This is a genomic window from Streptomyces nogalater, from assembly GCF_039532885.1.
Taxonomy (GTDB): Bacteria; Actinomycetota; Actinomycetes; order Streptomycetales; family Streptomycetaceae; genus Streptomyces; species Streptomyces nogalater.
In genome coordinates this window covers 1-82268 of the sequence record NZ_BAAASM010000019.1, presented here as the reverse complement: position 1 = coordinate 82268, position 82268 = coordinate 1, and the positions used below count along the sequence as shown (strand labels likewise).

The 82268-nt window shown below is 71.7% G+C and carries 75 protein-coding genes; 44 read left to right on the top strand and 31 right to left on the bottom strand.

The window, feature by feature from the left end:
• The first annotated feature begins 276 nt into the window (after positions 1-276).
• The 18 genes from ABD350_RS15355 to ABD350_RS15270 all read left to right on the top strand — a co-directional run bounded on the left by ABD350_RS15355 (position 277) and on the right by ABD350_RS15270 (position 16828).
• On the top strand, positions 277-1407 hold the full coding sequence (locus tag ABD350_RS15355; RefSeq protein ID WP_344348625.1) for an LCP family protein: 1131 nt from the start codon (positions 277-279) through the stop codon (positions 1405-1407).
• A 158-nt stretch (positions 1408-1565) separates the two neighbouring features.
• Positions 1566-1787: a 50S ribosomal protein L31 gene (rpmE, locus tag ABD350_RS15350; RefSeq protein ID WP_030740744.1), complete on the top strand. Its 222-nt coding sequence runs from the start codon at positions 1566-1568 to the stop codon at positions 1785-1787.
• A gap of 109 nt (positions 1788-1896) precedes the next feature.
• On the top strand, positions 1897-2964 hold the full coding sequence (gene prfA, locus ABD350_RS15345) for a peptide chain release factor 1 (RefSeq protein ID WP_344348624.1): 1068 nt from the start codon (positions 1897-1899) through the stop codon (positions 2962-2964).
• Between the two features lie 35 nt (positions 2965-2999).
• Positions 3000-3845, top strand: coding sequence for a peptide chain release factor N(5)-glutamine methyltransferase (gene prmC / locus ABD350_RS15340; RefSeq protein ID WP_344348623.1), 846 nt, complete (start codon positions 3000-3002; stop codon positions 3843-3845).
• A 52-nt stretch (positions 3846-3897) separates the two neighbouring features.
• Positions 3898-4545 carry an L-threonylcarbamoyladenylate synthase gene (locus tag ABD350_RS15335; protein WP_344348622.1) on the top strand — a complete coding sequence of 216 codons (648 nt, stop codon included), beginning with the start codon at positions 3898-3900 and terminating at the stop codon, positions 4543-4545.
• Positions 4542-5219, top strand: a complete 678-nt coding sequence (locus ABD350_RS15330) for an arsenate reductase/protein-tyrosine-phosphatase family protein (RefSeq protein WP_344348621.1) — start codon at positions 4542-4544, stop codon at positions 5217-5219. Before ABD350_RS15335 ends, ABD350_RS15330 begins: the two co-directional genes overlap by 4 nt.
• Positions 5220-5405: 186 nt before the next feature.
• On the top strand, positions 5406-6644 hold the full coding sequence (locus ABD350_RS15325) for a serine hydroxymethyltransferase (RefSeq protein WP_344348620.1): 1239 nt from the start codon (positions 5406-5408) through the stop codon (positions 6642-6644).
• 161 nt (positions 6645-6805) lie between these two features.
• Positions 6806-8119, top strand: coding sequence for an MraY family glycosyltransferase (locus ABD350_RS15320; protein WP_344348618.1), 1314 nt, complete (start codon positions 6806-6808; stop codon positions 8117-8119).
• 301 nt (positions 8120-8420) lie between these two features.
• Positions 8421-8861 (top strand): Cg1360 family ATP-synthase-associated protein, encoded by a 441-nt coding sequence (locus tag ABD350_RS15315; protein WP_344348616.1) that lies wholly within the window; start codon positions 8421-8423, stop codon positions 8859-8861.
• Positions 8862-9071: 210 nt separating this feature from the next.
• Positions 9072-9908: a F0F1 ATP synthase subunit A gene (gene atpB, locus ABD350_RS15310; RefSeq protein WP_344348615.1), complete on the top strand. Its 837-nt coding sequence runs from the start codon at positions 9072-9074 to the stop codon at positions 9906-9908.
• 74 nt (positions 9909-9982) lie between these two features.
• Positions 9983-10228 (top strand): ATP synthase subunit c family protein, encoded by a 246-nt coding sequence (locus ABD350_RS15305; protein ID WP_055720591.1) that lies wholly within the window; start codon positions 9983-9985, stop codon positions 10226-10228.
• Positions 10229-10265: 37 nt separating this feature from the next.
• A complete protein-coding gene (locus tag ABD350_RS15300) occupies positions 10266-10811 on the top strand; it encodes a F0F1 ATP synthase subunit B (RefSeq protein ID WP_189998797.1) in 546 nt (181 codons plus the stop codon).
• A complete protein-coding gene (locus ABD350_RS15295; protein WP_344348614.1) occupies positions 10808-11623 on the top strand; it encodes a F0F1 ATP synthase subunit delta in 816 nt (271 codons plus the stop codon). The genes ABD350_RS15300 and ABD350_RS15295 overlap by 4 nt, the downstream gene beginning before the upstream one ends.
• Positions 11624-11773: 150 nt before the next feature.
• Positions 11774-13366 carry a F0F1 ATP synthase subunit alpha gene (gene atpA, locus ABD350_RS15290; protein WP_030790043.1) on the top strand — a complete coding sequence of 531 codons (1593 nt, stop codon included), beginning with the start codon at positions 11774-11776 and terminating at the stop codon, positions 13364-13366.
• A gap of 21 nt (positions 13367-13387) precedes the next feature.
• A complete protein-coding gene (locus tag ABD350_RS15285; RefSeq protein WP_344348613.1) occupies positions 13388-14305 on the top strand; it encodes a F0F1 ATP synthase subunit gamma in 918 nt (305 codons plus the stop codon).
• Positions 14306-15742, top strand: coding sequence for a F0F1 ATP synthase subunit beta (gene atpD, locus ABD350_RS15280; protein ID WP_344348612.1), 1437 nt, complete (start codon positions 14306-14308; stop codon positions 15740-15742).
• A gap of 110 nt (positions 15743-15852) precedes the next feature.
• A complete protein-coding gene (locus ABD350_RS15275) occupies positions 15853-16227 on the top strand; it encodes a F0F1 ATP synthase subunit epsilon (RefSeq protein WP_023546729.1) in 375 nt (124 codons plus the stop codon).
• 154 nt (positions 16228-16381) lie between these two features.
• Positions 16382-16828 (top strand): DUF2550 domain-containing protein, encoded by a 447-nt coding sequence (locus ABD350_RS15270; RefSeq protein WP_189998786.1) that lies wholly within the window; start codon positions 16382-16384, stop codon positions 16826-16828.
• 61 nt (positions 16829-16889) lie between these two features.
• On the opposite strand, the gene ABD350_RS15265 is transcribed toward ABD350_RS15270, so the two are convergent.
• The 3 genes from ABD350_RS15265 to ABD350_RS15255 form a co-directional block, all read right to left on the bottom strand.
• Complete coding sequence (locus tag ABD350_RS15265; protein ID WP_344348610.1) at positions 16890-18710, bottom strand: glycosyl hydrolase family 18 protein; 1821 nt, start codon at positions 18708-18710, stop codon at positions 16890-16892.
• A gap of 137 nt (positions 18711-18847) precedes the next feature.
• Positions 18848-19495 (bottom strand): response regulator, encoded by a 648-nt coding sequence (locus ABD350_RS15260; RefSeq protein WP_344348609.1) that lies wholly within the window; start codon positions 19493-19495, stop codon positions 18848-18850.
• Positions 19492-20664 carry a sensor histidine kinase gene (locus tag ABD350_RS15255; RefSeq protein WP_344348607.1) on the bottom strand — a complete coding sequence of 391 codons (1173 nt, stop codon included), beginning with the start codon at positions 20662-20664 and terminating at the stop codon, positions 19492-19494. Before ABD350_RS15255 ends, ABD350_RS15260 begins: the two co-directional genes overlap by 4 nt.
• A 151-nt stretch (positions 20665-20815) precedes the next feature.
• Between ABD350_RS15255 and ABD350_RS15250 the strand changes: the two genes are divergently transcribed.
• Positions 20816-21385, top strand: coding sequence for a hypothetical protein (locus ABD350_RS15250; protein ID WP_344348606.1), 570 nt, complete (start codon positions 20816-20818; stop codon positions 21383-21385).
• 97 nt (positions 21386-21482) lie between these two features.
• Here the strand turns inward: ABD350_RS15250 and ABD350_RS15245 are convergent, their stop codons facing one another.
• From ABD350_RS15245 to ABD350_RS15235, 3 genes are read right to left on the bottom strand one after another with little or no spacing between them, the layout of a single operon-like run.
• Positions 21483-22055 (bottom strand): cob(I)yrinic acid a,c-diamide adenosyltransferase, encoded by a 573-nt coding sequence (locus ABD350_RS15245; RefSeq protein ID WP_344348605.1) that lies wholly within the window; start codon positions 22053-22055, stop codon positions 21483-21485.
• Between the two features lie 13 nt (positions 22056-22068).
• The gene (locus ABD350_RS15240) at positions 22069-22818 is read right to left on the bottom strand and encodes an ABC transporter permease (RefSeq protein WP_344348604.1); all 750 of its coding nucleotides are present in this window, start codon (positions 22816-22818) and stop codon (positions 22069-22071) included.
• A 14-nt stretch (positions 22819-22832) separates the two neighbouring features.
• Entirely contained in the window at positions 22833-23618 is a 786-nt protein-coding gene (locus ABD350_RS15235) for an ABC transporter ATP-binding protein (protein WP_344348602.1), read from the bottom strand.
• Positions 23619-23697: 79 nt separating this feature from the next.
• Here ABD350_RS15235 and ABD350_RS15230 point away from each other — a divergent pair, with 79 nt between their 5' ends.
• From ABD350_RS15230 to ABD350_RS15215, 4 genes are all read left to right on the top strand, one after another.
• A complete protein-coding gene (locus ABD350_RS15230) occupies positions 23698-24339 on the top strand; it encodes a TetR/AcrR family transcriptional regulator (RefSeq protein ID WP_344348601.1) in 642 nt (213 codons plus the stop codon).
• A 125-nt stretch (positions 24340-24464) separates the two neighbouring features.
• Positions 24465-25313: a 3-hydroxyacyl-CoA dehydrogenase family protein gene (locus tag ABD350_RS15225; protein WP_344348600.1), complete on the top strand. Its 849-nt coding sequence runs from the start codon at positions 24465-24467 to the stop codon at positions 25311-25313.
• Positions 25314-25468: 155 nt separating this feature from the next.
• On the top strand, positions 25469-25792 hold the full coding sequence (locus ABD350_RS15220; protein WP_014675024.1) for an STAS domain-containing protein: 324 nt from the start codon (positions 25469-25471) through the stop codon (positions 25790-25792).
• Positions 25793-26074: 282 nt separating this feature from the next.
• Positions 26075-28765, top strand: coding sequence for an ATP-binding protein (locus ABD350_RS15215; protein WP_344348599.1), 2691 nt, complete (start codon positions 26075-26077; stop codon positions 28763-28765).
• Between the two features lie 32 nt (positions 28766-28797).
• On the opposite strand, the gene nucS is transcribed toward ABD350_RS15215, so the two are convergent.
• On the bottom strand, positions 28798-29469 hold the full coding sequence (gene nucS / locus ABD350_RS15210) for an endonuclease NucS (RefSeq protein WP_344348598.1): 672 nt from the start codon (positions 29467-29469) through the stop codon (positions 28798-28800).
• A 276-nt stretch (positions 29470-29745) separates the two neighbouring features.
• Between nucS and ABD350_RS15205 the strand changes: the two genes are divergently transcribed.
• Positions 29746-30138 (top strand): SCO5389 family protein, encoded by a 393-nt coding sequence (locus tag ABD350_RS15205; protein WP_344348597.1) that lies wholly within the window; start codon positions 29746-29748, stop codon positions 30136-30138.
• A gap of 132 nt (positions 30139-30270) precedes the next feature.
• Here the strand turns inward: ABD350_RS15205 and ABD350_RS15200 are convergent, their stop codons facing one another.
• Positions 30271-31299, bottom strand: a complete 1029-nt coding sequence (locus ABD350_RS15200) for an LLM class flavin-dependent oxidoreductase (protein WP_344348596.1) — start codon at positions 31297-31299, stop codon at positions 30271-30273.
• 223 nt (positions 31300-31522) lie between these two features.
• Between ABD350_RS15200 and ABD350_RS15195 the strand changes: the two genes are divergently transcribed.
• Complete coding sequence (locus tag ABD350_RS15195; RefSeq protein ID WP_344348595.1) at positions 31523-31855, top strand: ATP/GTP-binding protein; 333 nt, start codon at positions 31523-31525, stop codon at positions 31853-31855.
• 23 nt (positions 31856-31878) lie between these two features.
• Here the strand turns inward: ABD350_RS15195 and ABD350_RS15190 are convergent, their stop codons facing one another.
• The 5 genes from ABD350_RS15190 to mce all read right to left on the bottom strand — a co-directional run bounded on the left by ABD350_RS15190 (position 31879) and on the right by mce (position 40583).
• Positions 31879-32760 carry an ABC transporter permease gene (locus tag ABD350_RS15190; protein ID WP_344348594.1) on the bottom strand — a complete coding sequence of 294 codons (882 nt, stop codon included), beginning with the start codon at positions 32758-32760 and terminating at the stop codon, positions 31879-31881.
• Positions 32757-34202 carry an ABC transporter ATP-binding protein gene (locus ABD350_RS15185; RefSeq protein WP_344348592.1) on the bottom strand — a complete coding sequence of 482 codons (1446 nt, stop codon included), beginning with the start codon at positions 34200-34202 and terminating at the stop codon, positions 32757-32759. Before ABD350_RS15185 ends, ABD350_RS15190 begins: the two co-directional genes overlap by 4 nt.
• A 400-nt stretch (positions 34203-34602) precedes the next feature.
• Positions 34603-35538, bottom strand: a complete 936-nt coding sequence (locus ABD350_RS15180) for a coiled-coil domain-containing protein (protein ID WP_344348591.1) — start codon at positions 35536-35538, stop codon at positions 34603-34605.
• A gap of 187 nt (positions 35539-35725) precedes the next feature.
• Positions 35726-39913: a polarized growth protein Scy gene (scy, locus tag ABD350_RS15175; RefSeq protein WP_344348590.1), complete on the bottom strand. Its 4188-nt coding sequence runs from the start codon at positions 39911-39913 to the stop codon at positions 35726-35728.
• Positions 39914-40142: 229 nt separating this feature from the next.
• Positions 40143-40583: a methylmalonyl-CoA epimerase gene (gene mce, locus ABD350_RS15170; protein WP_181797084.1), complete on the bottom strand. Its 441-nt coding sequence runs from the start codon at positions 40581-40583 to the stop codon at positions 40143-40145.
• Positions 40584-40733: 150 nt separating this feature from the next.
• Here mce and ABD350_RS15165 point away from each other — a divergent pair, with 150 nt between their 5' ends.
• The 3 genes from ABD350_RS15165 to ABD350_RS15155 all read left to right on the top strand — a co-directional run bounded on the left by ABD350_RS15165 (position 40734) and on the right by ABD350_RS15155 (position 44308).
• On the top strand, positions 40734-41933 hold the full coding sequence (locus tag ABD350_RS15165) for an acetyl-CoA C-acetyltransferase (protein WP_344348589.1): 1200 nt from the start codon (positions 40734-40736) through the stop codon (positions 41931-41933).
• Positions 41934-41983: 50 nt separating this feature from the next.
• Positions 41984-42940 (top strand): methylmalonyl Co-A mutase-associated GTPase MeaB, encoded by a 957-nt coding sequence (gene meaB, locus ABD350_RS15160; RefSeq protein WP_344348588.1) that lies wholly within the window; start codon positions 41984-41986, stop codon positions 42938-42940.
• 150 nt (positions 42941-43090) lie between these two features.
• A complete protein-coding gene (locus ABD350_RS15155) occupies positions 43091-44308 on the top strand; it encodes an MFS transporter (protein ID WP_344348587.1) in 1218 nt (405 codons plus the stop codon).
• A gap of 302 nt (positions 44309-44610) precedes the next feature.
• Here ABD350_RS15155 and ABD350_RS15150 read toward each other — a convergent pair whose 3' ends face one another.
• From ABD350_RS15150 to ABD350_RS15135, 4 genes are all read right to left on the bottom strand, one after another.
• A complete protein-coding gene (locus tag ABD350_RS15150) occupies positions 44611-45087 on the bottom strand; it encodes a MarR family winged helix-turn-helix transcriptional regulator (protein WP_344348586.1) in 477 nt (158 codons plus the stop codon).
• Between the two features lie 91 nt (positions 45088-45178).
• Positions 45179-45988, bottom strand: coding sequence for an AIM24 family protein (locus ABD350_RS15145; protein WP_344348585.1), 810 nt, complete (start codon positions 45986-45988; stop codon positions 45179-45181).
• Positions 45985-46635 (bottom strand): AIM24 family protein, encoded by a 651-nt coding sequence (locus ABD350_RS15140; RefSeq protein WP_344348584.1) that lies wholly within the window; start codon positions 46633-46635, stop codon positions 45985-45987. Before ABD350_RS15140 ends, ABD350_RS15145 begins: the two co-directional genes overlap by 4 nt.
• Complete coding sequence (locus ABD350_RS15135) at positions 46635-47267, bottom strand: AIM24 family protein (protein WP_344348704.1); 633 nt, start codon at positions 47265-47267, stop codon at positions 46635-46637. Before ABD350_RS15135 ends, ABD350_RS15140 begins: the two co-directional genes overlap by 1 nt.
• A gap of 180 nt (positions 47268-47447) precedes the next feature.
• On the opposite strand from ABD350_RS15135, the gene ABD350_RS15130 reads away from it, so the two are divergent.
• The 8 genes from ABD350_RS15130 to icmA all read left to right on the top strand — a co-directional run bounded on the left by ABD350_RS15130 (position 47448) and on the right by icmA (position 53203).
• Positions 47448-47798, top strand: a complete 351-nt coding sequence (locus ABD350_RS15130; protein ID WP_344348583.1) for a DUF3817 domain-containing protein — start codon at positions 47448-47450, stop codon at positions 47796-47798.
• Positions 47795-48088, top strand: coding sequence for an MTH1187 family thiamine-binding protein (locus ABD350_RS15125; RefSeq protein WP_344348582.1), 294 nt, complete (start codon positions 47795-47797; stop codon positions 48086-48088). The genes ABD350_RS15130 and ABD350_RS15125 overlap by 4 nt, the downstream gene beginning before the upstream one ends.
• Before the next feature lie 148 nt (positions 48089-48236).
• Positions 48237-48989, top strand: a complete 753-nt coding sequence (locus ABD350_RS15120) for a hypothetical protein (protein ID WP_344348581.1) — start codon at positions 48237-48239, stop codon at positions 48987-48989.
• A gap of 19 nt (positions 48990-49008) precedes the next feature.
• Positions 49009-49689, top strand: a complete 681-nt coding sequence (locus ABD350_RS15115) for a DUF4166 domain-containing protein (RefSeq protein ID WP_344348580.1) — start codon at positions 49009-49011, stop codon at positions 49687-49689.
• Positions 49686-50333 (top strand): TetR/AcrR family transcriptional regulator, encoded by a 648-nt coding sequence (locus ABD350_RS15110; protein ID WP_344348579.1) that lies wholly within the window; start codon positions 49686-49688, stop codon positions 50331-50333. Before ABD350_RS15115 ends, ABD350_RS15110 begins: the two co-directional genes overlap by 4 nt.
• Before the next feature lie 203 nt (positions 50334-50536).
• Complete coding sequence (locus tag ABD350_RS15105) at positions 50537-51046, top strand: MarR family winged helix-turn-helix transcriptional regulator (protein WP_344348578.1); 510 nt, start codon at positions 50537-50539, stop codon at positions 51044-51046.
• A gap of 43 nt (positions 51047-51089) precedes the next feature.
• A complete protein-coding gene (locus ABD350_RS15100) occupies positions 51090-51428 on the top strand; it encodes a DUF3817 domain-containing protein (protein ID WP_344348577.1) in 339 nt (112 codons plus the stop codon).
• Between the two features lie 74 nt (positions 51429-51502).
• The gene (gene icmA, locus ABD350_RS15095; protein ID WP_344348576.1) at positions 51503-53203 is read left to right on the top strand and encodes a coenzyme B12-dependent isobutyryl-CoA mutase large subunit; all 1701 of its coding nucleotides are present in this window, start codon (positions 51503-51505) and stop codon (positions 53201-53203) included.
• 77 nt (positions 53204-53280) lie between these two features.
• Here icmA and ABD350_RS15090 read toward each other — a convergent pair whose 3' ends face one another.
• Complete coding sequence (locus tag ABD350_RS15090; RefSeq protein WP_344348575.1) at positions 53281-53907, bottom strand: TetR/AcrR family transcriptional regulator; 627 nt, start codon at positions 53905-53907, stop codon at positions 53281-53283.
• A gap of 206 nt (positions 53908-54113) precedes the next feature.
• On the opposite strand from ABD350_RS15090, the gene ABD350_RS15085 reads away from it, so the two are divergent.
• The 4 genes from ABD350_RS15085 (at position 54114) to ABD350_RS15070 (ending at position 58507) form a co-directional block, all read left to right on the top strand.
• Positions 54114-55085: a tetratricopeptide repeat protein gene (locus ABD350_RS15085; RefSeq protein WP_344348573.1), complete on the top strand. Its 972-nt coding sequence runs from the start codon at positions 54114-54116 to the stop codon at positions 55083-55085.
• Positions 55086-55708: 623 nt separating this feature from the next.
• Entirely contained in the window at positions 55709-56365 is a 657-nt protein-coding gene (locus ABD350_RS15080) for a DUF6230 family protein (RefSeq protein ID WP_344348572.1), read from the top strand.
• A gap of 113 nt (positions 56366-56478) precedes the next feature.
• On the top strand, positions 56479-57024 hold the full coding sequence (locus ABD350_RS15075; protein WP_344348571.1) for a DUF6114 domain-containing protein: 546 nt from the start codon (positions 56479-56481) through the stop codon (positions 57022-57024).
• The gene (locus tag ABD350_RS15070; RefSeq protein ID WP_344348570.1) at positions 57014-58507 is read left to right on the top strand and encodes a hypothetical protein; all 1494 of its coding nucleotides are present in this window, start codon (positions 57014-57016) and stop codon (positions 58505-58507) included. The genes ABD350_RS15075 and ABD350_RS15070 overlap by 11 nt, the downstream gene beginning before the upstream one ends.
• 90 nt (positions 58508-58597) lie before the next feature.
• Here the strand turns inward: ABD350_RS15070 and pyk are convergent, their stop codons facing one another.
• The 3 genes from pyk to pta all read right to left on the bottom strand — a co-directional run bounded on the left by pyk (position 58598) and on the right by pta (position 63420).
• Complete coding sequence (gene pyk, locus ABD350_RS15065) at positions 58598-60025, bottom strand: pyruvate kinase (protein WP_344348569.1); 1428 nt, start codon at positions 60023-60025, stop codon at positions 58598-58600.
• 84 nt (positions 60026-60109) lie between these two features.
• On the bottom strand, positions 60110-61321 hold the full coding sequence (locus tag ABD350_RS15060) for an acetate kinase (RefSeq protein ID WP_344348568.1): 1212 nt from the start codon (positions 61319-61321) through the stop codon (positions 60110-60112).
• On the bottom strand, positions 61318-63420 hold the full coding sequence (gene pta, locus ABD350_RS15055; RefSeq protein WP_344348567.1) for a phosphate acetyltransferase: 2103 nt from the start codon (positions 63418-63420) through the stop codon (positions 61318-61320). The genes ABD350_RS15060 and pta overlap by 4 nt, the downstream gene beginning before the upstream one ends.
• 193 nt (positions 63421-63613) lie before the next feature.
• On the opposite strand from pta, the gene ABD350_RS15050 reads away from it, so the two are divergent.
• Entirely contained in the window at positions 63614-64639 is a 1026-nt protein-coding gene (locus tag ABD350_RS15050) for an ATP-dependent 6-phosphofructokinase (protein ID WP_344348565.1), read from the top strand.
• 22 nt (positions 64640-64661) lie between these two features.
• Here the strand turns inward: ABD350_RS15050 and ABD350_RS15045 are convergent, their stop codons facing one another.
• The 6 genes from ABD350_RS15045 to ABD350_RS15020 all read right to left on the bottom strand — a co-directional run bounded on the left by ABD350_RS15045 (position 64662) and on the right by ABD350_RS15020 (position 71307).
• On the bottom strand, positions 64662-65369 hold the full coding sequence (locus ABD350_RS15045) for an XRE family transcriptional regulator (RefSeq protein WP_344348564.1): 708 nt from the start codon (positions 65367-65369) through the stop codon (positions 64662-64664).
• Positions 65370-65498: 129 nt separating this feature from the next.
• Positions 65499-66272 carry a carbohydrate ABC transporter permease gene (locus ABD350_RS15040; RefSeq protein ID WP_344348563.1) on the bottom strand — a complete coding sequence of 258 codons (774 nt, stop codon included), beginning with the start codon at positions 66270-66272 and terminating at the stop codon, positions 65499-65501.
• Between the two features lie 128 nt (positions 66273-66400).
• Positions 66401-67264: a carbohydrate ABC transporter permease gene (locus ABD350_RS15035; RefSeq protein ID WP_344348562.1), complete on the bottom strand. Its 864-nt coding sequence runs from the start codon at positions 67262-67264 to the stop codon at positions 66401-66403.
• Positions 67261-68634 (bottom strand): extracellular solute-binding protein, encoded by a 1374-nt coding sequence (locus ABD350_RS15030; RefSeq protein WP_344348561.1) that lies wholly within the window; start codon positions 68632-68634, stop codon positions 67261-67263. Before ABD350_RS15030 ends, ABD350_RS15035 begins: the two co-directional genes overlap by 4 nt.
• Before the next feature lie 181 nt (positions 68635-68815).
• The gene (locus ABD350_RS15025) at positions 68816-69508 is read right to left on the bottom strand and encodes a response regulator (protein ID WP_344348559.1); all 693 of its coding nucleotides are present in this window, start codon (positions 69506-69508) and stop codon (positions 68816-68818) included.
• A complete protein-coding gene (locus ABD350_RS15020) occupies positions 69505-71307 on the bottom strand; it encodes a sensor histidine kinase (protein WP_344348558.1) in 1803 nt (600 codons plus the stop codon). Before ABD350_RS15020 ends, ABD350_RS15025 begins: the two co-directional genes overlap by 4 nt.
• 152 nt (positions 71308-71459) lie before the next feature.
• Here ABD350_RS15020 and ABD350_RS15015 point away from each other — a divergent pair, with 152 nt between their 5' ends.
• A complete protein-coding gene (locus ABD350_RS15015) occupies positions 71460-72839 on the top strand; it encodes a cation:dicarboxylate symporter family transporter (protein WP_344348557.1) in 1380 nt (459 codons plus the stop codon).
• Positions 72840-72944: 105 nt separating this feature from the next.
• Here ABD350_RS15015 and ABD350_RS15010 read toward each other — a convergent pair whose 3' ends face one another.
• Positions 72945-73559, bottom strand: coding sequence for a TetR/AcrR family transcriptional regulator (locus ABD350_RS15010; RefSeq protein WP_344348556.1), 615 nt, complete (start codon positions 73557-73559; stop codon positions 72945-72947).
• A gap of 127 nt (positions 73560-73686) precedes the next feature.
• Here ABD350_RS15010 and ABD350_RS15005 point away from each other — a divergent pair, with 127 nt between their 5' ends.
• Together ABD350_RS15005 and ABD350_RS15000 are read left to right on the top strand one after the other, a co-directional pair.
• On the top strand, positions 73687-75360 hold the full coding sequence (locus ABD350_RS15005; protein WP_344348555.1) for an MFS transporter: 1674 nt from the start codon (positions 73687-73689) through the stop codon (positions 75358-75360).
• 117 nt (positions 75361-75477) lie between these two features.
• Complete coding sequence (locus ABD350_RS15000; protein ID WP_344348554.1) at positions 75478-77772, top strand: HelD family protein; 2295 nt, start codon at positions 75478-75480, stop codon at positions 77770-77772.
• 131 nt (positions 77773-77903) lie between these two features.
• On the opposite strand, the gene glgB is transcribed toward ABD350_RS15000, so the two are convergent.
• The 3 genes from glgB to ABD350_RS14985 all read right to left on the bottom strand — a co-directional run.
• Entirely contained in the window at positions 77904-80159 is a 2256-nt protein-coding gene (gene glgB, locus ABD350_RS14995; RefSeq protein ID WP_382466928.1) for a 1,4-alpha-glucan branching enzyme, read from the bottom strand.
• A 380-nt stretch (positions 80160-80539) separates the two neighbouring features.
• A complete protein-coding gene (locus tag ABD350_RS14990; RefSeq protein WP_344348552.1) occupies positions 80540-81925 on the bottom strand; it encodes a maltokinase N-terminal cap-like domain-containing protein in 1386 nt (461 codons plus the stop codon).
• A gap of 89 nt (positions 81926-82014) precedes the next feature.
• Positions 82015-82268: alpha-glucosidase C-terminal domain-containing protein (locus tag ABD350_RS14985; protein ID WP_344348551.1), on the bottom strand; the 254-nt coding region annotated here is incomplete at its 5' end.

The window sequence follows — 82268 nt, the reverse complement described above, 5'->3', positions numbered from 1 at the left end:
CCCCGCCCGGTCGGCGGCGAGATCTTTGCCACACGTCCTCCGGCGGCGGCCGGTCATGCTGCGCCCCACCGGTGGCCCCGTATCCGCAGGTGAACGCCGTCCCCCTCACGCGTCCGACTACATACCGTGACCTTTTCCGTACCCGACGGGCACTGTGTGTTGTGCAACCCTGTCCCGAGTTTCTCCGTCTGACCAGGCGGAGCGACGATGGAGCGGTGACGACCGCGCCCGACCCTGACCGCAGGGGGTACCCGACCGCCGAGACCTAGGAGCGATGTGGCCGCCGAGAGCACGCCCGCCATAACCGAGCCGGGCACGTCCGGACCCCGCCGCCGGGGCAAGGGGCGGCGCCGCAAGGCCCCGAGCACGGGCCGCAAGGCCCTGCGCGCGACGGCGTGGACGGCGGCTGGCGTGGTGGTGCTGGGCGGCGCGGGCGCCGGGTTCGTCTACTTCAAGCTCAACGGCAACCTGCACAGCGTCGACCTGAACCAGGCCCTCGGCACCGACCGGCCCGAGAAGATCGACAACGGCTCCGAGAACATCCTGGTCCTCGGCTCGGACACGCGCGCCGGCACGAACAAGAAGCTCGGCGGCGGCACGGACGACGGCAGCGCCCGCTCCGACACGGCGATGATCGTCCATGTGTACGAGGGCCACAAGCGGGCCAGCGTGGTCTCGATCCCCCGGGACACCCTGGTCGACCGTCCCGAGTGCACCGACACCAAGGGCACCGCCCACCCGGCCGCCACCGGCGTGATGTTCAACGAGTCGTACTCCACCGGCGGCGCGGCCTGCGCGGTCAAGACCGTCGAGTCGATCACCGGCATCCGCATGGACCACTACCTGGAGGTCGACTTCCAGGGCTTCCAGCAGCTCATCGACGACCTCGGCGGGGTGCGGATCACCACCACCAAGGACATCCACGACCCGCAGAGCCACCTCGACCTCAAGGCCGGCCCGCACACCCTCGACGGCGAGCAGGCCCTCGGCCTGGTCCGCACCCGGCACGGCGTGGGCGACGGCTCCGACCTGGGCCGCATCCAGCTCCAGCAGGCGTTCATCAAGGCCCTCATCGACCAGGTCAAGCACGTCGGCGTCTTCACCAACCCCAAGAAGCTCTACGACCTCGCCGACACCGCCACCAAGGCCGTCACGACCGACTCCGAGCTCGGCTCGGTCAACTCCCTGATCGACTTCGCGGGGGGCCTGAAGGGCATCGGCTCCTCCCAGATGAAGATGGTCACGATGCCGGTCCAGTACGACCCGGCCAACCCCAACCGCGTCCTGCTGGACACCGCCAAGGCCCAGCTGGTCTGGGACGCCCTGAGAAACGACCAGGAGATCCCGAAGGCGGCCACGGAGGGCACGGCGACGGGCGAGGCCAAGGACGTCGTCAGCGCCCCGTAAGCGCGCGGCGGAACGGCGCGACCCCGCAGGAATAGAACAACCGCACCCCCGGTTTGGGTGGATGGCACCAGTCCTGGCAGACTGGTACGTCGGCTCCGGTTCACGCCACCGCATCCCGCGGCAGCGACCCGGCGCCCTCCCGAAACCTAGGAGACACCTTGAAGCGCGACATCCACCCCGCGTACGTCGAGACGCAGGTCAGCTGCACCTGCGGCGCGTCGTTCACCACCCGCAGCACCATCGAGTCCGGCACCATCCGGGCCGAGGTCTGCTCCGAGTGCCACCCGTTCTACACGGGCAAGCAGAAGATCCTCGACACCGGTGGCCGTGTGGCCCGCTTCGAGGCCCGCTTCGGCAAGGCCGCCGGCTCCAAGAAGTAGCGAGCCCCATTTCGCCGGTCCACGGCCACACCCCGCTCACCGGCGGGTGTGCCCGGGACCGGCGTTTTTGGTCGTCGCCCTTCCCCTCACCGCAGTACAGGAGCCCAAGATGTTCGAGGCCGTCGAGGAACTCGTCGCCGAGCACGCCGATCTGGAGAAGAAGCTCGCCGACCCGTCGGTCCACGCCGACCAGGCGAACGCGCGCAAGCTGAACAAGCGCTACGCCGAGCTGACCCCGATCGTCGCCACGTACCGCTCCTGGAAGCAGACCGGCGACGACATCGACACCGCCCGCGAGCTGTCCGCCGACGACCCCGACTTCGCCGCCGAGGTCAAGGACCTGGAGAAGCAGCGCGAGGAGCTGACCGAGAAGCTGCGGCTGCTGCTCGTCCCGCGCGACCCGAGCGACGACAAGGACGTCATCCTGGAGATCAAGGCGGGAGCGGGCGGCGACGAGTCGGCGCTCTTCGCCGGCGACCTGCTGCGGATGTACCTGCGCTACGCCGAGCGCGTCGGCTGGAAGACCGAGATCATCGACGCCACCGAGTCCGAGCTGGGCGGCTACAAGGACGTCCAGGTCGCGGTGAAGGCCCGGGGCCAGATCGAGCCCGGCCAGGGCGTGTGGGCCCGGCTGAAGTACGAGGGCGGCGTGCACCGCGTGCAGCGCGTCCCGGCGACCGAGTCCCAGGGCCGTATCCACACCTCCGCGGCCGGTGTGCTCGTCACCCCGGAGGCCGAGGAGGTGGACGTGGAGATCAACCCCAACGACCTCCGCATCGACGTCTACCGGTCCTCCGGCCCCGGCGGCCAGTCCGTGAACACCACCGACTCCGCCGTGCGCATCACGCACATCCCGACCGGGGTCGTCGCCTCCTGCCAGAACGAGAAGAGCCAGCTGCAGAACAAGGAGCAGGCGCTGCGCATCCTGCGCTCCCGGCTGCTCGCCATGGCGCAGGAGGAGGCGGAGCGGGAGGCCGCCGACGCCCGCCGCAGCCAGGTCCGCACCGTCGACCGCTCCGAGAAGATCCGCACCTACAACTTCCCGGAGAACCGCATCTCGGACCACCGCGTCGGCTTCAAGGCGTACAACCTGGACCAGGTCCTCGACGGTGACCTGGACGCGGTCATCCAGGCCTGCGTCGACGCCGACTCGGCGGCGAAGCTCGCCGCCGCGTAACACCCGTACGCACGAGTACGACACGGAGGAGACGCGTGAACCTGCTGCTCGCCGAGGTGGCCCAGGCCACCCAGCGGCTGGCCGACGCCGGTGTGCCCTCGCCGCGCAACGACGCGGAGGAGCTGGCCGCCTTCGTGCACGGGGTGAAGCGCGGTCAACTGCACTCCGTGAAGGACGCCGACTTCGACGCCCGGTACTGGGAGGTCATCGCCCGGCGCGAGCAGCGCGAGCCGCTGCAGCACATCACCGGGCGGGCCTACTTCCGCTACCTGGAGCTCCAGGTCGGGCCGGGGGTGTTCGTGCCCCGGCCGGAGACCGAGTCCGTCGTCGGCTGGGCCATAGACGCCGTACGCGCCATGGATGTCGTGGAGCCGTGCATCGTCGACCTGTGCACCGGCTCCGGCGCCATCGCGCTCGCCCTCGCCCAGGAGGTGCCGCGCTCGCGCGTGCACGCCGTGGAGCTGTCCGAGGACGCCCTGGTGTGGACCCGGAAGAACATGGCCGGCTCCCGCGTCGACCTGCGCCAGGGCGACGCGCTGACCGCCTTCCCGGACCTCGACGGCCAGGTGGACCTGGTCATCTCCAACCCGCCGTACATCCCGCTCACCGAATGGGAGTACGTCGCCCCGGAGGCCCGCGATTACGACCCGGAGCTGGCGTTGTTCTCCGGTGAGGACGGACTCGACCTCATCCGGGGCATCGAACGCACCGCGCACCGCCTGCTGCGCCCCGGCGGGGTCGTCGTGATCGAGCACGCCGACACCCAGGGCGGCCAGGTGCCGTGGATCTTCACCGAGGAGCGGGGCTGGGCCGACGCGGCCGACCACCCCGACCTCAACAACCGGCCGCGCTTCGCCACCGCCCGCAAGGCGCTGCCGTGACCCCTGAGACGACTTCCATCCCGCAGTACGTGTACGAGGAGGCCCGCTAGCCATGGCACGGCGATACGACACCAACGACGCGACCGACCGCGTGACGGGTCTGCGCGAGGCCGCGTCCGCCGTCCGCCGCGGCGAGCTGGTGGTGCTGCCGACCGACACGGTGTACGGCATCGGCGCCGACGCGTTCTCCTCGCAGGCGGTCGCCGACCTGCTCGACGCCAAGGGCCGGGGCCGCGGCATGCCCACCCCCGTCCTCATCGGCTCCCCGAACACCCTGCACGGCCTGGTCACGGACTTCTCCGAGCTGGCCTGGGAACTGGTCGACGCGTTCTGGCCAGGCGCGCTGACGCTCGTCGCCAAGCACCAGCCGTCCCTGCAGTGGGACCTCGGCGACACCCGGGGCACGGTCGCCGTGCGCATGCCGCTGCACCCGGTCGCCATCGAACTGCTCACCGAGGTCGGGCCGATGGCCGTCTCCTCGGCGAACCTCAGCGGCCACCCGGCGCCGGAGGACTGCGACGCAGCCCAGGACATGCTCGGCGACTCCGTCTCCGTCTACCTCGACGGCGGCCCCACCCCCGCCAGCGTGCCGTCGTCCATCGTGGACGTCACCCGCCGGGTGCCGGTGCTGCTGCGCGAGGGCGCGCTCTCCGCGGAGGAGCTGCGCAAGGTCGTACCCGACCTTGAGGTGGCGAATTGACGGCCCCTGGGACGGGGCGCGGCATAGGCGGCGGGAGCTGGAGCGCGGAGGAGACGACGACGTTCGGGTTTCCCCGCGACACCTTCCGCATCCTCCACGTCAGCACCGGCAATGTGTGCCGCTCGCCCATCACCGAGCGGCTGACCCGGCATTTCGTCGCGGAGCGGCTCGGCGTGCTCGGCGGCGGGCTGATCGTGGAGAGCGCGGGCACCTGGGGCCACGAGGGCGCACCCATGGAGTCCCACGCGGAGACCGTGCTGGCCGAGTTCGGCGCGGACGCCTCCGGCTTCGTCGGCCGGGAACTGCTGGACGAGCATGTGATCAGGGCCGATCTGGTGCTGACCGCCACGCGTGACCACCGCGCCCAGGTCATCTCCATGGGCCATTCGGCGGGCCTGCGCACCTTCACCCTGAAGGAGTTCACCCGTCTGGTCCGGGCGATAGATCCGGCCACCCTGCCGCCGCTGGAGGACGGCGTGGTCATGCGGGCCCGGGCGCTGGTGCGGGCCGCGGCGGCGCTGCGCGGCTGGCTGCTCGCCCCGACCGCCGAGGCGGACGAGGTGTACGACCCGTACGGCGCGCCGCTGACGTTCTTCCGCTCCATCGGCGACGAGATACGGGACGCCCTGGACCCGGTGGTGACGGCGCTCACCGGGGTCCCGGCACGCACGTAGGCACCGCCGGCGTCCGGACCCGGGCACTGGCGGCGTCCGCCGGGACGGCGCCCGGCGCCGCGGGCCCGCATGACCACCCGTGCCGCCGGCGGCACGACCGCCCGCGGCGGTGCGCACCCACCGCGCACCCCGTCTGCCCCCGGCCTACATTGGACGTACGTCACCGCCGACCGTCCGGAGTCCGCCATGTCGGTCACCACCGCTCACGAGACCGATGTCCTGCGCCGGCAGGACCCGGCGATGGCCGAACTCCTGCTCGGCGAGCTGGCGCGGCAGTCGACCACCCTCCAGCTGACCGCCGCCGAGAACTTCTGTTCCCCGGCCGTCCTCGCCGCCCTCGGCTCCGCGTTCGCCAACAAGTACGCCGAGGGCTACCCCGGCGCCCGCCACCACGGCGGCTGCGAGATCGTCGACGTCGCCGAACGCGCCGCCATCGACCGCGCCAAGGAGCTGTTCGGCGCCGAGCACGCCAACGTCCAGCCGCACTCCGGCTCCTCGGCCGTCCTGGCCGCCTACGCGGCCCTGCTGCGCCCCGGCGACACCGTCCTCGCCCTCGGCCTGCCCTACGGCGGCCACCTCACCCACGGCTCGCCGGCCAACTTCTCCGGCCGCTGGTTCGACTTCGTCGGCTACGGCGTCGACGCCGAGACCGGCCTGATCGACCACGACCAGGTGCGCCACCTGGCGCGCAACCACCGGCCCAAGGCCGTCGTGTGCGGCTCCATCGCCTACCCCCGCCACCCGGACTACGCCTTCTTCCGGGAGGTCGCCGACGAGGTCGGGGCCTATCTCATCGTGGACGCCGGCCATCCCATCGGGCTGGTCGCCGGGGGAGCGGCGCCGAACCCGGTGCCGTACGCGGACATCGTCTGCGCGACCACCCACAAGGTGCTGCGCGGCCCGCGCGGCGGGATGATCCTGTGCGGGGCCGAGCTGGCCCGGCGCGTCGACCGGGCCGTGTTCCCGTTCACCCAGGGCGGCGCCCAGATGCACACCATCGCCGCGAAGGCGGTCGCGTTCGGCGAGGCGGCGACACCGGCGTTCGGCGGGTACGCCCATCGGGTGGTCGCCAACGCGCGGGTGCTGGCCGGTCACCTGGCCGCGGAAGGGCTGGCCGTCACCACCGGCGGCACGGACACCCACCTGATCACCGCCGACCCGGCCCCGCTGGGCGTGGACGGCCGCACCGCGCGCGGCCGGCTGCTCGCGGCCGGGCTGGTGCTGGACTGCTGTGTGCTGCCGCACGGCGACGGCCGCGGCCTGCGCCTGGGTACGGCGGCGGTGACCACCCAGGGCATGGGGGAGCCGGAGATGGTGCGGATCGCGGCGCTGCTTTCGGCCGTGCTGCGCGGGCGGACCGAGCCTGCCCGGGCGCGGGAGGAGGTGCGCGCGCTCACCGGTCGTTTCCCGCCGTATCCCGGCTGAACGGGGGTAGACGCGGTCCCGTACCTCCCGGTGTGGACGGGTCCGGGCCGTGGCGTACGGCACGGTGTGCAACCCTCGTCGCTACCCGGCCGTCCTCATCCATATGCATCCGTCGCTAGGGTGTGAGGCTGTGATGGCCAGCGAGACCTGTGGGGAAGCCCGTGCGTGAATACCTGCTGACGCTCTGCATCACGGCCGCGGTGACGTATCTGCTGACGGGGCCGGTACGGAAGTTCGCGATCGTGGCCGGGGCGATGCCGGAGATCCGGGCCCGGGACGTGCACCGGGAACCCACTCCGCGCCTCGGCGGTATCGCGATGTTCTTCGGACTGTGCGCGGGGCTGCTGGTCGCGGACCACCTGACGAACCTCAACGAGGTCTTCGCCAAGTCCAACGAGCCGCGGGCGCTGCTCTCCGGGGCCGCGCTGATCTGGCTGATCGGCGTCCTGGACGACAAGTTCGAGATCGACGCGCTGATCAAGCTGGGCGGCCAGATGATCGCCGCCGGCGTGATGGTCATGCAGGGTCTGACGATCCTGTGGCTGCCCATCCCGGGCGTCGGCAACGTCGCGCTGACCCAGTGGCAGGGCACGCTGCTGACGGTGGCCCTGGTGGTCATCACGATCAACGCGGTGAACTTCGTGGACGGCCTGGACGGCCTCGCGGCCGGCATGGTGTGCATCGCGGCGGGCTCGTTCTTCCTGTACGCCTACCGGATCTGGTACTCCTACGGCATCGAGGCCGCCGCCCCCGGCACGCTGTTCGCGGCCATCCTGATGGGCATGTGCCTGGGCTTCCTGCCGCACAACATGCACCCGGCGCGGATCTTCATGGGCGACTCGGGCTCGATGCTGATCGGCCTGGTGCTGTCGGCGGGCGCGATCTCGATCACCGGCCAGGTGGACCCGGACGCCCTCGCGCTGTTCACCGGTTCGGAGAAGGCGGCGGTGCACCAGACGGTGCCGGTCTACATCCCGCTGCTGCTCCCGCTGACCATCATCGCCGTACCGGCGGCGGACCTGGTGCTCGCCATCGTCCGGCGCACCTGGCGCGGTCAGTCCCCGTTCGCCGCCGACCGCGGCCATCTGCACCACCGCCTGCTGGAGATCGGCCACTCGCACAGCCGGGCCGTGTGGATCATGTACTTCTGGTCGGCGCTGATCGGCTTCGGGGCGCTGGCGTACTCCGTCAACTCGGCGTCGATGTGGATCGTGCTGGGCGTGGTCTTCCTCAGCGCGGTCGGCCTGGTCCTGCTGCTGCTCCCGCGCTTCACCCCGCGCGTGCCCCTGTGGGCCCAGCGGTTCGTCCCGCCGCGCTATCGCAGGCGCCGCCCGGTTCCCGGGGCCGTCGTGGACCCGGCGGCCGCCCCGGAGGTCACGGAGAGCGAGGAGCGCTCCCCGGTCGCGGCCGGGGTGTCGGGCGTCAACGGAGCGACCGCGATCGGCGCCCGTTCGCGTCTGACCGAGCGCCGCTGATACGGCCAAGGTAAGAATCTGACTAGAGCATTGCCAACTCGTGGGGGAGCAAAGCGCCCTAATACCAGACAAGTGGGCGGCGTTTTTGCGCAGACGGGCGGGTTCACCCTCATGTGTGACAGCTGGCACACCCAACAGGTAAAGACCTCATCAAATAGTTTGTGATACGGTTCACGAGAACCCGGATAGGACCGTGAGGCCTGAGTGCGACGGTCCGTAGGTGTGAGATCTCGATCACTCGGTCCGGGACTACGCTCGTCCATGACGACACCCTGCCCCCTGTGAAAGCGGAGTTGCCGCCATGCCGTCCAATGACGCCCGGATCCTGGCCCAGGCCGCAGTGCCCACGGCTGCCGTCGGTGTGATCGCCGCCGTCGTCAGCGCCGTGGTCGCCGGCGGCAAGGGGGCGATCGGGGCCGTCGTGGGGACGCTGGTGGTGATCGCCTTCATGGGGCTCGGCCTCTACGTGCTCCAGCGCACCGCCAAATCCTTTCCCCAGCTGTTCCAGATGATGGGCCTGATGCTCTACGCGGCCCAGCTGCTGCTGCTGGTCATCTTCGTCGCCTTGTTCAAGAACACGACGCTGTTCAACCCGCGTGCCTTCGCCATCACGCTCGTGGTCGCCACCCTCGCGTGGATCGCCGCGCAGACGCGTGCCCACATGAAGGCCAAGATCCTCTACGTCGATCCCGATGCCTCGTCGAAGGGCGGCAAGCCCGAGAAGACAGGGCATTCGTCGTGAGAGGTAGGGCCGGGATAAAGGCGCACGAGAGATGCTGCTATCGTCCGGTGCCAACTGCGGCATCGCGGGCGCGGGCATCTGAGCTGACGCCTGCTCGAACGCGAGGCGAGATGCCCCACAGCCGCCCCCACATCCGTAACACCAGTCCCGTGCCGACCCGCGGCCGTGCGCCGCGCCGACACAACGAGGTTGCCGTACCTATGCGCCACGATGAAGGAGCCCGCGGTGAGTGCTGACCCGACGCAGACGCTCGCTTTCGACACGAGCTGCCACCTGTTCGACGGGTGCGGCTTCCCGGCTCCGGGCCTGCACTCGTTCCTGTTCAAGCCGCTCTGGGGCGACGCGGACAGCAACTTGTACTTCAACAAGACGATGCTGCTGGCGCTCCTCGGTTCCATCATCATCGTGGGCTTCTTCTGGGCCGCCTTCGCCAAGCCGAAGGTTGTCCCGGGCAAGCTCCAGCTGATCGCCGAGTCGGGTTACGACTTCATCCGCCGCGGTGTCGTCTACGAGACCATCGGCAAGAAGGAAGGCGAGAAGTACGTCCCGCTGGTCGTCTCGCTGTTCTTCTTCGTCTGGATGATGAACCTCTGGTCGGTCATCCCGGTCGCCCAGTTCCCGGTGACCTCGATCATCTCGTACCCCGCCATCCTGGCCGCCATCGTCTACATCCTCTGGGTCGGTCTGACCTTCAAGCGGCACGGCTTCGTGGGCGCCTTCAAGAACTTCACCGGCTACGACAAGTCCCTCGGCGCGGTGCTCCCGCTGTCGATGACGATCGAGCTGTTCTCGAACCTCCTCGTGCGGCCCTTCACCCACGCCGTGCGACTCTTCGCGAACATGTTCGCCGGTCACACGCTGCTGCTGCTCTTCACGATCGCCAGCTGGTACATGCTGAACGGCATCGGCATCGCCTACTCCGCCGTCTCGTTCGTGATGGTCATCGTGATGACCGCCTTCGAGCTCTTCATCCAGGCTGTCCAGGCGTATGTCTTCGTACTGCTGACCTGCAGCTTCATCCAGGGCGCGCTCGCCGAGCACCACTGAGCCACCCGACCACCCACCCCCAGACACCCGGTGGCCAACCCCCACCGGTCATTGAAAGAGAAGGAAGAACCGGCATGTCCGCTCTCCAGACCCTCGCCGAAGTCAAGATCCAGGGCAACCTCGGCTCCATCGGTTACGGTCTCGCCGCCATCGGCCCGGGCGTCGGCGTCGGCATCATCTTCGGTAACGGCACCCAGGCCCTCGCCCGCCAGCCCGAGGCGGCCGGTCTGATCCGCGCCAACCAGATCCTGGGCTTCGCCTTCTGTGAGGCGCTCGCCCTGATCGGTCTGGTCATGCCGTTCGTCTACCCGGCCTCCTGACCCGACCGCCGCGCACCAATAGACGAAAGGCACTGATATGAGCCCCCTGGTTCAGCTGGCGGCTGAGGAGGCCGAGAACCCCCTCATCCCGCCGATCCCAGAGCTCGTCATCGGCCTGATCGCCTTCGTCATCGTCTTCGCCTTCCTCGCCAAGAAGCTCCTCCCGAACATCAACAAGGTTCTGGAAGAGCGCCGGGAAGCCATCGAGGGCGGTATCGAAAAGGCCGAGGCCGCGCAGACCGAGGCCCAGAGCGTCCTTGAGCAGTACAAGGCCCAGCTCGCCGAGGCCCGGCACGAGGCCGCGCGCCTGCGCCAGGAGGCGCAGGAGCAGGGTGCCGCGCTCATCGCCGAGATGCGGGCCGAGGGTCAGCGGCAGCGCGAGGAGATCGTCGCCGCCGGTCACGCCCAGATCGAGGCCGACCGCAAGGCCGCCGCGTCCGCGCTGCGCCAGGACGTCGGCCGGCTCGCCACCGAACTGGCCGGCAAGCTCGTCGGCGAGTCCCTTGAGGACCACGCCCGTCAGAGCCGTGTGATCGACCGCTTCCTCGATGAGCTTGAGGAGAAGGCCGAGGCCACGCGATGAACGGAGCGAGCCGCGAGGCACTGGCAGCCGCACGGGAGCGTCTGGACGCGCTGACGGACTCCACGTCCGTGGACGCCGCGCAGCTCTCCGACGAGCTGGCGGCCGTCACCGCGCTGCTCGACCGCGAGGCCGGCCTGCGCCGGGTCCTCACCGACCCGGCGCAGCCCGGAGAGGCGAAGGCCCAGCTGGTCCAGCGACTGATCGGCGGCCAGGTCAGCGGTCCGACCGCCGACCTGCTGTCCGGGCTGGCCCGGTCCCGTTGGTCGCAGTCGCGCGACCTGGTGGACGCGCTGGAGGAGCTGGCGAACATCGCCGACCTCACGGCCGCGGAGAAGACGGGCACGCTCGACGACGTCGAGGACGAGCTCTTCCGGTTCGGCCGGATCGTCTCCTCCAGCACCGAGCTGCGCGCCGCGCTCACCGACCGCGCCGCCGGCGCCTCGGCCAAGTCCGAGCTGCTGCACCGGCTGCTGGGCGGGCGGGCCAAGCCGGCCACCGAGCGACTGGTGACGCGCCTTGTCACCGCGCCGCGTGGACGTAGCCTGGAGGCGGGACTGGAGTCCCTGTCCAAGCTGGCCGCGGAGCGCCGGAACCGCGTGGTCGCCGTCGTCACCTCGGCGGTGCCGCTGAGCGACGGGCAGAAGCAGCGCCTCGGCGCCGCTCTGACCAAGCTCTACGGTCGTCGGATGCATCTCAACCTGGACGTCGACCCCGAGGTCATCGGCGGCATCCGGGTGCAGGTCGGTGACGAGGTCATCAACGGCTCCCTCGCGGACCGGCTCGACGAGGCCGCCCGCCGCATGGCGAGCTAGCAGCAACTCGATAGATCGGTCTTTCGGCACAGCACGAGAGACGCAGTACGTACTTACGGCCCTGGTTGGGCCGTGCAGAGGATTCCTGGGGGTCGCCCCCAGACCCCCAAAGTGAAACTTCGGGCCCAACAAGGAGAGCAGGGAACCCAGATGGCGGAGCTCACGATCCGGCCGGAGGAGATCCGGGACGCGCTGGAGAACTTCGTCCAGTCGTACAAGCCGGACGCGGCCTCGCGCGAGGAGGTCGGTACGGTCACCCTTGCCGGCGACGGCATCGCGAAGGTCGAGGGCCTTCCCTCGGCCATGGCCAACGAACTGCTGAAGTTCGAGGACGGCACCCTCGGCCTCGCGCTGAACCTGGAAGAGCGCGAGATCGGCGCCATCGTCCTCGGTGAGTTCAGCGGCATCGAGGAGGGTCAGCCGGTCACCCGTACCGGTGAGGTCCTCTCCGTCGCGGTCGGCGAGGGCTACCTCGGCCGTGTCGTCGACCCGCTCGGCAACCCGATCGACGGCCTCGGCGAGATCGAGACCGACGGCCGCCGCGCCCTTGAGCTGCAGGCCCCCACGGTCATGCAGCGCAAGTCGGTGCACGAGCCGATGGAGACCGGCTACAAGGCCGTCGACGCGATGACCCCGATCGGCCGTGGTCAGCGTCAGCTGATCATCGGCGACCGCCAGACCGGCAAGACCGCCCTGGCCGTCGACACGATCATCAACCAGCGCGACAACTGGCGCTCGGGCGACCCCAAGAAGCAGGTCCGCTGCATCTACGTCGCCATCGGCCAGAAGGGCTCCACCATCGCCGGCGTGCGCCGCGCGCTGGAGGAGAACGGCGCCCTGGAGTACACGACCATCGTCGCCGCCCCGGCGTCCGACCCGGCCGGCTTCAAGTACCTGGCGCCGTACACCGGTTCGGCCATCGGTCAGCACTGGATGTACCAGGGCAAGCACGTCCTGATCATCTTCGACGACCTGTCGAAGCAGGCCGACGCCTACCGCGCCGTGTCGCTGCTGCTGCGCCGCCCGCCGGGCCGTGAGGCCTACCCGGGTGACGTCTTCTACCTGCACTCCCGGCTGCTGGAGCGCTGCGCCAAGCTCTCCGACGACATGGGTGCGGGTTCGATGACCGGTCTGCCGATCGTCGAGACCAAGGCCAACGACGTCTCGGCGTTCATCCCGACCAACGTCATCTCCATCACCGACGGCCAGTGCTTCCTGGAGTCGGACCTCTTCAACGCCGGTCAGCGCCCCGCGCTGAACGTCGGTATCTCCGTCTCCCGAGTCGGTGGTTCCGCCCAGCACAAGGCGATGAAGCAGGTCTCCGGCCGCCTCCGCGTCGACCTCGCCCAGTTCCGTGAGCTGGAGGCGTTCGCCGCCTTCGGTTCCGACCTGGACGCCGCCTCCAAGGCCCAGCTGGAGCGCGGTCAGCGCATGGTCGAGCTGCTGAAGCAGGACCAGTACCAGCCGATGTCCACCGAGGACCAGGTCGTCTCCGTGTGGGCCGGCACCACCGGCAAGATGGACGACGTTCCGGTCGCCGACATCCGCCGCTTCGAGAAGGAGCTGCTGGAGTACCTGCACCGCAAGGAGCAGGGCCTCATGACCTCCATCCGCGAGGGCGGCAAGATGTCCGACGACACGCTCACGGCCGTCGCCGACGCGATCGCGGCCTTCAAGAAGCAGTTCGAGACCTCGGACGGCAAGCTGCTCGGCGAGGACACTCCTGCCGCTGCTTCCAAGTGACGTAAGGAAGGGACCTGACTCATGGGAGCCCAGCTCCGGGTCTACAAGCGTCGCATCCGATCCGTCAGCGCGACCAAGAAGATCACCAAGGCGATGGAGATGATCGCCGCCTCGCGCGTCGTCAAGGCGCAGCGCAAGGTGGCGGCCTCCACGCCGTACGCGACCGAGCTGACGCGCGCGGTCACGGCGGTGGGCACGGGTTCGAACACCAAGCACCCGCTCACCACGGAGGCGGAGAATCCGACCCGTGCCGCGGTCCTGCTCCTCACGAGCGACCGCGGTCTGGCCGGCGCCTTCAACTCCAACGCCATCAAGGCCGCGGAGCAGCTGACCGAGCGCCTGGAGCGCGAGGGCAGGCAGGTCGACACGTACATCGTCGGCCGGCGCGGAGTCGCGCACTACAACTTCCGTGAGCGCAAGATCGCGGAGTCGTGGAGCGGCTTCACCGACGAGCCGACGTACGCGGACGCCAAGAAGGTGGCGGCGCCGCTGATCGAGGCCATCCAGAAGGACACGGCCGAGGGTGGTGTGGACGAGCTCCACATCGTCTTCACCGAGTTCGTCTCGATGATGACGCAGACGGCGCTCGACGCCCGGCTGCTGCCGCTGCGCCTCGACGAGGTCGCCGAGGAGGCCGCCCCCCAGGGCGAGATCCTCCCGCTGTACGACTTCGAGCCCTCGGCGGAGGACGTCCTCGACGCCCTGCTGCCGCGCTATGTGGAGAGCCGCGTGTACAACGCGCTGCTCCAGTCGGCCGCTTCGAAGCACGCCGCCACGCGGCGCGCGATGAAGTCGGCCACCGACAACGCGGGCGAGCTGATCAATACGCTCTCCCGTCTTGCCAACGCGGCCCGCCAGGCCGAAATCACCCAGGAAATCAGCGAGATCGTCGGTGGCGCGAGCGCCCTGGCCGACGCGACCGCGGGGAGTGACCGATAAATGACCACCACTGTTGAGACCGCGACGGCTACGGGCCGCGTCGCCCGGGTCATCGGCCCGGTCGTCGACGTGGAGTTCCCCGTCGACGCGATGCCGGACATCTACAACGCCCTCCACGTCGAGGTCGCCGACCCGGCGAACGAGGGTCAGAAGAAGACCCTGACCCTGGAGGTCGCCCAGCACCTGGGTGACGGCCTGGTCCGCACCATCTCCATGCAGCCGACCGACGGTCTGGTCCGCCAGGCCCCGGTCGTCGACACGGGCGACGGCATCACCGTCCCGGTGGGCGACTTCACCAAGGGCAAGGTGTTCAACACCCTCGGTGAGGTGCTGAACGTCGACGAGCAGTACGAGGGCGAGCGCTGGTCCATCCACCGCAAGGCCCCGAACTTCGACGAGCTCGAGTCGAAGACCGAGATGTTCGAGACGGGCGTCAAGGTCATCGACCTGCTCACGCCGTACGTCAAGGGCGGCAAGATCGGTCTGTTCGGCGGCGCCGGCGTCGGCAAGACGGTGCTCATCCAGGAGATGATCTACCGTGTCGCCAACAACCACGACGGTGTCTCCGTGTTCGCCGGTGTCGGCGAGCGCACCCGTGAGGGCAACGACCTGATCGAGGAGATGTCCGACTCGGGCGTCATCGACAAGACCGCGCTGGTCTTCGGCCAGATGGACGAGCCCCCGGGCACCCGTCTGCGCGTCGCGCTGGCCGGCCTCACCATGGCCGAGTACTTCCGTGACGTCCAGAAGCAGGACGTGCTGTTCTTCATCGACAACATCTTCCGCTTCACGCAGGCCGGTTCCGAGGTCTCCACGCTGCTCGGCCGCATGCCGTCCGCGGTGGGTTACCAGCCGAACCTGGCCGACGAGATGGGTCTCCTCCAGGAGCGCATCACCTCGACCCGCGGTCACTCGATCACCTCGATGCAGGCGATCTACGTCCCCGCCGACGACCTGACCGACCCGGCCCCGGCCACCACCTTCGCCCACCTCGACGCGACGACGGTTCTCTCCCGTCCGATCTCGGAGAAGGGCATCTACCCGGCCGTGGACCCGCTGGACTCCACGTCCCGGATCCTGGACCCGCGCTACATCTCGCAGGACCACTACAACGCGGCGATGCGCGTGAAGACGATCCTGCAGAAGTACAAGGACCTCCAGGACATCATCGCGATCCTCGGTATCGACGAGCTGGGCGAGGAGGACAAGCTGGTCGTCCACCGGGCCCGCCGGGTGGAGCGCTTCCTGTCCCAGAACACCCACGTCGCCAAGCAGTTCACCGGCGTGGACGGCTCGGACGTGCCGCTGGACGAGTCGATCGCCGCGTTCAACGCGATCTGCGACGGCGAGTACGACCACTTCCCCGAGCAGGCCTTCTTCATGTGCGGTGGTCTCGACGACCTCAAGAAGAACGCCAAGGAGCTGGGCGTCTCCTGAGCCCTGTGCTCGACCGAGGGGGCGGGCGCGTCCCGCCCCCTCACCCACGCCCACTAGAATTGACCCCAACACCCGGCGCCCCTGCCGGGTGGTGACCCGAGGAGCCACTCTTGGCTGCTGAGCTGCACGTCGAGCTGGTCGCCGCCGACCGCCAGGTCTGGTCCGGCGAGGCCACCCTGGTCGTCGCGCGCACCACGTCCGGCGACATCGGCGTCATGCCCGGTCACCAGCCGCTGCTCGGTGTGCTGGAGTCGGGCCCGGTGACCATCCGTACGAGTGAAGGTGGAACGGTCGTCGCCGCGGTGCACGGCGGTTTCATCTCGTTCGCGGACAACAAGCTGTCCTTGCTGGCCGAGATCGCCGAGCTGTCGGACGAGATCGACGTCCAGCGCACGGAACGGGAGCTGGAGCGGGCGAAGGCGGAGGGCGACGCCGCCGCCGAGCGCCGCGCGGACGTCCGACTGCGTGCTGCGGCGGCGCGCTGAACCAGCCGCGCGGTACGTTGACGTCACTCAGCCGCGGCCGGCCCGGAGCAATCCGGTGCCGGTCGCGGCTGAGGCAGATGTGGGTGTTTTTTCCGTTTCATTACTCAAGTGCAGAAGCAGTTCCACCAACTAGGAGACGAGGAGGTCGGTGTCGATGGTCCTCGCTCTGACTGTGTGCGGAATCGTGGTCGCGCTCGTGGTGGTGGGGCTGTTCCTGTTCGGGCTGCGGCGCCGGCTCATCCAGCGTTCCGGCGGGACCTTCGACTGCTCGCTGCGCTGGGACGTCCCGGAGAAACCGGACACGGGCGGCAAGGGCTGGTCCTACGGCGTCGCCCGCTACAACGGCGACCGCATCGAGTGGTACCGGGTCTTCTCCTACGCCGTACGCCCCCGCCGCGTCCTGGAGCGGGCACAGATCGAGGTGGCCGGGCGCCGGCTGCCCGAGGGCGAGGAGGAGCTGGCCCTGCTGTCCGACGCGGTGGTACTGGCCTGTACGCATCGGGGCACGCGCCTCGAACTCGCCATGAGCGAAGACGCGCTGACCGGGTTCCTCGCGTGGCTGGAGGCAGCACCCCCCGGACAGCGGGTGAATGTGGCGTAACCGCGTTGAGCCTCCCCCGGACGGAGTCCCAGGGAGGCTCAAGGTCGCTTGAGGGTGCTTCTTACAGGTTGTCGCTGATGGCGCTCACCAGTTCGCCGCCTGCGGTGTCACCGGTGAAGTCCCAGAAGAACGCGCCGCCGAGGCCCTGGCTGTTGGCCCAGGCCATCTTGGTCTTGATGGTGGCGGGGGTGTCGTAGGACCACCAGTTGCTGCCGCAGTGGGCGTACGCGGTGCCCGCGACGGTGCCGGTGGCCGGGCAGGAGGTCTTGAGGACCTTGTAGTCCTCGATGCCCGGCTCGTAGGTGCCGGCCGCCGGGCCGGTGGCCGTGCCGCCCGGGGCGGCCTGGGTGACGCCGGTCCAGCCGCGGCCGTAGAAGCCGATGCCGACGAGCAGCTTCTTGGCGGGCACGCCGATCGCCTTGAACTTGGCGATCGCGTCGGCGGTGGTGTAGCCCGCCTTCGGGATGCCGTCGTACGAGGTGAGCGGGGAGTGCGGGGCGGTCGGGCCCTTGGCGTCCCAGGCACCGAAGAAGTCGTACGTCATCACGTTGTACCAGTCGAGGTACTGGGCGGCGCCCGCGTAGTCCGCGGCGTCGATCTTGCCGCCGGTCGTGCCGTCGGCGGTGGTCGCGGCGGTGACCAGGTAGTTCGGGCCGAACTTGGCGCGCAGCGCGGCCATCAGGTTCTTGTAGGCCGCGGGCCCGCTGGTGTCACAGGTCAGACCGCAGGCGTTCGGGTACTCCCAGTCGATGTCGATGCCGTCGAAGACATCGGCCCAGCGCGGGTCCTCGACCAGGTCGTAGCAGGACTGCGCGAAGGCCGCCGGGTTCTTGGCCGCGTCCGCGAAGCCGCCGGACCAGGTCCAGCCGCCGAACGACCACAGCACCTTGATGTGCGGGTACTTGGCCTTCAGCTGGCGCAGCTGGTTGAAGTTGCCGCGCAGCGGCTGGTCCCAGGTGTCGGCGACGCCGCTGACCGAGTTCTCGGCGGTGAACGCCTTGTCGTAGTCGGCGTAGGAGTCGCCGATCGCGCACTTGCCGCCGGTGACGTTGCCGAAGGCGTAGTTGATGTGCGTGATCTTGGCCGCGGAGCCGGACGTCACCACGTTCTTGACGTTGTAGTTGCGGCCGTAGATGCCCCACTCGGTGAAGTAGCCCATCTTCACCTTGTCACCGGTGGGCGGCTCGGTGTTGCCGCCGCCGGTGGTGTGGACCTTGACCGCGCCGCTGACCGGGCCGGTCTGGTCGGCGGTGTCGCGGGCCTGCACGCTGTAGGAGTAGTCGGTGCCGGCGGTCAGGCCGGTGTCCGTGTACGAGGTGGTGGCGACGGTGGCGACCTTCTTGCCGTCGCGCAGCACGTCGTAGTTCTTGATGCCCTTGTCGTCGGTGGCCGCGCTCCAGGAGAGCTTCACCGAGGTGTCGGTGACGGAGGAGGCGGTCGGGGTGCCGGGGGCGGACGGGGCGGCGTCGCCCGGCTGGGTCGAGCCGTCGCAGCTGTCGCCGTTCAGCTTGCAGTTGGACGGGGAGCCGGGGCCCGAGCCGTTGAAGCCGAAGGAGACGGAGGCGCCGGGGGCGATGGTGCCGTTCCAGCCGACGTTCTTGGCGGTCCAGTGGTCACCGGAGTTGGTGACCGTGGCGTCCCAGGCCGAGGTGACCTTGGTGCCCGAGGGGAAGTCCCACTCGATGGTCCAGGAGCTGATGCTGCTGGTCCCGGTGTTCTTGACGGTCCACTGGCCGCCGAAGCCGGAACCCCAGTCGCTGGTCTTGGTGAAGGTGGCGGTCGCGTTGCCCGCGGCCTGGGCGGGGCTGGCGAGCCCGACCGCGCCGGCCAGGGGGAGCAACAGGGACGCGATCCCTGCCGCGGCTCTGTGTCTGAAGCGCATGCTGCGCCTCCCTCGTCGTAGAGGTGTCAGGGGCATGACTGAGCCTTCATGCCCCACGGTGCTGCGAGGGTAGAAAGGTCTGGACCACAGGTCAATAGGTCTGGACCATTCTGGGGGTCATCGCGGCGGGCGTCCCGCTACAGCCCCAACTCTCTGGCCAGCACCGCCGCTTGCACCCGGCTGCGCAGCCCCAGCTTCGCCAGCAACCGGCTGACGTGCGTCTTCACCGTGCCCTCGGCCATGTCCAGGCGGCCGGCGATCTCCGCGTTCGACAGCCCCTCGCCGACACAGCCGAGCACCTCCCGCTCCCGCCGGGTCAGGCTCTCCAACACCGCCGGGTCGGCCGCCGCACCCCGCTCCGCGCCCCCGCCCGCGGCGAACTCGGCGATCAGCCGCCGGGTCACGGCCGGCGCCACCACCCCCTCCCCGCGCGCCACGGTCCGCACCGCCTCCAGCAGTTCCCGCGCCTCCGCGTGCTTCAGCAGGAAACCCGCCGCCCCGGCCCGCAGCGCCCCGAACACGTACTCGTCCAGGTCGAACGTGGTCAGCACCAGGACGTCGGCGAGCTGCTCGGCCACGATCCGCCGGGTCGCGGACACCCCGTCCAGCACCGGCATCTGCACATCCATCAGCACCACGTCCGGCCGCAGCTCGCGGGCCAGCTCCACCGCCCGCTCCCCGTCCGCCGCCTCCCCGGCCACCTCGATGTCGGGCGCGCTGCCCAGGATCAGCGCCAGCCCGGCGCGGACGGCGGACTGGTCCTCGGCGACCAGGACACGGATCATGCGGAATCTCCTTCGGTGAGCGGAAGCGCGGCCCGTACGGTCCACAGTCCGTCTCGGGGCCCGGCCTCGAACGTGCCGCCGAGCAGCGCCGCCCGCTCCCGCATTCCGGTCAGTCCGGCACCGGAACCCGGCGCGCGGGGGCCGTCGCCCGGCCGGTACGGACTGGTCACCCGGATGTCCAGCAGACCGTCCCGCTGCCGCAGCACCACGTGCACGCTCCCCTCGGCCGCGTGCTTCAGGGCGTTGGTCAACGACTCCTGCACGATCCGGTAGGCGGCCAGCTCCACCGGCGCCGGCACCTCGCCGTGCCCGGCGTCGAGCGTGACGTCCAGGCCGTTGGCCCGGGCGGTGCCGACCAGCGCGCCCAGGCCCGCCAGGGTGGGCGAGGCGGCGGGCTCCCGGTCCCCGGAGCGGTCCCGCAGGATGCCGATGAGCCGGCGCATCTCGGCCAGCCCCGCCACGCTGTTCTCCCGGATGACGGCCAGCGCGTCCCGGGAGGTCTTGGTGTCGTCCAGGGAGAGGGCCGCCGTGGAGTGGATGGCGATGGCCGACAGGTGGTTGGCGACCATGTCGTGCAACTCCCGCGCCACCCGCGCCCGTTCCGCGGCAACCGCCTGGGCCCGGTCCATCTCGGCCAGCAGCGCGGTCTGTTCGGCCCGCAGCCGGGCGGCCTCGGCGGCCTCCCGGTGACCGCGCACCACGGCGCCGGTCGCGGCGGGGGCCAGCGCCACCACCCCGACGCCCAGCCCGATCAGCAGGCCCTGCGGGTCGCGCCAGAGCGCCACCGGCACCACTCCGCCGAGGACCGTCAGCATGCCGGTGATCCACGGGATGCGGCGGGCCGAGGCCGGGGTGCCGTACAGGACGGCCGCGTACATCAGGTCGGTGTACAGCACGATCGTGGCCACGCTGCCGAGGGTCACGGTGTCCAGCACCAGCATGAGGGTGCCGATCAGCAGGCCGAGGCGCGGGTGGACGCGGCGCAGCGGTTCGCAGGCGGCGGTCAGCGCCAGCGGGACCAGGGCCGCCCAGGGCGCGTGCCACAGCACCAGGTCGTCCGAGGGATCCCGGGGGTGGATGCCGAGCGCCCACAGCAGCACCCCGCCGAGCAGCCCGGCCACGGCGATCCACCAGTCGTCTCGGTGCGGGCGGGGGAGCGTACGGGCCATACCCCCATCCAACACGGCCGCCGTCCGCCCCGCCTGCTCCCCGGGAAGGGTGCGGGAGTGCGACTTTCGCTTACGGCACTCTCCTCAGCGCCGACGACGAAACCGGCCGGCCCGGCCGGGACCCTGGAAGGGCGAACGAGGGGAGTAAGCCGTGATCATCGGCCTGGTCATCGCCTGCGAGGTGGCGTTCTGGGTGCTGCTGGCGGCCGGACTGGTCTTCCGGTACGCGCTGCGCATGCCGCGCACCGGACTGGCGCTGCTGCTGTGCGAGCCGCTGCTGGAGGTCGTGCTCTTCGCCGCCACGGCGATCGACCTCGAAAACGGCGCCGAACCGGACTGGCGGCACGGGCTCGCCGCGGTCTACATCGGCTTCACCGTCGGCCTCGGCCACTCCACCATCAAGTGGGTGGACGCCCGGGTGGCCCACCGCTTCGCCGGCGGCCCGCCCCCGGTGAAGCCGCCCAAGTACGGCACCGCCCGCGCCGTCCACGAGTGGAGGGTCGCGGGCCGCTGGATCCTGGCCGCGGTCGTGGCCCTCGCCCTGCTCCAGGGGGCGGTCTGGTACGTCGGCGACGGCGGCGACACCGGTTCGCTGCGGATGTGGCAGGAGCGCATGCTGTGGCTGATCGGCATCAACGTGTTCGTCGCGGGGTGTTACACGCTGTTCCCCAAGCGGGAACCGGCGCGCGCCGACGACCGGGAACCGGCCGGGCGGCGCTGACGCTCCCGGTCCGCAACCGGCCGGACGACGCCGGTGCTCCCGGTCCGCAACCGGCCGGAGGGCGCCGGCGTTCCCGGTCCGCCGCGGCCGAGGGCGGCTAGCGCTCCCCGCCCGGCACCCACAGCACGTCCCCGGTCTCCTGGTTGGCGCTGCGGGCCAGGATGAACAGCAGGTCGGAGAGGCGGTTGAGGTAGGTCGCGGTGAGCGGGTTCATCGTCTCGCCGTGCGCCTCAAGGGCCGCCCAGGTGGAGCGCTCGGCCCGGCGGACGACCGTGCAGGCCTGGTGCAGCAGGGCCGCGCCCGGGGTGCCGCCCGGCAGGATGAAGGAGCGCAGCTTCTCCAGCCGCTCGTTGAACCGGTCGCAGTCCGCCTCCAGCCGGTCGATGTAGAACTGCTCCACCCGCAGCGGCGGGAACTCCGGGTTCTCCACGACCGGTGTCGACAGGTCCGCGCCCACGTCGAACAGGTCGTTCTGGACGCGGGTGAGGACCGTGACGATCTCCTCCGCCAGCCCGCCCAGCGCGATGGCGGTGCCGATCACCGCGTTGGCCTCGTTGGCGTCCGCGTAGGCGGCGATCCTGAGGTCCGTCTTGGGCACCCGGCTCATATCGCCGAGGCTGGTGGTGCCCTGGTCGCCGGTCCTGGTGTAGATACGCGTCAGATTGACCATACGGCCAGCGTAGTTACGCCCCGGCCGTCCGGAACACCCGTGTGCCCGCCGTCACGGTCAGCGCCGTGAAGCCCACGGCGACCAGGGCGCCGTAGAGCATGTGCGCGCTCGTGTAGTCGCCGACGTACGCGTCCCGGACCGCGTCCACCAGATAGCGGAACGGGACCAGGTGCGACAGCACGTCCAGCCAGGCGGGCGCGAGGGTCATCGGGAGCATCAGGCCGGACAGCAGCATCGACGGCATCGACACCGCGTTGATCAGCGGGCCGAACTCCTGCGGGCTGCGCACCTTCATCCCGAGCGCGTACGACACCGAGGCCAGCGACACGGTCAGCAGGGCCACGAAGGCGAAGCCGATCAGGACGCCGCCCAGCGGAGCGCGCAGCCCCAGCACCACCGCGGCCAGCACCAGCAGCACCGCCTGGAAGACGAACACGGTGGCGTCCCGCAGCACCCGGCCGAGCAGCAGGGCGAGCCGGCTGACCGGGGTCACCCGCATCCGCTCCACCACCCCCTGCCCCTGCTCGACGATGACGGTGAACCCGGCGAACAGCGCGCCGAACAGGCCCAGCTGGAGCAGCAGCCCGGGCACCAGCACCTGCCAGGAGCTGCCCCGCCCGCCCAGCGGCAGATCCGTGAGCAGCGGGCCGTAGAAGAGCAGGTACAGCAGCGGTGTCAGCACGCCGAAGAGCAGGGCGAAGCGGGACCGCAGGGACTGGCGGAGATAGCGGCCGTAGACGAGGGCCGTGTCGTGGAGCAGCATCGTTTCGGGATCTCCTATACGGCGACGGGGGCGGTGTCGGCGGGGGCGGGGCCGCGGCCGGTGATCGCGAGGAAGGTGTCCTGGAGGGTGGCGTCGAGCGAGCCGCCGTAGCGGAGCTTGAGCGCGCCCGGGGTGCCCTCGGCGGCGACCGTGCCCCGGTCGACGATCACCAGACGGTCGGCGAGGGCGTCGGCCTCGTCCAGGTAGTGGGTGGTCAGGAAGACGGTCATGCCGTGCTCGTCGCGCAGCCGGCGCACCAGTTGCCACAGGTCGGCGCGGCTGCCGGGGTCCAGGCCGGTCGTCGGCTCGTCCAGGAACAGCACCTTCGGTTGGTGGGTGAGCGCCATCGCGATGTCCAGGCGGCGCCGCTGACCGCCGGAGAGCGCGCCGGTCTTGCGGTCCAGGAACCCGGTGAGGTCCAGCTCGGCTGCCAGTTCGGCGGCGCGGGCGACGGCCCGTGCCTTCGGCAGGCGGTACAGCCGGCCCTGGGTGACCAGTTCCTCCCGCACGGTGATCTGCGGGTCGACCCCGCCGGACTGGGCGACGTAGCCGCTGGCCCGGCGCACCCCGGTGGGGTCGGCCACCAGGTCGCGGCCGGCCACGGTGGCCGCGCCGCCGGTCGGCTTCAGCAGGGTGGTGAGCATGCGCAGGGTGGTCGTCTTGCCGGCGCCGTTGGGGCCGAGGAAGCCGAGGATCTCGCCCTCGTGGACGGTCAGGTCGATGCCCCGGACGGCCTCGACGGGTCCGGACGGGGTCTGGAACGTACGGGCCAGGCCCGCCGTGCTGATGACTGCTGCCATGCCCCCAGAAAAACAGAGTCCCTGAAAATTTGCAATGACCCCAATTTTTCAGTCGAACCAGAGAAGTTAGGATGCGGACATGGCTGAAGGGCTCAGGGAGCGGAAGAAGAGGCAGACCCGGCAGTACATCTCGGATGTCGCCACGGGGCTGTTCCTGGAGCGCGGCTTCGAGGCGGTGACCGTCGCGGAGATCGCGGAGGCGGCGAACGTCTCCGTCAACACCGTCTACAACTACTTCCCCGCCAAGGAGGACCTCTTCTTCGACCGCTCGGCCGGCGTGGCCGACCGGCTCGCCCGCTGGGTCCGCGGCCGGGACGTGGGGGAGTCCGCCGCGCGGGCCGTCCTGCGCGAACTGCGCTCGGAGGTCGAGGCCGTCTCGCCCCGGATCGGCCTGATGACGGGCTACGACCGCTTCATGCGGGTCATCCACGAGGCGCCGGCGCTGCGTTCGCGACTGTGGAGCCTGCAACAGGAGACCCACGACATCCTGGAGGCGACCCTGCGCGAGGAGACCGGCGCCGCCGACGGCGATCCGCTGCCGGACCTGATGGCCGGTCAGATCTGCTGGGTCCACCAGGCCGTCTTCGTCGCCATCGGCCGCGAGATGGTGGCCGGCCGCAAACCGGCCGAAGTATCACGAGAGGTCCTCGTCCTCCTGGACGACATCGAGGACCTGTTGAGCGAAAAGGTCCTCAACTACGCCGTCCGTGAGGCGGTCTGACCCCTGCCGGTGTGATGTCCGTCAATCGAGACGTGACGCGCGTTACTTACCGGTCACACGACGCTCCCGGAGCGCTATGGTCCGCCGGAGAGGCAGACGTTCAGCGCGTTCTAAGGGGAGTCGGAGTGGCACGGAAGCTTGCCGTCATCGGGGCCGGGCTCATGGGATCCGGTATCGCTCAGGTCGCCGCGCAGGCGGGCTGGGAGGTCGTGCTGCGGGACGTCACCGACGAGGCGCTCAGGCGCGGCACCGACGGCATCAAGGCTTCGTACGACAAGTTCGTGGACAAGGGCAAGCTGGCCGCGGAGGACGCCGAGGCCGCCCTCGCGCGCATCGCCCCCACCACCGACCTCGACGCCGCCGCCGAGGCGGACGTCGTGGTGGAGGCCGTCTTCGAGAAGCTGGAGGTCAAGCACGAGATCTTCCGCGCGCTCGACAAGCTCGTGCGCGAGGACGCCGTGCTCGCCTCCAACACCTCCGCCATCCCGATCACCAAGATCGCGGCGGCCACCGAGCGCCCGGAGCGGGTCGTCGGCGTGCACTTCTTCTCGCCGGTGCCGATGATGCGGCTCGTCGAGCTGGTCCGCGGCTACAAGACCAGCGACGAGACCCTCGCCACCGCCCGGGAGTTCGCCGAGTCCGTCGGCAAGACCTGCATCGTCGTCAACCGGGACGTGGCCGGCTTCGTCACCACCCGGCTGATCTCCGCCCTCGTGGTGGAGGCGACCAAGCTCTACGAGTCGGGCGTCGCCACCGCCGAGGACATCGACCTCGCCTGCAAGCTGGGCTTCGGTCATGCCATGGGCCCGCTCGCCACCGCCGACCTCACCGGCGTGGACATCCTGCTGCACGCCACGAGCAACATCTACACCGAGTCCCAGGACGAGAAGTTCGCCCCGCCGGAGCTGATGCGCCGGATGGTGGACGCCGGTGACATCGGCCGCAAGAGCGGGCAGGGCTTCTACAAGTACTGAGCCCCACGCCGCCACACCGTCCCCGGGAGGATCACTCCCGGGGGTGAAATCGGTATCGGTTCGCTGACAAGCAGCAACCGCACCGCCATCCGCACAGTCAGACGGGGCACAACACCCGTCACACAGACGCCAACCGCACTCAACGGGGAGCGCATATGCACATCAGGGGCGACCACGCCGAGCTGGTCGTCGGGGGCCGCCTCGACGTCCGCAGCGCGGCGGACGCCCGTACGGCCCTGCACTCGGCCGTCGACACCGGAGTCGGCGACCTGGTACTCGACCTGTCCGAACTGGATTCCTGGGACGCCACCGGACTCGGCGTGATCATGGGCGCCCACCGGCGGGCCGGCCGCTGCGGGCGCCGGCTGGTGCTGCGGGGCGTGCCCCCGCAGATGCAGCGCCTGCTGGTGGCCACCCGGCTGCACCGCATCCTGGCCATCGAGGGCGGCATCGGCGTGGAGTCGCTGCCCCGGGTGTGAGGTATCAAGGGGGCACGGCGCGTACGCGGCGGCGGGACCCGGACGGAACCGGGCGCGACCGCCGAACCGTACGACGGGGGCAATCCTCCCGAGACCGTGACGTCTCGGACCGCATGGCACCCCGCCCTGTCGCCGGGACCCGGTGACGGTTTAGGGTGCGGTCGCCCGCCGTCTCGCGACCCTCTGCCGAGCGGGCCCGGACCAGAAGCGACAGCGCGGTGTGCGACAAGGCCGGGAGGGCCATCAACACGGGCACACGACGCTTTTGGGGAGCTTGAACCCATGGACCCGATCAACCCGGGACCCGAGGACCACGGCCAGGCGCACCACCGCCGCCCGTCCCGGGACCCCCTCGCCGCCGACCTCGCCCCGGCCACGCCCGTGCCCGCCCGCATGGAACGGCTGGTCTGCGGCGACCTCCAGCTGACGGTCAATCCGGTCGACGGCAGCGAGATCGAACCCTGCCGGCCGGCCGAGCGCCCCGGCGGGGCGACCAAGCGCACCGCCGCCGAGCGCGCCGAGGTCGAACTCGCCGCCCGGCCGCCCGCCCCGGCCGGTGCCGCCCCCGCCGCCGAGCCCGTCGTGCCGGAGCGTCGGGAGGAGCGCGAGCGCCTGGCCCGGCTGCTGGCCCGCGGGCGCTCGGTCCGTCTGACCGGACCGGCCGGTTCCGGCCGTACCGCGCTGCTCGACGCGGTCGCCGAGGACTGCCGCGACCTCGCCCCCGACGGCGTGGTCCGGCTGTGCGGCTTCCGCCGGGCGCCCGGCGACCTGCTGCACGACCTGTTCCACGCCGTCCACGACGCCCCCGGGTACCGTCCCGATCCGGACGAACTTCTCGCCCTGGTCCGGGAGATCGGCGCCGTCGTCGTCCTGGACGACCTGGAGTTCGGCGGCACCGCCCTGGACGAACTGCTCGACGCCACCCCCGAGTGCGCGTTCCTGTTCGGCGCCACGCCCGACGTGCCCGCGCCCTCCGCCGAGGCGGACGTGGAGGAGGTCTTCCTCGGCGGTCTCGACCGGGCCGCCGGGCTGGGGATCCTGGAGCGGACCGCCGGCCGGGCGCTCACCGAGGAGGAGGTCAACTGGGCCGGCGACCTGTGGTTCGAGTCCGAGGGGCTGCCCCTGCGGTTCGTGCAGGCCGGTGCCCTGCTCCGGCAGCGCGACCGACTGCGGGCCGGCGCCGGCGCGGTGGACGAGTACGGGGTCTTCGAAGACGTACGCCGGCCCGTCGAGCCGCCGGTGGAGTCGGGGGAGGAGGTTCCGCTGCCCTCCCTCGGCGAGGCGGCGGCGCCCGCCCCGCTGCTCGCCTCCCGGCTCAGCCGCTCCGCCCGGGCCTCCCTGCGCTTCGCGGTGGCCCTCGGCGGCGAGGTGCCGCACCAGGCGCATCTGCCCGCCCTGGTCGGCGACACCCACGCCGACGCGGCCCTCGGCGAGCTGGTGGCTTGCGGGCTGGTCTCCCCGGTCGGCTCCCGCTACCGCCTCGCGGCCGGTGTGCGGACCCAGTTGGAGGCCGCCGGATACGCCGACGACACCGCCGAGCACGCCCTCACCGCCGCGCGGCACTACGCCTGGTGGGCCGGGCATCCCTCGGTCACCCCGGAACGGGTGTGCGCGGAGGCCGACGCGGTGCTGGCCGCGCTGGCCGCCGTCGTCCCGCGTGCGTCGTCGTCCGCCGGGGACGAGGAGGGCGGAGCCGTACGGCTGGCGCGTACGGTGGCGCCCGCCTTCGCCGCGGGGTTGCACTGGAGCGCCTGGGAACGGGCCCTGCGGTCCGGCGCGGAGGCCGCCCGGCTGAGCGGCGAGGTGGCGGAACAGGCCTATTTCCACCACGAGTTGGGCATCCTCGCGCTGTGCTCCGGGCAGTTCGGCCGGGCCCGTGCGGAGCTGGAGGCGTCGAGCGGGCTGCGCGGCGCGCTCGCGGACAAGCGGGGCGCGGTGGCCGGCCGCAGGGCGCTGGCGCTGCTCGCCGACCGCGCCGGCGAGGTGCCGGGCCCGTCGGTGCCGGGGCTGCCCGCGCCGGGGCCGTCGGTGCCGGGGCCGTCCGCGCCGGCGGGGGAGGAGCCTACGGAGGTACTGCGGGACGTGCCGGCGCCGGCGCCGGCGCCCTACGGTGCCCCGGGCGAGACCCGGATGACCCGGCAGCTGACGCAGCCCGTGCCGCGGCCGGCGGCACCGCCGGTGCCGGGTCCGGCGACGCGTCCCGCGGGGCGGGCCGGCGGCCTCCGGCGGCTGGCCCGGCGCAACCTGGTGGCGGCCGGTGCCGGGGCCCTGCTCGCGGCGGTGCTCGGTACGGTCGTCACGCTCGGCATGACGTCCTCCGGCAGCGCCGACCGGGACCCGGCGGGCAAGGTCGACGCCAATCCGTCGGCGAGCCAGGGCGTGGACGACGCGGACCCGGGCGTGGGGCCGGCGGACTCCGGCGGTACCGGGGACACCGGCGCGGTCGGCGGCCGGCCCGCGTCACCGGGTCCGGACGGCACGTACGGCACGGCGGACGACCCCGCACCGCCGGACACCGCCTCCCGTCCCGCGGAGAGCGGCGAGCCGTCCCGTCCCGGCACGTCCTCCGGCTCGCCGTCGGCATCGCCGAGGCCCGGCGGCTCGGGCGGCTCCTCCACGGGCGGTACGACGGGAGGCACGCCCGGCGGCTCGACCGGGAGCGGCGGCGGTGGTTCCACCGGTTCGACGGGGGGAACGCCGACGGGCGGCACGACGACCGGCGGTTCCACGGACGGTTCGGCCACGGGCGGGACGACGGGGACCGGGACGGGCGGCACCACCGGTACGACGGGTGAGACCACCGGTGGCACGACGGACGGTTCGGCCACGGGCGGCTCGCCCACGGGCGGGACCACCGACACGGGCGGCACCACGTCCGGCGACACCGCCGGCACGGCGACCTCCGGCTCCACCGGCGGCACCACCGCCTCGGCCACCCACCCGGCCCCGGCCACGACGAACCCGGTGATCTGAGCGCTGCCGCCGGGGCGTGAGCGCCGCGGCGGTCAGAACAGGCGGAGTTTGTCGTCCTCGATGCCCCGGAGGGCGTCGTAGTCCAGGACGTGGCAGTCGATGCCGCGGTCGGTGGCGAGGACGCGGGCCTGGGGCTTGATCTCCTGCGCGGCGAAGATGCCGCGGACCGGCGCCAGATGGGGGTCGCGGTTCAGCAGGTCCAGGTAGCGGGTGAGCTGTTCGACGCCGTCGATCTCACCCCGCCGCTTGATCTCCACCGCGACCGTCCGGCCGTCGGCGTCCCGGCACAGGATGTCCACGGGACCGATCGCGGTCATGTACTCGCGGCGGATGAGGGTGTAGCCCTCGCCCAGGGTCTCGATGCGGTCGGCGAGCAGCTCCTGGAGGTGCGCTTCCACGCCGTCCTTGATCAGACCCGGGTCCACCCCGAGTTCGTGCGAGGAGTCGTGGAGGATCTCCTCCATCGTGATGATCAGTTTCTCGCCCGCCTTGTTGACGACGGTCCACACACCCGCCTCGTCGCCGGTCCCCTCCTTCAGCGTGCAGGGCGGCGACATCCAGTTCAGAGGCTTGTAGGCCCGGTCGTCGGCGTGGATGGAGACGCTGCCGTCCGCCTTGACCAGGATCAGTCGCGGTGCCGAGGGCAGATGGGCGGTGAGCCGGCCGGCGTAGTCGACCGAGCATCGGGCAATGACGAGACGCATGGTCGGCAACGCTACTCGACGCGCGCCGGTGCTCGCGATCCGCCCATCCCGCTCCCTGTGGATCGTCCCAATTGTCCCTGGAACCTCTTGTTCATCCCTGGCCGATAGTGAGCATGAGCCGACCGTTCCATATACGCATTCTGCTGGTGTGGTCACCGACCGTTGCCTACCGTAGGGAACGGGAGGTTGCGGCCCCTGTACCGAGCGTGTTCGTAATCGCGAACTCCCCTATCTGTCCGCCAACCCCTGCGCTTCGGGGGTGCGAGAGGAGAACCCATGTCGCTCGACGTCTCACCGGCCCTACTCGAACAGGCCGAGCGAGGCGAGGTCGACGAAGCAGCATTCGTCGACTGCGTCCGGACCTCCCTGCCCTACGCATGGGAGATGATCAGCTCCCTGGTGGCCCAGCTGAAGGTGGACGGCGGCCCCTTCGCCGACAACCAGACGCCCCCGCCCGACGAGCAGGCGCGCGGTCAGCTGCTGCGTGCGCTCGCGAGTGACGCGATACGCGGCGCGCTGCAGCGGCACTTCGGTGTGCGGCTGGCCTTCCAGAACTGCCACCGTGTGGCGGTGTTCCCGCCGGACGCCTCGGTGGACGAGACGCTGGCCCGCTTCACGTCGGTGCGCAGCCAGTTGCTGAACCAGTCCCCGGAGTTCCGGGACTGCTGACGCGGCCGCGGCCGCGGCACGGCCGGGACCGAGTCGTCAGAGCCGTCGGCTTGCCGCTCCACCCCGCGCAAGGCGCTGTCGCGGGGAGGTGCTCTCGTTGTCGGGGCGGCAAGCCCGAGGCGGCCGGTGCGGTCAGCGCAGTTGGGGCAGTACCTCCGCGCCGAGCCGCCGTAGGTTCTCCTCGGTGGCCGCGAGCTGTCCCGAGCCCTCGACCATGAGGGCGAAGCGGGAGATCCCGGTGCGCTCCGAGGTGGCCGCGAGCCGGTCGGCGGCGAGCCGCGGGGTGCCCACCGGGTGCAGCTCACAGAGCAGTTCGGTGTAGGCGTGCGGGTCGCGCATCACGCGCTCCCGGCCGTCCACCGTCATATGGGCCCCGAGCCCCTGCCGCAGCCAGCCCGGCATCGCCTTCAGCAGGGTTTCGGCCGCGTCGGTGCGCCGGTCGGCGAGCTGGCAGACGCCGGCCGAGACATGGGCGGCGCCCGCGATCTCCTCGGCCGGCCGGCCCGCCGCGCGGGCGCAGTCCCGCCACAGCGCCACCATCTCGGCCTTCTCCTCGTCCCCGACGTGCATGCCGAGCAGCATCGGCAGCCCGCGCTCGGCGGCCAGCCGCACGCTCGCCGGCGAGGTGCAGGCCAGGACCACCTCGGGGCCGGGGGTGTCCGTCAGGGCGTCCGACGGGCGGGGTACGACCGGCACCTCGCGGAAGGAGTACCGCTCGCCGGCGGCCGCCACCGCCGGTTCGCCCAGCCAGCGCAGCAGCAGATCGAGCGACTCCGGGAACCCGTGTTCGTACGCCTTCAGGCCCGCGCCGAACACCTCCAGGTCCACCCAGGGGCCGCCGCGCCCGACGCCCAGCGTGAACCGTCCGCCGCTGGTGACGTGGAGCAGCGCGGCCTGCTCGCCGAGGGCGACCGGGTGGGCGGTGGGCAGGACGCTGACCGCGGTGCCGACCCGGATGCGGTGGGTGCGGCCCAGCAGCAGCGCGGCCAGGGTGACCGCCGAGGGGCATGTGCCGTAGGGCACGAAGTGGTGCTCGGCCAGCCATACGGCGTCCAGCCCGGCCTGCTCGGAGACCTCCGCCGAGCGGACCGCCCGGTGCAGCGCCTCTCCCGGGCCCTGGCCGGGGAACTGGGCGGCCAGCACAAAAGTTCCTACGCGCATCGCATTTCCTGCTTCCTTGGCTCCGACCCGGAGCTCCCCCGCCGGGCATAACCGTCTGACACGTGCCAAGGACACGGTCCCGCCGGGGAGATTTGCCGATTGTCTGCAGAATGGATCGCTCTGGAGGGGGACTTGTGGGGATTGGTTCCGTACTCGTACCCCGCTCCGCGCCGCGTAGGCTGGAGGGCACCCGTGCTTCCTGTATAGCTCCGAGAGGTGTCCCGTGTCCCCGCGTCGCAACCGACCGAAGGCAGCCGGATCGTCGGGCCGGAGCGCCGAGGACGACCACGCCGGCCGGTACGGCGGCTGGCAGTCCACGGAGAGCTGGCAGGGCGAGGACTGGAGCGTACGGCACGTCGCCGGAGCCAGTGCGCAGGGCAAGACCTACCGCTGCCCGGGCTGCGACCAGCTGATCCCCTCCGGCGTCCCGCACGTGGTGGCCTGGCCCGAGTACGCGGGCGTCGACGACCGCCGGCACTGGCACAAGGCCTGCTGGAACGCGAAGGACCGCCGCACCACGCGGGTGCAGCGGTCCCGTAACGCGCCGAGGTTCTGAGCCGGGCTATACCGTCGTACGGCTCACACGTCCCGGCTCCGCAGCAGCGCGTACGTGCCCGCGTACACCGCCGCCGTCACGCCCAGAATGATCCACAGCGGGTCCCAGCCGGACGGGCCGGACTCGCTCAGGGAGTTGGCGTAGAAGACGCTCAGCTGGTTCGGGATGGAGTACTCGAACAGCCAGTCGCGCAGCTTCTCCATCGATTCCGCGACCATGAACATCGCGATCACCAGCGGGGCCAGCACGACGCCGATCATGATGGTGATGGCGCCCGCGGAGTGCCGGATCACCGAGCCGATGAGCAGCGAGAGCAGGCCGAGCAGCGCGATGTAGAGGCTGATGCCGACGGTGGCCTTGAACCACTCCGAGCCGCTCGGGGTGCGGGCACCGGCGCCCTCCAGCATGGACACCTGGACCATCGCCACGAAGGCGGACGCGGCCAGGGTGACCACGAAGGCGACCGTGAAGAACACGATCGACTTGGCGGCGAGCACCCGCGCCCGGCTGGGGCACGCGGTCATCGTCGTGCGGATCATGCCCGTGCCGTACTCCGAGGCCGTGGTCAGCACGCCGAGCGTGATGATGCAGATGGAGCCGAGGAGCAGGCCGAAGAAGCCGAACGCCAGCGGGTTCTCGCCCTCCAGGCTCGCGGCGTCGGAGTTGGCCTCGACCAGCGCGCCGGCGGCGAGACCGATGCCGACGACGAGCAGCACGAACACGCCGAGCGTCCACATCGTGGAGCGCACCGACCTGATCTTCGTCCACTCGGAGGCCAGCGCGTGCCCGAGGTGGGCGTTCACGACCGGGATGGGCGAGGTGTAACCGGCGTACGACCCACCAGGCGCCCGCCACTCGGGCGCGGCGGCCGGGGCCTGCGGCATCGGGGGCTGGGGGGTGCTCATCGGGCGTCCTCGGGCTGGGTCGTCGGGGCGGCGGAGACAGGGGCGGCGGGGGCGTCGGCCGGGCTCGTGGCCGGGGCCGCGCCGGGCGCGTCGGCCGGGGCCGGGGGAGCGGCGGCGGGCGCCTGCTGCGGCGCGGGCGGGGCCGCGGGAGCCTGCGGGGCGGCCGGCGCCTTCTTCGTCAGCAGCGTCGGCTGGTCCTGCGACACCGGGGCGGCGGAAGGAGCCGTGCCCGGCTGGGCCGGGGCCGCGGGCCGGGCCGGAGGGGCCGGCTGGGCGTACGGGTTGGCCGTCCCCGGCGCCTCACCCGTACCCGTACCCGTGCCCGCCGTCGTACCGGGAGCGCCGTACCCGTTGGCCGGGGCGCCCGGTCCGCCGCCGTACGGGCCGCCCGGAGACGTCCCGAAGGGCTGGCCGCCCTGCTGCGGCGGCGGTGGGGCGTACCAGCCGGGCTGGCCCTGGCCGGGGACCGGCATGGGCGGCTGGGCGCCGGGCGGCAGCGGCTGCTGGAGGCCCGCCTTCTGGTCGACGGTCGAGCGGTAGTCCACGGCGCCCTGGGTCATCCGCATGTACGCCTCCTCCAGCGAGGCCTGGTGCGGGGACAGCTCCCACAGCCGGACGCCCGCCTCGTGCGCGAGGTCGCTGATGCGGGGCAGCGGCAGCCCGGTCACCCGCAGCGCGCCGTCCTGCTCGGGCAGCACGTGCCCGCCCGCCTCGGCGAGCACCGAGCCGAGCTTCTCGCGCAGCTGCGGCTCGGTGTCGGGGGTGCGCACGCGCGCGAAGTCGGCGGAGTTCGCCGAGATGAAGTCCGTCACGCTCATGTCGGCGAGCAACTGCCCGCGCCCGATCACGATGAGGTGGTCGGCGGTCAGCGCCATCTCGCTCATCAGATGGGAGGAGACGAAGACCGTACGGCCCTCCGCGGCCAGCGCCTTCATCAGGTTGCGGACCCAGAGGATGCCCTCGGGGTCGAGGCCGTTGACCGGCTCGTCGAAGAGCAGCACCTGCGGGTCGCCGAGCAGCGCGGCGGCGATGCCGAGGCGCTGGCCCATGCCGAGCGAGAAGCCCTTGGAGCGCTTCTTCGCCACCTCCTGGAGACCGACCACGCCGAGCACCTCGTCCACGCGGCGGGCCGGGATGCCCGACAGCTGGGCGAGGCTCAGCAGGTGGTTGCGGGCGGACCGGCCGCCGTGCACGGCCTTGGCGTCGAGCAGCGCGCCGACCTGCCGGGGTGCGTTGGGCAGCTTGCGGTACGGATAACCGCCGATGGTGACCGACCCGGACGTGGGGTTGTCCAGCCCGAGGATCATCCGCATCGTCGTGGACTTGCCCGAGCCGTTCGGCCCGAGGAAGCCGGTCACGGCTCCTGGCCGCACCTGGAAGGAAAGGTTGTACACGGCGGTCTTGTCGCCGTAGCGCTTGGTCAGGCCGACAGCCTCGATCATGCTCCGCACCCATCGAAAAGGTTCAGGAAGGCGGGGCACACGCCCCCGTAAGGGTTAGGAGGATATCCAGGCGCTGACGGTTCCGCCCAAGAGAGAGTAAAGCCGGAGCGCCGGGGATCACCGGGCGTCCCGACACCTGAGAAGGACGCGGCCGCCCGTCGGGCGCGGCGATCACCCGCGGGAGCTGCATCCCCGGCCCGGGGGCCGCGTCGGCCGGGACAGCCCCCGTCAGGCCCGTCGCATGGTCACGCCAGGACGGGCCCTCTCGACCACGGGGGCGGGGGGAGCAGCGGGGAGCGGCGGGGAGCGGCGAACCACCCCGGCGCCGATCGCGTCGGCGAACGGTGAAGGGGCGGCGGGACCGGCCGCGCCGCCCCTTCACCACGCCGGTGTCGTACGACTACCGGGACTGCTGCGCCGGAACGCTCCGGGAGGCCGGCTCGTCGTCGCTGGACGTGCCGGCCGCGGCCACCGCGGCGCCGGTCAGCGTGGCCAGCATCTCGCGGACGTTCGTCAGCTGGGCGTTGATGCTGTCGCGGCGGTTGGTGAGCGCCGCCAGCTCCCGCTCGGACTCCGAACGGATCCGGTCCGCCTTGGCGTTGGCGTCGGCCACGATGTCCTCGGCCTGCCGCTGGGCGGTCTCCACCGTCTGACGGGCCCGGCGCTCGGCGTCGGTGCGCAGCTTCTCCGCCTCCAGGCGCAGCTGCTCCGCCCGGTGCTCGATCTCGGCGAGCCGCTTCTCCGCCTTCTGCTGGCGCGAGGCCAGGTCCCGCTCGGACTGCTCGCGCCGCTTGGCCAGGTTGGTCTCGAAGTCGGCGGCGGCCTGCGCGGCCTTGGCGCGGGTCTCCTCGAAGAGGGCCTCCGCCTCCTCCCGCTTGGACTGCGCGTCCTTCTGCGCCTCGGCACGCAGCTGGGCCGCGTCGGCCTTGGCCTTCTCGACGATCCGGACGCCCTCGTCCTCGGCCTTGGCCTGGCGCTCGGCCGCGTACGCCTCGGCGTCGTTGCGGACCTGCTGGGCCGCCGACTCGGCGAGGTCGCGGTGCTGCTCGGCCGCCCGCCGGGCCTCCTCACGCAGCTCCTTGGCCTCTTCCTCGGCCAGCCGCAGGATCTTCTCGACTCGCGCGCCGAGACCCGCGTACGACGGCTCGGCGTCGGTGATCTGGGCCTGGGCGTTCTGCGTTTCGAGGTGCAACTCCTCGATGCGCTTCTCCAGGGCGGTGATCCGGGCGAGAGCGCTGTCACGGTCGGAGACGAGCTTGGAGATACGTTCGTCCACCTGAGCGCGGTCGTATCCACGCCGCACAAGCTCGAAGCCGTAGGGGGAAGTGTCGCTCATGGGGTTCCTGTCGAATGAGACCGGTGAGTGAGGTGATAAAAGGAATCCTAGGGGCCGCAGCGGTGTGTCATCGAGTGGATACGGTTTTGATCCGGAGAACGGCACCTCTTTTGGGTGGCCGGCCGACGGACGGCTTGCCAAGGAGTAGGGCAAAGCCCCCAGAAAACACCGGAACGCCCCCTGTCCGCTAGCTCTGTGACGTCTTGCCACCCGATCGGGGGGCGCCCACGGTGGCGCCCGCCTTGACCCCGCCGTCCTTGCCGGACGCGGGCGCCTCGAAGGACTCCAGCGCCTCCAGGACGTCCTGCACCCGGGAGATCTCGGCGTTGATGTCCTCGCGCCGGCGCATCAGGATCTCCAGCTCCCGCTTGCCCTCGTCGACGGTGCGCCGCGCCTCGCGGATCGCCTCCGCCTTGAGCTCCTCGGCCTCCTCCACCGTACGCCGGGCGTCGCGGACCGCCTGAGCCTTCAGCTCCTCGGCCTCCTTCACCAGGCGGGCCTTCTTCTGCTCGGCCTCCTTGAGCAGACCCTCCGCCTTCTTCACCGCGGCGATGCGCACCTTGCCCGCCTCGGAGTCGGCCTCCGAGACCAGCTCCTTGGCCTTCGCCTCGGCCTTCGCCAACTGCTCCTCGGCGGCCTTGATGAGCGCGTCGCAGCGGTCGCCGGTGGACTTCATCGTCTCGGCGGCCTCGCGGCGGGCCCGCTCGTGCAACTCCTCGATCTCGGTGGTGACGCGGCTGCGCAGCTCCTCCGCGCGCTCCCTTATCGCGGTGGCGTCCCGGCGCGCGCCGACCAGCAGCTCGTCGGCGTCCGTACGGGCCTTCTCCACCAGCGAGTTGCCCTCGATGGTCGCCTCGGCGACGATCCGCTCGGCCTCGCTGCGGGCCGCGCCCACCATCGTGTCGGCCTGCGACTCGGCGTCCGCCGTGGTCTTCAGGGCCTGCGCCTGCGCCTCGGCGAGCAGCTTGTCGGCCTCCGCCGTGGTCTCCGTGATGAGCTTGTCGACCTGCTCCGCCGCCTCCGAACGCCGCTTGTTGGCGTCCTTGCGGGCCTCGTCCAGGGTCCGCTCGGCCTCCGCCCGCGCGGAGTTGACGAGCCGTTCGGCCTCGGCCTCGGCGTCCGCCTTCGTCCGCTCGGCCTCCGCCCGCACCCGCTTGGCGTGCGCCTGCGCGGAACCGACCTGCTCGGCGGCCTCCGCCCGCAGCCGCTCGGCGTCGCCCGTGGCATCCCCGATCAGCTGCTCGGCGTTCGCGACGGCCTCCGTGCGCACCCGGTCCGCCTCGGCCAGCGCCTCCGTGCGCACCCGCTCGGCTTCGGCGGCGGTCTCCGTCTGGAGGCGTTCGGCCTCCTTGCGGGCCTCGGTGATGAGGGTGTCGGCCTGGGCGGCGGCGTCGGAGCGGATGCGGTTGGCGTCCTCGCGGGCGTCCGCCCGGGTACGCGTCGCCGCCTCGTTCGCCTCGGTGAGCGTCTGCGACGCCTCCGTGCGGATCCGCTCGGCCTCCGCGGCGGTCTCGCTCCGCAGCCGCTCGGCCTCCGTGACCGCCTCGGTGCGCACCCGTTCGGCTTCGGCGGCGGTCTCCGTCTGGAGGCGTTCGGCCTCCTTGCGGGCCTCGGTGATGAGGGTGTCGGCCTGGGCGGCGGCGTCGGAGCGGATGCGGTTGGCGTCCTCGCGGGCGTCCGCCCGGGTACGGGCCGCCGCCTGGTCCGCCTCGGCGAGCGCGTCCGACGCCTCGGTGCGCACCCGCTGCGCGTACTCGCCCGCGTCCGCGCGCAGCCGCTCGGCCTCGGCGATCGCCTCCGCCGTCGTCCGCTCGGCCAGCGCCTTGGCGGCCTCCGACTCCTCGTGCGCCTCGCGCCGGATCCGGGCGGCGTCCTCGCCGGCCCGCTCCCGCTCGGCGTAGGCGTCGGTGCGGACCCGGTCCGCCTCCTCCTCGGCCTCCCGCCGGGTACGGTCCGCCGCGTGCTCGGCGGCCGAGCGCAGCCCGGCGATCTCCTCCTGCGCCTGCTCGTGCAGCCCGGCGACGGAGTCCCGGACCTGCTGGGCGTGCTGCTCGGCGGCGGCGACCATCTCGCCGGCCCGCCGGTCGGCCTCCTCCACCAGCCGGGTGGCCTCGGCCTGCGCCTCCTCGACCCGCTTGCGGGCGGCGGCCAGCAGCTCCTCGCTCTGCTCGCGGGCCCGCTGCCGCTCCTGGCCGGCCTCCTCGCGGGCGGCACCGAGGAGCTCCTCGGCCTCGCGGCGGCGCCGGGCGGCCTCCTCCTGCGCGGCGGCCAGCGTCTCGGACGCCTCGGCGCCCAGCCGCTCGGCGGCGGCCTGCGCCTCCGCGCGCACCCGGTCGGCGGTGTCCTGCGCCTCCGCCTTCAGCCGCTCGGCCTCCGCGGCGGCCTCCGACCGCAGCCGTACGGCGATGGCCTCGCCCTCGGCGCGGGAGGCGGACGCGTCGGAGGCGGCCTCGGTACGCAGCCGCTCGGCCTCGGCCTCGGCCTGCTGCTGGAGCGCCCGGATCCGCTCGGCGGACTCCGCGCGCAGCCGCTCGCTCTCCTCGGCGGTCTCCCGGCGGACCCGGGCGGCCTCCTCGCGGGCCTCGGTCAGCGCCTGTTCGGCCGACGCCAGCCGCTCCTGCGCCTCCGCCTGCAGCCGGGCGAGCTCCTCGGCGGTCTCCGCACGGCGGGCCTCGACGGCCTTCTCGGTCTCCTCGCGCAGCTCCCGCGCGGCCTTCTCGGCGTCCGCCCGGGCCGTCTCGGCCTGCTCGGCGGCCTCGGCGCGCAGCCGCTCGGCCTCCTCGCGGGCGCGCTCCAGGGCCTCCTCGGCCTGCCGGCGCAGCGCGGTGGCGCGCTCGGCGGCCTCGGCGCGGACCTTCTCGCTGTCGGCCGTCGCGGTCTGCCGCAGCTCCTCGGCGTCCGCCTTGGCCTTGCCCAGCAGCTCCTCGGCGGACTTGGCCGCCTCCTCGATCTTGGCGACGGCCTCGCGGCGGGCCTCGGCACGGATCGACTCGCCCTCGGCGACCGCGTCGGCGCGCAGCTGCTCGGCCTCGCCGCGCAGCCGGCGGGCCTCCTCCTGGAGCGCGACCGTCTTGGCCCGGTACTCCTTGGTGTCGTCCTTGGCCGCGCCCTTGAGCTGCTCGGCGATGTCGTGCGCCTCGGCGCGCAGCCGGTCCGCCTCCGCCTCGGCCTCCGAACGGATCCGCTCGGCCTCCTCGGCGGCGGCCCGGGTGGTCTTCCGGGCGTCCTCCGACGCCTTGTCGAGCACGTCCTCGGCGGTCTTGGCCGCCTTGGACAGCTGGGTGGCCGTCTCCTCGGCGGTGATCGTGCGGGCCTTCTCGGCGGCCTCGGCGACCATCTTCTCGGCCTCGGCGCGGGCGTCCGCGACCAGCTGCTCGGCCTCGGACCGGGTGTGCTCGGCCTCCTTGGTGGCCTCCTCGACCAGCCTGGCGACCTGCTCCTTGGCGGTGCGCGTGCGCGTCTCGTTGGCGGCCTCGGCGCTCGCCAGGGCCTTGGCGGCGGCCTCCTTCGCCTCGGTGACCACCTTCTCGGCCTCGGCCTGCGCCTTGCGCAGCGCCTCCTCGGCCGCCGCCATCCGCTCCTCGGCGGCCCGGCTCAGCTCGGCGGCCTGCCGGCGGGCCGCGTCCGACTCGGTGACCGTGGTGGTGCGCAGCCGCTCGGCGTGCTCGGTGGCCTCCTGCGCCTGCGTGGAGGCCGCGTTCAGCAGCCGCTCGGCGTCCGCGCGGGCCCGGCGCAGGATCTGGTCGGCCTCGGCGCGGGCCGATTCGGCCTCGTCGCGCAGCCGCTCCCGGGCCTCCCGGGTCAGCCGCTCGGCCTCCGCGCGGGCGGCGGCCATCGCCTGCTCGGCCTCCGCGCGGGACTCCTCCAGCAGCCGGCGGGCCTGCTGCTCGGTGCGGGCGCGCAACTGCTCCGCCCACGCCACGTTCTCGTTGACGTGCGACTCGACGGTGGCGCGGCGCTCGGCCAGCTCCTGGTCGAGCTGCTGGCGCCGGGTCACGGCCTCCTGGTGCAGCTCCGCCTGGAGCCGGGCGGCCTGTTCGGCGTGCTCCTGGAGGATGCGCTGGGTCTGCGCGCGGGCCTGGCTCAGCTCCCGCTCGGCGTCCTGGCGCAGCTGCTCGGCCTGCATCTGGGCGTTACGGAGCAACTGCTCGGCCTGGTAACCGATGTCACCGCCGTCGTAGGCGGGCCGGGTCATGAGGGTGCGGCGCGCCTCGTGCAGCTTGGCGCGCAGCACCTCGACCTGGTAGCCGAGGTCCTCGGCGTGCTGGATCGCCTTCTCCCGCTCGGTCCTCAGCCGCTTCATCTCGGCCTCGAACCGAGAGAGGTGGTCGACGTCAGCCGCCGGCTCTCGCTCCTGGCTCTCGTAGCCCCGCACTGCGCGGTCCCATCCGTCCCCTGGTCAGCTTCTCCAACGAGCTCCGTCCATCCGCCGGACGGGGCCCCCGGGGAAGGGTGTCGGACAGACGGCGGAGCACGGGCTGCTGCCCCGACGCTCGTCCCCCGAAACCCGGACCCCGGCTCGGTCCCGCCGGCAACGGCAGGACCCGGTCGCCCCGGTTGACGGGACGACCGCCCCCAACCCTACCGGCCCTTATGTACGGGGGTCAGTGCTCAGGCGACTCAACAGGGGCCGAAGTGACCAGTTCTGTGAGGACGCCATGGCAGTCCTTGGGGTGCAGGAAGGTGATCCGCGAGCCCATGGAGCCGCGCCGGGGCTCGTCGTAGAGCACCCGCACGCCCTTGCCCCGGATCTCCTCGGAGTCGGCGTCCACGTCCGCGGTACCGAAGGCGATGTGGTGGACGCCCTCCCCGTTCTTCGCGAGCCACTTGGCGACCGTGGAGTCCTCGCGGACCGGTTCCAGCAGCTGGAGGTAGGAGGCGCCGCCGTCGGAGGTGCCGTTGATCCTGAGCATGGCCTCGCGCACGCCCTGCTCCTCGTTGACCTCGGTGTGGAACACCTCGAAGCCGTACGTGGCCCGGTAGAACTCGACGGTCGCGTCGAGGTCGTGGCAGGCGATCCCGATGTGGTCGATTCGCGTCAGCATGGATTCAGTGCAGCGCTCGGCGGGGTGGTTACGCAACGTGCGCGCGATCACACCGACAGGCCGGTGACGGCGTGTCCAACCGCTCAGTACATTCGAAGTAAACCCTCGTTCACTCCTCGGCTGCACGCAGCTGGAAGGGGATCGCACCTCATGTCTTCTGGAACGACCAGCTCGGTGATCGTCGCGGGCGCCCGGACGCCCATGGGGCGGCTGCTGGGCTCCCTGAAGTCCTTCTCCGGAGCCGACCTCGGCGGCTTCGCGATCAAGGCCGCCCTCGACCGTGCGGGGATCGGCGGCGACCAGGTGCAGTACGTGATCATGGGCCAGGTGCTCCAGGCCGGCGCGGGCCAGATCCCGGCCCGCCAGGCCGCCGTCAAGGCCGGCATCCCGATGAACGTCCCGGCGCTCACCGTCAACAAGGTGTGCCTCTCCGGCCTCGACGCCATCGCCCTCGCGGACCAGCTGATCCGCGCCGGCGAGTTCGACATCGTCGTGGCGGGCGGCCAGGAGTCCATGTCCAACGCCCCGCACCTGCTGCCGGGCTCCCGCGAGGGCTACAAGTACGGCGCGGTCCAGATGCTCGACGCGATGGCCTACGACGGCCTGACCGACCCGTGGGAGAACATCCCGATGGGCGAGTCCACCGAGAAGCACAACACCCGCCTCGGCATCAAGCGCCCCGAGCAGGACGAGATCGCCGCCCTGTCCCACCAGCGGGCCGCCGCCGCCCAGAAGAACGGCCTGTTCGAGGCCGAGATCACCCCGGTGGAGATCCCGCAGCGCAAGGGCGACCCGGTGCTGTTCAGCAAGGACGAGGGCATCCGCGGCGACACCACCGTGGAGTCCCTGGCCCGGCTGCGCCCGGCCTTCACCAAGGACGGCACGATCACCGCCGGCTCCTCCTCGCAGATCTCCGACGGCGCCGCCGCCGTGGTCGTGATGAGCAAGGCCAAGGCCGAGGAGCTGGGCCTTCAGTGGCTCGCCGAGATCGGCGCGCACGGCAATGTGGCCGGCCCCGACAACTCCCTCCAGTCGCAGCCGTCCAACGCCATCCGGCACGCGCTGAGGAAGGAGGGCCTGGACGTCACCGACCTGGACCTCATCGAGATCAACGAGGCGTTCGCCGCGGTCGCCGCGCAGTCAATGAAGGACCTCGGCGTGTCCACGGAAAAGGTGAACGTCAACGGCGGCGCGATCGCGCTGGGCCACCCGATCGGCATGTCCGGCGCCCGTCTCGTGCTGCACTTGGCGCTGGAGCTCAAGCGCCGGGGCGGCGGGATCGGCGCGGCCGCGCTGTGCGGTGGCGGCGGCCAGGGCGACGCCCTGATCGTGCGGGTGCCGAAGGCCTGAGACCCCGTAGGTGACGATTCCGGTACGTCGGTGAAGTGAACGGAGCTGTGATGCAGGACGTCTCCTCTCTGGTGGCCCAGGCCAGGGAAGGCCGGCCGCGGGCCGTGGCCCGGCTGATCTCCCTGGTGGAGGGGGCGTCACCGCAGCTGAGGGAGGTCATGGCGGCACTGGCGCCGCTGACCGGCAACGCCTATGTGGTGGGCCTGACCGGCTCGCCCGGCGTCGGCAAGTCGACCTCCACCTCCGCGCTGGTCACCGCCTACCGCAAACAGGGCAGGAGGGTCGGCGTCCTGGCCGTCGACCCGTCCTCCCCGTTCTCCGGCGGCGCCCTGCTCGGCGACCGGGTCCGGATGTCCGACCACGCCTCCGACCCCGGTGTCTACATCCGCTCGATGGCCACCCGCGGCCACCTCGGCGGGCTGGCCTGGGCCGCCCCGCAGGCCATCCGGGTGCTGGACGCGGCGGGCTGCGACGTGATCCTGGTCGAGACGGTCGGCGTCGGCCAGTCGGAGGTCGAGATCGCCTCCCAGGCCGACACCAGCGTGGTGCTGCTCGCCCCGGGCATGGGCGACGGCATCCAGGCGGCGAAGGCCGGGATTCTGGAGATCGGCGACGTCTACGTGGTCAACAAGGCCGACCGGGACGGCGCCGACGCCACCGCCCGCGAACTGAACCACATGCTGGGCCTGGGCGAGGCCCGCGGCCCCGGCGACTGGCGCCCGCCCATCGTCAAGACGGTCGCGGCCCGCGCCGAGGGCGTCGACGAGGTCGTGGAGGCCCTGGAGAAGCACCGGGCCTGGATGGAGGAGCGGGGCGTCCTCGCCGAGCGCCGCAAGGCCCGCGCGGCCCGCGAGGTGGAGACCATCGCCGTCACCGCGCTGCGCGAACGCATCGGCGACCTGCACGGCGACCGCCGGCTCGGCGCCCTCGCCGAACGCATCGTCGCCGGCGAACTGGACCCCTACCGCGCGGCGGACCAACTGGTCGCGGGGCTGACCCAGGGCTGAACCCTTTCCGGTCCGGTGATCACACTGCTACCGTGACCGGCATGCAGTTCCTCCTCATGGCGTAGGGCACACCCGGCAGACGGGGCCGCGGAAAGCGGTCACCGCGCCCTCAGGTGTCCCCTTCTTCCGCCTCTCCAGAGGAACTTCCGCGTGTCCACGCCCCTGCCGCGGCCCTCGTACGCCGCCGTCCTGCGCGTGCCCCAGGCCCGCCGCACCTTCACCGCCGCCCTGACGGCCCGTCTGTCCTACGCCACGGTCGGCATGGCGGTGCCGCTGTCCGTCACCGCCGCCACCGGCTCCTGGGCCGTCTCCGGTGTCGTACTGTCCCTGTTCGGCGCCGCCACGGTCTTCCTGATGCCGCTGCGCGCCGCCCTGGTCGACCGTCACGGCCCGCGCCGGGCCCTGCTGCCCATGTCGGTGCTGTACGGCGCCCTGCTGGCCCTCCTGGCCGCGCTGACCTGGCGTCCGGGCGCACCCGCCGCGGCCGTCGCCGGCACGGCCGCGCTCGCGGGCTGCTGCGCGCCGCCGCTGGGACCGGCCATGCGCGCCCTGTGGTCCGCGCTGATGCCCGACGAGGGCATGGCGCGGCGCGCCTACAGCCTCGACGCCGTCGCCGAGGAACTGCTCTACGTCTCCGGTCCGGCGCTGGTCGGCGCGCTGCTGGGAGTGGCCCCGGCGGCCGCCGGGATCCTGCTGAGCGCGGCCCTGAACGTGGCCGGCACCTGTGCCTTCGTCACCTCCCCGGCGCTGCCCGGTCCGCGCCCCGCCACCCGCCGCCGACGGCCCGTCCCGGTGCGGGGCCTGCTGCCGGCGGTCGTGGCCGCGCTGGGTCTCGGGCTGGCCATCAGCGCCGTGGAACTGCTGGTGCTGGCCTTCGCCGCGGCGCGCTCCTCCGACACCGCGCTGGTCCCCTGGGTCCTGGGCGCTCTCTCGGCGGGCAGCGCGCTCGGCGGGCTCGCGGCCGGGGCGGTGCGCTGGCGTGCGCCCGCCCGGGCCCGGCTGTGCGGGTTCACCGCGGCCTTCGGAGTGGTGCTGGCGGTGGCGGGGCTGGCCCCCGGCCTGTGGGTCCTGTCCGGCGTGCTGGCCCTCGCGGGCGCGTTCATCGCGCCGGCGCTGACGACCGCGTATCTGCTGGCCGACGAGACGGCGACGCAGGAGACCCGGATCCGGGCCGGGGCCTGGGTGAACACCGGGGTGAACGCCGGGAGTTCGGCCGGGGCGCTGGCGGCCGGACTGCTGATCGACCGCCTCCCCCTGCCCCTGTGCTTCGCCCTGGCGGGCGCCACCGCCCTGACCACGGCCTTGGCAGCCGCCAGACGTACGCCCAGGCCGAAGCGGGCGACGGCGGCGCTCGCTGAGCACGGCTGAGCGGGGGCGCTGCCGTCGTGCGATCCCTGCCCCGCACGGTGAGCGCCGGTTCGCCCGGCGGCCGGGTCCGGCCTGCCGGGTGAGCGCCGGTGGAGCGGGCCCGCTTCCGCCCGGTAGCAGGGTCCCGCCTGGTGAGCGACGGTGAGTGGCCCGTCCGCGTCCGGTGGGCGTCGACGGGTGACCCGGCCTCACAGGCGGGTGCCGCTGGGTGAACCGGCCCCCGCGAGGGCCCTCCGCACCACGTGCCCCTGGCCGGGTGGGCGCCGGTTACCGCTCCGCGCCCGGCCGGACCCGCCGGCTGCTCAGGGGCGCCCTCGCTGTCCTCTCAGGTGCTCGGCGACCGGCTTGAGCGCCTTGTCCAGTTCCATCAGCGCGTCCGGCGACAGCAGATCGATGAAGTGCCGGCGCACCGATGCCACGTGATGGGGGGCGACCTTCCGCATCGTCTCCATGCCGTGGTCCGTGAGCACGGCGTACAGCCCCCGCCGGTCCGTGTCGCAGTTCTCGCGCCGTACCAGGTTGGCGTTCTCCATGCGCGTGATCTGGTGCGAGAGCCGGCTCTTGGACTGGAGGGTCGCGGAGGCCAGGTCGCTCATCCGCATCCGTACGTCCTCCGACTCGGACAGGTTCACCAGGATCTCGTAGTCGTTCATTGTCAGGCCGAACGGCTGCAGATCCTTTTCGAGCTGGTACGTCAACAGCCTGTTGACCTCCAGGTGGGTGCGCCAGGCGCACTGCTCCGCATCGGTCAGCCAGCGCGTGGCCGTCTCGGTCTCCATGAATGAAGTCTACCTAAGAAGTTGAATGGCGAACTACTTCGGGTGGTGTGACGTGCGCACGCGTTCGACGTCACACTCCGCAGACTACCGCTCACAGCCCGAAGCGACGCTGGAGGTCTCCCAGCTGTCCGGGAAGGCGCGGTGCACCCGATGATTGCGGACCGTGTCCGCCCGGTGCCATTCCGCCACCTCCCGGAACGCCGGGATCGGGCGGAACCGCCCCCGTCGCCGCCTCGGCCATGAGCGTCTCGGTCGACTGCAGCAGGACCGTCCCCGCGCCGGCGAACTCGAACTGGTGCTCCTCCCCGGAGACCCCGCCCAAGCCCGTCATCGCACGTAGACCGCCCAGTACACCCGTCAGGTACCCATGGTCGTAGTGATGGCACGGGGACGGGCAGTCGGCCCACCCGACGAGCGCCTGCGGGTCCACCCGGAGGGGAGGTTCCACGAACACCACCGGACCGTTTGATGCGGCTACGAACTTTCCGGTTCCGATAAGGGTCAGAAATCCCGGGACGATCGACTGTTTGAGCGCGAGACTTGGCTGAAAAGCGAGCAGATTGCCCGCGCGAATGGTCAAGTTCCCGTCGTCCAGGTCGTAGGAGTTGACGTCGAACGCCCGGTCGGCCAGCAGCATCTTCCCGGAGCCCTCCGCCACGACCCAGTCGCTCGCGTGCAGTGGCGAATGAAACGACGTACGGACAAGCCGGTCGAGTCGCCCGTGCCCGATGCCGTTGAACTCGATCGTCCCGTAGTAGGCGATCATCTTCCCCTTCTGCAGGAACCACTGCCCGCCCTTCAGCTCCACGCAGAAGGTGTACGGGTTGACGTTGTCGTCGGCGGGCAGCGACAGCGGGTCGTACACGGCCGGCCCGGCGCCCGGGGTTCCGTAGGTGCTCACAGCTTCTCCTCCGAGGCCTGGACGTACACCGTGCCGTTGCCGCTCAGCTCCAGCTGGAAGGCCTCGCCGGAGCCGCGGCCCACCATCTCGCGCCAGCCGAGCGCGGTGGACAGCTTGTTGCGGATCTCGCCGTGGTGGGCGACGTACGCCTGCGGATCGACATGGACCGGGCGCCGCGGGGTGACCGGGACCTCGAAGACGCCGCCGTGCGCCATCACCGCGACCGAGCCGTGCCCCTGGAGCGTCGTCGTGAACAGCCCCTGCCCCGTGACCTGCCCGCGCACCAGGCCCATCACCCCGCCCTGGGCGCCCAGGAACATCGTGCCCTGCCGCAGGGTGCCCTCGAAGGCGAGCAGCCGGTCGGCCTCCACATAGAGCGTGTCCCCGGCGAGGGTGATCACATGGACGTGGTGGCCGCCGTGCCCGAAGAAGACCGTGCCGCTGCCCTCCACGGTCATCAGCGGGGTCGCCTCGCCGGCCACCCGGCGCCCGATCATGGACATCAGCCCGCCCTGGCCGCCCTGCACGTTGGGCGTGAAGGACACGTCCCCGCGATAGGCGAGCATCGCGCCGCGCTGGCTGAACAGCCGCTGCCCCGGCGCCACGGTCGCCTCCACCATCTTGGAGTTGATCTCCCGGAAGGTCATCACACGTCCCCCGCGATCGTGGTCCGCTCGCTCGGCTGCACGTACACCAGCCCGTCACCCTCGAAGCGGATCTGGAAGGCCTCGCCGCCGCCCTCCCCGAGGAACGTGCGGAACGTCACACCGGACTGGAAGGACTGCCGGACGTCACCCTGGTGGGCGACATAGGCGCCCGGGTCGACGGTCAGCGGGTACTGCGGGGTGACCCGGAGGACGACCGCCGGGCCGTCGGAGAGGATCGCCGCCTGTCCGTGACCCTCCACGGTCGTCGTGAACAGGCCGTTGCCCTGGGAGGCGCCGCGCACGCCGGTGAACGTCGTGCCCGTGCGCAGCCCCGCGTCCGTCACCAGCAGATTGCCCGCCTCGACGTAGAGCTTGTCCCCCTGGAGGGTGACCAGGTTGATCTCGGACGCCCGGTCCGCGAACCAGCACGTCCCCTGTCCTTTCACCTCCATCACCGTCATCTGCTCGCCGGTGAGCCGCCGGGTCACCATTCCCCGCAGCCCCTCACCGCCGCCGCTCAGCTTCTTGAAGGCCATCTCCCCGTCGTACGCGACCATCGAGCCGTTCTTCGCCTTCACGGCATCCCCGGTCATGTCGACGGCGAGCACCTTGCTGCCCTGGAGTCGGAACATCGCCACGCTGCGAAACTAGCGGCGGCGCGGGTGGGCGGAACAGGGCCCACGGGGGGAAACCCACCCTGAGCGGACCCCTGGGGGCGAGGTTTGCCACAATGGGGGAACGCTTGTGCGTGCGTTCACAAACCAGAGCGCGAACGACCGTGCCCTCAGCGCCCCTCCCACCGAAGGTGACCCGTGGACCTGAAGACTGCCTCCGCCATCCGCCGCCTCCGCCTGATCTCCGTGCCGGAGGGTATCTCCTGGATCGTTCTCGCGGCCTGCACGATCATCAAGTACACGGTCGCCTCCGGCGTCGACGTCGCCCCGGTGCTCGGCCCGATCCACGGGGTGCTGTTCGTCCTCTATGTGCTCTTCTGGGCGGACGCCTGGAACCGAGCCAAGTGGAACAAGGGCAAGGCGGCTCTCTACTTCGCGTACTCGATCATCCCCGGCGGCGGCTTCGTCATCGAGCGCAAGCTGCGCCGCGAGGCCGAGGACGCCGTCATCGCCGCCCGCGCCCGCAAGGAAGGAGTCGTGAACGCATGATCGTCGCCTTCTCCGTGACGCCCCTCGGTGTGGGCGAGGACGTGGGGGAGTACGTCGCCGACGCCGTGCGCGTGGTCCGCGCGTCGGGCCTGCCCCACCGCACCGACGCCATGTTCACCTCGATCGAGGGCGAGTGGGACGAGGTCATGGACGTCGTCAAGCGCGCCGTCGCCGCCGTGGAGGCCCGCGCCCCGCGCGTGTCACTCGTCCTCAAGGCCGACATCCGCCCCGGGGTGACCGACGGGCTCACCAGCAAGGTGGAGACCGTCGAACGCCACCTCGCCCGGTAGGCGCGCCCTCTTCCCCGCGCGAGAACCCCGGTCCGTCTGGGCCGGGGTTTTCCCGTCCCTCATGTTTGAGCGACGCTCAAAGAGGTGTACGTTCAGCGTCAGATGATTTGAGCAGTCGCTCAAACACGGTGCTCACGTGGGGGAACACATGGGTCTCTACATAGAGACGCACATCCGCGCCGACCTCGACGAACTGTGGGCGCGCACCCAGGACCCCGCCCGGCACCAGCGCTGGGACCTGCGCTTCACCGAGATCGACTACCTCCCGCGCGCGGAAGGCGAACCGCAGCGCTTCCGCTACGCCACGCGCGTGCTGCCGTTCCTCACCGTCTCCGGCACCGGCGTCGCCGCCGGCGAGAAGGAACGCGCCGACGGCACCCGCACCTCCGCCCTGCGCTTCGCCTCCGCGCACCCCCTCTCCCTCATCGCCGACGGCGGCGGCTACTGGCGCTACGTGCCCGACGCCCACGGCGTCCGCTTCCTCACCGGCTACGACTACCGCCCGCGCTGGGGCCCCCTCGGCGCCCTCGCCGACCGCCTGCTGTTCCGCCCGCTCATGGGGTGGGCGACCGCCTGGTCCTTCGACCGGCTCCGGCTCTGGCTGGAGCGGGGCATCACCCCCGAACGGGCCCTTCGCAACTGGCTCGCCGAACTCGCCGTCCGGGCCCTCGTCCTCGCCCTCTGCCTGACCGTGCTCGGCCACGGCCCGCCCCCCGGCCTGCCCGGCCCCCTCACCGACGCGACGGCCTACCTGTGCCCGCTGCTGCTCGTACTCGGCGTCTTCCTCGCCCTGTTCAAGGCACCGCTCGCCGGCACCCCGGCCGCCCGCCGCTGCCTGCGCGCCCCCGCCACCCGCGTCCGCGCCCCCCGCCTGCCGAAGACGCTGGACAAGCATGGATGACGTCCCTGGAGAAGCACCGATGACCTCGATCTTCCGTACCGCGATGGGCCCCGGTTTCGACCGCCTCCACCCCGCCCTGCGCCGCCGCTTCTCGGTCGGCCTGGCCGGCGGTGAGGCATGCACCGGCCGGGGCGTGATGGACCGGATCTGGCACGGACCGGCGTTCGTGAAGCCCTTCCTCGCCCTCGGCGGCACCCGCAACATCCTCGTCCCGCGGGCCGGCCGGAACGTGCCCTTCGTGATCGAGAACGTGCCGTACACCGACGGCTTCGGCCGTGAGACGGTGAGCTTCGTGCGCACCTTCGACCTGCCCGGCCGGGCCCGCCGCTTCGACGCGCAGATGGTCCTCGGCCCCCGCGGCGACCGCGTCCTGGACTACCTCGGCACCCACCAGCACCTCGCCACCGACCTGCATTTCCACGCCGAACCCGACGGCTCCCTGCTCATCCGCTCCGGAGCACACCGGTTCCGGGAGGGCCCGGTGGACCTCCGCGTCCCCGAGCTCGTCGGCGCCACCGCCGAGGTACGCGAGTCCTACGACGAGACCACCGGCCGCTTCCGCGTCCGGGTGCGCGTGGTGAACCGGTACTTCGGGCCGCTCTTCGGCTACGAGGGCTCCTTCACCGCCTCGTACACCGACATCCGTGCCTGCGGGGTGCGGCCCGGACTGCGCCCGGTGCGGGAGGAGGCGCGCGCATGAGCCCGGAGACCGCGAAGGCCCAGGAGACCAAGACCAGACTGCTGGAAGGCGCCCTGCGCACCCTCACCGAACAGGGCATCGCCAAGACCTCGGCCCGTACGGTGGCTGCGGCGGCCGGCGTCAACCAGGCGCTGGTCTTCTACCACTTCGGTTCCGTGGACGAGCTGCTCGCCGCCGCCTGCCGGTACGGGGCGGAGAAGGCGGTGGCCCGCTACCGGGAGCGGCTCGCCGAGGTGGGCACGCTGTCCGAACTCCTGACCGTCGGCCGCGAGATCCACGAACGCGAGCGGGCCGGGGGCCATGTCGCCCTGCTCGGCCAGCTGCTGGCCGGCGCCCCGACCCACCCCGGCCTTGGCCCGGCCACCGCCGCCGGACTCGACCTGTGGATCACCGAGATCGAGCGGGTGCTCCGCCGGGTGCTGGCGGCGACACCGTTCGGCGAGTTCACCGATCCGGCGGGGCTGGCGCGCGCGGTCGCCGCGTCCTTCGTGGGGATCGAACTGTACGAAGGGGTGGACGAGGCCGGGGCCGGGGCGGCCCTGGACGCGCTGGAGCAGCTGGGGGCCCTGGTCGCCGCGGTGGAGTCCCTGGGCCCGGTCGCCCAGCGCGCCGTGCGGCACCAGCTGCGGCGGCGCACCCCGTAGCCGCGGCGGCCGGGCGTCCGCCGGCGGGCGGTCGGCAGGCCCCTTGCGCACGGGATCGCCAGGTGGGACGGCACCGGGGAGCCGGTGCGCCCGGCACGCCGTGCTGCCGTGCGCCGGCCCCGCGCGACCGGGCGGGAACGACCGGTGACCGAAGGGCGAGACGGGGCTGACCGGCATATGACCGGCCGGTAGGGTCTGATGACGTGCCCAAGCCTCTCAGCCTTCCCTTCGACCCCATCGCCCGCGCCGACGAGCTGTGGAAGCAGCGCTGGGGAAACGTGCCCGCCATGGCCGCGATCACCTCCATCATGCGGGCCCAGCAGATCCTGCTCGCGGAGGTCGACGCGGTGGTCAAGCCGTACGGGCTGACGTTCGCCCGCTACGAGGCACTCGTCCTGCTCACCTTCTCCAAGGCCGGTGAGCTGCCGATGTCCAAGATCGGTGAGCGGCTGATGGTGCACCCCACGTCCGTGACGAACACCGTGGACCGGCTGGTGAAGTCCGGGCTGGTGGCCAAGCGGCCCAACCCCAACGACGGCCGGGGCACCCTCGCCGTCATCACCGACAAGGGCCGCGAGGTGGTCGACGCGGCCACCCGTGACCTGATGGCCATGGACTTCGGCCTCGGCGTGTACGACGCGGAGGAGTGCCGCGAGATCTTCGCGATGTTCCGCCCGCTGAGGATCGCGGCACACGACTTCACGGAGGAGTGACCCGGGACAAGATCTCCCGGAACGGGTGGTTACGCTCGACTCCATGAAAAAGAGCGTGCTGACCCGCTACCGCGTCCTGGCCTACATCACGGGTGTCCTGCTGGTGCTGCTGTGCCTGAGCATGATCGCGAAGTATGGGCTGGACATGGACGGTGCCGCCGACTTCACGCGGGTCGTCGCCATCGCCCACGGCTGGCTGTACGTGGTCTACCTGGTCTTCGCCTTCGACCTGGGCTCCAAGGCGAAGTGGCCGGTCGGCAAGCAGCTGTGGGTGCTGATCGCGGGCACGATCCCCACGGCCGCGTTCTTCGTCGAGCGCAAGATCAGCCGCGAGCTGGAGGCCAAGGTCGCCGAGCAGGCTCCGGCCGTCGCCGAGGCGTAGTCACACCGCCGTACGGATGCCGTACGGCGGTCTGCCATCGACATTTACTAGGACGTCCAAGTAAATTCGAGGGTATGGACGCTCACGCCATCGAGGAGGGCCGCCGCCGCTGGCAGGCCCGTTACGACGCCGCGCGCAAGCGGGACGCGGACTTCACCACGCTCTCCGGTGACCCCGTGGAGCCTGTGTACGGGCCCCGGCCGGGTGACACGTACGAGGGATTCGAGCGGATCGGCTGGCCCGGGGAGTACCCGTTCACGCGCGGGCTCCACCCGACCGGCTACCGGGGGCGCACCTGGACGATCCGCCAGTTCGCCGGCTTCGGCAACGCCGAGCAGACCAACGAGCGGTACAAGATGATCCTGGCGGCGGGCGGCGGGGGGCTGTCCGTCGCCTTCGACATGCCGACGCTCATGGGCCGCGACTCCGACGACCCCCGCTCGCTCGGCGAGGTCGGGCACTGCGGGGTCGCCATCGACTCGGCCGCCGACATGGAGGTGCTGTTCAAGGACATCCCGCTGGGGGATGTGACGACCTCCATGACCATCAGCGGTCCGGCCGTGCCCGTCTTCTGCATGTACCTGGTCGCCGCCGAGCGGCAGGGTGTCGACCCGCGGGTACTCAACGGGACCCTGCAGACGGACATCTTCAAGGAGTACATCGCGCAGAAGGAGTGGCTCTTCCAGCCGGAGCCCCATCTGCGGCTGATCGGCGACCTGATGGAGTACTGCGCGGCGGGCATCCCCGCGTACAAGCCGCTGTCGGTCTCCGGCTACCACATCCGGGAGGCCGGGGCCACGGCCGCGCAGGAGCTGGCGTACACCCTGGCCGACGGGTTCGGGTACGTCGAGCTGGGGCTCAGCCGCGGCCTGGACGTGGACGTGTTCGCGCCGGGGCTGTCCTTCTTCTTCGACGCGCACGTGGACTTCTTCGAGGAGATCGCCAAGTTCCGCGCGGCCCGGCGCATCTGGGCGCGGTGGATGCGGGACGTGTACGGGGCGCGGAGCGACAAGGCGCAGTGGCTGCGGTTCCACACCCAGACGGCCGGTGTGTCGCTGACCGCGCAGCAGCCGTACAACAACGTGGTGCGCACCGCCGTGGAGGCGCTGGCCGCCGTGCTCGGCGGGACGAACTCGCTGCACACCAACGCCCTGGACGAGACCCTCGCCCTGCCCAGTGAGCAGGCCGCGGAGATCGCGCTGCGCACCCAGCAGGTGCTGATGGAGGAGACCGGGGTGGCCAACGTGGCCGACCCGCTGGGCGGCTCCTGGTACGTCGAGCAGCTGACGGACCGGATCGAGGCGGACGCGGAGAAGATATTCGAGCAGATCAAGGAGCGGGGGCTCAGGGCTCACCCGGACGGGCGTCATCCGATCGGGCCCATCACCTCCGGGATCCTGCGCGGGATAGAGGACGGCTGGTTCACCGGCGAGATAGCCGAGTCCGCCTTCCGCTACCAGCAGGCGCTGGAGAAGGGCGACAAGAAGGTGGTGGGCGTCAACGTCCACACCGGGTCGGTGACCGGGGACCTGGAGATCCTGCGGGTCAGCCACGAGGTGGAGCGTGAGCAGGTCCGGGTCCTCGCCGGGCGCAAGGCCGCCCGCGACGAGCCGGCCGTGCGGGCCGCCCTCGACGGCATGCTGGCGGCGGCGCGCTCCGGGGCCAACATGATCGAGCCGATGCTGGACGCCGTACGCGCCGAGGCCACCCTGGGCGAGATCTGCGGGGTGCTGCGGGACGAGTGGGGGGTCTACACGGAGCCGGCCGGCTTCTGACCGGATCGGCCGGTTTCCGGTCGCATCGCCGACGCGCCGCCCGCCGGGGAGTGCCCCGGCGGGCGGCGCCGTCGTGTCTACGGCGTCCGGGCCGCTCCCACCAGGCCCAGCAGGAGGATCCGGATGAAGCTGTGGACCCACTCCTCGTCGGCCGGTTTGCCGCTGACCAGGGTGCGGTGGACCACGGCGCCCGCGACCATGTCGAAGATCAGGCCGACCGTGCGGGCGGCCTCCTCGGGGTCCGGCTCCGGGGGGAGTTCGCCGCGGCGCTGGGCGCGGGCGCGGCCCTGGAGGACCAGCCGCATCTGCCGGTCCACGATCGAGGCGCGGATGCGTTCGCGCAGCGCGTCGTCGCGGGTGGACTCGGCGACCACCGCCATCAGCCCGCTCCTGGCCTCCGGGCGGGCGAGGATGGCCGCGAACTGAACGACCACGCCCTCGATGTCGGCGGCGAGGCTGCCGAGGTCGGGGACCTCCAGTTCGTCGAAGAGTTCCGCGACGGCGTCCACGACCAGTTCGTTCTTGCCTGCCCAGCGGCGGTACAGGGTCGTCTTGGCAACCCCGGCCCGCGTCGCGACGTCCGACAGGGTGAGCTTGGACCAGCCCAGCTCGACCAGAGCCTGCCGGGTCGCGGCCAGGATCGCGGTGTCCGCGGCGGCGCTGCGCGGGCGTCCGGTACGGCTGGCGGGGGTGCGGCTCTGCATTCCCCGACCATAACCGGGGCTCCTGAGGCGCCGTGAGGGAGATCACCGGGGTGTGGTGTCGCGCGATGTCCTCATGGCATTACGCTACGACTCGTAGCGAAAGCCTGTGAGGGACGTACACGGGCGATGGCCACGAGGCGCGGGTGGGGACCCGGCGCCACACCACGCTTTTTCACTCAGACGCCGGCTCGGGGGAGGATAGACGCATGCAGCCACGGAACATGTCCATGAGCGGTGTCGTCGACCTCGCCGCGGTGAAGGCGGCCCAGGAGGCCAAGGCCAAGGCCGAGCAGGCGCGCGCCGAAGCCGCCCGGCAGGGCGGTACGGGGGCCGTCTCCCCGGCAGATCTCGTCATCGACGTCGATGAGGCAGGATTCGAGCGGGAGGTCCTGCAGCGCTCCGCCGAAGTTCCCGTCGTCATCGACTTCTGGGCCGAGTGGTGTCAGCCCTGCAAGCAGCTGAGCCCGGTCCTGGAGCGACTGGCCGTCGAGTACAACGGGCGCTTCCTCCTCGCCAAGATCGACGTCGACGCCAACCAGATGCTGATGCAGCAGTTCGGGGTCCAGGGCATCCCGGCCGTCTTCGCCGTCGTCGCGGGCCAGGCCCTCCCGCTGTTCCAGGGCGCGGCCGGCGAGCAGCAGATCCGGCAGACCCTGGACCAGCTGGTGACGGTGGCCGAGCAGCGCTTCGGGCTGACCGGTCTGACCGTCGACCCGGAGGCCGAGCCGGGTGGTGCGGCGCCGGCCGCGCCGGCCGAGGGCCCGTACGACGCGGCGCTGAACGCCGCCGCGCAGGCGCTGGACGCGGGCGACCTGGACGGGGCCGTCCGGGCGTACCAGAACGTGCTGGCCGACGATCCGGCCCACCCGGAGGCCAAGCTGGGCCTGGCGCAGGCCGAGTTGCTCCGGCGGGTGCAGGGCATGGATCCGCAGAAGGTCCGTCAGGAGGCCGCCGACAGGCCCAAGGACGCCGAGGCGCAGATCGCCGCCGCCGACCTGGATCTGGTGGGGGGTCATGTCGAGGACGCGTTCGGCCGGCTGATCGAGACCGTGCAGCGTACGGCGGGCGACGACCGGGACGCCGTACGGCGCCGGCTGCTGGAGCTGTTCGAGGTCGTGGGTCAGGAGGACCCGCGGGTGGTGGGGGCCCGCCGGGCCCTCGCACGTGCTCTTTTCTGAGGGGCCGCCACCCGGCCACGGCTCGTGAGGCCGGGGTGAAAGGTTCGCCGTCAAGGCGTCACGGCGGCCGCGCTTTACCAAATCTTGGGAAACGCGGCCGCTGTTACTGCGAGTAAATCGAGGCCGTTGGTCTGTCTGGATTCGTCCAGGGATCAACGGCTTTGCTCTGCCCAGCGATGCCACCGTACGTCGCACTCCGAGACCGGTCGGTCGTATTCCGGTTATCTCGCCGTTACTAGCCAGTAACGAACCCCCTTGTGTCCAGGCCGAGAATGCACCACGATCGGCGACGCTCGGTCCCTTCCCGTACCCCGGCAGCCGGCCGGGTCGCGGGGCAGTCTGGGTCCCCACCGAGCGGGGCCGGCGGCAGTGGCGCGGGTCCAGGGCAGGGGGGTCTTCGCCGCCCCGGCGAAGCCTGCCCGCAAGGTTGTGCGTGATGTGTGTCAGGCGCGACCAGTGGTTGTCGCTCGGGGGTGATCGCCGGTGATTCGGGCGCACAGTGCGCCGCCGAGTGCGGGCGCTCTCCTTTCCGAGGACGTAGCACTTCTCCCATCCCTGCCCGGCCGAGCCGCCGACCGAGGGCGAGTCCGGGCCAGGAGATGTACGTCCGAGAAGGAGGAAATATGGAGTCCCAGGTGCGTGGCGGGACCAGATGGAAGCGGTTCGCTGTGGTCATGGTGCCCAGCGTGGCCGCTACAGCCGCGATAGGTGTCGCCCTCGCGCAGGGCGCTCTCGCTGCTTCGTTCAGTGTGTCGGGGCAGGAGTTCAAGGTCAGCGCCGACAAGCTCGTCGGTCATGGCTTCACCCAGTACGGCGCGGTCGACACGGGCAAGACCCTCGAAGGCAAGGACGCGGCGCACCCGGTGGCGGTCTCGGCCTTCAACACGGCCGAGATCACCAACATGTGCCAGTCGGTGGTCACTCCGATCCCGTTCCTGGGCAAGAAGGTCACCCTCAGGCTGACCGCGGGTGACAAGGGCAAGGATGTCGAGGCGTCGCAGCTCTACATCGATGTCGCCAATCTCAAGGCCGACGAGGCCCTGTTCAGGGAGATGGACATCGGCGTCGCGGCCGGCAGCGCCACCAAGGGCCCTCAGCCCAAGCCCGACGAGTACAAGCAGAAGAAGGCCAGCCCCTTCGGGTTCGCGCAGCAGGCCGACACGGCCGTCCTGACCGGCGTGGAGCAGACGGCGTGGGCGACCACCGCCGGCACGTTCAAGCTGTCCAACCTGCACATGGGACTGCACTGGGACAGCGGCAAGGGAATCGAGTGCTACTAGGCACACGATGACGGGCGGGGGAGCCACTGGTTTCCCCGCCCTCCCCGCACCCCCCGGCCTTCCCAGCCGGCATCACATCACCAGAGCAACGCCGCACCAGGGAGCTGTTGTCCATGAGCGCCGAGACTTCTGCCGCCGTACCCGGTCAGTTCACCCGCCGGAGGCTGCAGTTCCGCGCCTGGCGGGGCCGCCGCCCGTTCTGGGCGGGACTGTACGTCATGCTCGGCGGTTTTCCGATCATGTACTTCCCGTACGCCCACATCAAGTTCGGTCAGCTCACGGTGGCCATGGCGACCACCGCGGGAGCGGGGTCCCTGATCATCGGTGTGCTCCTCGTCGTCCTGGGGCTGACCCTGTGGTTCCAGCAGCACGTGCGGGTCTTCGCCGGCGTCGCCGCGATCCTGCTGGCGCTGGTGTCCCTCCCCGTCTCCAACTTCGGCGGCTTCGTCATCGGCTTCCTGCTCTCGCTGTTCGGCGGCGCCATGGCGGTGGCCTGGGCGCCGGACAAGTCGGCGGGGCGTGCCGCGGCGGCCCCGGCCGGCGATGGCGGTGCTCCCGGGGACGCGGCGCCGGGGACGGCCCACGGGGTGGGCGAGTCGAACGACCTGTCAGGAACGACCCCGGTCAACGGGGCGAACGGGAGGTACAGTGCCGGCTGACGAGGTGACCCGCGGGAGCGACGTGGACGGGTCCCGCGCGAGAACCGGGCCCCGCCACGCGGCCCCCAGGAAGTCGCTGTTCACCAGGTTCCACATGCCGGCCGGCAAGGCCATAGCCTCCGTGGCGATGCCCACGGCGGTGCTCATGGGCATGGGCCTCACATCCACGCTGGCCCTCGCCGACAACAACGGCAACCCCCCTTCGTCCCCGTCCCCGTCCGCGTCGGCGTCGGCCAAGGACCTGACGCCCGATGAGTACGAGGCCTGCGCCAAGGCGCTGGACGAGGGCAAGGGTGAGGATCCCGCCCGGTCGCCGTCGCCGTCCGCCTCCGAGAGTGCCTCGGACGCGCCGTCGCCGTCGAAGACCACCGGGAGCGAGAAGGAGAGCGGGAGCGGGAAGACGCGTCAGAAGGGCGGCACCTCTTCGCCGGATTCAGGTTCCGACGACAAGGCCACGCCCGCACCGACCGCGACCTCCGGCCCCGCTGCCACGGGACCGGACGCGGACGACTCCGGCTCCTCCGGCGCGGGTTCCGGTACGGCAGGCTCGGACACCGCCGCGGCAGGCCCGGACTCCGGTGCGGCCGGAGCGGGTTCGGGCTCCGGCGGTGACACGGGCGCGCCGGTGAAGACGCGGGACGGGAACATCCTGGGCACCATCGGCGACACGATCGGTGACATCCTCACCGGCGGCCGGGACAAGGCCACGGACACCGGCCCGGGCGCGGACACCAACACCTCCCCGAAGGCCCCGGACCCGGCCCCTACGGCGTCCCGGTCGCCCGAGGCCAGGGATTCCGGCACCGGCTCCGGCGGCGGCGCCTCCGCGGACACCGCCGGGGACACGGGGAAGAAGGCCGACGGCACCAGCGGCACCGGTGCGAAGGCCGGCGTGGACGACACCACCGAGCCGGCCGCGGACGCGACCCCGTCGGCCCCGTCGACCAGCCCCTCCTCCTCCCCCTCGGGCACGCCGAGCCCGTCCGGGAGCGGGGCCCCCTCCACCGAGGACTGCCCGGTGGCCACGGACCGCGAGGGCGGCGTCGACAACACGGTGGTCGTGGCGGACGACCCCTGGTACCTGGAAGCCAGTGCCCTGTGGCTCAAGGGCGCGGACTACCAGGGCATCGTGGAGGTGAGGCGGGCGAACGGCACCACCAAGAAGGTGCTGAAGTACGTCATCTCCAAAGGCACCCAGATCGATGACCTGCACCAGACGGTCAAGGACAAGCAGGCGAACAAGACGTACCACGTCGAGGCCGCCAAGGGCTCGGAGTCGACCATCACCGGCGGTGACACGGTGATGTACACCGAGAGCATCTCCGGGAACCTGTTGGGGCTGATCCCGGTGACCTTCAGCCCCGACAACCCGCCGCCGCTGAACATCCCGACGATCTACTTCACCCACGTCAAGGTGGTACAGGCGGCCCAGTTCGGCGGCAATCTGCGGATCCCCGGCATGCGGATGTACACGACCGACTGAGCGGTCGCACGAGCCGGTCCGGGAGCCGCACAAGGCCGGGGGCGCCCCCTGTCGCAGGGGGCGCCCCCGGTGTGCCGTGGGCCCGGCGGGTCAGCTGCTCTGGTCGCCCAGGTGGTGGACGCGGAGCATGTTGGTGGTGCCGGGGACACCGGGGGGCGAACCGGCGGTGATGATCACCGTGTCGCCCGCGTCGAACCGGCTCAGCTTGGCGACCTCCTGGTCCACCAGGTCGACCATCTCGTCCGTGGTGTTCACGAACGGTACGACGTAGGACTCGACGCCCCAGCTCAGGGTGAGCTGGTTGCGGGTCGACTCCTCCGTGGTGAAGGCGACGATCGGCTGGGTGGCCCGGTAGCGGGAGAGCCGGCGCGCGGTGTCACCGGACTTGGTGAACGCGATCAGGCCCTTGCCGCCGAGGAAGTCGGCGATCTCGCAGGCGGCGCGGGCCACCGAACCGCCCTGGGTGCGCGGCTTCTTGCCCGGCACCAGCGGCTGCAGACCCTTGGACAGCAGCTCCTGCTCGGCCGCGGTGACGATCTTCGACATGGTCTTGACCGTCTCGACCGGGTACGCGCCCACCGAGGACTCGGCCGACAGCATCACCGCGTCGGCGCCGTCCAGGATCGCGTTGGCCACGTCCGAGGCCTCGGCGCGGGTCGGCCGGGAGTTGGTGATCATCGACTCCATCATCTGGGTGGCGACGATCACCGGCTTGGCGTTGCGCCGGCACAGCTCGATCAGGCGCTTCTGCACCATAGGGACCTTTTCGAGCGGGTACTCGACGGCGAGGTCGCCACGGGCGACCATCACGGCGTCGAACGCCGCGACGACGTCCTCCATGTTCTCCACCGCCTGGGGCTTCTCCACCTTGGCGATGACGGGGACACGGCGGCCCTCCTCGTCCATGACGCGGTGCACGTCCTGGATGTCCTTGGCGTCCCGGACGAAGGACAGCGCGACCATGTCGCAGCCCATGCGGAGGGCGAAGCGCAGGTCCTCGACGTCCTTCTCGCTCAGCGCGGGCACGTTGACGGCCGCGCCGGGCAGGTTGATGCCCTTGTGGTCGGAGACGACACCGCCCTCGATGACGATCGTCCGCACCCGCGGGCCCTCGACGTCCAGGACCTTCAGCTCGACGTTGCCGTCGTTGATCAGGACCTGGTCGCCGCGCGAGACATCGCCCGGCAGCCCCTTGTACGTCGTACCGCAGATGTGCTTGTCGCCCGGCACGTCCTCGGTCGTGATGACGAACTCGTCACCGCGCTCCAGCTCGACCGGACCCTCGGCGAAGGTCTCCAGGCGGATCTTCGGGCCCTGGAGGTCGGCGAGGACGCCGATGGGGCGGCCGGTCTCCTTGGACGCGGCCCGGACGCGGTCGTACCGCGCCTGGTGCTCGGCGTGGGTGCCGTGGCTGAAGTTGAAGCGGGCTACGTTCATGCCCGCCTCGATCATGGCGACGAGCATCTCGTGGGAGTCGACCGCGGGGCCGAGAGTACAGACGATTTTCGAACGGCGCATGGGGCGATCCTATCGGTTTGTTTCGCTACGGAATATTCCGTCTGGCGGAAGATACAAATGAGTGCCACACCGCTCAGGTGCTATTCAGTTGTTCTTTCCGACCAGTGCGTAGGTCTGCGTCGCGATCTCCAGTTCTTCATCCGTCGGCACCACGGCGACCGCCACCCGGGCGGACGGGGGCGAAATCAGCCGGGCCTCGCCGCCCCGCAGGGCGTTGCGCTCCGGGTCGACCGCCAGGCCCATGCCCTCCAGGCCCGCGACCGCCGCCTCCCGCACCGGTGCCGCGTTCTCGCCCACCCCGGCGGTGAAGGCCACCGCGTCCACGGTGCCGAGTACCGCGTAATAGGCGCCGATGTACTTCTTGATCCGGTGAATGTAAATGTCGAAGGCGAGCGCGGCCTCTTCGTCGCCCTCGTCGATCCGGCGGCGGATCTCCCGCATGTCGTTGTCCCCGCACAGACCGAACAGACCGCTCCTCTTGTTGAGAAGAGTGTCGATCTCGTCCATGGACATATCGCCAACCCGGGCCAAATGGAAGATGACGGCCGGGTCCAGATCACCGGACCGCGTACCCATCACCAGCCCCTCCAAGGGCGTCAGCCCCATGGAGGTGTCCACACAGCGGCCCCGCGCCACCGCGGAGGCGGAGGCGCCGTTGCCCAGGTGCAGCACGATCACGTTGACCTCGGACGGGTCCTTGCCCAGCAACCGCGCGGTCTCCCGGGAGACGTAGGCGTGCGAGGTGCCGTGGAAGCCGTAGCGGCGGATCCGGTGGCGGTCGGCGATCTTCGGGTCGATGGCGTAGCGCGCCGCGGACTCCGGCATCGTCGTGTGGAACGCGGTGTCGAAGACGGCGACCTGGGGCAGGTCGGGGCGCAGCGCCTGGGCGGTGCGGATGCCGGTGAGGTTGGCCGGGTTGTGCAGCGGGGCGACCGGGATCAGCCGCTCGATCTCGGTGAGCACCTCGTCGTCGATGACGGTGGGCTCGGTGAAGAACATCCCGCCGTGCACCACCCGGTGCCCGATGGCGGCCAGTTCGGGGGAGTCCAGGCCGAGGCCGTCGCGGCTCAGCTCCTCGCCGACCGCCTTGAGGGCGGCCTCGTGGTCGGCGATGGGGCCGGTGTGCTCGCGGGTGTCGCCGTCGGTGAGGCGGGTGTGCTTGAGCCGGGAGGTCTGCTCACCGATCCGCTCGACCAGGCCCACCGCGAGCCGGCTGCTGTCCCGCATGTCCAGCAGCTGGTACTTCAGTGACGAGGAGCCGGAGTTGAGGACGAGGACACGGGTGGGGGAGGTCACTGCTGGGACGCCTTCTCGGTGGGGGTGTGGGCGGGGGTCTGGGCCTGGATCGCCGTGATGGCGACCGTGTTGACGATGTCCTGGACGAGGGCGCCGCGGGACAGGTCGTTGACCGGCTTGCGCAGGCCCTGCAGGACCGGGCCGACGGCGATCGCGCCGGCCGAGCGCTGCACGGCCTTGTAGGTGTTGTTGCCTGTGTTGAGGTCCGGGAAGATCAGCACCGTTGCCTGCCCGGCCACATCGGAGTCGGGCAGCTTGGTCGCCGCGACGGACGGCTCCACGGCCGCGTCGTACTGGATCGGGCCCTCGATCTTCAGGTCCGGCCGGCGCGAGCGGGCCAGCTCGGTGGCCTCGCGCACCTTGTCCACGTCGGCGCCCGACCCGGAGGTGCCGGTGGAGTACGACAGCATCGCGATCCGCGGCTCCACGCCGAACCGGGCGGCGGTGGCCGCCGACTGGATGGCGATGTCCGCGAGCTGCTCGGCGTCCGGGTCGGGGTTGACCGCGCAGTCGCCGTAGACCAGCACCTTGTCGGCCAGGCACATGAAGAACACCGACGAGACGATGGAGGCGTCCGGCCGGGTCTTGATGATCTCGAAGGCGGGCCGGATGGTGGCGGCCGTGGAGTGCACCGAGCCGGAGACCATGCCGTCGGCCAGGCCCTCCTGGACCATCAGGGTGCCGAAGTAGTTCACGTCGGAGACGACGTCGTAGGCCAGCTCGACCGTGACGCCCTTGTGGGCGCGCAGGGCCGCGTACTTCTCGGCGAAGGCGTCGCGCAGTTCGGAGGTGGCCGGGTCGATCAGCTGGGTGTCGCCGAGGTCGATGCCGAGATCCGCGGCCTTCCTGCGGATCCGGTCGACCGGGCCGAGCAGGGTCAGGTCGCACACGCCCCGGCGCAGCAGCACCTCGGCCGCGTGCAGCACCCGCTCCTCGGTGCCCTCCGGGAGCACCACCCGCCGCTTGTCGGAGCGGGCCCGCTCCAGCAGCTTGTGCTCGAACATCATCGGGGTGACCCGGTCGCTGCTCGGCGCCGAGACCCGGCGGGCCAGCTCGGCGGTGTCGGCGTAGCGCTCGAACATGCCGAGGGCGGTCTCCGCCTTGCGCGGGGTGGCCGCGTTCAGCTTGCCCTCCAGGGAGAACAGCTGCTCGGCGGTGGGGAAGCTGTTGCCGGACACCGACAGCACCGGCGTGCCCGGGGCGAGGCGGGCGGCCAGGGTGAGGATCTCGTCGCGCGGCACCTCGTTGAGCGTCAGCAGCACACCGGCGATCGGCGGGGTGCCGGCGCTGTGCGCGGCCAGCGAGCCCACGACCAGGTCGGCCCGGTCGCCCGGGGTGACCACCAGGCAGCCCGGGGTCAGGGCGCCCAGCAGGTTGGGCAGCATGGCGCCGCCGAAGACGAAGTCCAGCGCGTCCCGGGCGAGGCCGGAGTCGTCGCCGAGCAGCACCTTGGCGTTCAGGGTCTGGGCGATCTGCGCGACCGTCGGCGCGGAGAGCGCGGGCTCGTCCGGGACGACGTAGCAGGGCACCGGCAGCCGGTCCGCCAGCTGCCCGGCGATCTTGTCGCGGTCCTCGCGGGCCACCCGGTTGGCGACCATGGCCAGCACGTCGCAGCCGAGCCCGGCGTAGGCGCGGTAGGCGTTGCGGGTCTCGGCCAGCACCGACTCGGCGGCCTGCTTGCGGCCGCCCACCACGGGGATGACCGAGGCGCCGAACTCGTTGGCGAGCCGGGCGTTCAGGGACAGCTCGTCCGGCAGCTGGGTGCCGGAGAAGTCGGTGCCGAGGACCAGGACCACGTCGTAGTCGCGGGCCACCAGGTGAAAGCGGGCGACGAGGGCGGAGACCAGCTCGTCGGTGCCCTGCTCGGCCTGGAGCGCGGACGCCTCGTGGTAGTCCATGCCGTAGACCGTCGCCGGGTCCTGCGCGAGGCGGTACCGGGCCCGCAGCAGCTCGAAGAGCCGATCGGGTCCGTCATGGACGAGCGGACGGAACACGCCCACCCGGTCGACCTGCCGGGTGAGGAGTTCCATGACCCCCAGCTCCACGACCTGGCGGCCGTCACCGCGGTCGATCCCGGTCACGTACACGCTGCGCGTCACGTGTCCACTCCGTTCCTCATGTCGCTTCTGTCGCCTCTTCGGCATAAAAATCGCCCACCAAGGTGAGCCGAACCCTCTTGACAATACCCCTGCTGACGGATAAGGCGCCCGTCAGGACTTCACCGCTCCGAAGGACGTGAAAGAATCGTCACTGGCTCACCGGCACACGACAGCGAGCAGGAGACACAGCACGATGCGCATCGGAGTTCTCACCGCAGGCGGCGACTGCCCCGGCCTGAACGCCGTGATCCGCTCGGTCGTGCACCGGGCGGTCGCCCAGTACGGGGACGAGGTCATCGGCTTCGAGGACGGCTACCGCGGCCTGCTGGACCGCCACTACCGTCCCCTCGACCTGGACGCGGTCAGCGGCATCCTGGCCCGCGGCGGCACCATCCTCGGCTCCTCCCGGCTGGAGCGCGACCGGCTGCGCGAGGCCTGCGAGGGCGCCGCCGACATGGTCGAGGAGTTCGGCATCGACGCGCTGATCCCGATCGGCGGCGAGGGCACCCTCACCGCGGCCCGCATGCTCTCCGACGCGGGCCTGCCGGTCGTCGGCGTACCGAAGACCATCGACAACGACATCTCCTCCACCGACCGCACCTTCGGCTTCGACACCGCCGTGGGCGTGGCCACCGAGGCGATGGACCGCCTGAAGACCACCGCCGAGTCCCACCAGCGGGTCATGGTCGTCGAGGTCATGGGCCGGCACGCCGGCTGGATCGCCCTGGAGTCCGGCATGGCCGCCGGCGCCCACGGCATCTGCCTGCCCGAGCGGGCCTTCGACCCCGCCGACCTGGTCAAGATGGTCGAGGAGCGGTTCGCCCGCGGCAAGAAGTTCGCGGTCATCTGCGTCGCCGAGGGCGCCCACCCCGCCGAGGGCACCATGGACTACGGCAAGGGCGAGATCGACCAGTACGGCCACGAGCGCTTCCAGGGCATCGGCACCGCCCTCGCCTACGAGCTGGAGCGGCGCCTCGGCAAGGAGGCCAAGCCGGTCATCCTCGGCCACGTCCAGCGCGGCGGCGTCCCCACCGCCTACGACCGCGTCCTCGCCACCCGCTTCGGCTGGCACGCCGTCGAGGCCGCGCACCGCGGCGAGTTCGGCAGGATGACCGCGCTGCGCGGCACCGACATCGTGATGGTGCCGCTCGCCGAGGCCGTCACCGAGCTGAAGACGGTGCCGAAGGACCGCATGGACGAGGCCGAGTCGGTCTTCTAGTCCCGGGCAGCCGTCCCGCCCGTCAGGCGGTCCGGTCCGTCACGGACCGCCAGAAGGCCTCCACGACGGCGTCCAGGAAGCGCTGCCCCGGCTCGCCGGCGCCCCGGCCGCCGCCGCCCCAGCCGAGGGTGGCGGCCATGCGCCCCTGGTAGTCCTGGTGCAGTTCCTGCAGGACCGGCTCCAGGACGCCCCTGTCCAGGGGGACGAGCTTCAGCAGGGGCCGCACATACGCCTGCCAGCGGGTCGTCACCGCGCTGCGCAGCAGCTCCGCCAGTTTCGCCTCGCGGCCGGTGACGGCGACGAAGTCGGGCAGCGCCAGGTCCAGGATCCGCGCCAGCGCGGCCGACTGGCGCTCGTTGCCCCGCCACACCCCGCTCTCCTCCGCCCTCAGGTACGCGCGCAGCTCCATGCCGACGGCGTGGGCGACGTCCTCGGGCGCCACGGACCGGGCGATGCGATGCTCGCGCAGGGTCCGCGGCCGACCGATCAGCTCACCCGGCGAACACCACAACACGCCCGCCAGCGCGGTCAGTTCGCTGTTGCCGGGCGAGACGGTGCCGCGCTCCCAGGCGATCACGAGATCGGCGGTGACGTACGGCAGCCCGTACGAGACGCGCATTCCGTAGGCGACGTGCTCGGGACCCATGCCGAGCGCGGCGCGGAGCCTGCGGGCGGCCGGGGCGTCGAACGGGAGAGCCGGGGGGTTCGGTTGGGCTGAGGGTTGGCGCACCCCGCACAACGTAGGGGCGCGCAGGGGCCCTGACCACGGTCGGTTCCGCCGAGATCACGGATCGTAGGAACGTACGGCGTGATCGCCGGCCCGCCCCGGCACCCGGTGTCACCACCTCGCCGTGCGGTATCACCCCTTCACCGCCCCGCCCAGCGCGAACCCGCCGCCCAGCCGCCGGGCCACCAGGACGTACAGCAGGACCACGGGCGTGGAGTAGAGCACGGAGAACGCGGCGAGCTGGCCGTAGGCCACCATCCCCCGGTTGCCGAAGAAGTCGTTGACGCTCACCGAGGCCGGCATCAGGTCCGGGCTGAGCAGCAGCATGAACGGGACGAAGAAGTTCCCCCACATCATCACGAACGAGAACACGGTCACCACGGCGAGCCCCGGCCCCATCAGCGGCAGCACGATCCGCACCAGCGACTGCGCGGCCGAGGCCCCGTCCGTCCAGGCGGCCTCCTCCAGCTCCCGCGGCACGCCGTCCATGAAGTTCTTCATCAGCCAGATGGCGAAGGGGAGTTGGGAGGCGGCGAAGAAGAAGACGGTGCCCTGGAGGGTGTCGATCAGGTTCACCCGGACGAACAGCGCGTACACCGGCACCATGATCGCCGTGATGGGCAGGCTGGTCGCGAACAGGATGGTCAGCAGGAACGGCCGGTTCAGCCGGGAGGGGAACCGGGACAGCGGGTACGCGGCGAGGGCGGCGCAGCCGACGGTCAGCGCCGTGCCGCCCCCGCACAGCAGCAGGCTGTTGAGCAGCGGGGTGTAGGTGATCCCGGGCGTGAGAACCGCGCGGAAGTTGCCCAGGGTGAGCCCGTCCGGGATCCGGACCCGCAGGCCGGCGCCCGGGTCGACGGCGGACAGCAGCACCCAGGCCAGCGGCAGCGCGAAGGCGGCTGCCATGGCGAGCAGCGCGAGATCGGCGGCGAGCCGCCGGGAGGCGCGTCGGCGGGAGACGCCTCGCCGGGAGACGTGTTGGCGAGTTGCGCGTCGGCGAGCGGTGCGTTGGCGCGCAGTGCTTGGGCGGGGCATCAGACCTCCGTCCGCAGCAGCCGCAGATAGATCACGGAGAACAGGGAGCCGACCAGCAGCAGGAGCAGTGCGACCGCCGTGCCGTACCCGATCATGCTGTTCTGGAACGCCTGTTCGTACATGAACAGGGGCAGGGTCTGGCTGCGGCCGCCGGGACCGCCCCGGGTCATCACCCAGATGAGCCCGAAGACGGAGAGCGTCTGGAGGGTGTTGAGCATCAGGTTGGTGCCGATGGAGCGGCGGATCATCGGCAGCGTGATGTGCCACAGCCGTCGCCAGCTGCCGGCCCCGTCCACCTCGGCGGCCTCGGTGATCTCGGCGGGGATCCCGTCCAGCGCGGCGGAGTACACGAGCATCGAGAACGCCGTCCCGCGCCAGACGTTGGCGAAGGACACGGCGAGGATGGGCAGCGTGAACAGCCAGTTCTGCCGGGGCAGGTGCAGCCAGTCCAGGACGGCGTTCAGCGTGCCCTCGCGGCGGAAGAACGCGTACAGCAGGAACCCGGCCACGACCTCCGGCAGCACCCACGCGGTGATCACCACGCCGCCGGTGAGGGTGCGGACGGGGTTCGAGGCGCGCTTCATCAGCGCGGCCAGCGCGAGCCCGAGGGTGTTCTGCCCGACGAGCGAGGACAGCACCGTGAACACCAGGGTCAGCCAGACGGCGTTCAGGAACGCGTCGTCCCCGAAGGCCCGGCGGAAGTTGGCGAGGCCGGTGAACGAGGAGTGGGCCTGGCCGGTCAGCTGGAGGTCGGTGAAGGCGATCCAGACGCAGTAGGCGATCGGCCCGGCGAGGAAGAGCAGCAGCAGGACCAGCGCGGGGGCGAGCGGGAGGGCGCGGACGGCCGGGTGCCCGCGCCTCACTTGCGGACCACTCGGCCGCCGGTGACGTCCTCGACCGCGGCGTCGTAGCCGCGTGCCGCCTCCGCCGCGGACAGGTCACCGGTCGTGACCCCCTCCATCGCCTCCTGGATGGCGGTCGACACCTTGGGGTAGGCCGGGTACGCGGGCCGGTAGTGCGTGTGGGCCACCAGTGCGGTGAAGAAGTCCAGGCCGGGCCGGGCGCCGGTGTAGGCGGGGTCGGCGGCGACGTCCTCGCGCACGGCGATCCCGGAGTTGGCGATGTACCACGTGCGGGCGTTGTCCTTCGTCTGGAGCGTTTTGACGAACTCGAAGGCGAGGTCGGGGTTGGCCGCCTTGGCCGGGATGGCCCAGGTCCAGCCGCCGGACATGCTCACCTTGCCGGGCGCCTGGCCGTGCTGGGTGGGCATGGCGGCCACACCCAGCCGCCGGGACCAGTCGGGCCACGGGTGCCCGGAGCCCGGCTGCCAGGCCAGCGGCAGCCAGGAGCCGTCGAGGGCGATGCCGAGCCTGCCTTCGGGGAGCAGTTCGCCGTTGACGGTGGTGTTGAAGTTCGGGTCGAGGGCGTCGGAGACGTCGGGGCCGAGCTTCTCCCGGTAGACGGTCTCCACGAACGTCAGCGCGTCCTCGAACGCCCGGGACCCGACGACCCACTTGCCGCTGGTGTCGTCGTAGAGCGGGTCGGTGGAGCCGTCGCCCGTGCCGTACAGGAGCATCTGGAACCCCTGCATCGTGGCCCGTTCGCCCGCCGGTTTGCCGGTGTAGACGTTGAGCGGGATGACGCCGGGCACCTTCCGCTTGATGGTGCGGGCGGCGGCCAGGACGTCCGCCCAGTTCTGCGGCTGCCAGTCGTGCGGCAGGCCCGCCTTCGCGAACACCCGCCTGTCGAACCAGAGGCCGCGGGTGTCCGTGCCGTCCGGCACGCCGTACGTCTTTCCGTCCCGGCCCTTCGCCGCCGCCTTCGCGCTGCCGAAGAACCGCTTCCAGTCGGGCCACTTGGCGAGGTAGGCGTCGAGCGGCTTCAAGTACCCGCTGGTGATGTCGGAGTTGATGAGGAAGGTGTCCTCGTAGACCAGGTCCGGGGCGGTGCGCGGGGAGCGCAGCATCTGCTGGAGCTTGGTGTAGTACTCCGCGTCCGGCGCCTTGATCGGCACGAACTCCACCTTCTTGCCGGGGTGTTCGCGTTCGAACTGTTTCCTGACGCCGGCGAGGTAGGTGTCCGCCACCTTGACGGAGTTGTCGGTGGACTGCTTGTACGACACCTTGATCGTGTCCGGGCCGCGGCCGGAACCGCTGCCGCAGGCGGTGAGCGCGGTGACGGAGAGGGCGGTGGCGAGGAGGGCGGAGAGGGCGGCGGTGGGGCGCACGGGCATGACCTCCTGAGCGCACGTGGGGGTGGCGCGGAGATGACTGCCGTGTGAAGGTAAGAGCGCTGGTCCGGTCAGGTCAATGCGTCTGCGGGGTGATAGCGGGCCGGCCGGGGCGTCCCGGGCACCGCCGGGCCCGCCGTATCCGGGCGAAGGGCGGCCGGCGCCCGCACCCGCCCCGCCGTCCTCACCGCCCCTGCGGCACCCACCGGTACACCAGCTCCGGCCGGCCCACCTGCCCGTACAGCGGACTCCGGCCCGCCCTGCCCGCGTCCACCAGATGCTCCAGATACCGCCGTGCGGTGATCCGCGAGATGCCCACCGCCTCGGCCACCCCGGCCGCCGTGAGTCCTTCGGCCGCCTCGCGCAGAGCGGACGTCACCCGTTCCAACGTCGGTGCGCTCAGCCCCTTCGGCAGGGCCGCGGGCGTCGGGGCGCGCAGGGTCGCCAGGGCCCGGTCCACCTCGTCCTGGCCGCTCGCCTCGCCCACCGCCGCGTGGAACTCGGCGTAGCGCACCAGCCGGTCCCGGAGCGTCGCGAACGTGAACGGCTTCAGGACGTACTGGACGACGCCCAGCGAGACGCCCTCCCGGACCACCGCCAGGTCCCGCGCCGAGGTCACCGCGATCACGTCCGCGTGGTGCCCGCACGCCCGCAGCGACCTGGCCAGTTGCAGGCCGTGCAGGTCCGGCAGGTGCAGATCCAGCAGCAGCAGGTCCACCGGTGTGCGGTCCAGGATCCGCCGGGCCTCCGCGCCCGTGTGCGCCTTCCCGACCGCGACGAACCCCGGCACCCGGCCGACGTACATCACATGCGCGTCGGCGGCCACCGGGTCGTCCTCGACGACGAGGACGCGGATGGGCTGCGGTTCACCCGTCATCCGCCGCCACCGAGGGATGCGCTTCCGTCGCCGTCCGGGGGCGTGTTTCGCCTGTCGTCCGGGGGCGTGCTTCCTCCGTCGTCCGGGGATGCGCTTCGCCCGCCGTCCAGCGGCGTGCTTCCTCCGTCGTCCGGGGATGCGCCTCCCCAGCCGTCCAGGGACGCGCCTCCCCCGCCGTCCAGCGGCGCGCGCAACGGCAACCGCACCTCGAACACCGCTCCGTCCTCGCCGTCCTCGCCGGACTCCGTCACCGTCAGCGTGCCCTCGTGGCGGGTCACCGCCTGCCGGACCAGGGCCAGCCCGAGCCCCCGCCCGCCGGGCCCGGCCGGCTTGGTGGAGAACCCCCGCTGGAATACCAGGCCGGCCAGGGCGGGGTCGACACCGGGGCCGGTGTCCGACACCCGGAGCACCAGTTCGGCGTCCGAAGCGTACGCCGTCACGGTCACCCGCGCCCGGGTGCTGCCCTGGGCCGCGTCCACCGCGTTGTCGATCAGGTTGCCGAGGATCGTGACCAGGTCACGGGCCGGCAGCTCCTTCGGCAGCAGGCCGTCGTCCAGACGGCTGTCCGGCGAGACCACCAGCTCCACACCCCGCTCGTGCGCCTGGGCGGTCTTGCCCAGCAGCAGCGCGGCCAGCACCGGCTCGCTCACCGCCGCCACCACCTGGTCGGTGAGGGCCTGGGCCAGCTCCAGCTCGGCCGTGGCGAACTCCACCGCCTCCTCGGCCCGGCCCAGCTCGATCAGCGAGACGACCGTGTGCAGCCGGTTCGCGGCCTCGTGCGCCTGCGAGCGCAGCGCCTGTGTGAAGCCCCGCTCGGAGTCCAGCTCGCCCATCAGGGACTGGAGTTCGGTCACGTCCCGGAGCGTGACGACCGTGCCCCGGCGCTCGCCCCCGGACACCGGGGAGGTGTTCACCACCAGCACCCGGGACGCGGTCAGGTGCACCTCGTCCACCCGGGGTTCGGAGGACAGCAGGGCGCCGGTCAGCGGGGCCGGCAGGCCCAGGCCGGCCACCGAGCGGCCGATCAGTTCCGCGTCGGGTGTGCCGCCGAGGCCGAGCAGCTCCCGGCCGCCGTCGTTGACCAGCGCGACCCGGTACCGGCCGTCGAGCATCAGCAGCCCCTCCCGGACCGCGTGCAGTGCCGCCTGGTGGTAGTCGTGCATCCGGCTCAGCTCGGTGGCGTTCATGCCGTGGGTGTGGCGGCGCAGCCGGGCGTTGATCACATAGGTGCCGACCGCGCCCAGCGCCAGCGCCCCGCCGGCCACCCCGAGCAGCGCGGTGACCTGGTCCTGGATCCGCGCGCTGATCGTCTCGACCTTGATGCCGGCGCTGACCAGCCCGGTGATCCGGTCGCCGTCCCGGACCGGGGTCACCGCGCGGACGGACGGGCCGAGCGTGCCGGTGTAGGTCTCGGTGAAGGTACGGCCGTGCCGGGCGGGGCCGATGGTGCCGAGGAAGCGTTTGCCGATCTGCTCGCGGTCCGGGTGGGTCCAGCGGATGCCGGACGGGTCCATGATCGTCACGAAGTCGACGTTGGCGTCCCGGGTGACCTGGAGGGCGTACGGTTCCAGCCGGGCGGTGGGGTCGGGGCCGCGGATCGCCGCGCGGACCGAGGGGGCGTCGGCGACCGACCGGGCCACCGCCGTGGCCTGCCGGGCGGCGGACTCCTCGGCCTGCCGCCGGTCGCTGACGTAGGTGAACAGCGCGTACCCGGCCACGACCACCGCGATCAGCACGGCCTGCATGGCGAACAGCTGGCCGGCCAGGCTGCGGGGTCGGGGGAGGGCGGGCAGACGCATGCCAGCAGTGTGCCTCTCCGTCCGATCGTGAACTAAATGAACGGAAGGGTGACCGCCCTCACAGGCCGGGAGATAGTCACGGCATTCCTACAACGCCCGGACGTGAGCCGCACGCCGGTTGTTCGCCGACGAAGACGTCAAGGAGGGCAGTCGTGGCCGCCAGCCCCGCCGATACGGCATCTGCCGCACCCCGCGCCCAGCGGGACCGCACCCATTACCTGTACATCGCCGTCATCGCGGCGGTGGCGCTCGGCATCGCCGTGGGCCTGATCTGGCCCGACGCGGCGGTGGAGCTGAAACCGCTGGGCACCGGCTTTGTGAACCTGATCAAAATGATGATCTCTCCGATCATCTTCTGCACGATCGTGCTCGGTATCGGTTCGGTACGGAAGGCCGCGAAGGTCGGAGCCGTCGGCGGTATCGCCCTCGGCTACTTCCTGGTGATGTCCCTCGTCGCGCTCGCCATCGGCCTCCTGGTCGGCAATGTGCTGCACCCCGGCGACGGTCTGCACCTGACCGACGCGCTCCGCAAGAGCGGGCACGCCCAGGTCGAGAGCGACGCGCTGCCGCCGGTGGACTTCGTGCTGTCGGTCATCCCGAACACGTTCGTGTCCGCGTTCACCCAGGGACAGGTGCTCCAGACGCTGCTGGTGGCGCTGCTCGCCGGGTTCGCGCTCCAGGCCATGGGCCCGGCCGGGCAGCCGGTGCTGCGCGGCATCGAGCACCTCCAGCGGCTCGTCTTCCGCATCCTGTCGATGGTGATGTGGGCCGCGCCGGTCGGCGCGTTCGGCGCGATCGCGGCCGTGGTCGGCTCCGCCGGCGTCGACGCGCTCAAGAGCCTCGCCGTGCTGATGCTCGGCTTCTACGTCACCTGTTTCCTGTTCGTCTTCCTGGTGCTCGGCGCGCTGCTGCGGATCGTCGCGGGGCTGAACGTCTTCTCGCTGTTCAAGTACCTCGCCCGCGAGTTCCTGCTGATCCTGTCCACGTCGTCGTCGGAGTCCGCGCTGCCCCGGCTGATCGCGAAGATGGAGCACCTCGGCGTCAGCCGGCCGGTGGTCGGCATCACCGTGCCGACGGGTTACTCCTTCAACCTCGACGGCACGATGATCTACATGACCATGGCGTCGCTGTACATCGCGGACGCGCTGGGGACGCCGATGTCGGTCGGCGAGCAGATCCCGCTGCTGCTGTTCCTGCTGCTGGCGTCCAAGGGCGCGGCCGGGGTCAGCGGCGCGGGCCTCGCCACGCTGGCCGGCGGCCTGCAGTCGCACAAGCCGGCCCTGGTCGACGGCGTCGGGCTGATCGTCGGCATCGACCGGTTCATGAGCGAGGCGCGGGCCCTGACCAACTTCGCGGGCAACGCGGTGGCGACGGTGCTGGTCGGCACGTGGACCAAGGAGATCGACAAGGAGCGGGTGCGCAGGGTGCTGGCCGGGGAGGTGCCGTTCGACGAGACGACGCTGCTGGACGAGGGACGGTCCGCGGTGAGCGAGGGGCCGGAGGTCCGCGAGGAGGGGCTGGTCAAGGCCTGAGGACCGGCACGGCCCCGCGCCCTTTCCGGCGCACTCCCGCTCCGGCCGTCCGGCCCCGCCTGAACCGGGGCCGGGCGGCCGGCCCTTTGCCGGGCCACGGCGCTCCTACGCCACCTCGGCCACCAGCTCCATGGCCCGGGAGGCGGGTACGCCCGCCGCGGTCAGGACGGCGACCGTGGCCGAGCGGCCCGCCTGCGCCGCTGCCAGGAGGCCGTCGTTCACCGCCTCCATCAGCGCGAACAACATCTGTTCGTGGACGTACGCCAGCGCCGGCGCGGGCAGCGGGGAGTGGAAGACGCCCGTGTCGAGCCCGCGCTGGAGCAGCCGTACCTTCGCCTCGCGCAGGGGGGCGAGGCGGTCGCGGATGCCCTGGACGGTGACCGTCCGCTGGGCCAGCGCGATCAGCAGCCGGTAGCGGTCGGCGGTCTGCCAGACCGCGAGCACCGACCGGGCCACCGCCTCCGCCGGGTCGGTGACTCCCGCCCGGCCCGCCGCGTCGGCGTCCGCCAGCGCCTGGACCGCCTCGTCCACGAGCGTGCTGATCAGCGCCTCGCGGCTCGGGAAGTGGCCGTACACCGTCCGTCGTACGACGCCTGCCGCGCGGGCGATCTGGTCCATGGAGGCGTCGGGATCGCGCAGCAGCTCCGCGAGGGCGACGTCGAGGATGCGGCGCCGGTTTGCGTCGGCGCGGCTGGTGTTACCCGTGGTCATGGCGGTCATTGTGCCTTCCCGCCCCCTTTCCGACTGGACTTGCACAGCTCTGTGCAAGGTCGTACATTGCACATAGTTGTGCAATTGCACGTTACTGTGCAAGTCCGTCGCGTACCCGAGGAGGGCGACCCCTGCCATGCGACTCGTCATGACCGAACCGGTCGAGAGGATGGAACGCCCCTACGCCCGGCGATGGTGGGCGCTGCTGGTGCTCTGCCTCAGCCTGCTGATCATCGTGATGGCGAACACCGCCCTCACGGTCGCCGCGCCCGACATGACGAAGGACCTCGGGCTCTCCAGCGCCGACCTGCAGTGGGTGATCGACGGCTACACCGTGCCGTACGCCGCGCTGATGCTGCTGCTCGGCGCGATCGGCGACAAGTACAGCCGGCGCGGCGCGCTCGTCCTCGGCCTGGTGGTGTTCGGCGGCGGCGCCGTGTTCGGCTACCTCGCCGACAGCGCGGCCACCGTCATCGCGGCCCGCGCCGTGATGGGCGTCGGCGCCGCGCTGATCATGCCGGCCACGCTCTCGCTGCTCGCCGCGACCTTCCCGCGCGCCGAGCGGGCCAAGGCCATCACCCTGTGGACCGCCACCGCCGGCCTCGCCATCGCCGCCGGCCCCGTGGTGGCCGGCGCCCTGCTGCGCGACCACGGCTGGTCCTCGACCTTCCTGATCAACGTGCCCGTCGCGGCCGTCGCGCTGATCGCCGCCTTCGTCCTCGTCCCGCCGTCCAAGGCGGGCCACCACGACCGCATCGACTACGTCGGCGGCGTGCTGTCGGTGATCTGGACCGCCGCGCTCGTCTACATGATCATCGAGGGGCCGCACTTCGGCTGGGGTGCCAAGGCCATCGGCGCGGCCGTCGTCGCCGGCGTGGGCCTGGTCGTCTTCGTGCTGTGGGAGCTGCGCCACCCGCGCCCGATCCTGGACGTGCGCCGCTTCACCGCCCGCCGCTTCGCCGGCTCCAACCTCGCCGTCGCCCTGTTCTTCCTGGCCGTCTTCGGCGCCTTCTACTACCTGACCCAGCACCTGCAGTTCGTCCTCGGCTACGACGCCCTGCAGACCGGTGTGCGCATGCTGCCGCTGGCCGGCGCGGTCTTCGTCGGCTCGGCCCTGACCGCGCTGCTCACCCCGCGCGTCGGCATGAAGTGGACCGTCGGCGCGGGCATGGCCGGCGGCACGGTCGCCCTCGCCCTGCTCACCCGGGTGGACGCGGGCTCCACGTACGGCGACTTCGTGGCCCCCCTGATCATCCTGGGCCTCGCGATAGGCCTCGCCCTCTCGCCCTGCACCGACGCCATCATGGGCGCCTTCCCCGAGTCGGAGCTGGGCGTCGGCGGCGCCGTCAACGACACCTCGCTGGAGCTGGGCGGCTCGCTCGGCATCGCCATCCTCGGCTCCCTGCTGGCCACCTCCTACAGCGACCACCTGTCCGACGCCACCAAGGGCAGCAAGCTCCCGGCGAGCGCCCTGGACACCGCGCAGGACTCGGTCGGCGCCGGGTACGCCGTCGCGCAGGGCATCGGCGAGAAGGCGCACCAGGCCGCGGCGCGGGCCCAGCAGGCGACCGACCCGCAGCAGGCCGCGCAGCTCAAGCAGCAGGCCGGCGAGCTGGCCTCCGGCGCCCGGCAGATGGCCGACGCGGTCGGCTCCGCCTTCTCCGACGCGGTCGCCCACACCAGCCTGGTCGGCGCGGTGATCCTCGGTGTCGGCACGGTCCTGGTGGCCGTCCTGCTGCCGCGCCGGGACGCCGCGACCCCGCAGGAGCAGGACGCGGAGAAGGAGCCGGCGGACAGCAGGACCGCCTGAGCCGCCGGAACCGAAAAAATCCCCCGGGCAATTGCGTCCGGGGGATTTCTCTGCGTATATTCAGTGGTTCGCGACTTCTATTCGAGAGATCGCGAAGAAGTTCAGTGACCACAGTATATGCGGGCGGGAGCGGAATTGTCAAACGCGGATCTGTCGAACAGCGAATTTCCGGACGATGAATTGCGCGGCGAGCAGGAATTCATCGACGGACTGTACGCGCGCGTGGACGTCCTGCGCGGCGAGACCGAGACCTCCGTCGCGGACGCGCTCGCCCAGGGCGACAAGCCCATGCAGGCCCGGCTGGAGCGGGACATCCTGGTCGCCGAGCGCTCGGGGCTGCTCGCCGCGCTGAACGCCGTGGACGGCTCGCTCTGCTTCGGCAGGATCGACCTGGCCGACGGCACCACACACCACATCGGCCGGATCGGGCTGCGCGAGGACGACGCCGAGCGCACCCCCGTGCTGATCGACTGGCGGGCCGATGTCGCCCGCCCCTTCTACCTGGCCACCGGCCACACCCCGATGGGCCTGCGCCGCCGCCGGCACATCGCCACCGAGGGCCGGACGGTCACCTCCCTGCACGACGAGATCCTGGACCTCGGCGACGCGACCCGCACCGGCCACGAGGACCACAACGGCGACGCCGTACTGCTGGCCGCGCTGAACTCGGCGCGCACCGGCCGGATGAGCGACATCGTGCAGACCATCCAGGCCGAGCAGGACCGGATCATCCGGGCACCGCACCGCGGAGTACTGGTCGTGGAGGGCGGCCCCGGCACCGGCAAGACCGCGGTGGCCCTGCACCGGGCGGCGTACCTGCTCTACGAGCACCGCGAGCTGCTGGCCCGCCGCGCGGTCCTCATCGTCGGCCCCAACCCCGCCTTCCTCGGCTACATCGGCGAGGTGCTCCCCTCCCTCGGTGAGACCGGGGTGCTGCTGGCCACGGTCGGCGAGCTGTTCCCCGGGGTGAAGGCCACCGCGGCCGACACCCCCGAGGCCGCCGCCGTCAAGGGCCGCGCCGACATGGCCGAGGTACTGGCCGCCGTCGTCCGCGACCGGCAGGCCCTGCCGGACCCGGTGATCGCGATCGAGCACGACCGGGAGGTGCTGATGCTCGACGACGGCCTGGTGAACGTCGCCCGCGAGCGCACCCGCGCCGCCAAACTGCCGCACAACGCGGCCCGCGAACACTTCGAGGGCTACCTCCTCAACACGCTCACCGAGCTGTACGCCGAGCGCGTGGGCACCGACCCCTACGACGGCAGCAGCCTGCTCGACGCCTCCGACATCACCCAGATCCGCGACGAACTCGCCGAGAACCCCGAGGTCTGGGACGCCATCGACCGGTTGTGGCCGCGGATCACCCCGCAGCGGCTGGTCGCCGACTTCCTCGCCGAACCCGACGGCTATATGCCGAAGGAGGACGCCGACGCGATCCGCCGCCCGGCGACCCGCGCCTGGACCGTCGCCGACGTGCCGCTGCTGGACGAGGCGGCCGAACTCCTCGGCGAGGACGACCGGCTGGCCCGCGCCCGCGCCGAACGCGAACGCGAGACCCAGGTGGCCTACGCGCAGGGCGTGCTCGACGTGTCGTACGCCTCCCGGACGTACGAGTTCGAGGACAAGGAGGACAGCGACCCGGAGGCCAGCGAGGTCCTGTCCGCGCACGACATCATCGACGCCGAGCGGTTCGCCGAACGGCACGAGGAGGCCGACCACCGCAGCGCCGCCGAGCGCGCCGCCGCCGACCGCACCTGGGCGTTCGGGCACATCATCGTGGACGAGGCGCAGGAACTGTCACCGATGGCCTGGCGGCTGCTGATGCGGCGCAGCCCGACCCGCTCGATGACCCTGGTCGGCGACCCCGTCCAGACCGCGGAGGCGGCCGGCGTCGGCTCCTGGGCGGACATCCTCGCCCCCTATGTCGAGGACCGCTGGGAGCACACCCGGCTGGGCGTCAACTACCGCACCCCGGCCGAGATCATGGACCTGGCGGCGGCCGTGGTCCGCGCCGCGCACCCGGACTTCGAGCCGCCCAGCTCGGTCCGCGCCACCGGCGCCCGGCCCTGGGTGCGGCAGGCCGCCGGCGACCTGCCCGGCGCGGTCGCCGAGGCGGTCGCCGAACTCACCCCCGAGGAGGGCCGGCTGGCCGTCATCGCCCCCCGCGAGCTGCACCGCGCCCTCGCCGCGCGCCTGGACGGGGTCACGGCGGGCGCGGAACCCGACCTGACCCGCACGGTGGTCCTGCTCGACCCCCGCCAGGCCAAGGGCCTGGAGTTCGACTCCGTCCTGGTGGTGGAACCCGCCGCCTACGGCACGAGCGACCTGTACGTGGCCCTGACCCGCGCCACCCAGCACCTGGGCGTACTGCACACGGGGCCGCTCCCGAAGGGACTGGTGAACACGGTCTGACGCGCCGGGGGTCCTGCCCCGGCTCCGACAGAGCCGAACAGGAACCCCCGGCCTGACGGCACCCGCCATTCACCAGGGGCTTGCACCCCGTGAATGCCGTGGGACAGGGAAACGTGCCCGCCCCGACCGGGCTACGCCGGACGCAGCCACACCGTAGCCAGCGGCGGCAGGGTCAGCCGGAGGCTCGCCGGGCGCCCGTGCGCGCCCAGCGGCTCCGGCTTGACCGGATCCGGGTGGGTGACGCCGCTGCCGCCGTACCGGGTGGCGTCGGTGTTCAGGATCTCCACCCAGGCCGGGACGTCCTCCGGTACCCCGATGCGGTAGTCGGGGCGGACCACCGGTGCCAGGTGGGTGACCGCGAGCAGCGGGGTGCCGTCGGCGGCGCGGCGCAGGAACGCGAAGACGTTGTCGTCCGCCGCGTCCCCGGCGATCCACTCGAACCCCGCCGGGTCGGTGTCCCGCTGCCACAGTGCCGGGCTCGCCCGGTACACCGCGTTCAGGTCCCGGACGAGATCCTGGACGCCCCGGTGGTCCGCCGCCGCGCCGTACCCCGGGTCCAGCAGCCACCAGTCCGGGCCGCGGGCCTCCGACCACTCCGCTCCCTGCGCGAACTCCTGTCCCATGAACAGCAGCTGCTTGCCCGGATGGGCCCACATGAAGCCCAGGTACGCCCGGTGGTTCGCGCGCTGCTGCCACCAGTCGCCCGGCATCTTCGACACCAGCGACCCCTTGCCGTGCACCACCTCGTCGTGGGAGATCGGCAGGACGTAGTTCTCGCTGTAGGCGTACACCATCGAGAAGGTCATCTCGTGGTGGTGGTACCTGCGGTGCACGGGGTCGTGGCTCATGTACTGGAGCGAGTCGTGCATCCAGCCCATGTTCCACTTCAGGCCGAAGCCGAGCCCGCCGAAGCCGCTCGGGCCCCTGTGGTGGGTGGGGCGGGTGACGCCGTCCCAGGCCGTGGACTCCTCGGCGATGGTGACCACGCCCGGGCAACGCCGGTACACCGTGGCGTTCATCTCCTGGAGGAAGGCCACCGCGTCCAGGTTCTCCCGGCCGCCGTGCTCGTTGGGCGTCCACTGCCCGGAGTCCCGCGAGTAGTCCAGGTAGAGCATGGAGGCGACCGCGTCCACCCGCAGCCCGTCGATGTGGAACTCCTCGCACCAGTACACGGCGTTCGCCACCAGGAAGTTGCGCACCTCGCGCCGGCCGAGGTCGAACTCCAGCGTCCCCCAGTCCGGATGGGCGGCCCGCGCCGGGTCCTGGGGTTCGTACAGCGGGCACCCGTCGAAGGCGGCCAACGCCCACTCGTCGCGCGGGAAGTGGGCCGGCACCCAGTCCATCAGCACCCCGATGCCGGCCTGATGCAGCCGGTCCACCAGGTACTTGAAGTCGTCGGGGGTGCCGAGACGGGCCGTCGGGGCGTAGAACCCGGTGACCTGATAGCCCCACGAGCCGCCGAAGGGGTGCTCGGCGACCGGCATCAGCTCCACGTGCGTGAAGCCCATCTCCCGGACGTAGGCGGTCAGTTCCTCGGCCAGCTCCCGGTACGTCAGTCCCGGCCGCCAGGAGGGCAGGTGGACCTCGTAGACGGAGAAGGGGGCCTCGTGGACCGGGGTGTCCGCGCGGTGCGCCAGCCACTCGGCGTCCCCCCACTCGTGGTGCGGGACGTCCACGATGGAGGAGGTCGCGGGCGGGACCTCGGTGCGGCGGGCCAGCGGGTCGGCGCGCAGGGTGCGCGAACCGTCCGGGCGGGTGATCTCGAACTTGTACAGCTCCCCTTCGCCGATCCCCGGCACGAACAGCTCCCAGACCCCGGTGCCGCCCAGCGAGCGCATCGGGAAGCCGGTGCCGTCCCAGAAATCGAAACCGCCGCAGACCCGGACGCCCCGCGCGTTCGGCGCCCACACCGCGAACCGGGTGCCGGTGACGCCCTGGTGGGTGAGGACATGCGCGCCGAGCGCCCGCCACAGCTGCTCGTGCCGGCCCTCGCCGATCAGATGCAGGTCCAGTTCGCCGAGGGTGGGCAGGAAGCGGTAGGGGTCCTCGGTCTCCAAGGCCGTGCTGTCGTACGTCACGAGCAGCCGGTAGGCGGGCACCGAGGCGAGCGGGAGCAGGCCGGAGAAGAAGCCGTCGCCGTCGTCGTGCAGCCGTGCGCGCAGCTCGCCGCAGTCCACGGTGACGGCGCGCGCGTACGGGCGGAAGACCCGGAAGGCGACCCCGCCGGGGACCGGGTGGGCGCCGAGCACGGTGTGCGGATCGTGGTGGGTCCCGTGCAGCAGCCGCTCACGGTCACCGGCGTCCACGGCGGCGGAGACCGCGGAGACGACGGGCGCCGGGGAGGCGGAGGGGGAGGGGGAGGAGACGGGCGCGGGGGTGCCCTCCAGCCCGGACGGCGCCGACTGCGCGGGCACCCGCACGGCCCGCGCCGACCCGGCCCGGGCCTGCGGCACCTGTGCCTCCGTCACTTGGGGCTGCCCGGCCTGGGGCTGCCCGGTCCGTGCCTGACCGGTTTGGGCCTGACCGGTTTGGGCCTGCCCGGTCCGTGTCCGTGCCGTTCGCGCCTGTCCGGCCGCTTCCTCCCTGGCTGCCCTCTCCCTTGCCGCCGTCTCCCCGGCGGCCCTCTCCCTGGCGGCCTTCTCCCTGGCGGCCTTCTCCCGGGCCGTGGTGTTCCCGGCGGTCTGGTTCCCGGTCGTGCCGGGGGTGTTCCTGGCGGGTGGCTTCTTGGACGTCACGAGCGAGTCTCCCGGACGAGGGACGGGTCGGGTCAGGTCGGGTCGGACGCGGCGAGACGGCGGATCGCCGACATCGGTACGGGGAGCCAGTCGGGCCGGTGCCGTGCCTCGTAGACGACCTCGTAGACCGCCTTGTCGGTCTCGTAGGCCCGCAGCAGCACCGGATCGGTGCGCGGATCGCGGCCGGAGGCCTCCGCGTACCCGGAGCAGTAGGCCGCCCGGCAGGCGTGTGCCCAGCCCGGGGCGGGCGGACGCACCGAGTGGGCCGCGTAGTCGAAGGAACGGAGCATCCCCGCGATGTCCCGCACCGTCGGCTGCGGCATGCGCCGCTCCGCCAGCGGCCGGGCCGGCTCGCCCTCGAAGTCGATCAGCGACCAGCCGCCGGACGGCGCCCGCAGGCACTGCCCCAGGTGCAGATCGCCGTGCACCCGCTGGGCGGTCCAGGTGCGGCCCTCGGCGGCGAGGCCGCCCAGCGCGGTGTAGGCCGAGCGCAGCCCGGGCTCGTACGGCCCCAGGGCCGGCACCGCCTGCACGGCCGCAGCCAGCCGCTCGGCCATGCCGTCCACCAGCAGCTCCAGCTGGGTGCGGCCGAGGGTGACGGTGGGCAGGGCGCGGGCGAGCGCGGTGTGCACCTCGGCGGTGGCCCGGCCGAGCGCGTGCGCCTCCGCCGCGAAGTCCTCGCCCTTGGCCAGCTCGCGCAGCGCCAGCTCCCAGCCGTCGCTCGCCCCGCTGACGTAGGGCTGGAGCACGGCGAGGACGTACGGCTCACCGCCCGGCTCGGCCCGCAGCCAGCCCGTCGGCGCGGGCACCTGCCGGCAGCCCTCCCGGGCCAGGGCGAGCGGCAGTTCCAGATCGGGGTTGACGCCGGGCACCACCCGGCGCAGCACCTTGAGAATGAACGTATCTCCATAGACGACGGACGAGTTGGACTGCTCGGCGGTCATCAGCCGGGCCACGAGACCGGGCCGGATCTCCTGGCGCGCGTCCCGCTCGAAGCGCAGCACGCCGATCCGGGTCCGGCGGCGCAGGGCCTCCAGGAGCAGTTCGGCGGGCCGGGGATCGTACAGCGCGTCGTACACCGTGCACCCGGCGAGCGGGCCCTTGGTGACGTGCCCTATCAGTGCGGGCGCCAGCCGGGGCGGCAGCGCCCGGCGCACGCCGACGAGCAGTTGGTAGCAGTCGCCGGGGTGCGGCTCGCCGCCCGGCGCGGACGGCTGGTGGACCCGCAGCAGCAGGTGGTACAGGCCCAGCCGGCCGCCGGGCGGCAGCAGTTCGGTGACGGTCACCGGGGTGAAGCCGGTGACCGGGCGCCCCTTGCCCGCGAACCAGCGCTGCCGGGGCAGCCAGGTGCGCAGCAGGGGGTCGAGCGAGGCGAGGAGTGAACCTGTGGTGCCGGAGGGGGTGACCGTTTCCGCCATGGCGTCACGTCCTTTCCCCGGGAGTGGTCGGGGTGTTACTGAGGGGTGCCCCGGGTGGGACGGTGGAAACCGCCCCACCGGGTGCCGGGCTACGCGGCCTCGCGGCGCAGCCGGAACCAGTAGAAGCCGTGCCCCGCGAGGGTGAGCAGGTACGGCAGTTCGCCGATCGCCGGGAACCGCACCCCGCCGAACAGCTCGACGGGATGCCGCCCGCCGAACCGGCTGAGGTCCAGCTCCGTGGGCTGGGCGAAGCGGGAGAAGTTGTGCACGCACAGCACCAGGTCGTCCTCGTACTCCCGCAGGAAGGCGAGCACCGCCGGGTTCGACGACGGCAGTTCGGTGT

What these genes read in the sequence shown, in the direction of transcription:
- prfA (WP_344348624.1), top strand. Translation starts at nt 1,897, where the DNA reads ATGTTCGAGGCCGTCGAGGAACTCGTCGCCGAGCACGCCGATCTGGAG.
- ABD350_RS15335 (WP_344348622.1), top strand. Translation starts at nt 3,898, where the DNA reads ATGGCACGGCGATACGACACCAACGACGCGACCGACCGCGTGACGGGT.
- ABD350_RS15325 (WP_344348620.1), top strand. Translation starts at nt 5,406, where the DNA reads ATGTCGGTCACCACCGCTCACGAGACCGATGTCCTGCGCCGGCAGGAC.
- ABD350_RS15315 (WP_344348616.1), top strand. Translation starts at nt 8,421, where the DNA reads ATGCCGTCCAATGACGCCCGGATCCTGGCCCAGGCCGCAGTGCCCACG.
- atpB (WP_344348615.1), top strand. Translation starts at nt 9,072, where the DNA reads ATGAAGGAGCCCGCGGTGAGTGCTGACCCGACGCAGACGCTCGCTTTC.
- ABD350_RS15305 (WP_055720591.1), top strand. Translation starts at nt 9,983, where the DNA reads ATGTCCGCTCTCCAGACCCTCGCCGAAGTCAAGATCCAGGGCAACCTC.
- ABD350_RS15300 (WP_189998797.1), top strand. Translation starts at nt 10,266, where the DNA reads ATGAGCCCCCTGGTTCAGCTGGCGGCTGAGGAGGCCGAGAACCCCCTC.
- ABD350_RS15295 (WP_344348614.1), top strand. Translation starts at nt 10,808, where the DNA reads ATGAACGGAGCGAGCCGCGAGGCACTGGCAGCCGCACGGGAGCGTCTG.
- atpA (WP_030790043.1), top strand. Translation starts at nt 11,774, where the DNA reads ATGGCGGAGCTCACGATCCGGCCGGAGGAGATCCGGGACGCGCTGGAG.
- ABD350_RS15285 (WP_344348613.1), top strand. Translation starts at nt 13,388, where the DNA reads ATGGGAGCCCAGCTCCGGGTCTACAAGCGTCGCATCCGATCCGTCAGC.
- atpD (WP_344348612.1), top strand. Translation starts at nt 14,306, where the DNA reads ATGACCACCACTGTTGAGACCGCGACGGCTACGGGCCGCGTCGCCCGG.
- ABD350_RS15270 (WP_189998786.1), top strand. Translation starts at nt 16,382, where the DNA reads ATGGTCCTCGCTCTGACTGTGTGCGGAATCGTGGTCGCGCTCGTGGTG.
- ABD350_RS15265 (WP_344348610.1), bottom strand. Translation starts at nt 18,710, where the DNA reads ATGCGCTTCAGACACAGAGCCGCGGCAGGGATCGCGTCCCTGTTGCTC.
- ABD350_RS15260 (WP_344348609.1), bottom strand. Translation starts at nt 19,495, where the DNA reads ATGATCCGTGTCCTGGTCGCCGAGGACCAGTCCGCCGTCCGCGCCGGG.
- ABD350_RS15255 (WP_344348607.1), bottom strand. Translation starts at nt 20,664, where the DNA reads ATGGCCCGTACGCTCCCCCGCCCGCACCGAGACGACTGGTGGATCGCC.
- ABD350_RS15245 (WP_344348605.1), bottom strand. Translation starts at nt 22,055, where the DNA reads ATGGTCAATCTGACGCGTATCTACACCAGGACCGGCGACCAGGGCACC.
- ABD350_RS15240 (WP_344348604.1), bottom strand. Translation starts at nt 22,818, where the DNA reads ATGCTGCTCCACGACACGGCCCTCGTCTACGGCCGCTATCTCCGCCAG.
- ABD350_RS15235 (WP_344348602.1), bottom strand. Translation starts at nt 23,618, where the DNA reads ATGGCAGCAGTCATCAGCACGGCGGGCCTGGCCCGTACGTTCCAGACC.
- ABD350_RS15230 (WP_344348601.1), top strand. Translation starts at nt 23,698, where the DNA reads ATGGCTGAAGGGCTCAGGGAGCGGAAGAAGAGGCAGACCCGGCAGTAC.
- ABD350_RS15220 (WP_014675024.1), top strand. Translation starts at nt 25,469, where the DNA reads ATGCACATCAGGGGCGACCACGCCGAGCTGGTCGTCGGGGGCCGCCTC.
- ABD350_RS15215 (WP_344348599.1), top strand. Translation starts at nt 26,075, where the DNA reads ATGGACCCGATCAACCCGGGACCCGAGGACCACGGCCAGGCGCACCAC.
- nucS (WP_344348598.1), bottom strand. Translation starts at nt 29,469, where the DNA reads ATGCGTCTCGTCATTGCCCGATGCTCGGTCGACTACGCCGGCCGGCTC.
- ABD350_RS15205 (WP_344348597.1), top strand. Translation starts at nt 29,746, where the DNA reads ATGTCGCTCGACGTCTCACCGGCCCTACTCGAACAGGCCGAGCGAGGC.
- ABD350_RS15200 (WP_344348596.1), bottom strand. Translation starts at nt 31,299, where the DNA reads ATGCGCGTAGGAACTTTTGTGCTGGCCGCCCAGTTCCCCGGCCAGGGC.
- ABD350_RS15190 (WP_344348594.1), bottom strand. Translation starts at nt 32,760, where the DNA reads ATGAGCACCCCCCAGCCCCCGATGCCGCAGGCCCCGGCCGCCGCGCCC.
- ABD350_RS15185 (WP_344348592.1), bottom strand. Translation starts at nt 34,202, where the DNA reads ATGATCGAGGCTGTCGGCCTGACCAAGCGCTACGGCGACAAGACCGCC.
- ABD350_RS15180 (WP_344348591.1), bottom strand. Translation starts at nt 35,538, where the DNA reads ATGAGCGACACTTCCCCCTACGGCTTCGAGCTTGTGCGGCGTGGATAC.
- mce (WP_181797084.1), bottom strand. Translation starts at nt 40,583, where the DNA reads ATGCTGACGCGAATCGACCACATCGGGATCGCCTGCCACGACCTCGAC.
- ABD350_RS15165 (WP_344348589.1), top strand. Translation starts at nt 40,734, where the DNA reads ATGTCTTCTGGAACGACCAGCTCGGTGATCGTCGCGGGCGCCCGGACG.
- meaB (WP_344348588.1), top strand. Translation starts at nt 41,984, where the DNA reads ATGCAGGACGTCTCCTCTCTGGTGGCCCAGGCCAGGGAAGGCCGGCCG.
- ABD350_RS15150 (WP_344348586.1), bottom strand. Translation starts at nt 45,087, where the DNA reads ATGGAGACCGAGACGGCCACGCGCTGGCTGACCGATGCGGAGCAGTGC.
- ABD350_RS15140 (WP_344348584.1), bottom strand. Translation starts at nt 46,635, where the DNA reads ATGACCTTCCGGGAGATCAACTCCAAGATGGTGGAGGCGACCGTGGCG.
- ABD350_RS15135 (WP_344348704.1), bottom strand. Translation starts at nt 47,267, where the DNA reads ATGTTCCGACTCCAGGGCAGCAAGGTGCTCGCCGTCGACATGACCGGG.
- ABD350_RS15125 (WP_344348582.1), top strand. Translation starts at nt 47,795, where the DNA reads ATGATCGTCGCCTTCTCCGTGACGCCCCTCGGTGTGGGCGAGGACGTG.
- ABD350_RS15120 (WP_344348581.1), top strand. Translation starts at nt 48,237, where the DNA reads ATGGGTCTCTACATAGAGACGCACATCCGCGCCGACCTCGACGAACTG.
- ABD350_RS15115 (WP_344348580.1), top strand. Translation starts at nt 49,009, where the DNA reads ATGACCTCGATCTTCCGTACCGCGATGGGCCCCGGTTTCGACCGCCTC.
- ABD350_RS15110 (WP_344348579.1), top strand. Translation starts at nt 49,686, where the DNA reads ATGAGCCCGGAGACCGCGAAGGCCCAGGAGACCAAGACCAGACTGCTG.
- ABD350_RS15100 (WP_344348577.1), top strand. Translation starts at nt 51,090, where the DNA reads ATGAAAAAGAGCGTGCTGACCCGCTACCGCGTCCTGGCCTACATCACG.
- icmA (WP_344348576.1), top strand. Translation starts at nt 51,503, where the DNA reads ATGGACGCTCACGCCATCGAGGAGGGCCGCCGCCGCTGGCAGGCCCGT.
- ABD350_RS15090 (WP_344348575.1), bottom strand. Translation starts at nt 53,907, where the DNA reads ATGCAGAGCCGCACCCCCGCCAGCCGTACCGGACGCCCGCGCAGCGCC.
- ABD350_RS15085 (WP_344348573.1), top strand. Translation starts at nt 54,114, where the DNA reads ATGCAGCCACGGAACATGTCCATGAGCGGTGTCGTCGACCTCGCCGCG.
- ABD350_RS15080 (WP_344348572.1), top strand. Translation starts at nt 55,709, where the DNA reads ATGGAGTCCCAGGTGCGTGGCGGGACCAGATGGAAGCGGTTCGCTGTG.
- ABD350_RS15075 (WP_344348571.1), top strand. Translation starts at nt 56,479, where the DNA reads ATGAGCGCCGAGACTTCTGCCGCCGTACCCGGTCAGTTCACCCGCCGG.
- pyk (WP_344348569.1), bottom strand. Translation starts at nt 60,025, where the DNA reads ATGCGCCGTTCGAAAATCGTCTGTACTCTCGGCCCCGCGGTCGACTCC.
- ABD350_RS15050 (WP_344348565.1), top strand. Translation starts at nt 63,614, where the DNA reads ATGCGCATCGGAGTTCTCACCGCAGGCGGCGACTGCCCCGGCCTGAAC.
- ABD350_RS15040 (WP_344348563.1), bottom strand. Translation starts at nt 66,272, where the DNA reads ATGGCAGCCGCCTTCGCGCTGCCGCTGGCCTGGGTGCTGCTGTCCGCC.
- ABD350_RS15030 (WP_344348561.1), bottom strand. Translation starts at nt 68,634, where the DNA reads ATGCCCGTGCGCCCCACCGCCGCCCTCTCCGCCCTCCTCGCCACCGCC.
- ABD350_RS15025 (WP_344348559.1), bottom strand. Translation starts at nt 69,508, where the DNA reads ATGACGGGTGAACCGCAGCCCATCCGCGTCCTCGTCGTCGAGGACGAC.
- ABD350_RS15020 (WP_344348558.1), bottom strand. Translation starts at nt 71,307, where the DNA reads ATGCGTCTGCCCGCCCTCCCCCGACCCCGCAGCCTGGCCGGCCAGCTG.
- ABD350_RS15010 (WP_344348556.1), bottom strand. Translation starts at nt 73,559, where the DNA reads ATGACCGCCATGACCACGGGTAACACCAGCCGCGCCGACGCAAACCGG.
- ABD350_RS15005 (WP_344348555.1), top strand. Translation starts at nt 73,687, where the DNA reads ATGCGACTCGTCATGACCGAACCGGTCGAGAGGATGGAACGCCCCTAC.
- ABD350_RS15000 (WP_344348554.1), top strand. Translation starts at nt 75,478, where the DNA reads ATGCGGGCGGGAGCGGAATTGTCAAACGCGGATCTGTCGAACAGCGAA.
- ABD350_RS14990 (WP_344348552.1), bottom strand. Translation starts at nt 81,925, where the DNA reads ATGGCGGAAACGGTCACCCCCTCCGGCACCACAGGTTCACTCCTCGCC.